At 70.3% G+C, this 110,062-nt stretch carries 111 protein-coding genes, 35 tRNA genes and 1 pseudogene (1 of these 147 only partly in view); 103 read left to right on the forward strand and 44 right to left on the reverse strand.

Annotated features, from left to right (window positions below):
• Window positions 1-98: 98 nt before the first annotated feature.
• Entirely contained in the window at window positions 99-278 is a 180-nt protein-coding gene (locus ACIA3K_RS19860; protein WP_355051826.1) for a DUF4236 domain-containing protein, read from the reverse strand.
• Window positions 279-588: 310 nt separating this feature from the next.
• Between ACIA3K_RS19860 and ACIA3K_RS19865 the strand changes: the two genes are divergently transcribed.
• Window positions 589-1,149 (forward strand): flavin reductase family protein, encoded by a 561-nt coding sequence (locus ACIA3K_RS19865; RefSeq protein ID WP_396802755.1) that lies wholly within the window; start codon window positions 589-591, stop codon window positions 1,147-1,149.
• A complete protein-coding gene (locus ACIA3K_RS19870; RefSeq protein WP_396802757.1) occupies window positions 1,146-1,757 on the forward strand; it encodes a malonic semialdehyde reductase in 612 nt (203 codons plus the stop codon). Before ACIA3K_RS19865 ends, ACIA3K_RS19870 begins: the two co-directional genes overlap by 4 nt.
• A gap of 4 nt (window positions 1,758-1,761) precedes the next feature.
• Here ACIA3K_RS19870 and ACIA3K_RS19875 read toward each other — a convergent pair whose 3' ends face one another.
• A complete protein-coding gene (locus ACIA3K_RS19875) occupies window positions 1,762-2,217 on the reverse strand; it encodes an Rrf2 family transcriptional regulator (protein ID WP_030333674.1) in 456 nt (151 codons plus the stop codon).
• A 7-nt stretch (window positions 2,218-2,224) separates the two neighbouring features.
• Window positions 2,225-3,199, reverse strand: coding sequence for a helix-turn-helix domain-containing protein (locus ACIA3K_RS19880; protein ID WP_396802759.1), 975 nt, complete (start codon window positions 3,197-3,199; stop codon window positions 2,225-2,227).
• Window positions 3,200-3,389: 190 nt separating this feature from the next.
• Between ACIA3K_RS19880 and ACIA3K_RS19885 the strand changes: the two genes are divergently transcribed.
• Window positions 3,390-4,166, forward strand: coding sequence for a glucose 1-dehydrogenase (locus ACIA3K_RS19885; protein WP_396802761.1), 777 nt, complete (start codon window positions 3,390-3,392; stop codon window positions 4,164-4,166).
• 101 nt (window positions 4,167-4,267) lie between these two features.
• On the opposite strand, the gene ACIA3K_RS19890 is transcribed toward ACIA3K_RS19885, so the two are convergent.
• Window positions 4,268-4,699: an SsgA family sporulation/cell division regulator gene (locus ACIA3K_RS19890; RefSeq protein ID WP_007457244.1), complete on the reverse strand. Its 432-nt coding sequence runs from the start codon at window positions 4,697-4,699 to the stop codon at window positions 4,268-4,270.
• A gap of 294 nt (window positions 4,700-4,993) precedes the next feature.
• Here ACIA3K_RS19890 and ACIA3K_RS19895 point away from each other — a divergent pair, with 294 nt between their 5' ends.
• From ACIA3K_RS19895 to ACIA3K_RS20010, 24 genes are all read left to right on the forward strand, one after another.
• The gene (locus ACIA3K_RS19895; RefSeq protein WP_396802762.1) at window positions 4,994-5,551 is read left to right on the forward strand and encodes a TIGR02611 family protein; all 558 of its coding nucleotides are present in this window, start codon (window positions 4,994-4,996) and stop codon (window positions 5,549-5,551) included.
• 50 nt (window positions 5,552-5,601) lie between these two features.
• A tRNA-Val gene (locus tag ACIA3K_RS19900) sits at window positions 5,602-5,673 on the forward strand.
• Between the two features lie 348 nt (window positions 5,674-6,021).
• Window positions 6,022-6,210 carry a hypothetical protein gene (locus tag ACIA3K_RS19905; RefSeq protein ID WP_396802764.1) on the forward strand — a complete coding sequence of 63 codons (189 nt, stop codon included), beginning with the start codon at window positions 6,022-6,024 and terminating at the stop codon, window positions 6,208-6,210.
• Between the two features lie 326 nt (window positions 6,211-6,536).
• A complete protein-coding gene (locus ACIA3K_RS19910) occupies window positions 6,537-7,733 on the forward strand; it encodes a helix-turn-helix domain-containing protein (RefSeq protein WP_396802766.1) in 1,197 nt (398 codons plus the stop codon).
• Between the two features lie 134 nt (window positions 7,734-7,867).
• The gene (locus ACIA3K_RS19915; protein ID WP_396802767.1) at window positions 7,868-8,050 is read left to right on the forward strand and encodes a hypothetical protein; all 183 of its coding nucleotides are present in this window, start codon (window positions 7,868-7,870) and stop codon (window positions 8,048-8,050) included.
• On the forward strand, window positions 8,047-8,310 hold the full coding sequence (locus ACIA3K_RS19920; protein ID WP_396802769.1) for a hypothetical protein: 264 nt from the start codon (window positions 8,047-8,049) through the stop codon (window positions 8,308-8,310). Before ACIA3K_RS19915 ends, ACIA3K_RS19920 begins: the two co-directional genes overlap by 4 nt.
• A gap of 82 nt (window positions 8,311-8,392) precedes the next feature.
• Window positions 8,393-8,611, forward strand: a complete 219-nt coding sequence (locus ACIA3K_RS19925; protein WP_396802770.1) for a hypothetical protein — start codon at window positions 8,393-8,395, stop codon at window positions 8,609-8,611.
• A gap of 240 nt (window positions 8,612-8,851) precedes the next feature.
• Window positions 8,852-9,874 carry a cellulose binding domain-containing protein gene (locus ACIA3K_RS19930; protein WP_396802772.1) on the forward strand — a complete coding sequence of 341 codons (1,023 nt, stop codon included), beginning with the start codon at window positions 8,852-8,854 and terminating at the stop codon, window positions 9,872-9,874.
• Window positions 9,875-10,266: 392 nt separating this feature from the next.
• A complete protein-coding gene (locus ACIA3K_RS19935) occupies window positions 10,267-10,398 on the forward strand; it encodes a hypothetical protein (protein WP_396802774.1) in 132 nt (43 codons plus the stop codon).
• 73 nt (window positions 10,399-10,471) lie between these two features.
• Window positions 10,472-10,544 (forward strand) — tRNA-Trp (locus tag ACIA3K_RS19940).
• Between the two features lie 108 nt (window positions 10,545-10,652).
• Window positions 10,653-10,728 (forward strand) — tRNA-Pro (locus ACIA3K_RS19945).
• 1 nt (window position 10,729) lies between these two features.
• A tRNA-Ala gene (locus tag ACIA3K_RS19950) sits at window positions 10,730-10,802 on the forward strand.
• Window positions 10,803-10,951: 149 nt separating this feature from the next.
• Window positions 10,952-11,026: transfer RNA gene (locus ACIA3K_RS19955), tRNA-Glu, on the forward strand.
• Window positions 11,027-11,220: 194 nt separating this feature from the next.
• Window positions 11,221-11,293 (forward strand) — tRNA-Gln (locus ACIA3K_RS19960).
• A gap of 4 nt (window positions 11,294-11,297) precedes the next feature.
• Window positions 11,298-11,372, forward strand: a tRNA-Leu gene (locus tag ACIA3K_RS19965).
• A 118-nt stretch (window positions 11,373-11,490) separates the two neighbouring features.
• Window positions 11,491-11,566 (forward strand) — tRNA-Thr (locus tag ACIA3K_RS19970).
• 1 nt (window position 11,567) lies between these two features.
• Window positions 11,568-11,641 (forward strand) — tRNA-Gly (locus ACIA3K_RS19975).
• Between the two features lie 60 nt (window positions 11,642-11,701).
• Window positions 11,702-12,145, forward strand: a complete 444-nt coding sequence (locus ACIA3K_RS19980) for an HNH endonuclease (RefSeq protein ID WP_396802776.1) — start codon at window positions 11,702-11,704, stop codon at window positions 12,143-12,145.
• 35 nt (window positions 12,146-12,180) lie between these two features.
• A tRNA-Gln gene (locus tag ACIA3K_RS19985) sits at window positions 12,181-12,252 on the forward strand.
• Window positions 12,253-12,258: 6 nt separating this feature from the next.
• Window positions 12,259-12,334, forward strand: a tRNA-Leu gene (locus tag ACIA3K_RS19990).
• A gap of 1 nt (window position 12,335) precedes the next feature.
• Window positions 12,336-12,411, forward strand: a tRNA-Thr gene (locus ACIA3K_RS19995).
• A gap of 61 nt (window positions 12,412-12,472) precedes the next feature.
• Complete coding sequence (locus ACIA3K_RS20000) at window positions 12,473-12,706, forward strand: AbrB/MazE/SpoVT family DNA-binding domain-containing protein (RefSeq protein ID WP_396802962.1); 234 nt, start codon at window positions 12,473-12,475, stop codon at window positions 12,704-12,706.
• Window positions 12,707-12,790: 84 nt separating this feature from the next.
• A tRNA-Thr gene (locus ACIA3K_RS20005) sits at window positions 12,791-12,863 on the forward strand.
• Between the two features lie 5 nt (window positions 12,864-12,868).
• Window positions 12,869-12,942: transfer RNA gene (locus ACIA3K_RS20010), tRNA-Ile, on the forward strand.
• 3 nt (window positions 12,943-12,945) lie between these two features.
• Here the strand turns inward: ACIA3K_RS20010 and ACIA3K_RS20015 are convergent.
• Window positions 12,946-13,344 carry a hypothetical protein gene (locus tag ACIA3K_RS20015; protein WP_396802778.1) on the reverse strand — a complete coding sequence of 133 codons (399 nt, stop codon included), beginning with the start codon at window positions 13,342-13,344 and terminating at the stop codon, window positions 12,946-12,948.
• 61 nt (window positions 13,345-13,405) lie between these two features.
• Between ACIA3K_RS20015 and ACIA3K_RS20020 the strand changes: the two genes are divergently transcribed.
• The 21 genes from ACIA3K_RS20020 to ACIA3K_RS20120 all read left to right on the forward strand — a co-directional run bounded on the left by ACIA3K_RS20020 (window position 13,406) and on the right by ACIA3K_RS20120 (window position 15,083).
• Window positions 13,406-13,481: transfer RNA gene (locus ACIA3K_RS20020), tRNA-Leu, on the forward strand.
• 5 nt (window positions 13,482-13,486) lie between these two features.
• Window positions 13,487-13,562 (forward strand) — tRNA-Ala (locus ACIA3K_RS20025).
• Between the two features lies 1 nt (window position 13,563).
• Window positions 13,564-13,636: transfer RNA gene (locus tag ACIA3K_RS20030), tRNA-Asp, on the forward strand.
• 5 nt (window positions 13,637-13,641) lie between these two features.
• Window positions 13,642-13,728, forward strand: a tRNA-Ser gene (locus ACIA3K_RS20035).
• A 4-nt stretch (window positions 13,729-13,732) separates the two neighbouring features.
• Window positions 13,733-13,805 (forward strand) — tRNA-Ile (locus ACIA3K_RS20040).
• Between the two features lie 13 nt (window positions 13,806-13,818).
• A tRNA-Arg gene (locus ACIA3K_RS20045) sits at window positions 13,819-13,892 on the forward strand.
• A 4-nt stretch (window positions 13,893-13,896) separates the two neighbouring features.
• Window positions 13,897-13,970 (forward strand) — tRNA-Pro (locus ACIA3K_RS20050).
• 5 nt (window positions 13,971-13,975) lie between these two features.
• A tRNA-Pro gene (locus ACIA3K_RS20055) sits at window positions 13,976-14,047 on the forward strand.
• Window positions 14,048-14,052: 5 nt separating this feature from the next.
• Window positions 14,053-14,140, forward strand: a tRNA-OTHER gene (locus ACIA3K_RS20060).
• A 1-nt stretch (window position 14,141) separates the two neighbouring features.
• Window positions 14,142-14,217: transfer RNA gene (locus ACIA3K_RS20065), tRNA-Lys, on the forward strand.
• Between the two features lie 3 nt (window positions 14,218-14,220).
• Window positions 14,221-14,295, forward strand: a tRNA-Arg gene (locus tag ACIA3K_RS20070).
• Window positions 14,296-14,301: 6 nt separating this feature from the next.
• Window positions 14,302-14,372, forward strand: a tRNA-OTHER gene (locus ACIA3K_RS20075).
• A 2-nt stretch (window positions 14,373-14,374) separates the two neighbouring features.
• Window positions 14,375-14,449 (forward strand) — tRNA-Met (locus ACIA3K_RS20080).
• A gap of 2 nt (window positions 14,450-14,451) precedes the next feature.
• Window positions 14,452-14,523 (forward strand) — tRNA-Val (locus ACIA3K_RS20085).
• A 5-nt stretch (window positions 14,524-14,528) separates the two neighbouring features.
• Window positions 14,529-14,602, forward strand: a tRNA-Glu gene (locus ACIA3K_RS20090).
• Window position 14,603: 1 nt separating this feature from the next.
• Window positions 14,604-14,677 (forward strand) — tRNA-Asn (locus ACIA3K_RS20095).
• A gap of 1 nt (window position 14,678) precedes the next feature.
• Window positions 14,679-14,750 (forward strand) — tRNA-Val (locus ACIA3K_RS20100).
• A gap of 20 nt (window positions 14,751-14,770) precedes the next feature.
• Window positions 14,771-14,844: transfer RNA gene (locus ACIA3K_RS20105), tRNA-His, on the forward strand.
• Between the two features lies 1 nt (window position 14,845).
• A tRNA-Tyr gene (locus ACIA3K_RS20110) sits at window positions 14,846-14,929 on the forward strand.
• Window positions 14,930-14,934: 5 nt separating this feature from the next.
• Window positions 14,935-15,008, forward strand: a tRNA-Arg gene (locus ACIA3K_RS20115).
• A 4-nt stretch (window positions 15,009-15,012) separates the two neighbouring features.
• A tRNA-Cys gene (locus ACIA3K_RS20120) sits at window positions 15,013-15,083 on the forward strand.
• A gap of 123 nt (window positions 15,084-15,206) precedes the next feature.
• Here ACIA3K_RS20120 and ACIA3K_RS20125 read toward each other — a convergent pair.
• From ACIA3K_RS20125 to ACIA3K_RS20135, 3 genes are all read right to left on the reverse strand, one after another.
• Window positions 15,207-15,617 (reverse strand): hypothetical protein, encoded by a 411-nt coding sequence (locus ACIA3K_RS20125; RefSeq protein ID WP_396802780.1) that lies wholly within the window; start codon window positions 15,615-15,617, stop codon window positions 15,207-15,209.
• Window positions 15,614-16,630 carry a hypothetical protein gene (locus tag ACIA3K_RS20130; RefSeq protein WP_396802781.1) on the reverse strand — a complete coding sequence of 339 codons (1,017 nt, stop codon included), beginning with the start codon at window positions 16,628-16,630 and terminating at the stop codon, window positions 15,614-15,616. Before ACIA3K_RS20130 ends, ACIA3K_RS20125 begins: the two co-directional genes overlap by 4 nt.
• 647 nt (window positions 16,631-17,277) lie before the next feature.
• The gene (locus ACIA3K_RS20135) at window positions 17,278-17,715 is read right to left on the reverse strand and encodes a hypothetical protein (RefSeq protein ID WP_396802783.1); all 438 of its coding nucleotides are present in this window, start codon (window positions 17,713-17,715) and stop codon (window positions 17,278-17,280) included.
• Window positions 17,716-17,773: 58 nt separating this feature from the next.
• Here ACIA3K_RS20135 and ACIA3K_RS20140 point away from each other — a divergent pair, with 58 nt between their 5' ends.
• The gene (locus ACIA3K_RS20140; protein WP_396802785.1) at window positions 17,774-18,277 is read left to right on the forward strand and encodes a L,D-transpeptidase; all 504 of its coding nucleotides are present in this window, start codon (window positions 17,774-17,776) and stop codon (window positions 18,275-18,277) included.
• A gap of 44 nt (window positions 18,278-18,321) precedes the next feature.
• Complete coding sequence (locus ACIA3K_RS20145) at window positions 18,322-18,939, forward strand: hypothetical protein (protein WP_396802787.1); 618 nt, start codon at window positions 18,322-18,324, stop codon at window positions 18,937-18,939.
• Window positions 18,940-18,968: 29 nt separating this feature from the next.
• On the opposite strand, the gene ACIA3K_RS20150 is transcribed toward ACIA3K_RS20145, so the two are convergent.
• The gene (locus tag ACIA3K_RS20150) at window positions 18,969-19,304 is read right to left on the reverse strand and encodes a hypothetical protein (protein WP_396802789.1); all 336 of its coding nucleotides are present in this window, start codon (window positions 19,302-19,304) and stop codon (window positions 18,969-18,971) included.
• A gap of 116 nt (window positions 19,305-19,420) precedes the next feature.
• Here ACIA3K_RS20150 and ACIA3K_RS20155 point away from each other — a divergent pair, with 116 nt between their 5' ends.
• Entirely contained in the window at window positions 19,421-19,597 is a 177-nt protein-coding gene (locus ACIA3K_RS20155; RefSeq protein ID WP_396802791.1) for a hypothetical protein, read from the forward strand.
• 28 nt (window positions 19,598-19,625) lie between these two features.
• On the opposite strand, the gene ACIA3K_RS20160 is transcribed toward ACIA3K_RS20155, so the two are convergent.
• Complete coding sequence (locus tag ACIA3K_RS20160) at window positions 19,626-19,817, reverse strand: hypothetical protein (protein WP_396802792.1); 192 nt, start codon at window positions 19,815-19,817, stop codon at window positions 19,626-19,628.
• Here ACIA3K_RS20160 and ACIA3K_RS20165 point away from each other — a divergent pair.
• Entirely contained in the window at window positions 19,810-19,998 is a 189-nt protein-coding gene (locus ACIA3K_RS20165) for a LuxR C-terminal-related transcriptional regulator (protein WP_396802794.1), read from the forward strand. The two genes, ACIA3K_RS20160 and ACIA3K_RS20165, sit on opposite strands and share 8 nt — an antisense overlap.
• Window positions 19,999-20,137: 139 nt before the next feature.
• On the opposite strand, the gene ACIA3K_RS20170 is transcribed toward ACIA3K_RS20165, so the two are convergent.
• Window positions 20,138-20,590, reverse strand: a complete 453-nt coding sequence (locus tag ACIA3K_RS20170) for a VOC family protein (protein ID WP_396802796.1) — start codon at window positions 20,588-20,590, stop codon at window positions 20,138-20,140.
• Between the two features lie 162 nt (window positions 20,591-20,752).
• Entirely contained in the window at window positions 20,753-22,315 is a 1,563-nt protein-coding gene (locus ACIA3K_RS20175) for an FG-GAP repeat domain-containing protein (RefSeq protein ID WP_396802798.1), read from the reverse strand.
• A gap of 371 nt (window positions 22,316-22,686) precedes the next feature.
• On the opposite strand from ACIA3K_RS20175, the gene ACIA3K_RS20180 reads away from it, so the two are divergent.
• The 7 genes and pseudogenes from ACIA3K_RS20180 (at window position 22,687) to ACIA3K_RS20210 (ending at window position 29,697) form a co-directional block, all read left to right on the forward strand.
• A complete protein-coding gene (locus ACIA3K_RS20180) occupies window positions 22,687-25,836 on the forward strand; it encodes an AfsR/SARP family transcriptional regulator (RefSeq protein ID WP_396802799.1) in 3,150 nt (1,049 codons plus the stop codon).
• A gap of 120 nt (window positions 25,837-25,956) precedes the next feature.
• Window positions 25,957-26,550, forward strand: a complete 594-nt coding sequence (locus tag ACIA3K_RS20185; protein ID WP_396802800.1) for a hypothetical protein — start codon at window positions 25,957-25,959, stop codon at window positions 26,548-26,550.
• A gap of 157 nt (window positions 26,551-26,707) precedes the next feature.
• A complete protein-coding gene (locus ACIA3K_RS20190; RefSeq protein WP_396802801.1) occupies window positions 26,708-27,175 on the forward strand; it encodes a nuclear transport factor 2 family protein in 468 nt (155 codons plus the stop codon).
• A 55-nt stretch (window positions 27,176-27,230) separates the two neighbouring features.
• Complete coding sequence (locus ACIA3K_RS20195) at window positions 27,231-27,755, forward strand: SRPBCC family protein (protein ID WP_396802802.1); 525 nt, start codon at window positions 27,231-27,233, stop codon at window positions 27,753-27,755.
• A 95-nt stretch (window positions 27,756-27,850) separates the two neighbouring features.
• On the forward strand, window positions 27,851-28,297 hold the full coding sequence (locus tag ACIA3K_RS20200) for a hypothetical protein (protein ID WP_396802803.1): 447 nt from the start codon (window positions 27,851-27,853) through the stop codon (window positions 28,295-28,297).
• Window positions 28,298-28,445: 148 nt separating this feature from the next.
• Window positions 28,446-28,894: pseudogene (locus tag ACIA3K_RS20205) on the forward strand (DUF6196 family protein).
• A 179-nt stretch (window positions 28,895-29,073) separates the two neighbouring features.
• Window positions 29,074-29,697 (forward strand): DUF6518 family protein, encoded by a 624-nt coding sequence (locus ACIA3K_RS20210; RefSeq protein WP_396802804.1) that lies wholly within the window; start codon window positions 29,074-29,076, stop codon window positions 29,695-29,697.
• 386 nt (window positions 29,698-30,083) lie between these two features.
• On the opposite strand, the gene ACIA3K_RS20215 is transcribed toward ACIA3K_RS20210, so the two are convergent.
• Window positions 30,084-30,482 (reverse strand): DUF2809 domain-containing protein, encoded by a 399-nt coding sequence (locus tag ACIA3K_RS20215; protein ID WP_396802806.1) that lies wholly within the window; start codon window positions 30,480-30,482, stop codon window positions 30,084-30,086.
• Window positions 30,483-30,607: 125 nt separating this feature from the next.
• On the opposite strand from ACIA3K_RS20215, the gene ACIA3K_RS20220 reads away from it, so the two are divergent.
• Window positions 30,608-31,075, forward strand: coding sequence for a GNAT family N-acetyltransferase (locus ACIA3K_RS20220; RefSeq protein ID WP_396802964.1), 468 nt, complete (start codon window positions 30,608-30,610; stop codon window positions 31,073-31,075).
• Between the two features lie 57 nt (window positions 31,076-31,132).
• On the opposite strand, the gene ACIA3K_RS20225 is transcribed toward ACIA3K_RS20220, so the two are convergent.
• Window positions 31,133-31,660 carry a hypothetical protein gene (locus tag ACIA3K_RS20225; protein WP_396802807.1) on the reverse strand — a complete coding sequence of 176 codons (528 nt, stop codon included), beginning with the start codon at window positions 31,658-31,660 and terminating at the stop codon, window positions 31,133-31,135.
• A 289-nt stretch (window positions 31,661-31,949) separates the two neighbouring features.
• On the opposite strand from ACIA3K_RS20225, the gene ACIA3K_RS20230 reads away from it, so the two are divergent.
• From ACIA3K_RS20230 to ACIA3K_RS20240, 3 genes are all read left to right on the forward strand, one after another.
• Window positions 31,950-32,975, forward strand: coding sequence for a helix-turn-helix domain-containing protein (locus ACIA3K_RS20230; RefSeq protein WP_396802808.1), 1,026 nt, complete (start codon window positions 31,950-31,952; stop codon window positions 32,973-32,975).
• A gap of 143 nt (window positions 32,976-33,118) precedes the next feature.
• Entirely contained in the window at window positions 33,119-33,601 is a 483-nt protein-coding gene (locus ACIA3K_RS20235) for a hypothetical protein (RefSeq protein ID WP_396802810.1), read from the forward strand.
• Window positions 33,602-34,291, forward strand: a complete 690-nt coding sequence (locus ACIA3K_RS20240) for a VOC family protein (RefSeq protein WP_396802811.1) — start codon at window positions 33,602-33,604, stop codon at window positions 34,289-34,291.
• 68 nt (window positions 34,292-34,359) lie between these two features.
• On the opposite strand, the gene ACIA3K_RS20245 is transcribed toward ACIA3K_RS20240, so the two are convergent.
• Together ACIA3K_RS20245 and ACIA3K_RS20250 are read right to left on the reverse strand one after the other, a co-directional pair.
• Window positions 34,360-35,415 carry an FUSC family protein gene (locus ACIA3K_RS20245; protein ID WP_396802812.1) on the reverse strand — a complete coding sequence of 352 codons (1,056 nt, stop codon included), beginning with the start codon at window positions 35,413-35,415 and terminating at the stop codon, window positions 34,360-34,362.
• A 177-nt stretch (window positions 35,416-35,592) separates the two neighbouring features.
• A complete protein-coding gene (locus tag ACIA3K_RS20250; protein WP_396802813.1) occupies window positions 35,593-36,582 on the reverse strand; it encodes a hypothetical protein in 990 nt (329 codons plus the stop codon).
• Window positions 36,583-37,182: 600 nt separating this feature from the next.
• Here ACIA3K_RS20250 and ACIA3K_RS20255 point away from each other — a divergent pair.
• The 8 genes from ACIA3K_RS20255 (at window position 37,183) to ACIA3K_RS20290 (ending at window position 44,638) form a co-directional block, all read left to right on the forward strand.
• Window positions 37,183-37,593, forward strand: coding sequence for a fasciclin domain-containing protein (locus ACIA3K_RS20255; RefSeq protein WP_396802814.1), 411 nt, complete (start codon window positions 37,183-37,185; stop codon window positions 37,591-37,593).
• Between the two features lie 59 nt (window positions 37,594-37,652).
• A complete protein-coding gene (locus ACIA3K_RS20260) occupies window positions 37,653-39,176 on the forward strand; it encodes a molybdopterin-dependent oxidoreductase (protein ID WP_396802815.1) in 1,524 nt (507 codons plus the stop codon).
• Between the two features lie 148 nt (window positions 39,177-39,324).
• On the forward strand, window positions 39,325-40,113 hold the full coding sequence (locus ACIA3K_RS20265; RefSeq protein ID WP_396802816.1) for a hypothetical protein: 789 nt from the start codon (window positions 39,325-39,327) through the stop codon (window positions 40,111-40,113).
• A gap of 13 nt (window positions 40,114-40,126) precedes the next feature.
• Entirely contained in the window at window positions 40,127-40,813 is a 687-nt protein-coding gene (locus tag ACIA3K_RS20270) for a class F sortase (protein ID WP_396802817.1), read from the forward strand.
• Between the two features lie 59 nt (window positions 40,814-40,872).
• Window positions 40,873-41,490, forward strand: coding sequence for a sigma-70 family RNA polymerase sigma factor (locus ACIA3K_RS20275; protein ID WP_396802818.1), 618 nt, complete (start codon window positions 40,873-40,875; stop codon window positions 41,488-41,490).
• Entirely contained in the window at window positions 41,487-42,215 is a 729-nt protein-coding gene (locus ACIA3K_RS20280) for an anti-sigma factor domain-containing protein (protein WP_396802820.1), read from the forward strand. The genes ACIA3K_RS20275 and ACIA3K_RS20280 overlap by 4 nt, the downstream gene beginning before the upstream one ends.
• Before the next feature lie 65 nt (window positions 42,216-42,280).
• Window positions 42,281-43,936, forward strand: coding sequence for a serine/threonine-protein kinase (locus tag ACIA3K_RS20285; protein WP_396802822.1), 1,656 nt, complete (start codon window positions 42,281-42,283; stop codon window positions 43,934-43,936).
• Window positions 43,937-44,005: 69 nt separating this feature from the next.
• On the forward strand, window positions 44,006-44,638 hold the full coding sequence (locus ACIA3K_RS20290) for a hypothetical protein (protein ID WP_396802823.1): 633 nt from the start codon (window positions 44,006-44,008) through the stop codon (window positions 44,636-44,638).
• Window positions 44,639-44,657: 19 nt separating this feature from the next.
• Here ACIA3K_RS20290 and ACIA3K_RS20295 read toward each other — a convergent pair whose 3' ends face one another.
• Window positions 44,658-45,080: a winged helix-turn-helix transcriptional regulator gene (locus ACIA3K_RS20295; protein ID WP_396802825.1), complete on the reverse strand. Its 423-nt coding sequence runs from the start codon at window positions 45,078-45,080 to the stop codon at window positions 44,658-44,660.
• 86 nt (window positions 45,081-45,166) lie between these two features.
• Here ACIA3K_RS20295 and ACIA3K_RS20300 point away from each other — a divergent pair, with 86 nt between their 5' ends.
• Window positions 45,167-45,970: a hypothetical protein gene (locus tag ACIA3K_RS20300; protein ID WP_396802826.1), complete on the forward strand. Its 804-nt coding sequence runs from the start codon at window positions 45,167-45,169 to the stop codon at window positions 45,968-45,970.
• A 60-nt stretch (window positions 45,971-46,030) separates the two neighbouring features.
• On the opposite strand, the gene ACIA3K_RS20305 is transcribed toward ACIA3K_RS20300, so the two are convergent.
• The 4 genes from ACIA3K_RS20305 to ACIA3K_RS20320 form a co-directional block, all read right to left on the reverse strand.
• Window positions 46,031-46,930, reverse strand: a complete 900-nt coding sequence (locus tag ACIA3K_RS20305; RefSeq protein ID WP_396802828.1) for a hypothetical protein — start codon at window positions 46,928-46,930, stop codon at window positions 46,031-46,033.
• 160 nt (window positions 46,931-47,090) lie between these two features.
• Window positions 47,091-49,331: a glycoside hydrolase family 44 protein gene (locus ACIA3K_RS20310; protein ID WP_396802829.1), complete on the reverse strand. Its 2,241-nt coding sequence runs from the start codon at window positions 49,329-49,331 to the stop codon at window positions 47,091-47,093.
• A gap of 157 nt (window positions 49,332-49,488) precedes the next feature.
• Window positions 49,489-49,722 carry a holin gene (locus ACIA3K_RS20315; protein ID WP_396802831.1) on the reverse strand — a complete coding sequence of 78 codons (234 nt, stop codon included), beginning with the start codon at window positions 49,720-49,722 and terminating at the stop codon, window positions 49,489-49,491.
• Window positions 49,723-49,838: 116 nt separating this feature from the next.
• Window positions 49,839-52,694, reverse strand: a complete 2,856-nt coding sequence (locus ACIA3K_RS20320; RefSeq protein WP_396802833.1) for a BTAD domain-containing putative transcriptional regulator — start codon at window positions 52,692-52,694, stop codon at window positions 49,839-49,841.
• A gap of 185 nt (window positions 52,695-52,879) precedes the next feature.
• Here ACIA3K_RS20320 and ACIA3K_RS20325 point away from each other — a divergent pair, with 185 nt between their 5' ends.
• From ACIA3K_RS20325 to ACIA3K_RS20335, 3 genes are all read left to right on the forward strand, one after another.
• A complete protein-coding gene (locus ACIA3K_RS20325; RefSeq protein ID WP_396802834.1) occupies window positions 52,880-53,734 on the forward strand; it encodes a hypothetical protein in 855 nt (284 codons plus the stop codon).
• Between the two features lie 92 nt (window positions 53,735-53,826).
• A complete protein-coding gene (locus tag ACIA3K_RS20330) occupies window positions 53,827-54,513 on the forward strand; it encodes a Type 1 glutamine amidotransferase-like domain-containing protein (RefSeq protein WP_396802836.1) in 687 nt (228 codons plus the stop codon).
• Between the two features lie 86 nt (window positions 54,514-54,599).
• Window positions 54,600-56,918, forward strand: a complete 2,319-nt coding sequence (locus ACIA3K_RS20335) for an ATP-binding protein (RefSeq protein WP_396802838.1) — start codon at window positions 54,600-54,602, stop codon at window positions 56,916-56,918.
• A gap of 32 nt (window positions 56,919-56,950) precedes the next feature.
• On the opposite strand, the gene ACIA3K_RS20340 is transcribed toward ACIA3K_RS20335, so the two are convergent.
• Window positions 56,951-57,883 carry an aminoglycoside phosphotransferase family protein gene (locus ACIA3K_RS20340; RefSeq protein ID WP_396802839.1) on the reverse strand — a complete coding sequence of 311 codons (933 nt, stop codon included), beginning with the start codon at window positions 57,881-57,883 and terminating at the stop codon, window positions 56,951-56,953.
• A gap of 114 nt (window positions 57,884-57,997) precedes the next feature.
• On the opposite strand from ACIA3K_RS20340, the gene ACIA3K_RS20345 reads away from it, so the two are divergent.
• The 6 genes from ACIA3K_RS20345 to ACIA3K_RS20370 all read left to right on the forward strand — a co-directional run bounded on the left by ACIA3K_RS20345 (window position 57,998) and on the right by ACIA3K_RS20370 (window position 61,477).
• Window positions 57,998-58,552 carry a hypothetical protein gene (locus tag ACIA3K_RS20345; protein ID WP_396802841.1) on the forward strand — a complete coding sequence of 185 codons (555 nt, stop codon included), beginning with the start codon at window positions 57,998-58,000 and terminating at the stop codon, window positions 58,550-58,552.
• Window positions 58,543-58,803: a hypothetical protein gene (locus ACIA3K_RS20350; RefSeq protein ID WP_396802843.1), complete on the forward strand. Its 261-nt coding sequence runs from the start codon at window positions 58,543-58,545 to the stop codon at window positions 58,801-58,803. The genes ACIA3K_RS20345 and ACIA3K_RS20350 overlap by 10 nt, the downstream gene beginning before the upstream one ends.
• Before the next feature lie 15 nt (window positions 58,804-58,818).
• Window positions 58,819-59,286, forward strand: coding sequence for an NUDIX domain-containing protein (locus tag ACIA3K_RS20355; RefSeq protein ID WP_396802844.1), 468 nt, complete (start codon window positions 58,819-58,821; stop codon window positions 59,284-59,286).
• A 50-nt stretch (window positions 59,287-59,336) separates the two neighbouring features.
• Window positions 59,337-59,909, forward strand: a complete 573-nt coding sequence (locus ACIA3K_RS20360; RefSeq protein WP_396802846.1) for a GNAT family N-acetyltransferase — start codon at window positions 59,337-59,339, stop codon at window positions 59,907-59,909.
• Window positions 59,910-60,023: 114 nt separating this feature from the next.
• Window positions 60,024-60,851 (forward strand): TIGR02452 family protein, encoded by an 828-nt coding sequence (locus ACIA3K_RS20365; protein WP_396802847.1) that lies wholly within the window; start codon window positions 60,024-60,026, stop codon window positions 60,849-60,851.
• A 56-nt stretch (window positions 60,852-60,907) separates the two neighbouring features.
• Complete coding sequence (locus ACIA3K_RS20370) at window positions 60,908-61,477, forward strand: dihydrofolate reductase family protein (RefSeq protein WP_396802848.1); 570 nt, start codon at window positions 60,908-60,910, stop codon at window positions 61,475-61,477.
• On the opposite strand, the gene ACIA3K_RS20375 is transcribed toward ACIA3K_RS20370, so the two are convergent.
• Complete coding sequence (locus ACIA3K_RS20375) at window positions 61,459-62,688, reverse strand: DUF418 domain-containing protein (protein ID WP_396802851.1); 1,230 nt, start codon at window positions 62,686-62,688, stop codon at window positions 61,459-61,461. The two genes, ACIA3K_RS20370 and ACIA3K_RS20375, sit on opposite strands and share 19 nt — an antisense overlap.
• Before the next feature lie 102 nt (window positions 62,689-62,790).
• Between ACIA3K_RS20375 and ACIA3K_RS20380 the strand changes: the two genes are divergently transcribed.
• Window positions 62,791-63,543: a TetR/AcrR family transcriptional regulator gene (locus ACIA3K_RS20380; RefSeq protein ID WP_396802853.1), complete on the forward strand. Its 753-nt coding sequence runs from the start codon at window positions 62,791-62,793 to the stop codon at window positions 63,541-63,543.
• Window positions 63,544-63,545: 2 nt separating this feature from the next.
• On the opposite strand, the gene ACIA3K_RS20385 is transcribed toward ACIA3K_RS20380, so the two are convergent.
• Window positions 63,546-64,346, reverse strand: a complete 801-nt coding sequence (locus ACIA3K_RS20385; RefSeq protein WP_396802854.1) for a helix-turn-helix transcriptional regulator — start codon at window positions 64,344-64,346, stop codon at window positions 63,546-63,548.
• A 121-nt stretch (window positions 64,347-64,467) separates the two neighbouring features.
• On the opposite strand from ACIA3K_RS20385, the gene ACIA3K_RS20390 reads away from it, so the two are divergent.
• Together ACIA3K_RS20390 and ACIA3K_RS20395 are read left to right on the forward strand one after the other, a co-directional pair.
• Window positions 64,468-64,917, forward strand: coding sequence for a VOC family protein (locus ACIA3K_RS20390; RefSeq protein ID WP_396802856.1), 450 nt, complete (start codon window positions 64,468-64,470; stop codon window positions 64,915-64,917).
• Between the two features lie 75 nt (window positions 64,918-64,992).
• A complete protein-coding gene (locus ACIA3K_RS20395) occupies window positions 64,993-67,716 on the forward strand; it encodes an AAA family ATPase (RefSeq protein WP_396802858.1) in 2,724 nt (907 codons plus the stop codon).
• Between the two features lie 60 nt (window positions 67,717-67,776).
• Here ACIA3K_RS20395 and ACIA3K_RS20400 read toward each other — a convergent pair whose 3' ends face one another.
• Window positions 67,777-68,418 (reverse strand): SRPBCC family protein, encoded by a 642-nt coding sequence (locus tag ACIA3K_RS20400; RefSeq protein WP_396802860.1) that lies wholly within the window; start codon window positions 68,416-68,418, stop codon window positions 67,777-67,779.
• Entirely contained in the window at window positions 68,415-68,891 is a 477-nt protein-coding gene (locus tag ACIA3K_RS20405; protein ID WP_396802862.1) for an SRPBCC family protein, read from the reverse strand. The genes ACIA3K_RS20400 and ACIA3K_RS20405 overlap by 4 nt, the downstream gene beginning before the upstream one ends.
• 357 nt (window positions 68,892-69,248) lie before the next feature.
• On the opposite strand from ACIA3K_RS20405, the gene ACIA3K_RS20410 reads away from it, so the two are divergent.
• Together ACIA3K_RS20410 and ACIA3K_RS20415 are read left to right on the forward strand one after the other, a co-directional pair.
• Complete coding sequence (locus ACIA3K_RS20410; protein WP_396802864.1) at window positions 69,249-72,434, forward strand: penicillin acylase family protein; 3,186 nt, start codon at window positions 69,249-69,251, stop codon at window positions 72,432-72,434.
• Between the two features lie 199 nt (window positions 72,435-72,633).
• The gene (locus tag ACIA3K_RS20415; protein ID WP_396802865.1) at window positions 72,634-72,876 is read left to right on the forward strand and encodes a hypothetical protein; all 243 of its coding nucleotides are present in this window, start codon (window positions 72,634-72,636) and stop codon (window positions 72,874-72,876) included.
• Window positions 72,877-72,957: 81 nt separating this feature from the next.
• Here the strand turns inward: ACIA3K_RS20415 and ACIA3K_RS20420 are convergent, their stop codons facing one another.
• The gene (locus ACIA3K_RS20420; RefSeq protein WP_396802867.1) at window positions 72,958-73,323 is read right to left on the reverse strand and encodes a GntR family transcriptional regulator; all 366 of its coding nucleotides are present in this window, start codon (window positions 73,321-73,323) and stop codon (window positions 72,958-72,960) included.
• Entirely contained in the window at window positions 73,320-74,099 is a 780-nt protein-coding gene (locus ACIA3K_RS20425) for a hypothetical protein (RefSeq protein ID WP_396802869.1), read from the reverse strand. Before ACIA3K_RS20425 ends, ACIA3K_RS20420 begins: the two co-directional genes overlap by 4 nt.
• 359 nt (window positions 74,100-74,458) lie before the next feature.
• On the opposite strand from ACIA3K_RS20425, the gene ACIA3K_RS20430 reads away from it, so the two are divergent.
• The 4 genes from ACIA3K_RS20430 to ACIA3K_RS20445 all read left to right on the forward strand — a co-directional run bounded on the left by ACIA3K_RS20430 (window position 74,459) and on the right by ACIA3K_RS20445 (window position 77,510).
• Entirely contained in the window at window positions 74,459-75,328 is an 870-nt protein-coding gene (locus ACIA3K_RS20430) for a hypothetical protein (protein WP_396802871.1), read from the forward strand.
• Complete coding sequence (locus ACIA3K_RS20435; protein WP_396802873.1) at window positions 75,321-75,821, forward strand: SigE family RNA polymerase sigma factor; 501 nt, start codon at window positions 75,321-75,323, stop codon at window positions 75,819-75,821. The genes ACIA3K_RS20430 and ACIA3K_RS20435 overlap by 8 nt, the downstream gene beginning before the upstream one ends.
• Before the next feature lie 104 nt (window positions 75,822-75,925).
• Window positions 75,926-76,603, forward strand: coding sequence for a hypothetical protein (locus ACIA3K_RS20440; protein ID WP_396802875.1), 678 nt, complete (start codon window positions 75,926-75,928; stop codon window positions 76,601-76,603).
• The gene (locus tag ACIA3K_RS20445; protein ID WP_396802876.1) at window positions 76,596-77,510 is read left to right on the forward strand and encodes a serine hydrolase; all 915 of its coding nucleotides are present in this window, start codon (window positions 76,596-76,598) and stop codon (window positions 77,508-77,510) included. Before ACIA3K_RS20440 ends, ACIA3K_RS20445 begins: the two co-directional genes overlap by 8 nt.
• 61 nt (window positions 77,511-77,571) lie before the next feature.
• Here ACIA3K_RS20445 and ACIA3K_RS20450 read toward each other — a convergent pair whose 3' ends face one another.
• Window positions 77,572-78,660 carry an aminotransferase class V-fold PLP-dependent enzyme gene (locus tag ACIA3K_RS20450; protein ID WP_396802877.1) on the reverse strand — a complete coding sequence of 363 codons (1,089 nt, stop codon included), beginning with the start codon at window positions 78,658-78,660 and terminating at the stop codon, window positions 77,572-77,574.
• Between the two features lie 456 nt (window positions 78,661-79,116).
• Between ACIA3K_RS20450 and ACIA3K_RS20455 the strand changes: the two genes are divergently transcribed.
• Window positions 79,117-79,944, forward strand: a complete 828-nt coding sequence (locus ACIA3K_RS20455) for a hypothetical protein (RefSeq protein WP_396802879.1) — start codon at window positions 79,117-79,119, stop codon at window positions 79,942-79,944.
• Window positions 79,945-80,007: 63 nt separating this feature from the next.
• Here the strand turns inward: ACIA3K_RS20455 and ACIA3K_RS20460 are convergent, their stop codons facing one another.
• Complete coding sequence (locus ACIA3K_RS20460; RefSeq protein ID WP_396802881.1) at window positions 80,008-81,432, reverse strand: APC family permease; 1,425 nt, start codon at window positions 81,430-81,432, stop codon at window positions 80,008-80,010.
• A gap of 410 nt (window positions 81,433-81,842) precedes the next feature.
• Here ACIA3K_RS20460 and ACIA3K_RS20465 point away from each other — a divergent pair, with 410 nt between their 5' ends.
• Window positions 81,843-83,030: an amidohydrolase family protein gene (locus ACIA3K_RS20465; RefSeq protein WP_396802883.1), complete on the forward strand. Its 1,188-nt coding sequence runs from the start codon at window positions 81,843-81,845 to the stop codon at window positions 83,028-83,030.
• Between the two features lie 15 nt (window positions 83,031-83,045).
• Here the strand turns inward: ACIA3K_RS20465 and ACIA3K_RS20470 are convergent, their stop codons facing one another.
• The gene (locus ACIA3K_RS20470; RefSeq protein ID WP_396802885.1) at window positions 83,046-84,311 is read right to left on the reverse strand and encodes a prolyl oligopeptidase family serine peptidase; all 1,266 of its coding nucleotides are present in this window, start codon (window positions 84,309-84,311) and stop codon (window positions 83,046-83,048) included.
• Window positions 84,312-84,452: 141 nt separating this feature from the next.
• A complete protein-coding gene (locus tag ACIA3K_RS20475; protein WP_396802887.1) occupies window positions 84,453-85,055 on the reverse strand; it encodes a hypothetical protein in 603 nt (200 codons plus the stop codon).
• Between the two features lie 177 nt (window positions 85,056-85,232).
• Here ACIA3K_RS20475 and ACIA3K_RS20480 point away from each other — a divergent pair, with 177 nt between their 5' ends.
• Complete coding sequence (locus tag ACIA3K_RS20480) at window positions 85,233-87,491, forward strand: ATP-binding protein (protein ID WP_396802965.1); 2,259 nt, start codon at window positions 85,233-85,235, stop codon at window positions 87,489-87,491.
• Between the two features lie 106 nt (window positions 87,492-87,597).
• Complete coding sequence (locus tag ACIA3K_RS20485) at window positions 87,598-88,305, forward strand: TMEM175 family protein (protein ID WP_396802888.1); 708 nt, start codon at window positions 87,598-87,600, stop codon at window positions 88,303-88,305.
• 44 nt (window positions 88,306-88,349) lie between these two features.
• Here the strand turns inward: ACIA3K_RS20485 and ACIA3K_RS20490 are convergent, their stop codons facing one another.
• The 4 genes from ACIA3K_RS20490 to ACIA3K_RS20505 form a co-directional block, all read right to left on the reverse strand.
• Complete coding sequence (locus ACIA3K_RS20490) at window positions 88,350-89,705, reverse strand: carbohydrate-binding protein (RefSeq protein WP_396802890.1); 1,356 nt, start codon at window positions 89,703-89,705, stop codon at window positions 88,350-88,352.
• A 140-nt stretch (window positions 89,706-89,845) separates the two neighbouring features.
• Window positions 89,846-90,301 carry a hypothetical protein gene (locus ACIA3K_RS20495; protein ID WP_396802891.1) on the reverse strand — a complete coding sequence of 152 codons (456 nt, stop codon included), beginning with the start codon at window positions 90,299-90,301 and terminating at the stop codon, window positions 89,846-89,848.
• A 97-nt stretch (window positions 90,302-90,398) separates the two neighbouring features.
• Entirely contained in the window at window positions 90,399-90,788 is a 390-nt protein-coding gene (locus tag ACIA3K_RS20500) for a hypothetical protein (RefSeq protein ID WP_396802892.1), read from the reverse strand.
• A gap of 155 nt (window positions 90,789-90,943) precedes the next feature.
• The gene (locus ACIA3K_RS20505; RefSeq protein WP_396802893.1) at window positions 90,944-91,771 is read right to left on the reverse strand and encodes an SAM-dependent methyltransferase; all 828 of its coding nucleotides are present in this window, start codon (window positions 91,769-91,771) and stop codon (window positions 90,944-90,946) included.
• 224 nt (window positions 91,772-91,995) lie between these two features.
• On the opposite strand from ACIA3K_RS20505, the gene ACIA3K_RS20510 reads away from it, so the two are divergent.
• Both ACIA3K_RS20510 and ACIA3K_RS20515 read left to right on the forward strand, forming a co-directional pair.
• Window positions 91,996-93,186, forward strand: a complete 1,191-nt coding sequence (locus tag ACIA3K_RS20510; RefSeq protein WP_396802894.1) for a cellulose binding domain-containing protein — start codon at window positions 91,996-91,998, stop codon at window positions 93,184-93,186.
• Between the two features lie 25 nt (window positions 93,187-93,211).
• Window positions 93,212-94,339, forward strand: a complete 1,128-nt coding sequence (locus ACIA3K_RS20515) for an arabinogalactan endo-beta-1,4-galactanase (protein WP_396802895.1) — start codon at window positions 93,212-93,214, stop codon at window positions 94,337-94,339.
• A 71-nt stretch (window positions 94,340-94,410) separates the two neighbouring features.
• On the opposite strand, the gene ACIA3K_RS20520 is transcribed toward ACIA3K_RS20515, so the two are convergent.
• On the reverse strand, window positions 94,411-95,934 hold the full coding sequence (locus ACIA3K_RS20520; RefSeq protein WP_396802896.1) for an RICIN domain-containing protein: 1,524 nt from the start codon (window positions 95,932-95,934) through the stop codon (window positions 94,411-94,413).
• Window positions 95,935-96,206: 272 nt separating this feature from the next.
• Here ACIA3K_RS20520 and ACIA3K_RS20525 point away from each other — a divergent pair, with 272 nt between their 5' ends.
• A complete protein-coding gene (locus tag ACIA3K_RS20525; protein ID WP_396802898.1) occupies window positions 96,207-97,445 on the forward strand; it encodes a hypothetical protein in 1,239 nt (412 codons plus the stop codon).
• Window positions 97,446-97,456: 11 nt separating this feature from the next.
• On the opposite strand, the gene ACIA3K_RS20530 is transcribed toward ACIA3K_RS20525, so the two are convergent.
• Together ACIA3K_RS20530 and ACIA3K_RS20535 are read right to left on the reverse strand one after the other, a co-directional pair.
• Window positions 97,457-98,677: an MFS transporter gene (locus ACIA3K_RS20530; RefSeq protein WP_396802899.1), complete on the reverse strand. Its 1,221-nt coding sequence runs from the start codon at window positions 98,675-98,677 to the stop codon at window positions 97,457-97,459.
• Window positions 98,678-98,699: 22 nt separating this feature from the next.
• Window positions 98,700-99,260, reverse strand: coding sequence for a hypothetical protein (locus ACIA3K_RS20535; protein ID WP_396802900.1), 561 nt, complete (start codon window positions 99,258-99,260; stop codon window positions 98,700-98,702).
• Between the two features lie 93 nt (window positions 99,261-99,353).
• On the opposite strand from ACIA3K_RS20535, the gene ACIA3K_RS20540 reads away from it, so the two are divergent.
• Window positions 99,354-99,851 (forward strand): YcxB family protein, encoded by a 498-nt coding sequence (locus ACIA3K_RS20540; RefSeq protein ID WP_396802901.1) that lies wholly within the window; start codon window positions 99,354-99,356, stop codon window positions 99,849-99,851.
• A 4-nt stretch (window positions 99,852-99,855) separates the two neighbouring features.
• Here the strand turns inward: ACIA3K_RS20540 and ACIA3K_RS20545 are convergent, their stop codons facing one another.
• Window positions 99,856-100,458 (reverse strand): TetR/AcrR family transcriptional regulator, encoded by a 603-nt coding sequence (locus ACIA3K_RS20545; protein ID WP_396802902.1) that lies wholly within the window; start codon window positions 100,456-100,458, stop codon window positions 99,856-99,858.
• A 53-nt stretch (window positions 100,459-100,511) separates the two neighbouring features.
• On the opposite strand from ACIA3K_RS20545, the gene ACIA3K_RS20550 reads away from it, so the two are divergent.
• The 4 genes from ACIA3K_RS20550 (at window position 100,512) to ACIA3K_RS20565 (ending at window position 105,442) form a co-directional block, all read left to right on the forward strand.
• Window positions 100,512-101,276 carry an SDR family oxidoreductase gene (locus ACIA3K_RS20550; RefSeq protein WP_396802903.1) on the forward strand — a complete coding sequence of 255 codons (765 nt, stop codon included), beginning with the start codon at window positions 100,512-100,514 and terminating at the stop codon, window positions 101,274-101,276.
• A 498-nt stretch (window positions 101,277-101,774) separates the two neighbouring features.
• Window positions 101,775-103,013, forward strand: a complete 1,239-nt coding sequence (locus tag ACIA3K_RS20555) for a cellulose-binding domain-containing protein (protein ID WP_396802904.1) — start codon at window positions 101,775-101,777, stop codon at window positions 103,011-103,013.
• 135 nt (window positions 103,014-103,148) lie between these two features.
• Entirely contained in the window at window positions 103,149-103,760 is a 612-nt protein-coding gene (locus ACIA3K_RS20560) for a YdeI family protein (protein ID WP_396802905.1), read from the forward strand.
• Window positions 103,761-103,846: 86 nt separating this feature from the next.
• Window positions 103,847-105,442 carry a Na+/H+ antiporter gene (locus ACIA3K_RS20565; RefSeq protein WP_396802907.1) on the forward strand — a complete coding sequence of 532 codons (1,596 nt, stop codon included), beginning with the start codon at window positions 103,847-103,849 and terminating at the stop codon, window positions 105,440-105,442.
• A gap of 259 nt (window positions 105,443-105,701) precedes the next feature.
• Here ACIA3K_RS20565 and ACIA3K_RS20570 read toward each other — a convergent pair whose 3' ends face one another.
• The 4 genes from ACIA3K_RS20570 to ACIA3K_RS20585 form a co-directional block, all read right to left on the reverse strand.
• Window positions 105,702-106,040 carry a winged helix-turn-helix domain-containing protein gene (locus tag ACIA3K_RS20570; protein WP_396802908.1) on the reverse strand — a complete coding sequence of 113 codons (339 nt, stop codon included), beginning with the start codon at window positions 106,038-106,040 and terminating at the stop codon, window positions 105,702-105,704.
• Window positions 106,007-106,462 (reverse strand): hypothetical protein, encoded by a 456-nt coding sequence (locus ACIA3K_RS20575; RefSeq protein WP_396802909.1) that lies wholly within the window; start codon window positions 106,460-106,462, stop codon window positions 106,007-106,009. The genes ACIA3K_RS20570 and ACIA3K_RS20575 overlap by 34 nt, the downstream gene beginning before the upstream one ends.
• Window positions 106,463-106,603: 141 nt before the next feature.
• A complete protein-coding gene (locus ACIA3K_RS20580; protein ID WP_396802911.1) occupies window positions 106,604-107,356 on the reverse strand; it encodes a GNAT family N-acetyltransferase in 753 nt (250 codons plus the stop codon).
• 51 nt (window positions 107,357-107,407) lie between these two features.
• Window positions 107,408-108,364 (reverse strand): RNA polymerase sigma factor, encoded by a 957-nt coding sequence (locus tag ACIA3K_RS20585; protein ID WP_396802912.1) that lies wholly within the window; start codon window positions 108,362-108,364, stop codon window positions 107,408-107,410.
• Window positions 108,365-108,612: 248 nt separating this feature from the next.
• On the opposite strand from ACIA3K_RS20585, the gene ACIA3K_RS20590 reads away from it, so the two are divergent.
• Window positions 108,613-110,062, forward strand: partial view of a BTAD domain-containing putative transcriptional regulator gene (locus ACIA3K_RS20590; protein ID WP_396802913.1) — the 5' portion only. Its footprint extends 1,451 nt past the window's final position; 1,450 of the gene's 2,901 nt are visible here — the first part of the coding sequence; it begins with the start codon at window positions 108,613-108,615; its stop codon lies off the right edge, out of view.

The following is a 110,062-nucleotide window of genomic DNA, read 5'->3' on the forward strand; positions in this document are numbered from 1 at the left end:
CCTAACTACTATCAGCGCGGGGTGGGGGGGGGGGGGGGGCGCCCCCCCGCCGGGGGGCGCCGCACCCCCCCCCCCCCCCCCCCTCGACTCCCGGGTCGTTACGACCGGGCCTTGTCCTGCTTCCAGGACAGCGGTCCCGGCAGGTCGACGCGGTGTGCCCGAGCCTTCGAGTTCCAGGACCAACGTCCGATCTTGATGCTCCACGAGGAGAAGCCGTTCTCGGTGAAGTTCAGGATCAGCGGACCGATCTTCTTGCGCTTGCGAAACATGAGGCCCATCGGAGCACTCCCCTCGTCAACCGTTCCCTGCCGTGTTGGGATCGAACATTCCCGGACGGGCGAATTCTGAAACCCCCTCGTCGTCCCGGGTGGACGGTGTGCCGCCACGACGCACGAATTCCTATCCACCAGATGGGTGTTGCGCTGCGGTAAACGCTGCTGAAGGTGCTCCGTAACATCGTCGGCGATGCAAGTCTCATCTTCTGGAAGACCGTTGACCGGCCGTTCGCGCCGTCGGCAGCATGGGTTTCATGTTGCCGCGGACTGAGCTTCCCCTCATCGCCCACGCCGCGCCGGCCCCGGTGCCGGCGTGACCACCGTGGAGCGTCCGACGACGGACGCGACCGACCTGCGACCGGTGGACCGGGACCTGTTCCGCGCGCTGCTGCGCCGGCAGGCCACCAGCGTCACCGTGGTCACCGCCGTGGCCCGGTCCACCGACCCGGCGTGCCTGGGCGGGATCGGCCAGCCGATCCGGGCCGGATTCACCGCCACCTCGTTCACCTCGGTTTCACTGGAACCGCCGCTCGTCTCGTTCTGCCTCGGCACGGAGTCGTCGAGCTGGCCGGTGCTGGCCCGTGCCGAACACGTCGCGGTCCACCTGCTCGCCGCCGGGCAGCGGGAGGCGGCCGCCGTCTTCGCCACCCGCGGCATCGACCGGTTCGCGGCCTACCCGGACTGGACGGCCGGGCCGTTCGGGGTGCCACTGCTGACCGGGGCGCTGGCCCGACTGTTCTGCCGGGTGGTGCACCGCGTCCCGGTCGGCGACCACACCCTGGTCATCGCCGAACCGCTCGCCCTGGGCGACGGCGGCGACGGTCCACCGCTGGTGCACCACCGGGGCGGCTACACCACGCCGGCCGGCGGGTGAGCGCGCCCGTCACGGCCGACCCGCTCGTGTTGGACCGGGCCGCCCAGGACCTGCTGTTCCGGGCGGCCCGCACCGCCAACACGTTCACCGACGAGCCGGTCACCGACGCCCAGGTGGCCGCGATCCACGATCTGATCCGGTACGGGCCGACCGCGTACAACGGCCAGCCGCTGCGGGTGCTGCTGCTGCGCTCGCCGCAGGCCCGGGCCCGGCTGCTGCCGTACATGTCGTCGAGCAACCGGGCGAAGACGGCTGCCGCGCCGCTGGCGGCGGTGCTCGCCGCCGACGTGGACTTCCACGAGCGGCTGCCCGAGCTGTACCCGCACCGACCGCAGGCCCGGGAGTGGCTGGGTGATCGGACGGCCCGCGCGGAGCAGGCCCGATTCAGCGCCACCCTCCAGATCGGCTACCTGCTGCTGGGGATACGCGCGGCGGGGCTCGCCGCCGGCCCGATGGCCGGGTTCGACGCCGCCGGGGTGACCCGGGAGTTCTTTCCCGACGGCCGGCACGAGGCGCTGCTGCTGGTGAACGTCGGCCACCCCGGTCCGGACGCCTGGGGCGACCGGCTGCCCCGACTCGACACCGACGAGGTGGTGCGCGCCCTGTGAGGCGTCAGCGTGGCTCCCACGCGTCGGGCAGCGCGGTGAGCTTGCGGACGTGCGCGGGCAGCCGGCCGCTGACGATCTCGGCGAGGCTCACCTCGTCGACCACCCGTCGTACCGCGGCGCGCACCGCCACCCACAGGCCGGGCAGGTTCTCCGCCGAACCCTCGTAGCGGGTCTCCTCCGGGCGCAGGCCGCGTACGCCCGCGAGCGGGCCCTCCACCGCGCGCAACACCGCGCCGACGGTCACCTCGCGAGGTGGACGGGCCAGGGTGTAACCGCCCTCCGCGCCGCGTTGCGCGCGGACGATACCGGCCCGGCGCAGATCCGCCAGGACCGCCTCCAGGAACTTGCGGGGCATGTCCTGCTCCGCCGCGATGGCCTGGGTGGACAGCAGCGAGGGGTACGCGGTCGCGAGGCTCAGCGCCGCACGTACCGCGTAGTCGCCGCGCGCGGAGATCTGCACCCCGTCATCATGCCCGCCCGCTCGGGATACCTGGGCCACCGGGCCGGCCCGAGTTGCCGGGACCGCCGGGTGCGCCGGAGCGGAACCGCCCCCCGTTGGCGCCCGTCGGCTCGACCGGTGGTCGGGGTCGGACGACCCGGCCGCCGGCCGGCTGGTCGCGGGCGGCCCGGAACGCGCCGGGGCTGACCCCGATCTCCCGGGTGAAGAACCGGCCGAAGTTGGTCGGTTCGGAGAAGCCGAGCCCCCGGCCGATCTGCGCGATCGGTTCGTCGCTCGCCGCGAGCAGTCGGGCGGCCTGCAACGCCACCCGCTCGTCGATGACCTGCTTGGCGCTGCGGCCGGTGACGGCCAGGCAGGCCCGGGTCAGGGTACGCACCGAGCAGCCGAGCGCGGCGGCGTAGTCCTCGACCCGCCGGGACACCTGGTAGCCGTGCTCCACCTCCCGGGAGAACCGCTGGAACGTCTCGGCCTCGTTACGCTGCCCGGCCGGGTCCGCGTCGGGCAGCGCCAACCGCAGCAGCAGCACGGCGAGCTGGTGCCGCAGCAGCGCGCGGCCGGCCGGGCCGTCACCGTGCCGCTGGCAGTCCACCGCCAACTGGCTCACCTCGTTGATCACCGCGTCCTCGTCCTCGCCGGCCAACTGCCGCCAGGTCGGCGCCGCGTCCTCGTCGACGGCCAGGCCGTGCAGGGCGTCGGCGGTCCAGCCGACCACCGACGCGTCGAACTGGGGGCCGGCGCAGCGCAGCACCTGACCGGCGCGGACCCGCAGCAGCGTGCCGGGTCGGCACGGCAGGAGGTGGAAATCCAGCTCGGCGTCGCCGTGGCCACGGGTCGTGAGGATCAGCAGCTCCCGTTCGACGAACACCGGCCGCCGCCAGCCGGGGTCACCGGCCAGGTCGGCCAGCGCGAACGTGGAGATCTCGTCGGGTACGGGTGATGCCGTTCCGATCGATGGCGCGGGGGAGGGATCGGTGGAGACCATCGCCTGCGACGGTAGCCCGAACCGCAGGTCACCGCATCCCGACCGGAGCACGCGGCGACGTCCCGGCTTGTCGTGGTCCCCACGGCCGGGCTACGTTACCCGGCGGTAGTGCCGTCCGGGCCCGGTCCGCCCGGTGCCCCGCCGGCCGCTCACCGGACGACGGATCACGCCGACTCGCGATGGGATTCCTATGACGGAGCTGTTCTCGGTCGAAGACAAGACGGTCCTGGTCACCGGCGGGTCCCGGGGAATCGGACTGATGATCGCCCAGGGCTTCGTCCGGGCCGGCGCCCGCGTGATCATCTCGTCCCGCAAGGCGGACGTCTGCGAGCAGGTCGCCGACGAACTCTCCGCCGAGGGCCGGTGCGAGGCCATCCCCGCCGACCTGAGCGCCGACGACGGCGCGCAGGCCCTCGCCGCCGCCGTACGCGAGCGCGTCGATCGCCTCGACGTGCTGGTCAACAACGCCGGCGCCACCTGGGGCGCGCCGCTGGAGAACTACCCGGAGGCCGCGTTCGACAAGCTCTGGGCGGTCAACGTCAAGGCCGTCTTCCGGCTCACCACCGCGCTGCTGCCGGCGCTGCGCGCCGCCGCCAGCGCCGACGACCCGGCCCGCGTGATCAACATCGGGTCCATCGACGGCATCCGGGTGCCGTTCATGGAGGTGTACGCGTACTCGGCCACCAAGGCCGCCGTGCACATGCTCACCCGCAGCCTCGCCCACCAGCTCGCCGGTGAGCAGATCACCGTCAACGCGATCGCGCCCGGCCCGTTCGAGAGCAAGATGATGGCGTTCGCGCTCGACGACCCGGCCAGCCGCTCCGCCATCGAGCAGCAGGTGCCGCTGGGCCGCATCGGCCGCCCCGAGGACATGGCCGGCACCGCCATCTACCTGTCGTCGCGGGCCGGCGCGTACCTGACCGGCGCGGTCATCCCCGTCGACGGCGGCATCACCACGCACGGCTGAGCACGGGCCAACCCGGGTCGGGCTGTGGTCGTACCCCCTGGGGTGGGTGTGCCGGGGCCGCGCGGACTCGGCAGATCCGCGCGGCCCCGGTGTTGCTCTTGTCAGCGGCCGGCGAGCAGCCGGTTCACCGCAGTGTCGACGTCCAGGTGCTCGGCCTCCCGGCCGCGCGGGACGACGACGTACGTCCGTCGAAGGAATCGCACCAGGACGCTGCGCGGCACCTCGAAGAGGGCGTTGCCATCCGGTGACGAGAGGGCCAGCGCGACGAAGTCGCCGCGCGGTGTGGCCCAGGGCCAGACCCGCACATCCCCGATGCCGGCCGGCTCGTCCAGGCCGGTGACCAGCAGTTCGCGAGCGAACGACCAGCTCACCGCCTCCCCACCGGCCGATTCGGCGTGGAACAGGACATGGACCGCATACGGGTCAGCAGGGTCGTAACGCAGACTGGCACGCACCGGCAAGGCGGTGGCGTCAGGCGCGACGAGCCTTAGCGACGTCTCGACCTCTACGGTCGTCGGTCGGATGACACTCATGGACGTTCTCCCCCCGGCACCGCTGCGGAACGCGCGTGTCCCGCTTTTCCCATACTCAGGTGCTACTCCTGGCTACGCTCCGCCATACGCTGACTTCACCCAGTGGTGGGAAGGGGGACGGAAGCGCCTCGTGAATGTGAACATTCATGTAGGATTTCCGGTTCTGCCCAGTGTGTGATGCCGCCCGGCGTCGGGTGGCTCAGTCGTCGACTTACTCCGGTAACGTCCAGTCGGCCGTTGCAGTGACGGGCCCGAGCGACACTGGGGGGTGAAATGGTCACGAACCGATCCTCAGTGGATCCGGTGACCGCGCCGGGCCCGCCGAACGTCGCGGTCCGAGCAACCGAAAAGCGGGGGTACGACGTGCCGATGGAGCAGCCCGAGCGACCCGGACGGTCGACGCCCGAGCCGGGCCGTCCCGGTGGCGTCCTCGTCGTCGGCGAGCCCTCGCGCCGCCCGCACTGGCGACAGCGGATCTCGACCACGCTCGACCTGATCCGGGCCAACCCCACCGGCCGGATCGCCCTCAAGATCTTCATCGCGATCGCCGGCGCGTTGGTGGTCACCATCGGCATCGCCCTCATCCCGCTGCCCGGGCCCGGCTGGCTGCTGGTCATCGCCGGCCTCGGCATCTGGGCCGTCGAATTCCACTGGGCCCGCCGACTGCTCGGCTTCACCCGCCGACACGTCCACGGCTGGACACGCTGGGTGAGACGGCAGTCACTGCCACTGCGCTTCGTCCTCGGCGCCGTCGGCCTGGTCTTCGTCGCAGCGGTGGTCTGGCTCTCCCTCAAGCTCAGCCTCGGCGTCGACGTGGTGGCCGAGGCGAGGCAGTACCTCGCGGCGCGCTGACCCCGGATTTTTGGTCTGGTTCCACGATCGGGTAGAGTCAACGGCGCTGAGGGCGATTAGCTCAGTGGGAGAGCGCTTCGTTCACACCGAAGAGGTCGCTGGTTCGATACCAGCATCGCCCACTCTCAGTTCCTGCAGATCAGAGGCCGCTTCCCGGATTCGGGAGGTGGCCTTTCTGCTGTCGCACAGCAGTCTTGTACAGCAGTTCGCGATCGGGAGCCGGCGGGACGTGGCCCGCATCAGCGGCAGGAAGGCCGCTCAGCATCTTCGAAGTCGAGTCCAGCGATCTGGCAGGAAGGCCGCGCTGGTGTGCTCGACGAGCGACAGAGTGGCACCGGGTACCGACACGTCAACCCGCCGTGATCCCAATGGGCCTCGGCGACAATGGATGCGTAACAGGTCTGGCCAGGAGATCATGCCCTGGTGCCACTGATCCACATCTTCGACGAAACAACCCGTAGGAGCGCCCCGTGAACGCCGCCGAGACGCAACCGATACGGGAGTACGTCGGTATCATCTGGATCGAAGACAAGCCTGGTGTTCGCCTGCGCGTTCTTGCCAGATCCCTCGATGAGGCGAGGACCGGCGTGGTCGAGGAGTACGGCGACTCGCACGTCATCTCCATCTGGCGTGAAGAAGACGCATCGAAGGCTCGATAGTGCTTCCTTTGCATCGGTACGCCGGAATGCAGAGCGCGGACCTCCTCCGCTCGGTGGGCGTGCGCACGTCATGTGGAAGCCGTCGCGTGAAGGCGTAAGGCGAAGGTGGACACGGCGACCGGCCCGTTGGGGAGAACTTGGCCGACAGATACGCCTCGTCGAAGTAGCTGAGCCATTGCGGGTCGGTGCCCACAGTGGGGTACCCCGCTGCTCTGAATACCGCAGGCAACCCCAGGCAGCCACTGCTGCGGTACGGTCGGACATGGCGGCCCCGCTGGTGTAGAGGCCGGCGGTGCCGCCGCCCAGTCCTTCACCTGGGAGCGGCCATGACCGAGCCAACATCATTCGGTGCCCGCCTACGCGCCCACCGCGAACGAGCGGGGAAGACGCGCGTTGTCCTCGGTGGCCTGGTCGGTCGAAGCGCCGACTGGGTCAAGGCGTTGGAGTCCGGGCGGCTGCTCACGCCGCGCCTGCCCATGCTGCTGCGCCTGGCCGAGGTCCTCGACGTCTCGGACCTGGCCGAGCTGACCGGCGACCAGTCCCTGCCGGTCGCGTCGGTGACCCGGGCCGGGCACCCGGGGGTCGACAACGTCGCCGCCGCCATGCAGCGCACCACGGTGCCTGCCGGGGAGCCGACGCCCGTAGGCGTCCTGCGCGGTCTGGTCAACCAGGCGTGGACGCTGTGGCACCAGTCCAGCACCGAACGGACCGCCGTGGCCGTGGTGTTGCCCGGCCTGCTCGACGACGCCGGCCGCTCGGTGAGACGACTCGAAGGCACCGAGCGACGGGCAGCGCTGGTCGAGCTGGCACGCGTCTACCACCTGGCGCAGTTGTACGTCGCTCACCAGCCTTACCCGGAGCTGGTGTGGCTGGCCGCTGACCGCGCCATGGGCGCCGCGCAGGACGCCGACGACCCGAACGCGATCGCTGCGGCGGCGTGGTACTACGCGCACGTCTACCGGTCGGCGAACCAAGTCGACGCGGCCGAGCTGGTGCTCGTCGACGCCGAGCGGCTCGTTGACAGGGAGGCGGGAGCAGAACCGTACGCGCGGTGGGCCCAGCTTCAACTGGGGCGCGCGCTCGGTCACGCGAAGGCCGGCCGCGCCGGGCAGGCGTGGCGCGCGTGGGACGCCGCTGACGCCGCCGCTGGCCGCCTTGGAGCCGGCTATGCCCACCCGTGGCTCATGTTCGGTCCGGCCGCCTGCGCTGCGTACGCGGTGACGTTGGAGACGGACCTGTGCCACGCGGGGGAGGCCGTTCGGCGAGCCGACTCGACGAACTACAGCGCGCTTCCCTCGCGTACCCGCCGCGCTGGTCACCTGATCGACGCGGCCCGCGCTCACCTGCTGCGGCGCGAGGAAGTAGCCGCTGTGCACCTGCTCGGCCGCGCGCTACGCGAGAGCGTCGACACGGTCCGGCACAACCCGTATTCGCGGAGCGCCGCGTTCGAGCTGTCCTCGCGTCCCGGGACTGTCGGAGAGGACGCGCGCGAGCTGGCGCTCGCCATCGGCGTCGAGGGGTAACCGTGCGAGGGGGACGGTCTGTCCCCATCGCGTTGCGTGGTCGTACATAGCGTCCCGGGTTACTGAGTCGGGCGCGGATCAACTGCAGCGTTGTCGCGAAGATCGTCGCGCCCCTGACCTGGGGAGGCGACACTGTGCACATCGTCCAGAGGCTGCGGCGGCTGCTTACGCCCGCCCCGCCGCCCGTACCGCCCGGTACCGGCCAGCGCATTCAGGCCGTCGAGCAGGAAGCGGCCAAGCGGCGGCTCCTGGCCAGCGCCCGGATCATGACGCAGGCGCACCGCCGCGCCAGCCGCCCCGGTGGGCCGGTCCGATGAGCGGCCGGCAGATGCCCGAGCCCGGCGCGCGGGTGTCGGTGCGGCCCGGCCAGTGGCAGTCCAGCCCCGGCATCGAGGGCCAGACCAGCCACGACATCGTCATCGTCAAGGTCCACGCGTCCCACGACCCGCGGTTCGCGTGGGTGTACGGCCACGGCCCGGACTGCAGCTGGCCCACGGCGGACTGCGCGGTCCCATGGTGCTTCGAGGTGCTGGTCAGCGTCGACGTCCTGGCCGCCGCCGCAGGGCAGCGGCCGTGACGGCGTACCCATGCTGGCAGGCGGCCTCGGGGACCAGTCGGCGGGCGCGGTCCCTGGCGGCGGCGCTGCTCGGAGGTCGCGCATGACCACGCACGGCCCGGTGCTGCCGATCTGGAGTTGCGGCGGCTGCGATGCGCCCTGGCCCTGCCGCACGCGACAGCGCGAGCTGCGCGCCGAGTTCGACGGCGCTCCGATCTCCCTGGCCATCTACCTGGGTGCCCAGCTGGCGCGGGCCTCCCAGGACCTCACCTGGGTGCCGGCGGGTGCGCTGCACAGACGCTTCCTCGGCTGGCTCCGGTGAGCATCCTGCGGCCCGGCGACGGGAAGTTCCACCACAGCGACGGCTCGCACAAGTGGATCCCGCCGGACCCGGACTACGACCTGTCCTGCCGGCGGCAGGACTGCCGTGCGTGCCTTGACAGGTAGGTGGAGCAGCAGGACAGTCGAGATATTCATAGACGGTCTACTATCTACGGCGAGGTGTGCCATGCGGAAGTCGCTGACTGCTGTGGCCGCCATCGCTGTTTCCATGGTCGCGATGATGGCCGCCATCTCACACGCCAGTGCGGCGAACGCGGCGGCCGGGTGTCGGGTGAACTACGTCGTCACCAGCCAGTGGACCGGTGGCTTCCACGCCGACATCGCGGTCACCAACTTGGGTGACCTAGTCAACGGGTGGACGCTGCGGTTCGCGTTCCCTGCAGTCGACCAGCGGCTCACGCAAACCTGGAGCGCCACCTGGGCCCAGGCGGGCCAGCAGGTCAGCGCGACCAATCTGGGCTGGAACGCGACCCTGGGCACCAATGGCTCCGCGAACATCGGTTTCGTTGGATCCTGGTCAGGCAGCAATCCGATACCGGCGTCGTTCACGCTCAACGGCGTCACGTGCACCGGCGGCGTCCTACCCAGCGTGACGCCGACCCGGACGCCCACACCGCCGGTCGCTGACTACCCAGCGATCGTCACCTGGCTCAGCCCGACCGCCGGCGCGGTGTACACCGCACCGGGACCCGTCCCGCTGGCGGCGACCGCGACCGTGGGAGGCGGACACAGCATCACCTCGGTGTCGTTCCGGGTGGACGGCGTCACGGTGGCCCCGGGGGTGAGGACGACCGGTGACCGGTACGAGGCGCTGTGGACACCACCGATCGGGGAGCCCGGCACCAGCACCACCTTCGTGCTGTACGTCTCGGCCGGCACCGACCAGTCGCTGCCTGGCGCTGCGCCGCCGTTGCTGGTCACGGTGGTGACGCCGCCGTCCACCGGCACCAACCACCCGCCGGCGGTGGCGTTGAGCACCCCCGGCGGGCAGACCTACTTCCTCGAGCCGACGACCGTCACGCTGGTCGCCGACGTCGCCGACACCGATCCCGGGGACCTCGTCAGCCGGGTGGAGCTTTACCTCGGCGCAACCCGGCTGGCCGCGACGCCGACCAACAGCGGACAGCGCTACCAGTTCCAGACGGCCCTGTCGGCCGGCACGTCGTCCACCTTCACCGTACGGGTCCATGATTCCCACGGCGGCATCGGCATCTCGAACCCGCTGACCTTCACCATCCGTTAACGCCTCGGCCCTCCGTTAAGGGCTGACCAAGGTCCTTCCACTGGCCGTCGATACGTCTGCGAGTCGGCACGGCGCTCTGGGCCAATTCGACGAGGCCATCTGGGTGGCTTGCCGTACGCGCTGCTCACGTTGGGGGCAGCACGGCTGGCTCCGGGCTCGGACCCGCCGGCTGGCGTGGCCCGCAGGGCGGGCTGAACTACCGCCCCTGCGATCGGTGTCAGCCGGCGTTGCCGGTCGCGTACACATCGTCCTCATCGGACGCTCACCCGAACGACTGATCACCGCCGGCTGTGGGACACGTGAATGTGGCTTCGGAATATCCGTTGCCAACCCCGGGCAGCGCGCCTACCTTGAATGAGCAAGGTCAAACCGATCCACCAGAGGAGCTCCCCGTGTCGCAGTACGCCTACACCGGAACCACGCGGCTCATGCCGCGCGGCGGTGTCGTGCTGCTCCCGATCGGGCGGGCCCACGATCTGTGCGCGAGTGAGCAGAACTGGAAGCCGGGGTGGCGGCGCGAATAGCGCCAGCGCAAGCTGCGAAGCCGCCCACCCCGACAGGGACAGGGCGGCTTTTTCGTTACTGGAACAACTTCATAGGGGCGTAGCTCAACTGGTAGAGCACCGGTCTCCAAAACCGAAGGTCGCAGGTTCGAGTCCTGTCGCCCCTGCTTTCGTCCCGGCTTCGGTCGGTGGCGTTGTTGATTCTTAATTCCACAGTGAATGGCATGAGCAAGACCCCGGCCGGCGCCTGCACGGGCCGGCCGGGGGCATCACCTCCGGGACGAGGGAGACGGCTGACCCGCTCGCTTTGGGAGCGAGAGACACGGGGTTCGACACCCCGGTCCCGGACCATGGGGTTGTAGCTCAGTTGGTAGAGCACCGGTCTGGCAGACCGAAGGCCGGGGGTTCGAACCCCTCCGACTCCACGCACAGGGTGTGCTGCGAATACGTGGGCACACCCGCAAGAACTTGCCCACCTGGCGTAACTGGTAGTCCGCCGAGGACTCCGTTCAGGTCGGGGGGTGGGCACGTTGGTAGGGAAATGCCCGGGGGCGAGGCTCCCCACCGACTTCATGGGTCGTTGGAGCTGATGGCAAAGCTCACCTGGTCCTCAGCCAGGAGATCGTCGGTTCGAGCCCGACACGGCCTGCGCACGATCTCGCGGTACTAGCTCATCTGGCCGGCGGGGTTCGAGTCCCCGGTACCGCTCCGGGCAGGGAGTGGGGCGGTGGACGCCGCGAAACCAGAGGCCGGGTTGCGCAGCCTGGTCTACGGCCGGCGCGGGGTAACTCCCCGGGTCGGCGTAGAAGGTCACCGCCCCGGAGTACCTGCCTGTTCATGCTATGGGGGCTGGTCTAACTGGCAGGACACCTGATTTTGGTTCAGGTTGGTGCGGGTTCGAATCCTGCGCCCTCAGCTTCGCCCTGCTACCCCAACTGGCACGAGGGCGCCGGCTCAAACCCGGTGTGATGGCGGTTCGAGTCCGTCGCAGGGCACGTACGCGACGCCTCGATATGACCACGGTGAAACCGTACGGCCGGCCGACCCGGCACAGCGGGATGAATCGCCTCCGGGGCGAAAGGTGCGTTCCCGCCCAGTGGGAGAGGCACCCATGCCGCCGTAGCTCAGATGGGAGAGCGTCCCCCTGGTACGGGGAAGGCCGCCCGTTCAATTCGCGCCGGTGGCTCCACGCGGTTGTAGCTCAGCAGGTAGAGCGCGACGTTGCCAACGTTCGAGGTCGCCGGTTCGAACCCGGCCTGCCGCTCTCAATCGACAGAGCATCTGTGGATTTGTCCAACCACCCACGACCGGAAGGAGGGACCTGGTGGACGCCGTACTCGTCATCAACGCCGACCTGGGCCCGCTCCACCGGGTCACGGTCGCCCACGCGATCCGCATGCTGTGCCGGCGGGTCGCCGAGATCCACGAAGCCGAACCGGATCGGCGCTTGGGCGTGTTCCCCATGCCGAAGGTCGTCCGATTGGTCCGGTACGTCGTCACCCGGTGGCGGTACACGAAGGGCCCCGCCTGGTCCAAGGGTGGTGTCCTGGCCCGCGACAACCGGCAGTGCGGTTACTGCTCCGGTCCGGCCGCGACGGTCGACCACATCCTGCCCCGCTCGCGCGGTGGGCAGAACACCTGGCGGAACACCGTCAGCGCGTGCGCGCCCTGCAACCAGGCCAAGGGCGACCGGACCCCGGCCGAGGCCGGCATGGTGCTTCGCATCAGCCCTCTCGTGCCCGCGTGGGGGTCGCTGGCGCAGCGCTGACACCGGCCGGCGGGCCATCACCCCGCCGGCCGCGATGGGAGCTGATGTAACCGGCAGCATCGCTGGCTCTGACCCAGTGCGTAGAGGTTCGAGTCCTCTGCTCCCAGCTCAATGCCCTCGTGGCCCAGCGGTAGAGGCGACGGTCTGAGGGACCGTAAAGGGCAGGTTCGAATCCTGCCGAGGGCACCATGCCGGCGTAGCTCAGAGGCCAGAGCAGCGCCCTTGTAAGGCGAAGCGCGCCGGTTCGATCCCGGTCGCAGGCTCCACTTCACCTCAGCAGCGGGTCGCGTACCATCAGCGGTACGCGACAGGGGGTCGGACAGGCGGCTGAACAGTAAGGGCCAAGTCACCATCCCTGCGGTCCTACGCGCCCGGCACAACCTCCATGAGGGTGACGAACTCGACGTGGTCGACGACGGCGGGAAACTCTGCATCATCCGACGTCACGGCTCGGATACGCGGGGGCAACGCCTCGTACGCGGTATGCGCGGCCACGGCAACGCCAGGGACACCGCGGGCATGTCCACGGATGAGTTGATGGAGTTGCTGCGCGGCGAGTGACCGAGGTGCGCTGCCCCAGGCACCCGTTGACGATTCGAGCAACGAGGCTGCGGCGATCGATCCCGGTCGCCGGCTCCGCACCTTGCCGCCGTAGCTCACCTGGCAGAGCGACGTCCTCGTAAGACGTAGGCACCCGGTTCAAGTCCGGGCGGTGGCTCTCTCGCCGACGTAGCTCAGGTGGTCAGAGCATCCGGCTCATAACCGGAAGGCCGCGGGCTCGACTCCCGCCGTCGGCACTCTCAGAACAACGTGAGGGCTTCGTTGATCGGACTCCTCTGCGGCAACTCCTGCTGGGGAGGTCGTCCGCGCCGGTGAGTGCGCTCGGCGTGGCAGTTCGCGCACACCACCTCGCACAAGTCCATCTCAGCCAGCATCCGAGCGATGGAGATGTTGCGACCGGCGAACTCGCCGATATTGAAGCTCTTCTCGCCGCGCACGTGATCGAACTGCATCACATAAGGGGGGTACTGCACATTACAGTCGGCGCATGGCTTGCACTTGGCCTGCCTGACGAGAGCCGCCAACTTCTCGCGGTTCTTCTTATTGAACGCAACAGCGCGGGCCTTGTAGACTGACTTGTTGGCAGCGTAGTGGGCCTGCGCGTATCGCTTTCGGTCCTCGGGATTGGAATGTGCCACACCTGATTTTACCAATTATGGCCCCCGGTTCGACACCGGGCGTCGGCACGCAACACCACCTGCCCGGGTGGGCAAACTGGCAAAGCCGCCGCACTCAGACTGCGGAGATTCTGCGGGTTCGACTCCCGCCCCGGGTACGCATGGGCTCGTAGCTCATCTGGTAGAGCGCCGCTCTTGCACCGCGGAGGTGGCAGGTTCGAGTCCTGTCGGGTCCACCATGCCGACGTAGCTCAGTGGTTAGAGCACCCGACTGTCGATCGGGGGGCCGCGGGTTCGATCCCCGTCGTTGGCGCTCATGAAGGGTTGGCCGAGTCTGGTCGATGGCGCCGCGTTGCTAGCGCGGAGCGGGTCACACCGCCGGGGGTTCGAATCCCTCACCCTTCGCCGAGCCGTCGTAGCTCAGCGGTTAGAGCACCGAGCTGATAACTCGGGGGCCGGAGGTTCGATCCCTCCCGTCGGCACGCAGTACACAACGCCCCCGTAGCTCAGGTGGATAGAGCGTGACGCTACGAACGTCAAGGTCGCTGGTTCGATTCCAGTCGGGGGCTCTTTCGGGACGTGGCGCAGTTTGGTAGCGCATCCGGCTGGGGGCCGGAGGGCCGTCGGTTCGAATCCGGCCGTCCCGACTCAACGGGTACTAGCTCAGCTTGGGAGAGCGCCGCGTTCGGGACGCGGAGGCGGGGTTCAATTCCCTCGTACCCGACTCATGGGGTGTAGTGCGGAACAGGTCCGCAACCGGTCTCGAAAACCGGCACCGGGTGAAAGCCCGAGGGTTCAACTCCTTTACGCCCCGCCATGCGCCGTTAGCTCAGTTGGCAGAGCTTCCGACTCTTAATCGGAATGTCACTGGTTCGATCCCAGTACGGCGTACCAAATCCCCCGGTAGCTCAGCGGATAGAGCGCTGGTTTCCTAAACCCGGGACCTCGCAGGTTCGAGTCCTGCCCGGGGGGGCGTGAGGGCCGCTAGCTCAGTGGTAGAGCTGCCGACTTTTGTCGAAGTGTCCAGAGTTCGATCCTCTGGCGGCCCACTTGCGGGATGGCGCAGTCATGGAAGCGCGCTGGGCTCATAACCCAGAGGCCGCCGGTTCGAATCCGGCTCCCGCTCCCGTCGCGGTAGCTCAGCGGGAGAGCAACGCCTCGACAAGGCGTAGGTCGCTGGTTCGATCCCAGCTCGCGGCACTCAACGCGCGTTCGGTTATGGGTAGGCCCCGGGTCTTTCAAGCCCGTGAAGCGGGTTCGAGCCCCGCACGCGCGACCATTCCCCTGTAGCTCAAAGGTAGAGCGGCCGGCTGTTAATCGGCTGATCTTGGTTCGAGTCCAGGCAGGGGAGCCACGCCCGTGTAGCTCAGCGGCAGAGCACCGGTTCCACATACCGGGTCGCCCTGGTTCGAGTCCAGGTACGGGCACTGGCCTTCGGGCCGCAGTTGTGGCTGTAGCTCAACGGTAGAGCGCCGGGTTGTGGTCCCGGTGATGGCGGTTCGATTCCGCTCAGTCACCCCAAGGGAGTGCGCCACCGATGGTGAGGTGGGCCGGGCTGTAACCCCGGTGCGTTCGCGCTCAGGGAGTTCGAATCTCTCCACTCCCACGCATGCCCACGTAGCTCAGCGGATAGAGCACCGGCTTCCGGAGCCGGGTTGGCGGAGGTTCGAATCCTTCCGTGGGCATCCTGGTCGTGTGCCCGAGTGGTCAGGGAGCGGTCTGCAAAACCGCGCACCGGGGTTCGATTCCCCGCACGGCCTCGACTGCCATTCACTGCGGATAGCGAGCGCCGCGCCGCCGAACCGATCGGCGGCATCCAGTGAGCTTGAACGTCCTGCCCGCACCGGGCCCGTGACTGCTGAAGACTGCTGCGCGGAACTGCGTCAGAACCAGGTCCCCGGTCGTGCGAGTCGCCAGAGACGCCCGCGCCAGCGCGCACGCCGGGGATGCAAGAACGTCTCGATGTCCTCCAGGGCGTTACCGGCAGTCCCCCTGACGTGGGGTCTGGCGCGTACGCGGCGGAGCGCGGGGACTACACGATCTTCGTCGAGTTGACCGTAGACCCTCGCGAGGTGCCCGAGGCAGGTGGCTGCGAGCGCCTGCACCTGGTGGTCAGGGTGATCGAGCAGAGTCAGGTAGAGCTCCTGCGACGCTCTCCAGTCGCCGTCGCCGTACAACGCGGATCCGACCATGGCATCCGTGGCCCCGGCGGTGTCGTTGCGGTCGAGAGCCCTCCGCACATCGTCGGGCGTTGCCGACGGAGGGTTGTGGAAGGTGTGGTGCTCGTGGCTCATGGCCAGATGGTGGAGGGTGCCACCGTTGGGATGACGGGGTTTCCGTGGATGTTGCCGTCGGCACAGGGCCATGGGCCGCCGGCGAGCGGTGCCAGGCCGGTGTGGTGGAAGATGAGCAGCTCGTTGTCGAGTGCGAAAGCGATGGTCGCGTCCTGCAGGAGAAGGGTCCTGCTCATGACGCTTCGGTCGTCATCGGTGCGGCGGAACAGTTCGTGCTGGTCCAGGTTCGCGTCGATGGCCAGGAGTTTGCCGTCGCGCCAGAACACTGCGGTGCCGTCGGCGTCGAGCGCGGGATAGCCGGTGTAGTAGCCGGACAGAGGCGGGCCGTCGCGCATTGATCCGTCGGGGTTGAGAACCCGGAACCGTGACCGGGATGGCAGTATGTTCTCCGATTCCGGGCCGCGGATCGTGCCGTGCTGGTCGATGAGCATCTGGCCGTGGCTGGGCCACGTGTGGGTCGGCTGGCCGTCAGGGCCGTAGAGGGTGCTGGAGAACGCTCCGTAGCCCTGGGCGCCGACGAGGAAACGGCCATGGCCGGCGATGGCCTTGTGATGGTAGGGGCCGGGCTCTGTGGTTGAGATGATGTTTCCGGTGTCGGTGTCGAGGATGGTGCACCTCCCGATGCCGCTGCCTCCGTCACTGATCGCAGCGAGGATGCGGTCGCCGGCCACGAGCAGCGGTTGCCAGTGATCCGCCTCGAGGGTGGATGGCCTCCACTCTTTCTTGGGTTGAACGTGCCATCCGGTCGCTTCTCCGGCTTCGACGACGCCGGAGAAGGAGACCGCCTCGAGGGGCAGAGGCGTGGACCACATGGTGCTGCCGGTGTCGCTGAGGCGAGCCAGGCGCGCGGTGCGGCCTTGGGGAAGCCGCTGACGTGGCGCGGTCGGTAGCCACAGGACGCAGAAGCCGTCCGGCATCCGAACGACAGCTCCCAGGTGCTCGCCCGGCTCCTGCTGCGGGGTTACTTCATCCAGCACAGAGCCCTCGGCGTCGACGTTGGTGAGTGTGAACACGGGTGGGCTGGCACCGTCATGGTGGGTTACCCACACGGTCCCACCCGCGTCGACGCGGGGTGGGAACGGATGGCCGGCGAATGTGCGTTGCCAGAGCATGGCTCCCGCTCAAATCGACCGCGGTGAGGACGGTGGTGTACAGGTTGCGGGTGCTCGGGCTGCGGCCGGCGTAGCTGGTCAGATAGATCGGCCCGTCTCGGTCCGCGGCCGCCAGGCCCCAGACCTGCCCAGGCAATCCGACGATCTCGGGTTCCTTCGGCATGCCACCTCCCCAGTCATGCGCTCTTGGATCATGCCTACACCAGTTCGGCGCCGTGTCGTCAGTCACCCCGGGTGCATGGCAGCAGCCGCAGCGCACTATCCGGAAATGGTTGTGCCAGACCTGTCGACGTCGCGTTCCGCGACGAAGCCGTCCAGGACCTGACGGTCAGTCGCGGTCCATGCGGGAAGCTGCGCCAACCAGTCTTTCGCCTGTTCAGCGCTGTGGCCGAAGCTGCCCGAGTCGTCCGCGGTCGCCGACGATGCTCTCGATTCGGCGAGCGGGGTCCCTCATCTGTAACGCCGGCCAGACCGACGACGCCGTACGAGTGGCTTCAGTTGATCTACAGCGCGACCCCTCGCCGTGTGCGAGAGTCGCACCTGCGAACTCAGACCAACCACGCGGCAAGAGTCTTCCGGCTCGCGGTCGCCTTCCAGCTAGGCGACTGGCTGACATCAAGAACCATTGAGGGAGTAGGAATGCTAACGCCGTTCAGGCGGGCTGTGTTCGGTGCCATCGCGGTGGCACTGCTCGGCGGGCTCGGGCTCACGTCCTGCGCAGATCCGCGCCGGAGCGACGCCGCGAACGCTGGGTCGGCTCCGGTCGATACCTCGGTGACCGTCGCCTCCGGACCGACTGACCCCGCAAGTCCCTCCTCATCGCCTTCGGCTAGCCGCTCCCCGTCGCCTTCGGCGAGTCGGTCCACGAAGCCGTCTATCAGCCGGTCGCCCTCGCGGGCCCCGACGAGCAAGGCCGCGACGCCGGCCGCAGAGAGCAACATCGCCTCCCGGCTACACACGATCCCGGCCAGCACACGCCAGCTCATCGTCGTCCACAGCGACGGCTACGGTACGAGCGTCGCGTCCCTTGAGACGTTCGAGAAGGTGAACGGCGCGTGGCGGTCGAAGTTCGGGGTGATGAGCGCGCGCATCGGCACCAAGGGGTTCAGCGACAGCCATGTGGAGGGTGTCTCCACCACGCCCACAGGCGTCTATGGCATCGGCTCCACCATGTACGGCGTGAACGGCAACCCTGGCGTCAAGTACAGCTACCACCGGCTTGTGGCGAACGACTACTGGGATGAGAATCCCAGCTCGCCCACGTACAACAGCTTTGTCCATGGTACGAACCCGGGCGGGTACAGCGAGGCGCTGTGGCAGACCGTGCCGCAGTACAACTACTTCGCGGTCATCAACTACAACATCCCGGTGAGGGCCGCCACCCCGGCCCGCGGCAGCGGCATCTTCCTGCACGTCAAGGGGAGCGGCGCTACCGCCGGTTGTGTCTCGTTGACGCAGTCCGACCTGCTCCGGGTACTGGAGTGGCTGGCTCCGGGCGCCTCTCCACGCATCGTGATGGCACCCAGCCAGAACCTCGGCCGTTACTGAGCGCCCTGCTCTGCCCGCATCGCCCGCAAGAACAAGGCGTCAGGGTGACAGTTGAGGAGCTAGAGGAGGCGAGCTGCCAGGCAGGCAGCTGGTTGCCTGATGCGCAAGCCAGGTTGCTCGTCGTCGGTATCACGAAGATGGGTGGAGCCTGGATCCAACCCAGGGTGGTAGAACGGGGCGTGGAGATCGGCCAGCTCAGCCAGGCGTTGGATGACATCTTCGACGGCGCGATCGTGCATCACGGGTACACCGACTACATTCGCGATTACGAAGTCATCGTCCATGTCACCGCAGACCCCCGTACCGGCATCCCACCTGTCCACCTCCGCTACCTCTTCAAGTACTGCGTCGCGGCTGAGGTGCAGACGGCGGTGACCCCTGATACCTGGCGTTGCTCGCTGGACGAGCGACTGACCGACCGGGAGATCGGTCCGGATCTGGACGGCTTCGTGTGGGCAGTGCGCTGGCAGCCTCTCTACCCAGGTGCGGAGGTAGTGATGGACTCCGAGCGTGCACGGTCGTGGGCTGACAAGATCGGCATTCCCTTTCACGAGGTCCGCTTCAGGATGAACGCTCACGCCATCACTCTCGTCTTCGGCGACCTTGAGGTGACCGAGGTGGGGGAGGGCTATGCGCCCTTCACAGTCACCGAGGACGACTGACGCAAGGTTGAGTGAGTGACGGACATCGGTCAAGGAGTCGGCGGCTCTTGCGTTACGTCGGGCGCTGTCGCGCGAAAGGCCGTCGCCAGCTTTCCAGGCCGCCATCCCTCGCTGAGCGCCTTACGGATGATTGTGGCGACCATCGATGGAAGAACAGGGACCGGCGGGACGCCGATCCAGTTGCTCGGATGGTCCTGGGGCATGTCGATCAGCAGTACGCAGCCCTTGCAGTCGGCTTGCTCGACGGCGAGGGTGAGTGGTCGAACGCCGAGCGCCTGGGCGTAGGTTGGTCTTCCACGCACCCGCCACCGGTAGACCACGGTGTCGACCGTGATGAGCCGAGAGCCCTTCTTGGTCAACGCCACGTCAAACCTTCCGGTATCCGATGCCAGGGCGGCAGCTAATCACGCCGTACCGGAACGTTCGGGTCGGTTCGCGGGCCCGACGAGCGGCATTGCCGAAGACGACGGATACTCGCCTGATGACTGGACCGGATCTCGACCCCGAACAGTATCCTCCCATCGACCCACGTGAACCGGTGCCCGACGACGCGGGCGTCCTTCTGCCTGGCGGGCCGGACGAATTGCCCGAAGCCCTGCACGAACCGTCGCCGCCGGACGATGGTGGCAACGCCGGCGGTGTGCGCGAGCCGGCATAGACACGCGAGTCGGCATAGACAGACGCGCTCAGCTCTGGCGCAACGAGCGAGTGATCGCGTGCTTCTGATCAGTTGCTTCGCCCTCGTACGTGGGCGTATTGCGGCGTAGGTGTAGGGCGAAGGCGGTGATCCAGGTCCAGCCGACTCCGATGGTGAGCCGCCGGTACAGGCCGCGGTGTTCGGGTACGGCCAGGCCTTGGATGAGCAGGAGCATGGTCACGCCTGCCGCTGCGCTGGTCACCGTCCAGATCCAGGAGCGACGCCGGGCGGCGGCCCACCTGCACCTCACCGAAGCCACCATCAAGGGCTACGTCTCGCGGGTCCTGACCCGGCTCGGCTGCACCAACCAGACCGAGGCCGCCCTGCTCGCCCAGCGCGCCGGACTCGTCACGTACGAATAACTCGAACCCAACCGGCACCATGGGACGGGCGGGCCCGCAGCGACCTAGTGGCCAGGCACCGCAGCGTCGACGCCAGTTACGACAGTGACAGTTCGTGCCCGAGCCGGGCCAGACCCGGCACCATGAGCAGGCTCGCCGATCAACGTGGAAACGGGCGCAGGGGTGACGTGTCGCCCACGGACCAGTTGTGACCGAACGGGTCCGTGAAGCCACCTTGACGGTGCGTCCCCCAGGGCGCGCGGTGATCCTCGATCGCCGCTCCGGCGACTGCGCCAGCCGCGACGGCCCGCTCGATGAAGGTGTCGGGATCTTCGACGAACACCTCGATGCGGGTGCTGGTGACTCCCACCTGGCCGGGACTGGTCTCCGTAGGGTTGTCGGGATCGACCTGGTGGAGGAAGAAGGGGGCGCCGCTGATCGCAAGGCCGGCCACGCCACCAAGGTTCCACAGCTCCGTCGCGCCGAGTGCAGTCCGGTACCAGGCGACTGCGGCGTCTGCGTCGGAGACGATCAACATCACCGAGATCACTGGCGATGCGGCGAGCGCCGTGTCGCTGGATGAGGCGGAACGACTCTTCGGTTCCTCGGTCATTCCCACAGCATGCCGGACACCGCCAGCAGCGTCTCCCCACCGACAAAAGATGAACCGCCAGGTCGAGGCCGAGGTGACCACCGCCGTCGGACCGGACGCGAGCCGGGGGTCACCGGCGCAGCCGGTGACCCCCGATTCCTGTGCGTGTGCGACCAGGTCAGGTCACCAGTTGCCGAGGACGAGGCGTCCGGCGGTGGGGTTGATGTTGTAGGGGCCGGAGGTGTACCAGCGGCCGGAGCTGGTGAGGCCTTGGTTGAAGGTGTAGTAGCCGAAGGTGCCGTTGCCGAGGTCGTAGGCCATGACGATGTCGGCTTTGCCGTCGCCGGTGACGTCGCCGGCGGCGACGCGGTTGCCGACGTTGGCGAGGTCGAAGTTGCCGGTGCCGACGTAGTCGGTGGTGCGGTTGAAGGTGGTGCCGGTGCTGGTCCAGCGGTGGATGGTGGTGGTGGCGTCGCCGTCGTCGTGGATGAGGGCGGGTTCGGCTTTGCCGTCGCCGGTGAAGTCGGCGACGACGAGGCGTCCGGCGACGGGGTCGAGGTTGTATTGGTTGGAGGTGTAGAAGCGGCCGAGGCTGGTCAGGCCTTGGCTGTAGACGTAGTAGCCGAAGGTGCCGTCGCTGATTTGGTAGGCCATGACGATGTCGGCTTTGCCGTCGCCGGTGACGTCGCCGGCGGCGACGCGGTCGCCGACGTTGGCGAGGTCGAAGTTGCCGGTGCCGACGTAGTCGGTGGTGCGGTTGAAGGTGGTGCCGGTGCTGGTCCAGCGGTGGATGGTGGTGGTGCCGTCGCCGTCGTCGTGGATGAGGGCGGGTTCGGCTTTGCCGTCGCCGGTGAAGTCCGCGACGACGAGGCGTCCGGCGACGGGGTCGAGGTTGTATTGGCTGGAGGTGTAGAAGCGGCCGCGGCTGGTGACGCCGGCGTCGAAGACGTAGAAGCCGAAGGTGCCGTCGCTGATCTGGTACGCCATCACGACGTCGTCGGTGCCGTCACCGTCGACGTCACCCGAGGCCATCCGATCGCCGACGTTGGCGAGGTCGAAGGAACTCTCACCCTTGTAGTCGGTCGTGTGGTCGAAGGCCGAACCGGTTGAGTTCCAGCGGTGAATGGTCAGGGTGCCGTCGCCGTCGTCGTGCCCCAATGCGGGCCCCTTGCGAGCCGTCGCCCCGGCGATCAGGCCGGTGCGCCGGATCGGCTTGTACGTCCGCAGGTCGCTGGCGCTGTTGAACCCACGACTGCCGACGTTGTTGTCCTTGTACGGGTTCTGGACCGTCTGGCCGTCGTCGTTGAAGGAGTAGACGTAGGCGCCCTTGCTGTGGTCGTTCCGGTCGGCCCAGTGCGAGAAGAGTTCGATGTGGCCGCTGCGGACCATCGCGTCGCCGGCCTGGAAGCTGTCGATGCTGCCGAGGGTGTCCCAGCGCGAGTTGTCCGCCTGGAAGTCGTCGGTGATGTAGCTGGTGTTCAGGTGCCAGGCCATCGACACGAGACCGGAGCAGTCGCGCCGGTAGGTCTTGTCGCCGTCCATGTCGCTCGCCCAGGAGCCGGTCTGGGTGTAGGTGAGTTCCCGGTCCACCCAGTTCTGTGCGCGGGACATGATCTCGCTGCGGCTGATCGGGCCTTCGATGGTGGAGGCCTGGGCGGGCGCTGACGACACGCTGACCAAGCCTGCGGCGATCATGGTGATGGTGCCGAGGATCGCGGCCGGTCTGCGGGCTCGGAAGCGACGCATGGGTTTTCCCTTCGTGGTGGGGATGAACGGAGTGGTCGCGAACGTGGGTCGAGGTGCACGACAGCCATTGGCTGGACCCGATGCGACAGGTAAAGTCGCAGCGCACGAGCCACCGTGGGGCCTGCCTCCGATGGCCGGTCCCAACTGGTCCTGCTGTGCGGTTGTGTGTTCGCGACCCTTTCGTCGGAGGTGGGATGAGGGCCTGCCACTCCGGTGAGTGGTCCGCGAGCTGCCGGTGCGGTGGCTGGCAGAACCCTCGCAGCCACATCAGGTAGCGAACCTGGATGGATCCTTGAAAACTTCGGACGCCCTGCTCATGGGCCGTCCAGCGGCGCTACGGACGCGGGGGCGAAGCCGTGGAACTATGCATATTGGGTGATCTCCGGGTGGTCGCGGCCGGCCAGCTGATCGAGTTGGGTCCACCGAAGCAGCGGCTGGTGTTCGCGGCGCTCGCGGTGGACGTGGGCCGTAGCGTGCCGATTGAGGCGCTGGTCGACCGGGTCTGGGACGACACCCCGCCGGCCGACGCCCGGGGCGTCCTGTACACGTACCTCACCCGAATCCGGCGGATCCTGGGCGGTGCCCAGTCCGCCGAGACGGCTTCGATCACGGTCGGCCGCAACCAGACCGGGTACCTGCTCGACGTCGACCCGGACCGCGTCGACCTGCACCGCCTGCGCCGCCTCGCCGAGCAGGCGCACGGCCTCGCGGTGGACCACCCCGACCGGGCGGCGCTGTTGCGAGAGGCGGTCGGGCTGTGGCGGGGCGACCCGCTCGACGGGCTGCCCGGCACCTGGGCGGCCCGGGTTCGGGAGGGTATGCGCCAGCAGCTCGTCCGGGTCCTGCTCGACTGGGCCGACAGCGAGATCGGCCAGGGCCGGCCGGGACAGGTCATCGACCGACTCACCGCAGCCTTGGAGCGCAGCCCGCTCATCGAGCCGCTGGCCGTGAGCCTGATGCGCGCCCTGTATTTCAACGGTCGCCGAGCCGAGGCGCTCGACCTGTACGCCCGGACCCGCGTCAAGCTTGCCGACGAGCTGGGCATCGACCCGGGCTCCGACCTGCAGGATGTGCACCGGGAGATCCTGCGCGGCACGCTGCCGGCGCCGCGGGTGGCCGCCGCCCCGGTCGAGGTGTCCCGAGTGGCGGAGCCCGCGGTCGCCGTGCCCGCGCGGGCCGAGGCCCAACCGGAGCCAGCGCACCATGCTCCGACCGGCCCCGGCTGCCAGCTTCCGGCCGACCTGCCCGACCACGTCGGCTGCGAACCGGAGATCTGCTGCGCGTTGAGTGTGCTGCAACCCGGCGATGGACGCCCCGAGGGCAACGCCGCGCCCGTGGTGATCCTCTCCGGGCCGGGCGGCGTGGGTAAGACGGCGCTCAGCATCCGGCTCGCGTACCTGCTCCGCCACTCGTACCCCGACGGGCAGATCTTCGTCACCCTCGCCGGCCGAGGCGGCGACTCCGGGGAGGCCCTGGACCGGGTGCTTCGGGCCTTGGGCGCCACCAACATCCAGCAGTTGCCCACGCTGGAGGACAAGCTCGGGCAGTACCGCGCCATGCTGAGCGGACGCCGATTCCTCATCGTGCTCGACTCGGCGGTCAGCGCCGAGGAGGTTCGTCCGCTCGCGCCCGGTGGGCCGGGAAGCGCGCTGATCGTGTCCAGCCGGGCCCTGCTGACCACCATCCCGGGCGCCGAGCAGATCGAGGTGCCGTTGCTCGATCGGGCCGACTCGCTCGTCCTGCTGGAGCGCATCGTCGGGCCGGGCCGGGTGGCGGCCGAGCCGGAGGCGACCGCCGCGCTTGTCGAGATGTGCGCGGGCCTGCCGCTCGCCCTACGGATCGTCGGCGCCCGGATCGCGGCCCGACCGCACCGCCGGATCGCCCGCCTGGCCGAGCGGATGCGCGACGAGCGCGCGAGGCTCGACGAGATGACTGCGGACGGGCTGGCCGTCCGGGTCAGCGTCGCGGTCGGCTACCAGGCGCTCGACCCGCCGGCCCGCCGGGCGTTCCGGTTGCTCGGCTTTCTCGGGGTGTCGAGCTTCGCGGAGTGGCTGGTGGCGGCACTCGTCGGCGGCTCGATGGACGACGCCGAGGAGCTACTGGAACAGCTCGCCGACGCCCGCCTGGTGACCGCCGTTGCGGACCCGACGCACCGGCTGCTCCGGTACCACATGCACGATCTGGTCCGGCTGTTCGCCCGCGAACGCGCCGTCGAGGAGGACAGCGACCGTGCGCTGCGCGCTGCGGTGGCCAGAGTGCTGGTCACGGCCACCGAGCTGGGTGAGCGGCTCAACCAGCGGTTGCCGTACGCCGTCCCGCCGCTCTACCGGCAGGCGCCGCTGCCGGTGGACGTGCCGACCATCCCGCTCCCGGCCGACCACCAGCTACCCGGTTGGCTGGAGGTCGAGGCGCCGACGCTGATCGTGGCGGTGGAACGGGCTGCGGAACTCGGCATGGACGTGGCGGCGTGCGCGCTGGCGGACGCGTTGGTCTACGCGTCCTTCGCGGTCCGCAACGACTTCGTCGGCTGGAGGCGCACCCACGCGGCGGCATCTGCCGCGGCCAGGGCGGCCGGCAACGCGGTCGGCGAGGCGGTGATCGAGTGCGGTATCGCGTTGCTGCGTTACAAGGAGGACCGGTTCGCCGAGGCCGAGCGGAACTTCCGTACCGCCATCGACCTGTTCGAAGCCGCCGGCCACGAGCACGGGTCAGCCGCGGCGAGCAACGGTCTCGGCACCGTACTGCGTGAGGTGGGCCGGCATCGGGAGGCCGTCCCGCTGCTGACCACAGCCGCCGAAGTGCTGGCCCGATTGGGGGACGAGAACGCCGCCGCGCACGCGACCTACGGCATCGGCTGCTGTCTGCGGGAGCTCGGCGACGACGAGGCGGCACTGAGCTGGATCGGTCGTGCCGTGGACACCTACCGTTCGCTGGGCCACACTCGCGGCGAGGCCATCGCCGCCCGGGGCATCGGCCTGGTGCATCGGGCCCGGGGTGAGCTGGATGATGCGGAGCGCTGGTGCGCCCGCGCCCACGACCTGATCGTGGCGAGCGGTGACGAGTTGCTCGCCTGCTACACGGAACAGGCGCTGGCGAAGGTGTGGGTCCGGCAGGGCAAGATGTGCCGGGCGCAGGAGCCGTTGGAGCACGCCCTCGGCACGTGCCGGCGGCTGCATGACCGGTTCGGGGTGGCGCTGGTCCAGCGGACCATCGGCGAACTGCACCTGGCGGCCGGCCGGCCGGACACCGCCCTGGAGACCCTTCGCCTCGCGTACGACGGGTGGAGCGAACTGCACCACGATCTCGGTGTCGCACGGACGCTGCGCGACCTGGGCGCGGCTCATGCGGCGCTGGGCGACGTCGCGTCCGCCCACCAGGCATGGGAGACCGCTGCGGCGAAGTTCCGCCGGCTCGGCACCCGGGAGGCCGGCGAGGCGGCCGGCTGGCACGAGCGGTGGGGATGCGGATGCGAGGCGACGGCACCGGTGGGCGTGGCCGTGTCGGTAACGCACCCGGTCTGAACCCACCCTGGCCTGCGTTTCCAGGTTTCGTCCAGATCGCCGGCAGGCCGGCTCCCTAGCGTCGGAGCAGCACCGGGCAGCAGCCCGGGGCAGCAGCTTCGACACGATGGAGAGACGTTCATGACGATCCGACGCAGCAGCGCGTACCTGGTAGTGGCGGTGGCCGTGGCCCTTTCGGCGGCCGGCTGCGCGCACGCCGAGCGGACCGGCGTCGCGGCCGGCCGCCCGGCGCCGGCCGCCTCCGGGCCGGCCGCCGCTCCGGACCCGGCGGGCGCCGCCGTCGGACCGCAGTCGACGCCCACCACCTCCGGCGTCCCCGCGCCACCGGCTCCCGCCTCCGAGGCGGCCCGCGCCGGTACGGGAGCCGGCCGGGCCGCCGACCCCGCTTCCGCCGCCACCGGGCCCACCCGGCTCGCCGCCCTGCCGACCACCGACACCGATCCGTCCTGCCGGCCGCCGGTCCTCCTCGAGGCCACCGGCGCCGCGCTCAACGGGCAGAGCGTCGACGACGTGCAGGTGCTCGGTTGCCGCAACGGCTTCGCCCGACTGATGGCGATCGCCCCGCAGTCGGCCCCGATTCCCGGCGGCGGCCAGGTGTTCCTGCGCAAGGACACCAAGGGCTGGCAGGTCGTCGGGCGTACCTCGGCGTCCACCGACTGCGGCGACCCGGACCTGGTGACCGCGGTCCGGGCGGTCTGCACCGGACTGGCTTGACGGCCGGCGGCGGCTTCCGGGCCGGGCGGGCCGGCCGGCCTTCGGGGCAGTCACATCGGGCTGAGGTGGGTAGGGTGCCGTCGATGGGGTACGGGCCGCCCGGAATGTGGCCTCGGTATGGCACACGTGACATCTACCGATTCGAAGGAAGCTCGGCATGAGTAGTCCACGCGAAACTTTCCTCCGACTGGTGAACGGTGTCTGTGACGGTCCGTACGAAGACCTGGCCGACCTGTACGGCGAACAAACCGACGTCACGCATCCGTTTCACCCGCTCAACCCGCCACCGCTGCGCAGCCGTGGCGAGCTGCACGAGCATTTCACCGCGACGCCTCCGGTTGGCCGGACATTGAACCGTAAGCCGGTCGACGTGCGGATTCATGAAACCGCGGACCCGGAGGTGATTGTCGCCGAGTTTGCCTATCAGGGGCAGGTCGCTGAGACAGGTGAGGCCTTCACCGTGCCATGCGTCTTCGTGATGCGTATCCGCAACGGGCTCATCATCGAGTCCCGGGACTACATCGACCACATCGCCAGCGCGCGAGCGTGGGGTCAACTCGACAGCCTGCTGACCGCACTCCGTCCGCAGACGAGCAGCACCATCGAGGGCGCAGCCCGACCCTGATCCACTGCTCATCCTGCTGCGCTGGTGGCGCGACCGTGGGCCTTACGGTGGCGGTATGCCGCGCATCGAGTTGACCACGCACGTGCAGGCCGTCCCGGAAGCTGTCTTCGACGCCTGCCTCGATGTTGATCTGCACACCGAGTCCATGGGAAGTAGTGCCGAACGGGCGGTCGGCGGCATGACGACCGGCCGGTTGAAGGCCGGCGATGCCGTCACGTGGGAGGCCCGGCATTTCGGCCTACCCTGGCGGATGACCGTTCGGATCACTGACTACCGGCGGCCGCACGGCTTCACGGACGAGCAGACCAGCGGTCCGTTCGGCCGATGGCGCCACGAGCACGGTTTCACGCCGATCCCGGATGACTCCTCGGCAACCCTCATGCGCGACGTCATCGAGTTCAGTGCGCCGATGGGACCCGTTGGTGCCCTCGTGGCCAGCCTCATCCTGCGGCCCTACCTGCAACGCCTCATCGCACGCCGCAACACCTATCTTGCTGCCGCCCTGGCGGGGCATCCTCGCTCAGCCATGAGGGGCGCACAAGATCCGGAACCTTCGCCGCATGATCAAGATCGCCGTTGACCCGCTGTCGCCTCTTCGCTCCGGGGCCCCTCGTCGCCAGGATGGACGCAGGTCTGCGTCCCGGCTATCTTGCTTCAAGATCAAGGGGGGTCAACGTGGGTGCGTCCGGGTGGAGTTACTACGTCGCGTATCAGCCGGATCTCCAAGTCGCGCTGGACGGACTGCGGCGGCAGGTTTTCGAGACCGGCGACTACTGGTGGGCAGTGCCGTGTGAGTACGGCAAATCGGCGGCGGATTTTCCGAATCGGCCGATGACGGAGGCGGAGCTGTGGGCGGACGAATCCGTCCAGGAGTCCGGCACGCACTCGATATTGGATATGTCTCGAATCTTGGCTGACGGTGATGAGCCTGGCTACGGGACGATTCAGCCGGTGGTCGAGGCGGAGGCGCTCGAGTACCTGGGTACCCGCAAGCTGACCCGGTCGCACGTGGAGGCGCTCGAACCTCTCGCTGACCGAAGCTGGTTCGGCCGGTGCGCGGTTCTGCATGACGCTGACGGCAATCCCAACGAAATCTACTTCTGGGGTTCCTCTGGTGACTAAGGGCTGTCTCGTAGCTGGACGGAGGTGTCGACAGCCTGTTGACCGCACTCCGGCCGCAGACGAGCAGCACCATCGAGGGCGCAGCCCGACCTGATTCACGGCCCCCGCCAGCAGCGGTGTGTCGAGGGCGACTGCGTGGGCTGCCGTCATGGGGCAAGATCGTTGCGTGGTCAGCATCAGCCAGGAGTCCCGCGACGAAACCGCGCAGCGGCTGCGACGCGTCATCGCGGCCGCCGAACTGGTCATACTCGACGGCGAGTGGTCGTTTTTCGAGGCGCCGCTCACTCAGCCACCGGCCCGACGGTTGATCTGCTGGCCGTGGTGCGCGACGAGGATCGGTGGTCCTGGCTGGCGCCAGGCGGCGCGACCGACGGTGAGCGCTTCACGGTGTTCTCGTTCCACTTCCCGCCGCAACTGGACAACAGCGGGTTCGTCGGATGGCTGGCCACCGAGTTGAAGCGCCGGCTGGGTACCGGGGTGTTCGTCATCTGTGGTCACAACGGCGACCGCGGTGGCATCTACGACTACTGGGGTTGCCCAACGCAGGTCCGCGCCGAGGTCGTCCAGGTCCTGGGTGAGTTGCGAGCCGGCCGGTAGACCAGAGCGGCGGTGGCCTCCGAGACATGGTGGCTGACGATGCACCCTGGAGATGTCCAGGTGCCGGGCTCCGGACCCGCCGCCGCGAGCGGGCCTACGCCTTTTGGCCGGTTGGAACGCCACCGGCTCTGTCCTGAGCCCGATGGCAGGTCCTTGCGGGCTTCCTACGCTTCCTCATTATGTCGATCACCCGACGGGTCTCCGTCATCGCACCGGTCGCGGGTCTGCTACTCGGATTCCTCGACTTCGTCTGGATCAAATTCGTACCGGCGCCCTTCGGCGGCCTCGGCAATTCGATTGCGGTCTGGGCGGTGGCGGCGTTCCTCCTCGCGTTCTTTATCCGATGGCCAGCGGGCGGGGCCGTCGCCGCAGCGGTAATCATGCTGCTCATCGCCGTGCCCAGCTACTACCTCGCCGCAGCGCTCATTCAGCAGGACGACTGGTCAACGGTCTGGGACGTCGCCGCGAGGCAGTGGATGGTGCTGGGAGCGATCGCTGGAATCGTGTTCGGATTCGGGGGTGTGGTAGCTCGCCAACCTGGGCCGTTCCGGCGGCCGGCCCTCGGGCTGGCGGCGGCGGTCCTGTTCGCCGAAGCGATCCTGCAGTTGCTGCGGATCGGCCAGCCAAGTTACAACACCGCGGACATCGTCCAGTACGTACTCGTCCTGGTTGCCCTGGCTGTCCTGAGCCCCCTAGCCGTGGCGCGGACCTGGCCGGACCGCGCGCTCGCCCTGGCGTACGCGGTTCCGATGTCTGGCGTCGGCTACCTACTCATGACCGCCACCGCCTTCGGGTCGAAGTAGGGGACGCGACGGACCGGGGGGTGCGGGAGTGGCTGACCGACGGCTGAAGATGCCGTCAGGACGAGCGGCTCAGGCGCCGGCCTGTCGTTCCAGGTGCCGACGAGCATGTCGCCACAGATGCTCGAACTCCCCGGGGGACATATTTTCCAATGCGGGCTCCAACGTGCCTGCGGGTAGCGGGAACGGGGCCTCCGGTACAACCCCGTACCGCTGTTCATACGCGCCTACCGCGCCCACCCATCAGCGTCCAACTCCTCGTAGTTCCAACGGTCGTCATCCGATGAGTACCAACGGGCGTAGGCGAGCACGTGACCATTGTCGCCCGAAGCGCGAAGCGGCCGCGCAAGCGATGAGGCTGGGGCACGTCGGGACGGCTGGGGGCGATGTCACGCGGCGGTTGCGCGGTGGCGGGCGCGTACCAGGTGGTGTAGCGCCACGAGGGGAGCCACGCCCGCCGGATACCAGGCCAGGTCGACCGGGTCGAACTGCACACCCAGCGCGAGCCTCGCGGCGAGACTCCGCGCCGACAGTTCGGCTGGCACCCCGGTCAGCTGTGCGAGCTCCACTACCCAGCAGAAGACCGTGGCGATGGTCCCGGCGGGCATCGGCGTCATCCGTGGCCACAGGAACAGCACCGCCGCCCAGACCATCGACGCGTACAGCGCGGTGCCGGAGTACTGCCGCAGCGCCCCGTCGTCGACGGCGCGAATCAGCAGTGCAAGGCCCAGGAACAGCAGCGCGGCCAGGGGCATGAGCCACCGCACCGTACGGGGCTTGATCGGCATTCTCGCTACGGTAGCCCTTAGCCGGACCGCCACCGGTCCTCCCTTTCGGCTCGATCGAGGGCTCCTGCGCACGCCCTCGGTCTGCATGCCCTGCCGGCTGGGGTTGATGTGAGGATGGCGACGTGATGAGCATCGGCCCGTTGACACACCTCGACCGTGACGAGTGGGAAGCGTTGACCCGGAGTTTCCACGCGCACTGGGCTGGCCGGCCGGGTCGGCCCGCGACTGAGGTCGACGACGATGGCTACGAACGGACCTGGCAACGCCTGGTCGACGGTGGGCAGATCCGGGGCATCTGCGCACGGCTCCACGGCACGATGGTCGGCATCGCGCATTACCTGTTCCACGCAAGCGTCTGGGGCGCCGGGAGGTGCTATCTGGCTGAACTGTTCGTCACGCCCGAGGTACGACGGCGAGGCATTGCCACCGCAATGATCGAATGGGTGGCGCAGGATGCCGTCAAGCACGGCTCCCCACGCCTGTATTGGAACACCGAGGTCGATGCCGAGGCCCGAGCTCTATACGACAAGATCGCGGTCTACCGGGGCTATGTCGTGTACAACTACTCACCGTCGGCCACTGCCGCCCCGTAAGACCAGGTCGGTCCGCCCATCGCGTGATGCCGCGCGCCCCTCGTGGTCGTTCACGCTTCAACGGACGACGAGCGCCTCGCCCATGCGGATCGCTCCTTCGGCGCGGTCGATGTGCTGGCCGTCGGCCAGGGTGAGCTGTACCCGGAGTCCCGCATCCGAAGGTCGGGCCGTGAGCGAGCGCACGCTGCCGGCGGCGAGGTCGTAGTCGTGGGCGAGCGCGTCGACGGTTTCCGCGGTCAGCCGGAGGGCGCCCGGGAACACCCGCCCCAGGTAGTCGCGATGGACGGAATGGTCCGGCGGTGCGGTGGGAAGCACTCTGTCCAGGCTCGGGTCCAGGTCGACCATCAGCCTGCGTCGGTCGGCACCGAGGTCAGCCATCCACCGTAGGCCGGCGCGGGCTCGTCTGGATCGAAGTGGCCTGGGAGCGCATGCCGCGCCCACCAGAGGTACGGCGTTGTTGTCCCAGATGTCGGCGATGCGGCCGATCCGAGCCGCGTCGAAGCCCCGGGCGTCCGTGGCCAGGGCGGTGATCTCGCGGATGGAGCGGTCGAGCAGCCCGGCGAAGGCTTCCAGCGGCGAACTCACGGCCGCGAGTATCGCACCCGCGAACATGGGGCCGCGGCGCGTATCCAGCCGATCCGACGGGTACCTGGTATGGGCATCCTGTTCTCCCCGGGTGAGGTGGTGACTGCGAACAAGCCGGTTGCCCGCACGCGCCGGATCGGCCGTCCGAGTAGGACACTGGGCGTCGGACGCCGCCGTGGGCAACGGATCCGGCCTGTTTGGGATAGTCCCGAACAGGCCCGCACAGCGAGCGTCAAATGACTAGGATCGTTAACCTCGATCGAGTCCGATCGACGCATGGGGGAGTCGAATGTCCGAAGCCGGAACGCAGCCGCCCAACCCCGACGAGGCGACGAACCCGGCCGAGTTCGTGACGGCGCTGCGGGCCCTGCGGGAATGGTCCGGCCTGACGTACCGGGAACTCGCGGCCAAGGCCGACGCCTCAGGGGACGCCCTGCCGTCGAGCACGATCGCGTCGGCTCTGAGCCGTACGACCCTGCCCCGGCAACAGGTGGTGCAGTCCTTTGCGCGAGCCTGCGGACTCGGCGACGCCACGGCGGCCCGCTGGGTCGCGGCCCGTAACCGGCTTGCCGTCGGGCCGATCTCGAGCGGTTTTCCGGATCCCGTCGAGGAGGCCGAGGTGGCCGCCGCGGAACCGGTCGTCCCGCCCGCGCCGGCTGCTCGGCGGCGACGGTCGAGGCGGGCAATCGTGGTGATCGCCGCCCTCGCCGCCGTGATCGGCTCGGGCACGGCGTTGGCCTGGAAGGGCGTCCTCGGCTCAGACGGCTCGGACGGCTCGGGTGGCGGTGCCGTGGAATCCTCCGGGGCTTCCACGCCCGCGACTGCCGCCCTGCCCGATGGCTGGTACCTGATCCAACCCGCGCACGTGCGGGATCGTGACCTGTGCCTGGGCGAGGGGCGGGAGCGTAACGGCCGTACGGACCGGCCGCTGGCGGTGCAACGGGCGTGCGACCGGATCTCCCCGGACACCTTCCTCAAAGCGGTCGGTGTCGGGGTCTACGAGATCCAATGGCACCATCCGAAGGAGGGCGCGGGCTGCCTGACCGTCGACGAGGCGCTGACGGGGGACGGCGCGTTGCTGGCGCCGGACAACTGCACCGGTGCCGCCCACCAGCGGTACCTGTTGGAGGCCACAAACGTGCCGGTGCCCGGCGGCTACCGGCTACGACCGATCCACAGTGGCCTCTGCGTCGGCGCGCTCGGCGGTCCGGCCGATGTGAACCCTGGCGCGGAGGCGATGCAGGCGAACTGCACCGGGGCCCTGGATCAGGAATTCCTGTTCGTCGCGACGAAACAGGCGGGCCGATTGTCCTGAAGCACTGCCGCGAACCGGTCCCGGCCCTCCCCGAGATGCCCTCCGCCCGGCCATCCGCAGCCAGTCCGACTCGGCTCGGCTCAGGAATTGTGCGCGGCTGGGGCACCCCCCTCGTGGGCTGGCCGCGTCGCTACTCTTTGGACATGACCGATAACCCGATCTCGGCCAATGGCGACCAAACTCCCCGTCCCCCCGTAGTAACAGGCGCCTTTCCATGGGCCGAGACCACCGCTGCGGTCATCTATGTCGGGACGGCCATGGCCACCGGAGTGCTCGGTAACGTCGCGTACGACGGGCTCAGGACAGCGCTCGGAAGGCTACGGCGCAGTCAGGTGTCTACCGCCCCCAAGTCCCCTGACCCGGACATCGAGCTGGTGGCGCGGATGGCGCTCAAGCTGCGGTGCGAAGAGCTCGGCGCGGAGGATTTAACCGGCTCCGCCGTCGATGCGATGGTATCGGCGGCGCACCCCGGCTGGGTGGTGTCCTTCCGCGTCCGGCACCCTGGATCGATCAGGACCGTCTCGGTCAATCTGTCGGTTGACGAGCAGAGGGCTGACGTAAGAGCTGAGATTCGTATCCCGGACGAACTACTCGCCCAGCGCCCTGATGAGCAAGAGGACGAGTAGGTGCTGCGGGTGATCGTCAAGACGCGATTACCGAAGGACGACGATGTTAGGTTCGCGAACGTGACGGCGCAGATCACCGCTGGGCGTTTCCACGAGGCTGACGGTGTCGAAGACTGGCGCTGTCTCTACCACCTGGTCTCGGCCTACTTCCGGACCGGCTCGCTGTCGGCGGGGATCGCCTTCGTCGACGAGATCGGCCGGCTCGCCGGCCGCGACGAGCAGGAGCATCTCAACCTGGATCTGCGCCACGCGGGCGTCACCGTGTCGCTGTCGCGGCGTGACATCTCATTGGCGCGACGGATCTCGGCCGCCGCGCGGGCTCTGGGGATCCCCGCCGATCCCACGGCGGTGCAGCTCCTCAACATCACCCTCGATGCCCTGGTGAAGTCGGACGTGCTGCCGTTCTGGCAGGCGCTGCTGGGATACCGGCAGATCGGTGACGACTACCTGGCCGATCCGGCCCGACGGGGGCCCGGATTCGGGCTGCAACCCATGGAGACGGCGCGACCGCAACGCAACCGGATGCATGTCGACATCGCCGTCCCGCACGATCAAGCGGAGGACCGCATCGCCGCCGCCCTGGCCGCCGGCGGGCGCGTCGTCTCCGACGGGCACGCGCCGAAGTGGTGGGTGTTGGCCGACCCCGAGGGTAATGAGGCGTGCATCGCGACCTGGGTCGGACGCGAGTAGCGGGTCAGCCACGGGGGAGTTTCGCCGTACCGACGGGGCGAACTGGTCCCGCCCCGACTGACCGGGCGTCACACCCGGCTCAGACCGAGCGCCTCATCCACCCGATCCAGCACCCCCACGTCGTCGTGGCCGACGCCGCGCAGCAGGTCGATGGCGGTCGCCCGGATCTGCCCGACGATCATGGTGACCGGCAGCGGCGGATCGGACCGCAGCAGGCCTGCGGCGATCCGTACCGCCTCCAGGGCCGCCGCGTCGGCCCGGTGCGCGTGCCGGTCGGCGTCGGCGCCGCTGAGGTCGCTGGCCAGAGCCTCCCCGGCCGACCGTACGGCGGCGGTCAGCGCGCCGATCGCGGCGGCCAGCTCCGGCGGTGTGGCGGTGTGCCGGCGGGTCAGGGTCACGCCGGCCCGCGCCAGCACCCGGATGTTGCGCGCGGCGTAGTCGAGCTGCCGCAGCGTCGCCTCCACGTCGACGAGCTTGCCCAGGTGCCGGCGGCGCAGTCCCAGCCGCAGCGTCTCACCGGTGGCGAGCACGGCGGTCTGTAGCTGGGCGACGCAGTCGTCCACCTGCCGAGCCTGGTCCAGCGCGGCGCGCGCGGCCTCCTCGTCGCAGCCCCGCAGCGCGGTGTTCACCTCGTCGAGCAGGTCTGCCAGGTCGGTGTAGCTGCGCCGGGCCTGTGCCACCAGCGGCGCCAGCGGGTCACGGGCGGCCATCAGCTGGCTGGCGGCCAACGCGACCGCGCCACCGATGAGCGCGTCGACGAAGCGGAACGGCATCAGCGTGCCATGCGGCGCGGCGACCACGACCAGGTACATGGCCGAGACGGTGGCCTGCACGACCAGGGCGCGGCGGGCTCCGATCAGCACCAGCGTCGTGGTGGTCAGCAGCAGCACGAGCAGGACCGTGCCGGTGCCGGGGCCGAGCGCGTACACGAGCAGCTCCGCGACGAGCACGGCGGCGGCCACCGCGAGCAGGATCTCGACGGTCTGCCGTAGCCGTCGCCCGCGGGATTCGCCGAGCACGACGAGCGCGGCGGTCGGAGCGTAGAACGGGTCCGGGTGACGGATCACCACCGCTGCCACGATCCAGGCGACCACCGCGGCGGCGGTCAGCTCGATCACGGTCATCCCGTCGCCCCGTAACCGCGCTACGGCGTCGCGCCCCCACGTCCGCACCGGTGCTGCCCCTCTCGCCGGCGGACCCGACCCGGCCGCCTAATGATCTTCTGCGAGGACGGGCACTACCCCGCCCGTGACCTGCTCAATCGCGTAGGCGACGGACGGCACCCGGGACGGGAGGCCGCGTCACTGCATGGCGGTTGCCGGGGGATGATCGAATGACACGGGGCAGCGGAAGGTGTACAGCGAGTAGCCGCGCCCGATCTGCACACCGACGATGTCGGGGGACGCGGTCGGGTCCTCCTCGGACGGGCGCCAGCTGCAATTCATGCCGTTCCAGTCGCCCGAATCCGCGGTGAAGATCAAGGTCATCGTGGTGCCGCATACAGCACAGTCCATCGGGTACGGGTCGGTCAGGGACCAGTTCGCGTACCCGCCGACCTTCCATCCCGGCGCCAGCGACAGGTCGCTCTGATAGTGGGGACGGTTCTCGTCCTCGTCGTCATCCCACTCGTCGAGCCGGTCGCGTAGGTCATCGGGGAGCAGATCGGCGTACTGGTACTCGTGGACCTGCTCGGGGTGCACCAGGCACGGGATCGGCAGATACATGTCGCTGATCACCGGCGGCTCGGGAGGTGCTTCGAGCAGGGGGCCGACGGTGGAACTGTCGCGCCAGCGGAGGAAGACGCGAGGGCTGTAGTGCCGGTCCGAGTGGTCGACGGGGCACCACAGCACCTGGAGCAGGTCGGTGCCGTCCGGACCGGCGTAATCCGGGATGTCTCGTCGGTAGAGCTGCGCGACGGGGACCAACGGGATGGGATCCTCGATCAGGTCGTCCAGTTCCAGGGCGTCGGCGGCGTCGAGTTCCGCCCGCTCCTTGACGGTCAAGAAGTCCCCACCCGGCACCGGCTCCCGGGCTTCTGCGGTCGCGAGGATCTCCCGCCTGCGGCGCAGGGCAGCCGGGGTCGTGAGGTTCCACGGCTCGTGTGCCCCGGCGTCGTCGCAGACCGGCCACACCTCGTCGGCCGGCCACAGCAGCGGCCCACCCACCGAGCTGTCCCGGACGGTCGGAGCGCCGGGTCGGGGATGCAGGCGGGTGGCCGTGGTGGAGTGTTCCCGCAGCTCGGGAAATACTGCGGCGATATCCAGCGGACGCGGAGGCGTGGTACGGGCCATATTGGTGGATCTTATGGCCCGCGTACCGGTCCTGAATCCCCGGACCGCTGGCACCAGCCGGCGTCTGCGACGGCGCCGCGGCTGTCGGAGTAGCTGATTCTCCGGCGGTGATGCGGCTCCGACTGGTCGGGTCGTGCCCTGGCGGTTGACCCGCCGCTGCTGGGCCGCCTTCGACCGGCCGTGGTCGCGCTCGGTGCCCGCTGACCCGCTAGCGGTGCGCAGCTCGGTAGGTGCAGGCCAGAAGCCGGTTGGCGGCAAGCCCGCAGACGTCTCCTCCCGGTGCCGTGCCGAATTTCTCACTGTTGCGCCCATCCGTCTCGAGGTCGGCCCCGAATGCCTCCTGACAACGGCAGTTAAGTTCGAAATATCTGAGGAGTACGTATGAAGCGACGCCTGTTTGCCTCGGTCGGTGTGATCGCTGTGCTCGCCCTCTCTGCCTGCGGCGGTACCGACAGCGAGGACAGTGCCAGCGGCGCGCCGAGCATGTCGGCCAGCGCGCCGATGGCATCGGCTTCGCCTTCGGCGATGATGTCGGGTCAGTTCGGCGCGGGCTGCGCTTCCGTGCCGACCGATGCGTCAAACCCCGGTAGTTTCGAGGCGATGGCGAAGGTGCCGGTGGCCACGGCCGCGTCCGGCAACCCGCTGCTGTCGACGCTGGTCACGGCCGTCAAGAAGGCCAACCTGGTGGACTCGCTCAACGGCGCGCAGGGCGTCACGGTGTTCGCGCCGACCAACGACGCGTTCGCCAAGATCCCCAAGGCGGACCTGGACAAGGTCCTGGCCGACGACGCCCTGCTGAAGAAGGTCCTGACCTACCACGTGGTGACGACCCAGCTGTCGCCGGACACCCTGGCGGGCACCCACAAGACGTTGCAGGGCGGCGACCTCACGGTGACCGGCAGCGGATCGTCGTTCACCGTCAACGGTACCTCGATGGTGGTCTGCGGGAACGTCTCGACGGCCAACGCCACCGTGTACATCGTCGACACCGTTCTGATGCCCAAGAGCTGATGGCCGCGACCGACATCGAGCCCCGGCCGACGACCCGTCGGCCGGGGCCGTCCCTCCGCATGACCGCTGTCCGTGGCTCGGTGGTCGGCGTGCTGACCGCCGGAGTGACCCTGGCCGTGGCGCATCTCCTCGCGGCGCTGGTCACCCCTGCCTCCGATCCGGTGCTGGCAGTCGGCGGCGTCGCCATCGACCTGGCACCGCAGGGCGTCAAGGCGTTCGCCATCCGCACCTTCGGCGCCAACGACAAGATCGCGCTCCTGGTCGGCGTCTACGCGCTGCTGGCCCTGGCCGCGGTTCTGCTCGGCGCGGCGGCGCTTCGTCGACGACGCCACGGTCTGGCTGGCCTCGCCATGTTCGCTGCGGTCGGTGTCGCCGCCGTCCTGTCCCGCCCGGGGGCGACACCTCTGGACGTTGTGCCGATCCTGACGGGCGTCGGCGTCGGATCGGCCGCGATGCTGGTGTTGGTGCGCGCCGGTCGAACGGTGACGGTCACGCCACCGAGCCGGCCGAGGTTGCTCAACCGTCGTCAGTTCCTGGCCACGACGGCGGGGACCGCCCTGACCGCCGGTGCCACGGTCGCCGTCGGACAGGTCGTCGGTCACGGCAGCGCGGTTGGCGCCCGTTCCCGCGCCGCCGTTCGCATTCCGCCGCCGGTACGACCGGCGCCGCCGCTACCCGGCGGTGTCTCCGTCGGTGTCGACGGAGTTCCAGCGTTCCTCACCCGCAACCGGGACTTCTACCGTGTCGACACGGCTCTCACCGTTCCACAGGTAGACCTGGATACCTGGCGGTTGACCCTGAACGGGGCGGTCGAGCGTCCTCGTACCTGGAAATTCGAAGATCTTCTCGCCCGTGGCCTGGTCGAGCGTGACATCACCCTGAACTGTGTCTCGAACGAGGTCGGTGGTCCCTACATCGGCACCGCCCGCTGGACCGGTGTTCCCCTCGCACCGCTGCTCCGCGAGGCGGGCCTTCACGCCGGGCAGAACCAGCTCGTCAGCCGCTCGGTGGAGGGCATGACCATCGGCACTCCGCTCGCGGCGATCCTCGACGGGCGCGACGCGCTCCTGGTCGTGGCCATGAACGGTGAACCCCTGCCCCTGGAACACGGCTTCCCCGTCCGCATGCTCGTGCCCGGCCTCTACGGCTACGTGGGCGCCTGCAAGTGGCTCACCTCGATGAAGGTGACCACCTTCGACGCGTTCGACCCCTACTGGGTGCAGCGGGGGTGGGCCGCCGACGCGCCCGTCAAGACCGCATCGCGCATCGACATTCCGAAACCTTTCGCGCAACGTCGCGCCGGGCCCGTCATCATCGCCGGTGTCGCCTGGGCGCAAAGGCGCGGAGTCGTCGCCGTCGAGGTGCAGGTCGACGACGGTCCGTGGCGGCAGGCCCGCCTGGCCGACGGACCATCGCCGGACCTGTGGCGGCAGTGGACCTACCGCTGGGACGCCACCCCGGGCAGCCACACCCTGCGCGTACGGGCCACCGACGCCACAGGTACGACCCAGACCGACCAACGGGCTGCGCCCTTTCCCGACGGCGCGACGGGCTGGCACAGCACCACCGTCACGATCACCTGACCTGGTGGCCAAGGGTTCGGCGGTGGTTCGCAGCGACAGAGCCGAAAAGAATCGGGGCCGGCACCAATCCGGCGACCACCACGCCACGAATCCCTCCTGACCGCACGTGAGTACCAACGCCGTACCCCGGCGGAGACGGAGATTTGTTGTGAGACTGTCCCGAGCCCTGCTCGCCCTACCCGCGACTGCGCTGATCCTCGCGTTCCCCGGCGTCGCGCACGCCGACGAGAGCGTGCAGGTCCAGTTGCAGGACCTCAACGAGACGGGTGCCGCCGGCACCGCGACGTTGACCGCGACGAGCGGCGGCGACCTGAAGGTCATGATCCGGTCGAAGGGCATGACGCCGAACTCGCCGCACGCCCAGCACGTGCACGGCGCGGCCAACGGCATGGACTTCCACTGCCCCGACAAGTCCGCCGACACCAACGGCAATGGCTACGTCAGCACCGAGGAGGGCCTGAAGATGTACGGGGACATCTTCATCTCGCTGACCACCACCGGGGACACGACCAAGGCCAGCGGCCTGGCGGTGGACCGGATGCCGAAGGCCGACGCGAAGGGCAACCTCAGCTACGAGCGCACGATCCCCGCCGCCGAGCTGCCCAAGGGCACGATCGAGCACCTCAAGGACCTGCACGTCGTGCAGCACGGCATCGACGCCAACAAGAACGGCAAGTACGACATGGAGGCGCTCGGGGAGTCGACGTTCGCGAAGTCCGTCGGCGTCAACGGCATCCCCGCCGAGGCCACCGACCCCGCGACCTGCGGCATGGTCAGCGGCGCGGCGGCCGGCTCCGTACCCGCGGGAGGTGTCGCAACCGGTGACGGCAGCACCTCCGGTGGATCGCCGTTGATCGCGTACACCGTGGGTGGCCTCGCGCTGCTCGGTGCCGCCGGTGCGGTCGTCGCGCGACGCCGGCTCGCCGGCGAGCGCTGAGCCGGAGCATGCGATGAACGACGGCGACGCAGCAGTCCTGGCCGGCCACCGCCGGGGGCGCTTCGCGCTCCTGGCGGTGGCCGGCGTCCTCATCGTGACGGCGGCCGTGTCGATCGGCCTCGCGGTGGCCGACCGGTCGGGGGACCCACCTCGGCCCGCCGCCTCCGCTGCCGCACCGACCGCGACGGTGCCGCCTGCTTCGGCGAGGATGCCGGGTGAACTGACCTCGGGACCACTGATGGCCAGTTCGCCGCCAACGCGGGTGTCGATCCCGTCGCTGAAGGCCACCGCCGGGATCGTCGCACTGGGCCTGGCGGCGGACGGGGCGATGCAGGTCCCGGACAGCGCCACCGACGTGGGCTGGTTCACCAGGGCGCCGACGCCAGGGGCCCTCGGTCCGGCCGTGCTGGCCGGGCACGTCAACTGGAAGGGCCGCCGCGGGACCTTCTTCGATCTGGGCAAGCTGCCCGTCGGCGCCGGGATAACTGTCGACCGTCAGGATGGCAGCACGGCGATGTTCACCGTCAGCAAGGTCGAGCAGTATCCCAAGGACCACTTCCCCACGGACGAGGTGTACGGGGCGACCGACCACGCGGCGCTACGCCTGATCACCTGCGGCGGCGAGTTCGACGACACCACTCAGCACTACCGGGACAATGTCATCGTCTACGCGCGCCTCGCTCACGCGCATGCCGCCTAGCGATCGGGTACGCGGCGGCAGACCGCACGGCCGCCAGCACAGGAGAGGATATGCCGAGGATGAGCGGTGACCCGGAACACGCGCGGCGCTTACGTTCGGTACCGCCGGACACCGCGACGCCACCGAGCCCCGACGAGCTGCTGGCTCGGGTGGCACGCGGTGACGAGGCGGCGTTCGCGGCGCTGTACGACACCATGGCCGGCCGGGTCCTCGGGCTGGCCCGCCGCGTCGTACGCGACCCGGCGCAGGCGGAGGAGGTGACACAGGAGGTGATGGTCGAGGTGTGGCGCACCGCCGGCCGATTCGAGGCCGGTCGTGGCTCGGCCTCCGCCTGGATCCTGACGATGGCGCACCGGCGGGCTGTGGATCGCGTGCGCAGCGAGCAGGCCCACACCGACCGCACCCAGCGGGTCGCCGCGACCGAGACGCACGTCCCCTACGACGAGGTCGTCGAGGACGTCACCGCTCGGCTGGAGCGCGAACAGGTCCGCCGCTGTCTGGGCCGGCTGACACCGGTCCAGCGGGAGGCGGTGGCCCTGGCCTACTACGGCGGCCACACCTACCGTGAGGTCGCCGAAAAGCTGAAGACACCGCTGCCGACGGTGAAGACGCGGATGCGCGACGGACTGATCCGGATGCGCGACTGCCTGGGCATCGACATGGAGGGGCGGGCATGAGCGCCGACATCCACACCCTCGCCGGCGCGTACGCCCTGAACGCGGTCGACGACCTCGAGAGGGCGGCGTTCGAGCGGCACCTGGCCGACTGCGAGTCGTGCCGCCTGGAGGTGACCGAGCTGCGGGAGACGGTCGCACGGCTCGCCGACGACACCGTCGTCGAGGCCATGCCCCCGGGTCTGCGGGAGCGCACCCTCGTCCAGGCGGCGCGTACCCCGCAGGTGCGCTCTGCTGCCGCAGGGGACAGCGCCACACGGAATGCAGGCAGGTGGCGACGCCTCACCGTGGCCGCCGCGGCGGCCGTCGTCGTGGCCGGCGGCGCGAGCGCGGCCACCTGGGCCGTGACCAACGATCGGGTCAGCGACGAGCAGGCCAGCAGCGAGCAGGCTCGGCAGATCGCCGCCGTACTGGACGCCCCGGACGCCCGGGTGTTCGAGCGGTCGTTGCAGCCCGGTGGCGCCGCGACCGTGGTGGTCTCCCGCGACCGGGACCGCGGGGTGGTGCTGCTGCGCGACCTGCCCGAGCCCGGACCCGGGCGGATCTACGAGCTGTGGCTCATCCGTGGCAGCGAGCCACGCAAGGTGGGACGGCTGGCAGAAGGAGCCAGGGCGTCGACCACGGTCATCGGCCCGGTTGCCGACGCTGGGACGTTCGGCGTCTCCAACGAGCCCGTGGGCGGTTCCGTCGCCCCCACGAGCATCGTGGGCACGGTCGCGCTGAGCTGAACATTCGGCGGGCACAGTTTCGCTGATCCACCCATCCGAGCGGCGGAGGGCTCCGAATCACCCACATGGATGACGAGCTGCTCGCCGGCCGCTACCGCAGGCTCCTGCCGGTCGAGGACACGGCCACCCCGGGACGCGTCTGGCTGGCCCGCGACGAGGTGCTGGACCGCGACGTCGCGCTCAAGCAGATCGCCGTGCCGGGGTGGGCCAGCGACGCCGAACGGTCCCGGTTGCACGAGCGGACGTTGGCGGAGGTGCGTGGACTGGCTGGGCTGGAGCATCCGAGCGTGCTGGGGATGTGGGACGTGCTCAGCACCGACGGCCACCTCTGGCTCGTCATGGAGCACGTGCCCTCCCGGTCCCTGTCCGAGGCGGTTGCCGCCGACGGCCCGCTGCCATCGGCCGAGGTGGCCCGGGTCGGATTGCAGCTGCTCGCCGCACTGGCCGCCGCGCACGAGCGGGGTGTGGTGCATCGGGAGCTCTATCCACAGAACGTGCTACTCGCCGACGACGGGCGGGTCATGCTCGGTGGATTCGGTCTGTCGATCTTCGACAGCCACAGTCCGGCGACCGTCAGCGCGGCGAATCTGTCGAGGAACCAGTACGTCGCGCCGGAGCGCGCTCGCGATGGCAGGTCCACCCCCGCCTCGGACCTGTGGGCTCTCGGCGCGACGCTCTACCTGGCCGCCGAGGGCCGCCCTCCGTGGACCCGGCCCTCGACCCTGGCCACATTCGCCGCTCTGGCCACCGAGGCGCCCGACCGGATGAGCGTCCTGCCGCTCGAACCGGCCGTCACCGGTCTCCTGCTGCGCAATCCCCGTCAGCGCCTGTCCGCGCCCGAGGCCCGCGCCCTGCTGGAGCAGGTGGCCGCGACGACCGTACCGATCGAGCCCGTGCCGGTGCCCCGGGCGGGCCGCTGGCGGCGGATGTCCCGGCCACCTCGGCGATCGACGGCGGACGTGCCGACGGTCCCGCTCGCGGCGGAAGCCAGAGCCAGTACGGGGAGGGCGTCGAACACCCGTGATCGGACGACCGGCTGGGCGTTCGCGGGCGCGGTGTTGGGACTGCTGGCGGTCGTGGCCGTCGTCGTCACGGGAGCCGGTGCCGTGATCGGCGGGCTGCGCGGCCAGGACCGCCAGCCGGCCGTCGAGCCGGGCGGTTCGGCGGCCGGTGCCATGGAGCCGACCGCTGCGACCGTGCCCGCGCACCTCTGTCTGGACGATGACGCCTTCAGCGCGGCCGAGCCTCTGCGGCAACCCACCGCTCCGCTTCCGTACGCCCTGCCCGACGGATGGGCGTGGCACCAGGACCCTGCCGGATTCCTGGTGGCAGTCCCGCAGGGATGGACCCGGCACACTGAGGGCGAGGTCGTCTGCTTCCGTGACCCGGCGGAGGTGCGAGCCATCGCTGTCGATGTCACCGCCGAAGCTTCCTCCACCCCCCAGGGGCAGTGGGCGGCCGCCGAGCGCGACGCGGTCAAGAGCGGGACCCTTCCCGGCTATCGGAAGGTCAGTATCGGGCCGGTCATCCGCCCGGGTGGCGCTGCGGAGTGGGAGTACACCTGCGATCAGGCCGACGCTGCTCGGCTGCACGTCCACCGGTTGCTGGTCAACGACAGCAGGACGCGTGCACACAGCCTGTCCTGGATCACCGAGGATAGCCAGTGGAACGCGACGGAGCCGTGGCGCCGACTGGCCCTGGCGAGCTTCCGCCTCGACTGACACGAACAGAGGGGTCCCATGCCGGCCTGGCGGGTGGCCAGCCTCGGTGATGACAGGCAGGAGCCGGCGGTGGACATGGTCGAGCAGCTCGTTTCCCGGACGGACGCCGTCTACCAGCGATGGTTGTCGTCGGTCACCGAGGACGTCGTCGCCGACCGGGTGGTCGTGTACCGCCGCGCATCTCTGTCGGAGCGCAACACGACCTATGCAATCGGCGAGTGGCTCGCGGGCTACCTCATGATCGGCCAAGAGGGCGATCGGGGATTCTTCCTCCGGTGCGACAACGGCGGCGGCCCGGTGTTCTGGGCTGACCTGGGCGGACTCGGCGAGGCCGATCTCGTCGTGGCCACCCACGGCTTCGAGGTGTGGCGGCGTGCCGGATTCGCCCTGCCCGCCGACCCGGAGACAGACCTGCCGCCAACCGCCGACGTCTACGTGGGCAACATGCCGGTCGACGGAGTGGAGCTGCTGGTACGCGTGAGGAAGCTGCTGGGTGTGGACTGGCGGTTCGGTGACCTCCGGGGCCTGCTCGCCGCCCAACCGATCCTGGCGGCGAGGTCAGCTCACCTGTACGCGCTGCGCCGCAACCTGGAACACGCCCCTGACCTGCGGCCGTACCTGCTCTACGCCACGGCCCGCGACCTGGAGGCGATCTGGCCGACCGGCAGCGAGACGGCCGAGTGCCGTCCGCTGCGGGAGTGACCACGACTGCGGCGGCGCGTCACCGGATCTCGTTGCCGGGGTGGTCGCCGTCGTACGCCTGACGGGCCTCGGCGATGACGTCGCGGTGTGCCAGCGACCAGTCGGCGAGTGCTTTGACGAGGTGGGTGAGGCTGGTGCCGGTTTCGGTGAGGCGATAGTCGACCTCGGCAGGCACGCTCGGGTACACGGTCCGCAGGACGAGGCCGTCTCGTTCCAGGCGGCGCACCGTGAGGGTCAGCATGCGTTGGGATATCCCGTGGATGGCGCGCTGGAGTTGGCGGAAGCGTCGCGGCCCGGCGGCGAGCTCGACGATCACGAGGACGGACCACTTGTCGCCCACCCGGTCAAGCACGTCCCGGATGCCGCAGTCCGGGTGATCCGGCTGTCCGCACGGTTTGAGTTTGGCGGCCTCCGCGGTTACTTCGGTGTGCGCTGGTGACACGAGACTGCCTCCTTGTGGGCCACTGGGCGCGGGTCCAGGCTCCCCTGTAGTTACCGAAGAGAACCACGGCAGGAGACCGAACCGCAATGATCATGGTGACCGGCGCCAACGGACAGCTCGCCTCGCTCACGCTCGCACAGCTTGCCGAGTGGGGGACACCCGCCGTGGCAGGAAGTCGCACTCCCACCGGCGGACAGCGCCACCTCGACTTCGACGATCCCGCGACCCTCGACCTCAGGGGCGTGTCGACCCTGGTCCTGGTCTCGGCCGGATACGCCGAGGACGACACGGTCATCGCACGTCACCGAGCTGTTCTCCACGCCGCCGGGCGCGACGGCGTGGCCCACGTTACGTACACCAGCCTGACCAGCGCCGGGGACCATCTCGGGTTCGCGCTGGCACACAGAGCCACCGAGCACATGATCACGACCAGCGGGCTGGCGTGGACGATCCTGCGGAACGGGCTGTACGCCGAACTCTTCGGTGCCCTGCTCGCGTGGACCCCCGGCGGCCTGGAATCGGCGTTCGGGACCGGCGCGCTGTCCGCGGTGGCGCGGGCCGACCTGGCCGCTGCCGCAGCCGTCGTCGCAGGTGCGCCCACCGCACACGCCGGAAAGGTGTACGACCTGGTCGGAACCCCGATCACCGCCGGCGACATCGCCGAGCGTCTCGGCGTCGCGCACCGCACAATCGAACTCCGCGAGTACCGCGCCCGCCTGCTCGGCGACGCCAACCTGCTGCCGTTCCAACCGCCGATGCTCGCCTCGATCGCCAGCGGTGTCCGCCACGGGTTTCTCCACGACACCGGCCCTGACCTCGTGCGTCTGCTGGATCGACCGCTCACGGATCCCCTCGCTGTCGCCGCGGATGTCACGGCCGCCATGCGCTGACCCAGATACTTCGCACTCGGACCCGACGGACCCGGCGGTCCGTTTCGGACGGGATGAGCTTCAGTTCACCGCCGTCGCCCGTTCGTCCGCCCATCTGCGGCCGGAGTCCTCCGGGTCGTCCGGTTGCAGGGTGCCGTCCAGGAGACCGGCGACGAGCGTTTCGTACAACCCATCCGTGCCTACCGCTGCTTGCTGCGCCCGGTCGTCACTGGTCGCGTCGTACGCCGCCTGAACCTCGACAACCCGGTGTGCCAACGCCATCACGTCCACGTCGGGGCGGTACAGCGATGCCCACAGTTCGGCCTCAAGCTCCAACGCGGCGCTCTCCCACGACTGCGCCGGCCATTCCCCGTCCCGCCGGTACACCGCCCGCTCCCGGGCTCTGCTCGCAAGGCCCATGAAGTCCGTGATCAGTACGAAGGGCCGACGGTTTATCGGGAACGCCCATGGCAGCGTCCGGCCGATCCGGGCCACCCCCAGCCCTTGGATCAGGTCGAACAGCAGATCGTCCGCTGACTTCCCAGCTGTGCTCTCGTCGGGGGCGAGCGCCGCCCGCAGTGCGGCGGCGTTGGCCCGCAGACCAGCCGCGGCCGACCAACCGGTCAGCTCCACCACCACATCGTCGACGGTGCGGCCGATCGACTCCGGCATGTCGGCCGGCTGATGCCGGTACACCCCGCAAGGTCCACTGGTGTCCCACAGGTGGGTCAGCGGCCCGACGACGCCCGCTGCCGCCGCGCACATCACCGCGCAGTCGCCGTCACTGACGTATGCGGCGAAGACCGGATGCCCGGTCGACGCCACCAGCGCCGCCGCCGGTTCGAGGAGGTCCGGCGGATCCTTCCACCCGCTGGTCTCCACGAGCTGCCAGCCGTCGCCCAGCTCACGCAACCAGTAATGCTGGTGGCCGAACCCGCTGATGCCGTCCTGGTCGACCAGCAACCCCATTGGCCGTGCCACGACGACCGTCCCCCAATAGCCCACCCGCGAGAGCGTAGGCCGGGCTGCTCAACCATCCAAAAGGGGTGCCGGCGACTTGTGATGTATCGAGGGGCACAGGGGTCCGGGGCGACGCTGCGCCCCGGACCCTTGCGCCCCCTGACGGAGTTGGGCTCTCAGGTCATCCGCACCGCTGACCGTTGAGGGTGAAGGTGGTCGGCGCCGGGTTGGTGCCGCTCCACGTCCCGTTGAAGCCGATGCTCGTGGACGCGCCGGCGGCGAGTTTGCCGTTCCAGCTCATGCTGTCGGCGGTGACGCTCGTGCCGTTCTGTTTCCAGGTGGCCGACCAGCCCTGGCTGACCTTCTGGCCGGCGGTGGGGAAGTCGAAGCCGAGTTTCCAGCCGTCGAACGCGGTGGTGCCGGTGTTCTTGATCGTCACGGTCGCGGTGAAGCCGCCCGGCCAACTGTTCGCCGTGTAGCCGACCGTGCATCGCCCGGTGGGCGCGGTGGGCAAGGTCCGCACGGTCAGGCCGGGCGAGGCCGTCGAGACGTTCCCCGCCGCGTCGCGGGCGGTCACCACGAAGGTGTACGAAGTGTTCGGCGTCAGCCCGGTCACCGTGTACGCGGTGCCGGTGGCGCTGCCGACCTTCACGGTGCCGGTGCTGTCGACCCGGTGCACGTCGTAGCCGGTGACGGCGGTGTCGTCGGTGGACGGCGTCCAGGCCAGCGCGATGCTGTCGCTGGTGACCGTGCCGGCGGTCGGCTTGCCCGGGGTGGTCGGCGCCTGGGTGTCGCCGGGCGCGGTGGCGCGCGGCAGCACCAGGTGGGTGATCGAGTTGGCCGGGAAGGTGGTCGTGAGGCCACCCGCGCTCACCGGCTGGTCGGACTCCCGGACGACGCCGGCCAGGTTGGCCCCGCTGTAGCGGTAGACCTGGGCGGTGCTGGCGGAGACCCCGGTGAGGGCGACCGAACTGGTCAGGTCGTCGCCGGTCTTGTTGACGACGACCACGGTGAGCGCCTTGTCGGCGCTGCGCTCAGCGGCGTAAACGGCCAGTTTGCCCTGGTCGGCGCTGGTCGCCTGGACGGAGGTCTCGCCGAACGCGCCGCCGTTGCCGTCGTAGTTGCGGTAGACGCGGAAGGCGTTGGCGACCGGCTGGTCGGCTGCGGGAGCGGTCCAGAGGGCGGCCATGTCGAGCCCTTCGCGGCCGAAGATGCCGAGGACGTCGGCCTGGGCGAGCGCGCCGTTGAGCGAGCCGTGGGCACCCCAGTTGTACTCGGTCATCGCGATCTTCGTGCCCGGGTAGTGCTGGTCGACCAGCTCGTGCAGGCGCGGGATGAACCGGACCGGACTGTTGATCCAGCTCTCGTCCACGTAGGTCGGGTCCCAGAGCTGGCGGGTCGACCGCAGTCGCAGCGCCTGGGTGTTGGCGTCGCCGGCCGCGTCGCCGAAGACGCCGGACTGCTGCGGGTAGAGGTGGACGTCGAAGTAGTCGAGGAGGCGGGTGCCGTGCTGCTGCTCGTACTCGCGCATCCGGTCCAGGTACCACGGACCGAGGTCCTGGCCGCCGTGCGCGGCCTTGTCCGGCGGGTTCGACCAGCAGCCGGTGCGTGAGCAGGTGTCCTGGTCGAGCCCCGAGTAGATGATCGAGTTCAGGCCCCAGCCGACCGGACCGAGCGTCTTCGCGCCGGGGTCGGCAGCCTTGATCGCGGCGGCGTACTCGTAGGTGCGGTCGCGCAGCTCGTCGTAGCCCATCCCGGTCGGTCGGACGTCGCGGTGGGTGGACTGCCAGAGGTCCGGCTCGTTGTCCAGGTTGTAGAACTGCACGCCGCCGTCGGCGGCGGCGCCGAACTGCCCCTTGAGGTGGTTGACGAAGTCGGCGACGTACTCCGGACCGACCGCGATGCTGGTGTCTTCCGGGTCGTTGCCGGTGATCAGCGACCCGTCCGGCTTCTTGCCGTTGCCGCAGTCCGGCGCCCAGGGGTCGGTGGACTCCTGCGGACCGTACTTGGCGACGCTGAAGCCGCAGGCCCGCGACCGGTCCTTGGCGATCCAGCCGAGCAGCGGCACCGTCATGACCGTGCCCGCGCCGGTGGCCTTGTTGCGCTGCACGAACCGGTCGCTCTCCGAGCCCCTCGGGAGGTCCTCCGGACTCGAATTGTCGTTGGGGATGTTCTCGAAGTACCAGTCCGCCGCGCGGTTGGTGGTGTCGGCACGGAAGTTGTAACGGGTGGTGGCGTTTCCGCCGTAGCGGTTTACCGGCAGCCGCAGGTCGCGGGCGAGGGCCTCGTCCGCGAAGTTCATGCCGTATATGTACGGGCTGATCTGGTGCCGGGCGGTGGTGGTGTCCACGGCGAGTGCCGGGCCGGCTGCGGCCAGGGCGGGCACCGGCAGGGCCAGACCGCCGAGGGCCGTGGCGAGCACGACCGGAAGTAGAACTCTGTGGGGACGCACGAGCATTCCTCTCGAATAGGAGCCCGTCGATGGGAGCGCTGCCACAGCGTCGCGCCTTCCTGCCGCCGAGTCAATTCGACGGCCGGGAGCGCCTTCGACGCCGAAGGGCTCCCGGCGGGGGCGGGTGCTACTGCTCGCCGTCCACGAGGCTGGGCGAGTCACCCTCGCCCGACACCCTCGCGCTCACGAGCGAGGTGAGCACCGACAGCACCGCAGCGCCGGACGCGATGCCACCCGCGGCCGCCCAGTCCGCCTGCCAGGCGTTGAACACCACGTCGGCGCCCCAGTAGAGGAGCAGACCCTGCGCGGCGCTCTTCACCGCCCGTTCGGCGGTGGCCTTCCAGAACTTCGTGGTGAACATGTCCGTACCTCCAGAGCCAGGTTCGTGGAATGGTCCATGAGCCAAGAATGCCTGGTCAGGAGGGGTTGATGCTCGTCGCGTTTCAGTCGTTGTCGATTCACGGCGGCCGGGATCGGTCAGAGTTCGCCACCGCCGGTGGGCGCCACCGGGACGGCCGGGACGGCCAGTTTGGCCCGGGGCCGGTCGGCGTCCGGATGGCGCAGCTCGTCGAAGATCGTCAGCGCCTCCCGCCACGCCCGGCGCGCGGCGTCGAGGTCACCGGCGGCCCGCAGGCTGTCACCCAGGTTGTCCAGCACCTCCGCCTCGTCGTACCGGTCGCCGAGTTCGCGGTGCAGGGCCAGCGCCCGCCGGTAGCAGTCCGCGGCCTCGTCGTGGTCGCCGAGGCCGTGTCGGACGTACCCCAGGCTGTCCCAGGTCAGCGCCGCGCCGTGCCGGTCGCCGGTCTCCTCGTGCAGCCGCAGGGCCGCCTGGCAGCACTGCAACGCCGGCCCTGGTTCGCCGAGCCGGGCGTGCATCCAGCCCAGGTTGTTGAGCGCCTTGGCCTGCCCGACCCGGTAGTCGGTGGCCCGGTAGAGGTCGAGGGCCAGTCGCGTCTCGTCCAGGGCCGACCGCAGCCGTCCCTGCCGGGCGAGCACCCAGCTCACCCCGAGGTGCGTGTGCGCCCGTCCGGTGTCGTCGCCCAGCTCGCGGTACAGCTCCAGGTCGCGTCGGTAGTGCCGGTGCGCCGCCTCGTGATCGCCCGACCAGGTGCAGGCGATGGCGAGGCCGCGGTGCGCCAGGGCCTGACCGGCCAGATCACCCCGACGCCGCGCCGCCGCCAGCGCGCTCCGCTGGGCGGCGGCAAGCTCCGGCCAGTGCCCGCTGCGATCGAGGTACGTGGTGAGGGCCGCCGCCAGCGTCCACGCGTGCCGGTCCAGGCCGGCGGACGCCGCCTGTTCCACACACGCCAGCAGGACGTGGTGCTCGGCGGCGAACCACGCGGTCGCCCACGCGTGCTCCGGGCGGGCGCCCACCGTCACTCCCGTCGCCGGCGGCGGCAGCGCGGCCGGCCGCGCCAACCGGTACGGGTCGAGCAGGTGGTCGGCCGCGTGCGAGGCGTGCAGGTAGTGGTCGAACAGGCGGCGTCGGGCGGCCTCCCGCTCGACCGAGGGGTCGGTGTCGTGGCACAGCTCCGCGGCGTACGCGCGCAGCAGGTCGTGCATCGCGTACCGGCCCGCGGTGCGCTCGCTGAGCAGGTTCGCGCGGGTGAGGTCGGCCAGCAGCGGGCCGACCCGAGCCGGCGGCAGACCGGCGAGGCTGGCCACCGCCGTCCGCCCGGCGTCGGGGCCGGGATGCAGCCCGAGCAGTCGGAACAACCGGGCCGAGTCGGCGTCCAGGGCCCGGTACGACCAGGAGAAGACCGCCCGCACGTCGGTCATCGGGTCGCCGGTGGCCAGTGGGCTGAGCCGGTCCGGGCCGCTGTCCCGCAGTTCGCTCGCGAGCACCGCCAGCGGCACGTCCGGTTGCCCGACCGCGCGGGCCGCGACGACGGCCAGGGCCAACGGCAGGCCGGCGCAGCATCGGACGATCTCGTCCAACGCCGTCTCTTCGCGCCGGGCACGGCCGCGACCGAGCCGGGCGATCAGCAGCTCCCGCGCCTCGGCCGGTGCGAGCAGGTCCAGCGTCACCGGGTGGGCTCCGGCGTTGACCACCAGGCCGGTGAGCCGGTTACGGCTGGTCACCACGACCAGGCTGCCCGGGGATCCCGGCAACAGGGGCCGTACCTGCTCGTCGTCGCGGGCATTGTCGAGCAGCACCAGGACCCGGCGGTGGGCGAGCAGCGTCCGGAACAGGGCGGCCTGTCCGGGCAGGTCGGTGGGTACGCGCTGAGGCGGCACGTGCAGCGCCTCCAGGAAGCCGCGCAGCGCCTCGCCCGGCGACACGGCCCGTCCGTCGAGGTCGAATCCGCGCAGGTTGACGTAGAGCTGTCCATCCGGGTAGCGGTGCGCGACCTGGTGGGCCCAGCGCACCGCGAGGGTGGTCTTGCCAACCCCTGCCGTGCCGGCGATCGCGGAGATGACCACCGCCCGGCCGGGATCGTCCTGGCCGCCGTCCCGGGCGGCCCGCGCCGCGTCGGCGGGCAGCAGCGCGTCCAGTTGGCGCAGCGCCGCGGCGCGGCCGGTGAACCAGGCGGGGTCGCCGGGAAGCTGCGCCGGAGTAGGACCGGCGGGCCCCGCAGGTGCGGGCTCGGCCGTCGTCTGCCCCCGCAGCACCCGCAGGTGGGCCTCGCTCAGTTCGGGGCCGGGGTCGACGCCCAACTCGTCGACGAGACGGCGGCGGGTCTCGGCGTAGAGCCGCAGCGCGGCGGCCTGTTGGCCGCAGCCGGCAAGGGCGAGCAGGTAACCGGCCACCAGCGGCTCCCGGAGCGGATGCTCGACCACCAGGGGGCGCAGGGTGTGCGCGGTCGCGGCGTACCGGCCGAGACCGAGTTCCACGGCGGCGAGCCGCTCGTACGCGAGCAGCCGCTGCTCGTCCAGTCCGGCGGCGGCGGCGTCGACGAAGGCGCCAGCCGCGCCGGCCAGCGCTGGCCCCTGCCACAGCGCCAGGCCGTCCCGCAGCAGCCGCGCCGCCTCGGCGCGCCGGCCGGCTGTCTCCTCGACGCGGGCCCGCTCGACCGCCACGGTGAACTCGGTGAGGTCCAGCTCGGTCCCGCCCACGGTGAGCCGGTAGCCGCCGCCCTGCGTCGCCAGCAGGTCGCCCGCGCCCGCCTCGCGTAGGGCCGCCCGGATCCGGGAGACGCAGACCTGCACCTGCGTCCGGGCGCTGGCCGGCGGGTCGTCGGCCCAGAGCGCCGACACGACGTGCCCGAGAGGCACCAACCGGTCCGCGTTGAGGAGCAGCAGCGCGAGCACCGCGCGTTGCTGGGGGCGGTCGATGGGGAGGACGCGCCCGCCGGCGGTCACCTGGACGGGGCCGAGGACTGACCACCGCATGGCTTTCCTCGTCAGTCGTGATGGGACGACCACAGTCTATGGACGGCGGGACCGGTGCGACCGGCGCCAAGCGGTCGGATAGCGGACGCCAAGCGGCCTCGCCCAGGCTCTCCTCAGCCGCCGGATCCGCAGGTCCGGGGGGAGGCGGGCCGGCTCGTCCGGCCAATGTGGACAAGGAGAGCGACATGCGGGTAACCAGGGGACGGGGCGTGCTGACGGCAGTTGTGTCGACGGCTGCCGTGGTGGCGGGCATGGCCTGGGCTGCGCCGGCCTGGGCGGTGCCGGCCGGGTTGGAGACGGTCACCCATTCGGCGGCCGAGAGCAGCGCGGACAAGTCGGCGCTCGCGTCCTGCCCGGCCGGCAAGGTGGTCACCGGCGGCGGAGGCTTCCTCACCGCCGGTTCGTCGGCCGACGGGCGGGTCGGGCTGGACCGGTTGGAGCCGCTGGCGAACGGCACCGGGTTCTTCGTGACCATGCGGGAGGCGGGCCCGGCCAACTTCGCCGGCGACTGGGGGTTGCAGGCCGTCGCCCAGTGCGCCACCACGCCCGCCGGATACCAGGTCGTGGCCACGACCGGAGCGGTCGGAACGGAGTACGTCACGGCGAGCTGCGGGACGAAGAAGGTCATCGGCATGGGTGGGCGGGTCAACAACGGCCAGGGTGACGTGGTGCTCGACCAGGTCGTGCCGTCGTTCGACCTGACGTCGGTGACCGTCCGGGCGGTCGCGGTGCAGGGCACCTCGCCGGCCGGCTGGAGCGCCACCTCGATCGCGGTCTGCGCCAACGGGCCGGCCGGGCTGGAGCGGGTCGCGTTGACCGGGACGAGCGCGAGCAACTCGTCGGACCACGCCGTCAAGACGTGCCCGGCCGACAAGGGCCTCTACAGCGCGGGCGCCGACATCAACGCCGGCAACGGCCAGGTGCTGCTGACCGCGATCAACATCACCGGGGGGAACACCGTTCGGGTACGGGCGGACGAGGACGCCGACGGCTTCGCCGGCTCGTGGAGTCTCAACGGGTACGGCATCTGCGGGAGCTGATTCGCCGACCGGGGCCGCCACTGGCGGCCCCGGTCGCCGGGCCTCGTGGGCAATATGATCGTTGTCAGCTGACGACCAGGAGGGCGGATGTCATGAAGTTCCTTCTCACGTCGGGGGGCATCAGTAACCCGAGCATCTCCGACGCGCTCGTCGACCTGCTGGGCAAGCCGATCGCCGAGTCCACGGCCCTGTTCATCCCGACCGGCGTTCATCCCTTCCCTGGTGGGGCCGAGAAAGCGTGGAAGGCGGTCCACGGCCATGCTTCGATCCCGCTGACCCAACTGGGTTGGAAGTCCCTGGGGATGTTGGAACTCACGGCGCTGCCGACCATCCGGCAGGAGAACTGGGTCCCGGCGGTCCGGGAGGCCGACGCCCTCCTCGTCTGGGGCGGAGACGTGCTGTACCTGACCTACTGGCTGCGCCAGTCGGGCCTGGCCGACCTGCTGCCGTCGCTGAGTGACACGGTCTACGTGGGGGTCAGCGCCGGGAGCATCGCGGTCACCCCGTACAACTGCGACGCCGAGTTCGACAGTCAATTCGTTCCGGACGGCAGTGACATGGCGCAGGGCGCCGACCGGGCGCTGGGCCTGGTGGACTTCACGCTCTATCCCCACCTCGATCATCCGGACATGCCGGACACCACACTGTCCGCCATCGAGAAGTGGGCGGCCGGCATTCCGGTCCCGACCTACGCCATCGACGACGACACCGCCATCACGGTGGTCGACGGGGCCGTCGACGTCATCTCCGAAGGCCACTGGAGACTGCTCAACCCCTGACCGGTGTCGCGGGGTGGACGCGACTGAACCGGGCTAGGCGTTCGCACGGGAGCTTCCGCGTTCAGCGGTACTGGCATCATGGCCGCATGCCGAGCCAACTCTGGGTGTCGATGGCCGCACGGAGTGGCCGGCGTCGTGGCACCGGAGACGCAGGGCGCGGTCCGGGCCGGCACGTGGCGCTGCTTCTGGTGACCGTGTCGAGTCTGCTGTCCGTCGTGCTGGCTGTCGTGGTCAACGTCGCGACCGGCGGCGACCTGCCCGAGCCGGTCGCGGCGTACGGGTGGCTGGCCTGGCCCACGGTCGCCGTCCTGACCTTCACCGGGGTAGGTCTCGCCCTGTGGCAACACCGGCTGGGACCAGGCGGCGAGCCTTCGGCGTCACCCGTTTCCCCGCCGAGGGACGACGCGGTTCCTCCGGGTGAGCTTCCCGTCGCGCCCCGACTGGTCGGCCGCGATGTGGAGCTGGCCGCTGTCGAGGAGCTGGTCGGGGCCGGGGCCCAGGTGGTCGTCATCTCCGCGGCGGGAGGTACGGGTAAGTCCGCGCTCGCCCTGGCGTACGCCCACGGGGTCCGCGAGCATTTCCCGGACGGTCAGCTGTTCGTGCCCCTCAACGGCGCCAGCGCCGCTCCCACGCAGCCGCAGGACGCGCTGATCCGGATGCTCCGCGCGGTCGGCCGCGACGCGCAGGAGCGGCGGGGCACCATCGAGGAACTCTCGGTGCGTTTCCGGTCGGTGGTTGCCGACCGACGACTCCTGGTCCTGCTCGACGATGCCGTCGACGCGGCGCAGGTGCTCCCGCTGATCCCGGCGGGCGCGGGTTGCCTCACCCTGGTCACGAGTCGCCGGCTGATCGCCGAACTACCGGGAGCGGTCCTGACCCTCGACGCGTTGCCGCCGGGGCAGGCACTCGAACTGCTGACCGTCACGATCGGCGCGGACCGGGCCGCGGCCGACCCTTCGGGTGCACGACGGCTGGTCGAGATCTGTGCGGGGCTACCGCTTGCGCTGCGCATCGTCGGAGCGCGGCTCCGGGCCCGACCCAACTGGGCTCCGTCCGCCCTCGCCGACCGCCTGGCGGACGAGAGCCGTCGGCTCGACGAGCTGCGGCTGGGCGACCGGGCGATCAGGTCGACCTTCCAGTCCACGTACGACGAGTTGCGCGACGTGGACCGGCTGGTGTTCCGGCGTGCCGGGGCACATCCGGGTGTGTTGTTCGGTGTCGAGTCCGCGGCCCGTCGGTGCGGTCTTGATCTGCCGCTGGTGCGGGCCGCTCTGGACCGGCTGGTGGACGCGTTCCTGATCGAGGCGCCGACACCGACGAGTTATCGGTTGCACGACCTCCTGCGGTTGTTCGCGGGGGAGATGCTCGACCGCACCGAGACCCCCGACGACCGTGCCGCCTGTCTGCTCCGGCAGGTGGAGTGGCTGCGCGACCTGGCGGCGTCCGGGCGCGACATCTCGGACGAACGCGAGAACATCCTCGCCGTGCTGCGCACCTGCGTGGCGGAGGGACTCATCGACCAGGCGTGGACGCTGGTGGAGGCGGTGCACCCGCTGTTGACCGCGGCCGACGACCACGTCTACCGGCTACAGCTCTGGCGGTCGGTGGCGGAGGCGGTGGTCGATGACCGCAGGACGGTGCGGGCGCTGCGCTGGATCTCGCACTCCCATGGACTGGCCGGCGAGGTCGAGCGTGAGCTGACCACCGCCCGGGAGGCGGTCTCGGTCGCCGAGCGACTGGGCGATCCGACAGAGCTGGCGCAGACCACGCGCCGGCTGGGCGAGGCGCTGCGGGCGCACGGCCGTTCGGATGAGGCGGAAGGGCAGCTGCTCCGGGCACTGCGACTGTTCCAACGATCGCACGCGGTCGAGGAGGAGATCGAGGTTCGCTCCGCCCTGGGCGTTCTCTACAACACCCTCCGTCGTCCCGAGCGCAGCATCCCCACGCTGGAACGGGCGGCAGCGCTCCTCCCGGCGCCGGAGACGGCCTTGCACGGCTACGTGGTCCTGGGGTTGGCCGCCGGGCACAAACTCGCCGGCCACCAGGCGGAGGCGTCCGCCCTGACGAGGCGGGCCTTCGGCATCGCCGACCGGCTGAACGACGAGTTCCTCCGCGGATACTGCCTCCACGAGCGCGGTTGGCTCGCCGTGGAGGACGAACGGCACCGGGACGCCGAAGAGGACTTCCGTACCATGCTGGAGATCTTCCTGCGAATCCGGCACGGCGCCGGGGTGGGCGCGGCGTACCAGGCCCTCGGATCGGCGCTCGTGGCCCAGGGGCGTAGGGACGAGGCGGCCCAGGCGTTCCGGGCCGCGATCGACGAGTACGAGAGACTGGGCAACGGAAAGCTCGCCGCCGAGGCCGGGGATTCCCTGTCGGCGTTGGACTCGCCCCGGCAGACCTGACCGATGCCGTGGATGCCTGCCGTACGCCCCGCTCAGGCTGCCGGTGGGTCGGCACTGATGCGCGCGAGGGTGCGTCGGCCGATCAGACTCATCGTCGGGTTGGTCCGGTGGTAGTACCAGACGAGTCCCATCGCCTGCTGGAAGGCCCACGCCCTACCGCGCTCCCACTCGAGATCGTCACAGTCGAGTCGCTTCCGGAACACCTGGCGTGGCGCCCGTTCCAGCAGGTGCCAGGCGCCGACGAGGTCGAGGGCAGGATCGGCCGGGCCCAGCCCACCCACGTCCAGAACCCCGGCCAGCCGCCCGTCGGAGACCAGGACGTTTCCGGGTATGAGATCGCCGTGGTTCAGCGTGTCCGGGGCCTCGCCCCGCGGCAGTTCCCTCATCACTTCCCAGAACCGGCGGAGCGGGGGGACGTCCAGCAACGTTTCGCTGCGCCGGAAGCAGTCCTCCAGGTAGCCGTCGTGTGCGGGTAGCTCGCCACCGCGACCCTGGCCGGTGAACGTGCGGCCACGTGTGCCGATGGCTCGTACGCCGTCGACGAACTCGGCGAGGTCGTGCGCGAACGCGACCGAGTCCCCGGGGTCCGCATCGGTGGCAACGACTCCGGGTATCCACGTCTGGACCGACCAGGGAAGCGGGTAGCCGGCACCCGGTTCACCGATGGCGACCGGCTCCGGAGTGGGAAATCGCGTACGGCCCAACAGCTCTCGGGCCGCTTCCGCTTCGCGTTCCAGCCAGGCCTGTGCCACGTCGACCTGGTGAGGCTGGAGGGGAAATCGAGCCGTGAAGCGGTCCCCGACACGAACGATGGCATTGACCGTTCCCTGCGAGGCGACGCGCTGGAGAGCCAGGCCCCGCCACTCGGGGAACTGCGTGTCCACCAGCTCCCGCACGACGTCGAGTGAGACCGTGAGCTGGCCCTCGTGCATCGGCACATCCGGCGACAGGGGAGTGGCTGGCACGACAATCATCCTTCGGCAGGTTATCGAGGCGGCTGAGCCTAGCGGCGGACGGCGCCGTTGCCGCGCTCTCGGCGTACGGATGGCTCATTTGCGGCGTCCGGTCACACTGCCGGTATGCGGCGGGGACATTGGGTGAGCGTCCTGGTGGTGGCCCTCTGCGTCCTGCTCTCGGTGGCCGTCGGCGGTCGGCTGGGCTGGCGGAGTGCGACGGTGGATCCGCCTGCGCCTCCCGCGGTCTGCCCGCTCATCCGGTCGGAGGTGCTCGATCGTCTCGTTCCCGGGCACGGTACCCCCGAGGCGGCCGAGCAGAACGAATCGGCCATGCGCTCGAACTACTGCTGGGTCAAGAGCATGTCCGGGACCCCGGCCCCACGTACCTCGCTGTGGGTGTCACTCGGACGGTACGGCCGATACGAAGGCCGCGGTCCACGTTGCCTGGACCGTGGTGGACTGCAGCCGGCCCTGAACAGAAGGAATCATCCGTTCGCGCTCGGTGACCGTGCGCTCTACTACCTCTCGGGTGACAACGAGACCGGCCGGCGTATCCACTTCTCGGTGTGTCTCGGCACCTACGGGGTGCTCGTCGACTACGAGGCCGTCGGCGTCGCCGATTCGGCGGTGGTCGAGTCAGCCGCCACCGTTGCCCAGGAGGTGCTGTCGTGGCTTTGATCGGGCCTCCGATCTGGGTATTCCGGCGTAAGAACCTGCAGCCGCCCCCGCGCGCCGACCATCGGGTGTCACCGTGGCAGTGGCTGCTCGTTGCGGGGGCGGTGTCGCTCGTGATTGCCGCCGGTGTCCTCGCCTGGCGGGTGAGCCGGCTGGCGGCACCCACACTCGTCAACTCGCAGATCACCGCCGTCGACGAGACGAGCGACGCGCCGCCGCTACCGGACCTGCCGGCAGATCCGTTCGCGCGCTGATCCGGGGGTGCTCTGATGGCCATTTCCGCGCACCTGGCCCGGCTGCGGGCCGTGATCGGCCGCGAGCTGATCCAGTTGCCGTCGGTGTCGGTCCTCGTCGTCGACGAGACCGGGCGGCTCCTGCTGGTACGCCACACCGGAAGTCCGGACAGGTGGGGTGTGCCGGGCGGTGCGGTCGAGATCGGCGAATCACCGGCCCAGGCGGCCGTGCGCGAGGTCCGTGAGGAGATCGGCGTCCAGATCGGCCGGCTGCGGCTGCTGGATGTACTGGGCGGTACGGACTACGAGGTGACCTACTCCAACGGTGACCAGGTCGCGTACGTCACCGCCGTCTACGAGGCGGCGATCGTCGACGGGACACCCGCCCCGGACCAGGAGGAGATCTGCGAGCTGGGTTGGTTCGCCCCGGCGCGGCTACGGAGTGCCGACCTCAACCGGTTCACCCGGGCGCTGCTGGGGGCAACCGGCCACCTCACGAGCTGACGGCGGTACCGGGACAGCGGGTCGCCCGGGGTGTCACTACGGTCACCAGGGTGACCAGTTCTGAGCCGCAGGTGGTCGGCGTCGTGCACCAGGCTTCCGGATCGACCGTACGGCTGCGCCCGGTGGCCGAGGACGACGTGCAGATGTTGCGCCGGTTCGCGGTCGAACCCGGGCTGATCGGGCTCGACTGGGCTGGTTTCCGGGACGCCGCCGCGCCGGCCCGTCGGTTCGCCGAGGACGGCTATCTCGGCGAGCGGACCGGTGGCCTGATCGTGCAGGTCGAGCCGGCGGCCGACGCGCGGGCGGGATTCCTCAGCTACCTCCAGGGCCAGTACGGAGGTCGGGCGCCCTACTGGGAGATCGGCATCGTGCTGCTGCCCGAGTGGCGCGGCCAGGGCATCGGCTGGCGGGCCCAGGCGCTGCTCTGCGACTACCTGTTCAGCCACACGCCGGCGCAGCGCATCCAGGCCGGCACCCATGCCGAGAACGTTGCCGAGCAGCGGTCGCTGGAGAAGGCCGGCTTCCAGTTGGAGGGGGTCGTACGGGCCTGCGAGTTCCGGGCCGGCGCCTGGCGGGACGGCTGGCTCTACAGCCGGCTGCGCGACGATCCGTCACCCCTGTGACCCTCGCCTACGGGTGTCGAGCGTGATCCCGAAATCGGCTTGTGGACGGCTGCCGTGCCTGCCTAGCCTGCTGGCTGTGGCCCCCCTTCGTCTTCCGCTCCCGCAGGTGGACCGGTGAGCGGCCGGCTTCGGGAGATCGCCCGGCAGACCGTCGCGATCGTCGAGTCGGGACGCTATCGCAATGGCAACGGCGTCGAGGTCGTCGTCGGTGAGGCGGTACGCGCCGCGGTCGCCGGGACTCGTCACCACCTCCCCGACGAGGTGTTCGAGGCGCGGGACGCGGCACCCGCCGCCGCGACGGTGGAGGTGACGCACGAGTCGACGTTGCAGGCGGCGTACCGGCTCGGGCCCGGTGCGGCCTGCCTGGTGTTCGCGTCGGCGAAGAACCCGGGTGGCGGCTTCCTGAGTGGGGCGCAGGCCCAGGAGGAGAGCATCGCGCGCTCGTCGGCGCTCTACCCGTGCCTGCGTGCCGTGCCGGAGTTCTACGCGTTCCACCGCGCTGAGCAGGATCTGCGCTACAGCGACCGGGTCATCTACTCCCCGCTGGTGCCGGTGTTCCGGGACGACAGGGGAAACCTGCTCGAGCAGCCGTACCAGACGTCGTTCCTGACCGCCGCGGCGCCGAACCTCGGCGCGCTCGTGCGCAACCAGCCGGCAGACGCGGCGGACGTGCCGGCCGTGCTGGCCCGGCGCGCGCGGCGGGTGTTGGAGGTCGCCGCCGCGCACGGACACCGCTCGATCGTGTTGGGCGCCTGGGGGTGCGGGGTGTTCCGCAACGAACCCGCTGCGGTGGCCGGTGCGTTCGCCGACGCTCTGCACGTGGTCGACCGGTTCGACCACGTGGTGTTCGCCATCCACGACGGTCTGCCGGGCACCCCCGTGTACCACGCGTTCAGGAAACGCCTGGCGGGATCTGTGGAGGATCCACCAACGTCGGGTTAGGTGGGTGCAGACCGCGATCACCGGGAGGCTACGTGTCGGGCCGTTTCGTGTACTGGATGAACGTCTCTCTCGATCTCAGGATCGAGCATGCCCCGGGCGAGGAGGGTGCCGGGAACTGGCTGCGCATCGGCGAGCCGCTGCATCGGGAGTTCAACGCCCGGGCCCGCGCGCTGACGTCGATGGTCCAGGGGCGCACGATCTACGAGACGATGGAGGGGTTCTGGCCGGCCGCCCGCACGGACGGGAAACTGCCCGACTTCATGCGTGAGTACGGCGAGATCTGGACGACGAAGCCCAAGGTGCTGGTGTCCCGCACCCGCACCGAGGCCGGGTACAACACCCGCACCCTCGGCTCGGACGGCGACGCCGTCGAGCTGCTCGCGAGGTACCGGGAGGAGCGGGACGGCGACATCGGTGTCGGCGGCGCGACGCTCGCCACCGATCTGCTCCGCGCGGGGTTGCTGGACGAGCTTCTGATCTTCACGCACCCCGTCGTCCTCGGTGGGGGTCGGCCACTCTTCGACGAGTTGAAGCGATCGGTGGAGCTGGACCTGATCGAGCAGGGCTCCTTCGCCGAGGGCGTCACGCTGCACAGGTACGCCGTCCGCTACGCCGAGGACGCGTGATCGGGCCGCCGTGCGCCGTCCTCGACCGCGTGCACCCGATCGGTTCGGGCGACGAAGGCAGGACGGTGGGCGTTGGTGAGCCAGCGCAGCGCCCACTCGACCGGCCCGTAGCGGAACCGCCGCAGCCAGAACGCGCTCGCCACCAACTGGGCGGCGAACACCGCGAGAACGAAGGCGAAGAGGGCCAGCGGTGAGAACGTCCCGGCGAGGCCGAAGCCGATGCCGGTGAAGGCGATCAGGCCGACCGCCGACTGGGCGAGGTAGTTGGTGAGGGCCATCCGGCCGGCCGGGGCGAGCGCCGCCCGGACCACCGACGTACGCGGGTTGTGCATGATCCGCAGCAGCGTCGCCACATAGGCGGCGGCCAGCAGCGGCGCGGTCGAAACGCTGGCTGCGACGCCGAGAGTGTTGCCGTTGCCGCCGCTGGCCGCGTAGACGGCCGCCCCGAGCAGTCCGACCGGAAATCCGATCCACTGGATCCGGCGCAGCACCGGCTCGTTGCCCCAGGCCCGGTTCAGCCACTGCCGGCGTCCGGCGATCATGCCGAGCAGGAACAGCGCCAGGGCGGTCGGCCCCTGCAGGGTGACCGCCTGGAGCACCAGCAGGGGCAGGCCGGCGAGGTGTTCACCGATGATCGCCGTCCAACCGCCGAGCAGGGCCTGGGTCGCCTCCTCGCCGTTGGCCAGCGCCTCGGCCTCGCCGGGCAGGAACGCCGAACGGTCCACGAGGAGCGCGCTGGCGACGAGGCTGATCAGCACGAGCGTGTAGAGCGCGGCCGCGATCCGAAGCGCCGTCCGGTCGGCCACCTTGCGCAGCAGGAGCAGCGCGAGGCACGCCACCGCGTACGTGGTGAGGATGTCGCCGCCGTACAGGAACACGGTGTGCAGGGCGCCGAGGACGAAGAGACCACCGATCCGGCGGAGCATGCGCGCTGGGAACGCCGCGCCGGCCCTGCTCGCCGCGGTCATCTGGAGGGTGAAGCTGTATCCGAAGAGGAACGAGAACAGCACGTAGAACTTCATGTCGACGAAGACCGAGGAAAACGTGCGGACGGCGTCGTCGAGGTCCGAGGTGAAGTCGGGATCGGTCACCAGGTTCCCCGGATAGCCGGAGGCCATGAAGGTGACGTTGACAGCGAATATGCCGAGGAGGGCGAACCCTCGGATCGCGTCGACGTCGTGCAGACGTCCGCCCGGTACCCGCGTGGTCATCACGATCTCCTTCTCCGTATTAGCTACACCGTACGAGATACAGAGTCCCCGAGATCTAGAGTGCAGGCAAGACCCCCGGGTGAAGAGCGAGGAGATTCGGACGTGGCGCAACGGAGGCTTCCGGCAGTCGTGGCCCGGATGTGGGGTCGTGAGACCAGCTCCCGGCACGGCCCCCGGCCCAGCCTCGAAGTGGGCGGCATCGTCGACGCCGCGATCCGGATCGCCGACCGCGAGGGTCTGGCGGGGGTGACGATGGGCAGCGTCGCGACCCAGCTCGGGGTGGCGGCCATGTCCCTTTACCGCTACGTCGGCAGCAAAGACGAACTGCTGGTCATGATGGCTGACGCCGCGGCGCCCGAGCCGCCCGCGCTCGACGGGCGCGCCTGGCGCGATTACCTGTTCGACTGGACGCGCGCCAACCGCGACTTCCTGCTCGCCCGACCGTGGCTGCTGGCGCTCGACCAGCGCACCCCGCCCACCGGGCCCCGGTTGCTGCGCTGGCTGGACCGCGCGCTCGCCGCGCTCGCCGATACCGGGCTGGCTCACGGCGCACGGATCAACATCGCCACCGTTCTCAGTGGTTACGCTGCCCAGCAGGCGGCCCTTGCCCACGCGCTGAGCGCCGGCCCGGCCGCCACCGACGACTCGATCGGCGGACTGGCCGAGTACGGCGAGATCCTCGGGCAGGTACTCGACGCGGACGCCTACCCGGAGCTGACCTCGGCCATCGGCGCGAGTGCGCTTGGCGTCACCGAGGAGTGGATCGACGACGCCGACTTCACCTTCGGGCTCGGCCTGCTCCTGGACGGCATCGAAGCGCTCGTAGCACGGGGGCGCACGACTGAGCGCCGGTGACTTCAGCCCAGTCGATCCAGCTTCTCGCGAGCGGTGGTGTCGGGCCGAGGGGTGAGGACGACGAGGCGCAGGTCGGTGTTCTGAGTGGTCAGGACGTTGGCGTCCAGCGGGATGGCGCCCACGTCCGGGTGTACGGCGGTCTTGTGGGCGCTTTCGTGGTTGGCCACCGCGCGAAGGGCCCAGAGTTGGTGGAACCTGTCGTTGCCGGCCATGCGCGAGATCAACGCCGCCACGTCGGGATCGTTCGGATAGCGGGCGCTGGTGGCGCGCAGGTCGGCCACCAATGACTGCTCGAAGTAGGCGCGCTCGGTCTCGCTTTGGCGGACCCGCGGGTTCCGGGACTCGAACTGGACGATCAGCGCGTTGCGGTCGTCAGCCGTTGCGCCCGTGGGATCGCCGAAGACGGCCGCGAACAGCCGGTTCCAGTGCAGCAGCCGCCACACGGCGTCGTAGACGGCCGCCGGGGTGTCGCCGAGGTGATCGATGACGCGGTGCAAACTGGCGGGAATCAGGCGGGGTATCCGATCCGGGGCCGCGGCGAAGCCGGCAAGGCGCATCAGGTGCGCCTCCTCGTCGTCGGAGAGTCGTAACGCGCGAGCCAGAGAGGTGCACACCTGTGCCGACGGCGTGGCGGCCCGACCCTGTTCGAGGCGTGCCACGTATTCGGGGGAGATGCCGGCCAGTGCCGCCAGCTCGCCTCGCCGCAGCCCGGCGACGCGGCGGGGGGATGCGTTCGCGAGACCGACCGACGCCGGGTCTGTGCGATCGCGCCAGGCCCGCAGCGCGGCTCCGAGATCACTCATCACCACATGATCCGCCATCCGCCGTGGGAGCTGGGTGGTACCAGCGGTACGCGGAAGACCTGTGCCTTCCCCGGGGGCGCTTCGGACCCTGAGGATGGGGATCATGAGCAGAGTGACCAGGATGAATCACATCGGAGTGCCGGTCAGCGATCTGACGCGGTCGATGAGGTGGTACGAGGACGTGCTCGGCATCTCCCCGAACGGCGTGACGATCTCGGCGACGAACCCGGCGATCGGTGCTGTCGTGGAGGTCGAGAACCCGTCGATGCGGGCGTCGTTCGCGCTGGCCGGTGACAACGTCCTCCTGGAACTCATCCAGTACGACAGCCCGCAGCCGAGGCCCTTCGCTGGGCGCAACTGCGACGTCGGGGTGATGCACCTGTGTTTCGAGGTCGACGACCTGGACGCGGCGCACCGCGACCTGGTGGAGCGAGGCGTGCACGTCAACGCCGATCCGGTCGTGCTCCAGGACGGCGACGGCGTCGAGGCGGGGACGCTGGCCGGGACGAAGATCCTCTACCTGCGTGACCCTGACGGCATCCAGTTGGAACTGTTCGAGTTGCCCTCGTAGGAGCGTCGGCCGGACCCAGCGGTCGGCCCGATCGGCGCACTGCTGTGGATACCATCGGCCAGGCCGGACAACTCGATGGGAGCTGGCACCGTTACCCGCCATCTGTTCGATATCAGGCCGGGGACCCTCGTCGCGCGAGAGGCAGAGCTGGGTGAGATCGCCTCGCTGACGGCCGCCGCGGCGCGTGGCCGCGGCGGAGCGATGCTCGTTGTCGGTGACGCGGGAATCGGCAAGTCCACGCTCATCGACGAGGCCGCCGCACAGCTCGACGGATGGCGGGTGCTGCGCGCCGGTGGGATCGAGTTCGAGAGCGAACTGCCCTACTCGGCCCTGCACCAGTTGTGCGCGCCAGTGCTCGACCACCGCAACGGGCTGCCCGCACCACAGCGGCGCGCGCTCGACACGGTGTTCGGGCTGCACGCCGGGATCACGCCGACTCCGATGCTGGTCGGCCTGGCTGTTCTGGGCCTGCTGAGTGCGGCGGCCCGGCGCGGGCCGGTGTTCTGCGTGGTCGACGACGCGCAGTGGATCGACGTCGGCTCGCGGCAGCTACTGGCCTTCGTCGCGGCACGCGTGGCGGCGGAGCGGGTCGCCATGGTCTTCGCCGCCCGCGACGCCGCCTCGGTGTCGGAACTCGGTCGCCTACCCACCCTCTCCGTCGTCGGGCTCACCGATTCGGAGGCTCTCACCCTGCTGCGGTACCGGACACCGTTGGGCCACGAAGCAGCGGTCGTGCAACGGATCCTCGCCGAAGCGGCCGGCAACCCTCTCGCGCTGGTGGAGTTCGCCCGCGACGCCGGACCGTTCGGACTGCCCGGAGACGCCGGGCACGGCACCGTGGAGCACCGGTTCGTGAATCGGTTCCTGCGGCTGCCGACGCCCACGCGCTCGGTGCTGGTGCTGGCCGCCGCCGAGCCGACGGGTGACCTCGTACTGTTGCGGCGGGCCATGGCGATCCAGGGCCTCGACGGTGCAGACCTGGCTGCGGCCGAGGACAGCGGCCTCCTGGTGGCCGGGTCCCGGGTGCACTTCCGGCATCCGATGGCACGTTCCGCGGTATACCGATCCAGCGGTGCCGGGGCGCGACGGCAGGCGCACGCGGCACTTGCCGCCGGGACGGACGCCGAGATCGACCCCGACCGTCGCGCTTGGCACCGGGCAAGCGCGATCACGGGCCCGGACGAGGAGATCGCGGCAGAACTCGAACGTTCGGCCGGACGGGCACAGCGCCGCGGGGGCCTCGCGGCCGTGGCCGCGTTCCTCGAGCGCGCGGCCCGACTGACACCGGGTCGGTCGAGGCAGGCCCGCCGGTTGTTGGCCGCGGCCCGGGCGCGGTTGGGTTCGGGAGCACCCGCTGCCGCCCGGGAACTGGTGGACGAGGCCGAGCGCCTCCAGCCGGAATCGGCCGACCGAGGCGCGGCGCGACTGCTGCGCGCGACGATCGACTATCACCTGACGCGCAGTATTCCGGCGACGATCGCCCTCATCGACGCGGCCGACGGCGCGGGGCCTGACGAGGTCCGCGAGACCTACCTGGAAGCCTTCGCATCGCTCATGTTCAGCGTCGACGAGCCCGGGAGGTTGCGACGGCTCGCCCTGCACATCCGGGAGCGGACTCCCCAGCGTCGGCCGCCACGTCCGGTCGACCTGCTGTTGCAGGCGTTCGTCGAACAGAACCTCCGTCCGGTGGACGAGGCGATGCCCGTGATGCGCCGCGCTGTCGACGCCTTTCTGGAGCATGCCCGCACACCCGACCCGAATCCGTGGTGGATGGAACGCGCCTGCGTGTTGAGCATCGACCTCGGGGACAGCGACGCCATGGAGGAGATCACCGACCGTCAGGTGGAGCTCGCCCGGGCACAGGGCGCCTACGCGATCCTTCCCCACGCGCTGCGGTTCCAGGCGGTCGCCCGGACGATCGTGGGCCGCTTCGCCGACGCGCACGTCTGCATCATCGAGGCGCGTGCGGTCGACGAGGCCGCCGGGACGTCCAACCTCGTCGGGTCCGACCTGATGCTCGCTGCGTGGCGGGGTGACATCGACTCGTTCCGGGAGATCCGGGAGACGTTGCACGGCCGGGTCGGAGTGAATCCCACCGCGTTGCACTACGCGAACGGCGTGCTCTGCAACGGCGGCGGCGACCACGAGGCGGCGCTCGACGCGTTGCTGCTCGTGCGGGACCAGCACCGGCGCGGCGCGTACACCGTCAACGCCTTCCACCATGAGCTGGTCGAAGCTGCCGCTTACGTCGGCCGTCCCGAGGAGGCCGAGGAATCGGCCGGCTGGATCGGGGATGTCGCACGGGTCAACCCGAACGCGTGGACGACCGGTGCGCATCTGCTGGCGTGCGCGCTGCTCGATCCGGGGCTCGGCGCGCAGGACCACTACCGTGCGGCGATCAGCCGGTTCGCCGACAGCAGGATGCGGGTCCACTACGCGCGCGCCCGCCTGCTGTACGGGGAGTGGCTGCGACGGATCGGTCGCCGCAGCGACGCACGGGTGGAGCTGCACGCCGCGCACGATCTGCTCTCCACCATCGGCGCACGCGGGTTCGCCGCCCGTGCCGCCCGCGAACTGGATGCCCTCGGCGAACCGAGTCTGGCCGACGACGCCGATCCGCTCGCGGGGCTGACCGCGCGGGAACTACTCGTCGCCCGCAAGGTCGCCTCCGGCGCGGGCACCAAGGAGGTCGCCGCGCTGCTCTTCGTCAGCCCGCGGACGATCGACGCCCACCTGCGCAACCTCTACCGGAAGCTGGGCATCACCTCACGCCGGCAGTTGCGCGAACTCCTGCGCTGACCGGCCTTCGGGCGACGAACGGCCCCGCCGGTACCGGACCGGCGGGGCCGCTGGGTCACATCAGCGCCGGGCGCCCGGCCGCTCACACTCGCGTTCGGCGAGCGTCTTCAGCTCCGTCAGCCACGTCTCCAGACCTCCACTGAGAGCCGTGGTGGAGAAGTTGACGTCCTGCTCCACCTGCGCACCGCGCCACGTCTCCTCGGTACGCACCAGAACCCGGCCGTCGACCTCGGTGAACGTCCACACGTGCACACCCCCGTCGATGGTCAGCCCGGTGCCGATCGCCGGCCCGCTCCACCGAAGGCACCTCTGCTGCTGAAGCTGCCGGACGGTGGACGTGACCACGAGGGTCGTGGCGGGATTCAGCGCGGTCTCGGGCACCGGCGTCGTCCAGCGGAACGACGACCCGGGACGCAGTGGGCCACGATCGAGCCGCTTGCTGGAGAGAACCGCCTTCTGCCACGTCGGCCAGCGTTCCACGTCGGTCTGGATCTTCCAGACGGTCCGCAACGGGGCGTCGATCATCCGCTCCGACCGATAACGGATCTTCGCCGCGCTGTCGACGGTTCCGCCCGCGCATTGCAGGAGCCCGCGGTCCGGGCCGCCGGCACGCCGGGCCTCGGCCCGGGCCGGCGCACCTGCGACGCCCACGAGACCGGCCGCGATCACCGCCGCCGCGAGGGCAGCCACCCGGTTTCTCATCGGGCGGTCGCCTCCTCGGCGGTGTGCTTGAGGCGCTCCAGCCAACCGGCGAGGGTCGCGTCGAGGCCCTCCTGGAACGGTGCGGGGTCGGCGTCGACGGGTGGGCCGGCGAAGGATTCCTCGGTCGACACCTGCACACCCTCGTCGCTCGGAGTGAGCGTCCAGACGTGGATGCCGAGCACGCCGTCCGGCCCATTGCCATATCCCCGCCAGACGAGGCGTTCCTGCGGCCGTACGGCAAGGATGGTCGACTCGATCTCCATGCCGGCGGCGGACCAGCGGAACACGGAGCCCGGCGCGAGCGGACCTGGCGTCTCGACGCGTGCGTACGGGATTTCCGGCAGCCAGGTCGTCCAGGCGTCGATGTCCGTGAGGATCCGCCACACGGTGCCCGCCGACGCGCTCACCGTGACGCTGTGCCGGCTGAGCACCGGGGCCGACGCGTCAATGCCGGCCTCCTCGGCGTCTGTCATGTTCTTCATCGTGAAGCCTCTCCGCGGTTACTGACGATCGACAGCGCCGGGTGTGCGCGACCCACTGGATCCACACCCGGCAGAAGTGATCGTGCCAAGACGGCAATCGCCGCACATCGGCAAGAACTACCTACTTCGCTGGGCGGCGTCGTACCGACTCGGGTGACGAAACGTCGGCATTCGCGCGTGGTGAACGACGGGTATCCCGAACGGTAGTTCAGCGCCGATCATTGCCCGGAGATCGATGTGAGTCATTCTCACCTCCGGGTGGATCGCCCGGGCGCGGAGGGCGAGACGTCGGCACCGGAAGCCGGGCGTGACCGAACGGCCCGACTCCGCGTCCCCCGGAGGATCGCCATGCCCCGTCCCGCTGTCCGTACCCGGCTCGCGGCCTTCACCGCCGCCGCCCTGACCGCGAGCGTCCTGACGGTGACCCCGCCGTCACCGGCGCTGGCCGCCACCACGTTCGCCACCAACGACTACTGCCTCGGCCAGTGCTCCGACATCCTGCCGCCCGGACAGAACGGCAACGCCACGCTCGTCGCCATCCTGGCGCACCAGGCGCTCGGCACCCGCCCCACGCACTCCAGCGACCAGCTCGACGAGTACGCGAACCTGGTCTACAACTACGCCGGGCTGACCGACGAGCAGATCGCCCAGTTCTACAACGACGCCTCGTTCGGCGTGCCGGCCGCACAGGTCGAGAGCACCGTCTCGCCGCGCGCGGACGTGACCATCGTGCGGGACAAGGCCACCGGCGTCCCACACGTCACCGGCACCACCCGCGGCGGCACGATGTTCGGCGCCGGCTACGCCGGTGCGCAGGACCGGCTCTGGGTGATGGACCTGCTGCGGCACGTCGGCCGGGGCAACGTCAGCTCGTTCGCCGGCGGCGCGCCCGGCAACCGCGAGCTGGAGCAGAGCGTCTGGGCCAACTCCCCGTACACCGAGGCGGACCTCCAGGCCCAGGTGGACGCGCTGCGCACCAAGGGCGCCCGTGGTCAGCAGCTCTACACCGACGTGGTGGACTACATCGCCGGCATCAACGCCTACATCGACAAGTCGATCGCCGACGACAACTACCCGGGTGAGTACGTGCTCGCCGGCGCCGGCAAGCCGAGGCACTTCACCATGACCGACCTGATCGCCACCGCTGGCGTGATCGGTGGCCTGTTCGGCGGAGGCGGCGGCAGCGAGATCCAGTCCGCCCTGGTCCGGGTGGCCGCCCGGGCCAGGTACGGCGTGACCGAGGGCGACAAGGTGTGGGCGGCGTTCCGGTCGCAGAACGACCCGGAGACCGTGCTCACCCTGCACGACGGGCAGAGCTTCCCGTACGGGGGGACGCCTCCGGGCGCGACCAGCGCGGTACTCCCCGACGCCGGGACCGTGGTCGCCGAGCCGCTCGCCCACGACGCCAGCGGCGGGGCCGCCTCCCGCACCGGCGCGAGCGCCGCTACCAAGGAGCTGATCGGCGGGCTGGCGAACCTGCGCGCACACGGCATGTCCAACGCTGTCGTGGTCTCCGGACGGCACACCACCACCGGTAACCCGGTCGCCGTGTTCGGTCCGCAGACTGGCTACTTCGCACCGCAACTGCTCATGCTCCAGGAATTGCAGGGGCCGGGCATCAGCGCGCGAGGGGCCGCGTTCGCCGGGCTGAACCTCTACGTGCTGCTCGGTCGCGGCCAGGACTACGCGTGGAGCGCCACCTCCGCCTCCCAGGACCTCACCGACACGTACGCGGTGCCGCTGTGCACCACCGACGGCACCGCGCCGACGCTGGGGTCCAACCGCTACCTCTACCACGGGCAGTGCCTCGCGATGGAGGCGTTGGAGCAGCGCAACTCCTGGTCGCCCACGCTGGCGGACTCCACCCCTGCGGGTTCGTACACGTTGCGCGCGCTGCGCACCAGGTACGGGTTGGTCTCCTACCGGGGACTGGTGAACGGGCAACCGACCGCGTTCACCAAGCTGCGCTCCACCTACCGGCACGAGGCCGACTCGGCGATCGGTTTCCAGGCCTTCAACGACCCGGCGGCGATGGGCAGCGCGGCGGCCTTCCAGGGCTCCGCCGCCAGCGTCGGATACGCGTTCAACTGGTTCTACGTCAACTCGACCGAGGCGGCGTACTTCAACTCCGGCTCGAACCCGGTCCGGTCGTCCGTCACCGACCCCAACCTCCCGGCGAAGGCCGAACCGGCGTACGAGTGGGCCGGCTGGAATCCCGACACCAACGACGCCACGTACACGCCGGCATCGGCCCACCCGCAGTCGGTCAACCAGGACTACTACGTGAGCTGGAACAACAAGCAGGCGCGGGACTTCGGGGCGGCCGACGGCAACTTCAGCTTCGGCTCCGTACACCGGGGTCAGTTGCTCGACGGACCGGTGCGGACGGCGATCTCCCAGCGCAAGCTCGGCCGCGCCGACGTTGTCAAGATCATGGCGGACGCGGCGGTGACCGACCTTCGCGGTCAGCAGGTCCTCGGCGAGCTGTTGCGGGTGCTGGACAGCACGCCGGTCACCGACCCGGCGCTGGCCGACGCGGTGGGCAAGCTGCGCGCCTGGCAGCAGGCGGGCACCCGCCGGGTGGAGACAGCCCCGGGCTCCAAGGTCTACCAGCACGCCGACGCGATCCGGATCTTCGACGCCTGGTGGCCGCTGCTGGCCTCGGCCGAGTTCCGGCCCGGCCTCGGTCCGGATCTCTACGCCGCGCTGGTCGACGCCATCGAGGTCAACGAGGCGCCGTCGGGCGGCCAGAACGGCGGACGTGACGGCACCGTGAGCTGGGCGTCGCAAGGTCAGGCGCACAAGGGCTCGTCGTTCCAGCACGGCTGGTGGGGCTACGTAGACAAGGACCTGCGTACCGTGCTCGGCGATCCCGTCGCCGGCGGGCCGGGTCGCGCGTACTGCGGCAACGGCAACCTCGGCGCGTGCCGACAATCCCTGTTGGACACACTCGGCCAGGCCGCCGCGCTGCCGGCCACCACGGTCTATCCCGGCGACAAGTCCTGTGGTGCCGGTGACCAGTGGTGCGCCGACTCGATCGCACACTCGGGGCTCGGCGGCATCACCCACCCGGTGATCGCCTGGCAGAACCGTCCCACCTACCAGCAGGTCGTCTCGTTCCCGGCCCGCCGGGGTGACGACGTCACCAACCTGGCCCAGGGCCGCCCGGCGACGGCGTCGAGCACCCAGTTCCTCACCAGCTACACGCCGGACAAGGCTGTCGACGGCAGCCTGAGCAGCCGGTGGGCCAGCAGCTACAACGACAACCAGTGGCTCCGCGTCGACCTCGGCGCGGCCCGCACCGTCAGCCGGGCGGTGCTGCGCTGGGAGTCGGCCTACGGCACCTCGTACCGGATCGAGGTCTCCGGCGACGGCAGCTCCTGGACGCCGGTGTTCGCCACCACCGTCGGCAACGGCGGCGTCGACAACGCCACCTTCGCTCCGGTCACGGCCCGCTACGTGCGGGTGTACGGCGTCAAACGGGCCACCTCCTACGGATTCTCGCTGCACGAATTCGAGCTGTACGGACGGTGACCCGACCGGGAGGGGACGGCGAACCGATCGCCGGCCCCTCCCGCCCCTGGCCGGCGGTGCCGGGTAACCGGTGCCGGCGACGTCCCTCGTTCGCCGGGCGAGGAGCGGTGCTCTCGGTGACACCTGCGGTTTATGGGCGGCGTTCGGCCGACGGTACGCGGACAATGGAGCGATGAAGCGAGAGGTTCGGCTGAGGCGATTGACCGGTACGCGCGTCGACGGCGCGGTGGCGACGGGCGCGGTGGCCACCGGTGCCAGGGCGGCGGGGGCGGCATCGCTCGGTGCCCTGGCTCTGGGGGCGCTGGCGCTCGGAGCCGTGGCTGTCGGGGCGCTGGTCATCGGTCGACTGGCTGTCCGCCGCGCGGTCGTGCGGGAGCTGCGCGTCGGCCGGTTGGAGATCGGCGAGCTGGTGGTGCACAGCCGACCCGCTGCGGAGGAATGACCCTCCGCGACGGTGCGCGAGAGCGGCCCCTGCGCACCGTCACCCCTCGGCATCGGCGTGGCCAGTCGGAGCTGGAGGCGGTCATGGCGTCGAGGCCTGGCCCAGCGCCGCTTTGACGATCCGGATCGCCTCGGCGGCATCGATGCCGACGCGGGCGACGACGGCCGCGTAGTCGTGGGCGGCGCGGCGGGCCTGCTCGAGGGACTGCTCACCGCCGGCCGAGACGAACGAGCCGGCCCGCCCGCGGGTCTCGATGAGCCCGGCCTCCTCCAGTTCCCGGTACGCCCGTCCGACGGTGTTCACGGCGAGACCAAGGTCGGCCGCGAGCCGGCGGATCGTCGGCAGTCTGGTGCCGACGGCGAGCGTGCGGCCCTGGATCTGCCTCGCGAGTTGGGCCCGGAGCTGCTCGTACGGCGGGGTCGGTGAGGCCGCGTCGATGACGATCATCGGACCGCCAGGGCGCGCCGCGCCGTCGTCCCGACATCCGTGGTACGGCCCTCGATCAGGCCGAGCGCGCAGACGCCCGCCAGCACGAGCGCTAGTGAGACGGCGTTCCACCAGCCGATCGACTCCCCGTACAGGAAGATGGCCGGCAGCGACCAGACGAGGCTCGGGGTGACGAGGTGGCGGGCGTCCTCGACCCGCATGATGACGTCGACGGTGAGCGACCCCTCGTCCTCGGCCACGGCCGGCGTCGTCAGGATCTGGCGTAGCTGCATGACGACCCCAGCCCCGACGCCGGTGAGGCCGATCAGCACTACGGCCGCTCCGTATCGCAGGCCGGGGTCCGGCACGGGCAGCACGCTCACGGCGAGGAGCGCCGCGCCGCCGAACGTGGCGACCGCGAAGGCGGCGTGCGGCCGACCGAGCACCACCGGCCAGCCAAGCTCGACCGGATGGGCCACCCGCCGGGACAATCGCGCGCCGGCCGTCCGGTCGACCCGCCGTATCCACCAGCCGAGCAGCCACTGCCCGGTCAGCAGTACTACCACCAGCACCGCGAGCGCCAGCAGCGGCGGCCAGGAGAACGTGTCGTCGTCGAGTCGGCTCAGCACGTGCGTCAGCGCGGCGCCGATCAGAAACGCGGCCAACAGGACGCTGTCGGCGAGCTTCGCGTGCCGCCGTACCGCCAGTCGCGTCGCGAGCAGCGGCGTCGGCTCGACGTCGTTCAGGCCGTGCCGGCTGAGCCACCGTCCGGCTTCCGCATGATCCGCTTCGCGCATGACACCCACCCCGATACGTCGCAAGCCTTGTCTCAACAGACTGAGACATAACATGGGGCAATGTCAACCCGCGCCGCGCGTGGCGTCGGTAGGGCGGAAGTAGCCTCGTTGCGCTCGGTAATCGTCAAGGGACCTTCTGCATCAAATTCGCCGCTCTCTCCGGTGCTCGGCCATTCCTCGGAATGCGGCGACGCCACATAACTCTCCGAAACTGTCTGACCACTTACTGAAAGTGCGACCAAGCTCACCGCTGGCAACCGAAATTGGTGCCGGGAAAATGCGACCCAAATGGCCCGTCGGTCCGTCTCTTAGGTGACGGTTGGTCACGGCCGGCGGTCGGCCAAGGAGGGGTAAGGGACGTGGGGGACGTACGTGGGCGTTTCAGGGACGAATTGGCCCGACACGTCCCCCCTCCGCTGGGTGACCTCGTCGAGCAGTCGGTGGTGCAGGGCCGACGACTGCGCCGTCGGCGTCGGCTGGCGCAGCTCGGTGCGGGTGGATCGGCGTTGGCGGTGCTGCTCGTGATCGGCCTGGCGGCCGGGCCACTCACCGGCGGTGCCGACCAGGGCGGTCGGTCCGGAAAGTGGGACCTCGGTTCGCCGGGTGGGTCGGTCGCCGACCCCACGCCGTCCCCGGCGCAGAGCCCGGGCGGCGGGTTGCTGCAGGGCGCAGCCGAGGCGCCCACGACGGCCACGTCGCCGACCCCCACGACCACGGTGATCGACACGGTGCGGATCGGGGCGGGGCCGGACGGTCCGTTGCTGACGACCACACCGCAGGGCGCCCTGGAGTTGTTGATGCGGCTGCTACCCAAGGGCGAGACCAGCGGTCAGGCGAATTTGGGAAGCAGCGGGGCGGGCCCCGGCATGCCGTACGTCCAGATCTTCCTGGATCGGGGCGACGGGCCCGGCATGGTGCGGCTCTCCGTCTACCAGGACCACCTCGGCGGCGATCCGGACCCGGGGACGGTGGAGCTGACCGAGGTGCCTGGCAACTGCGTGCAGGACAAGATGATCACGGTGTATCACCGGGACGGCCTCCAGATCGACGTGCTGATCTCCACCTGTCTGGCCTGGAATGGCAAGGGGAACTCGCCCGCGCCCGCCGTTCTGTCCGTGGACGAGGCAATCGCGATCGCTGCCGACCCGACCTGGGGGACGAAACTGCCGGCCGATTACGTCCGGAGCGGCGCCAAGAGGTTCCCCACCCTGGCCAGGTCGAATGGCTGACGAGGACTTCGTGGAATTCGCGCAGGCGGCCGTGGGCCGCCTGCGCGACGCCGCGTTCCTGATGTGCCGCGACTGGCATCTCGCCCAGGACCTCACCCAGACCGCGTTGGCCAAGATGTACGCCAACTGGGGGCGGGTCCGACGGGCCGACGACCCCTACGCGTACGCCCGCAAGGTGCTGCTGCGCTGCGTGATCGATCAGCAGCGGCGTCGCTCCAGCACCGAGCTGGCGATGTCGACGCCGCCCGACCAGGGCGAGGAACATCCGGCTGAGCTGCGCATGACGTTGCTCGACGCGGTCGCCACCCTGCCACTGCGCGACCGGGCGATCATCGTCCTGCGCTACTGGGACGACCTGAGCGTGGAGACGACCGCCGAGGTCGTGGGCGTCTCCACGGCCGTCGTGAAGAGCCAGAGCATGCGGTCCCTCAGCCGGCTGCGCGAGCTGCTCGGCGAGACCCGTTCCGAGCTGTTCGCCGAGGAGCGGCATTGATCGGCCGGGTTTGTCCGGTGGCGGCGACGCGGGTGCCAGGGCGCACCCGCGGCGACGCCGCGACCTGCGATGGCAGTCATCTGTGTGGGGGAGGTTCGGTGTCCGTGTCGAGCAGCAGGACCGGCCGGGGCCCGGTTCGCGGCGGGGTCCGGGTGCGGGCCCTGCTCGTGCCGCTGGTCCTGTCGGCGTTGGTGGTGCTGGTCGCGGGATGTCAGCGGTCGGGGCCGGGTGACGGCCCCGAGGAGCCACCGACCGTGAACGTCGAGCGGAGTGGCCTGAGCATGCTGCTGGGAGCGGGCGACCTGGGTGCGGGTTGGCGTGCGGACGACGCGCGGCCCGGGCTGCCACCCTGGCCGTGGGAGCAGGACGACTGCCCCGACTACCGGAGCAGCGACTACACCGCGAAGTCGCACCGACGGGCTGCCGTGGAGCGCTACTACCGGCTGCCGGACGGCTCGTCGCCGGCCCACCACATCGTGGAGACGTACGAACCCGGATGGGCCGAGCGGAATGTCGACGACGTCCGTGCGGTTCTCCAGCGATGCGCGAGCTACCTGGTGCACGGATCACGGGTCTCGTTCGACATCATCGACCCGCACTATCTGGGCGGTGTCGGTCTGCTCGTCCGGGGCCGCATCGCACATGCCGACACCCCAACTACCGCTAGGTACTTCGTCATGGTGAAACGGGACGAGACGGTCTCGACTATCAGCCTGCCCGACCTGGGCAACCAGGCTGCGGTGGATTCGATCGCGGCGAAGGCGGTGGCCCGTCTTGGCTGAGCGGGGAGGTCGCAAGCTGCCACGCCGCTGGGTCGTCTCCGCGGCCACCCTGTCTCTCGCCGGCGTCGCGACGGCCGCCTACGGCACGACGCACATTCGCGACGGCGGCGGAGCTGGCGCGTCGCCCGGTCGTTCGCCGGCCAGTCCGGTTCCGACGACGCCGGCCGTCGACCGGCTGAAACCGGCGAGGGCACGCATCGAGGCCTACGTCGAGAAGTACGACGGTCATCTCGCGGTCGCGGCACTGGATCGGCAGACTACGGCCGCGGTGACGGCCGGCGCCACACGCTTCGAGACTGCCAGCATCGTCAAGGTCAATATTCTCGCGGCGCTGCTGCTGCGGCAGACACCGCCCGGTAAGGCCCTGAGCTCAGCAACCAGACAGCTGGCCGAAGCCATGATCGTGTCCAGTGACAACGACGCCGCGGTGGCCCTGTGGCAGAAGATCGACGGCTCGCGCGGCCTCATGGCCGCGAACCGCACACTCGGTCTGCGCGAGACCAAGGCGAACAAGCACTGGGGGACGACCACGACCACGGCCGCCGACCAGATCCGTCTGCTGACGGCGCTGACGTCGTCGAAGGGACCGCTGACGCCGCAGGACCGCACCTTCGTCATGGGCCTCATGAAGAAGGTGATCCCCGAGCAGCGGTGGGGGGTCACCGCCGCGCGCGAGCCGGGCAATTCCGTGTACGTCAAGAACGGCTGGGACACCGCGGACGCCGACGGCGGTCGCTGGCTCGTCAACAGCATCGGACGGATCGTCGAGGCCCGTCACGACTGGCTGATCGCGGTGCTCTCCGACCATCACGTCAGCCAGGAGGCGGGCGTCGGCGTGGTGGAGAAGGCGGCAACGTTCGTCCTCAAGGAGATGCGCGCCGCCACTGCGGGCGACGGCCCGTCGTAAGGTGGGCCGTCGCCCGCCGGGCGTCCCGCCGCACGGCTAGCTGGCGGGCGGTGGCGGCCGATCAGGGTCGGTCGGCGGCCGCCAGGGGCAGGTGCGCGACCGGCACGAGTCGCCGGACGCCACGGCTCGGGCTGGGCTGCTCGGTGCCCCGGACGGTCGCGATGTCGGCCGCGAGCGCCTCGATCTGTTGGCGGGTGACGCCCGGCATGCAGATCAGGTGGCTGATGCCGCCGTCGGCATTCGACAGGCCGTAGCGGCGGGAGATCGGCGGTGGCGGTGTCGTGAAGTAGACAGTGAAGGCGTGGACGTTGCGCCAGGCGGGCCAGCCGACGCTGGCCAGCAGGGAGTGGGCGAAACGAGCCGTTTCGCGTGCGCGCTCGGCGCGTTCACGGTGCCCGCCCTCGCCGAGCAGTCGCAGCGCGTACCACATCTGGACGGCGAGTTGGCCGCAGCGCGAGCCGCTGATGGTGCTGTCGGTCGTGGCGGTGTAGGAGATCCGCCGCGCTGCCCGTTGCAGCGAGCGGCGGGTCACCACCAGACCGCCCGGGATGGTGGTCCCGTAGAACTTGTGGCAGGAGATGGCCACGGAGTCGACGACGCCGCTGAGGTCGATGGCCACCGGCCGGTCCGGCAGCAGGGCCAACGGCACACCGGCGAGCGCTCCGTCGACGTGCAGGTGTGCGTTGCGGATCGCCAGTTCGGACAGGGCGCGACGAACGCGGGCCGGGTCGTCCACCGCCTCGGTCACGGTCGTGCCGGCGTTGGCCACGACGATGGCGGGCCGGTCCCTGCGCCGGGCCAACTCGCCCCGCAGATCGTTGTAGTCGATCTCACCGGTGACGTCGGTGCGGATGACGACCTCGGGGAGGTTGAGCATGCTGGCGGTCTTGCGGATCCAGTCGTGGGTCGCCTGGCTGTAGTAGAGGACGGGACTCGCGCCGGCGAACCGGTCCCGGGCGAGCAGAATGGCCGCCTGGTTGGCCTCCGTGCCACCACTGGTCAGATATCCCCACCGATCGTCGGCGGGTGCGCCGAAGAGGTTCGCGTGCCAGTCGATGACCTTGCGCTCGTAGGCCTTCGTGTGGCCGGTGTCGGGGTCGGTGTCCGGGTCGCCGACATTGTTGATCAACAGTCCGAACAGGGAGGTCACGGGTCCATAGTCGATGTCCACTGCGGCCGGGAAGCCGATCGACCTGCGTGCTGACAGAGCGGCTCGTAACTGCTCGATCTCAGCGGTGAGGGAAAGGTCGTCGGGAACGCTTGTGGGGGAGGTCACGGGCTCTCCGTTGATAGGCGACTCAGCGAAGAGTGGACCATGACGCCGACGTACAGGCAACCGTCTCCGAATCGCGATCAAGCCGACTGGCGGTGAATGGTTGATCGCGGTGTGTGTGCGATGAGAGGCTGTGGCGACGTCTTTGGAGGGACTGACACCGTGGCGTACGACAGGCCGGGAACGCGCTCGAATCCTTTTGAGAGGAGCGCCGACGATTGGAGAGCGGCGGCGGGTGCCGGAAGGACGGCAGCGGTCCCCTGGGACCAGCACTCAGGCAGCCAGCCGTCCCTTCCTCCGGAGCCGGCGCCGGCGGTTGGACGCCACGGTTGGGTGGCGCCCACGACCGCGATGCCGTCGCCCGCCGTCGAGCAGCAGCCGCCGGTCCCCTGGCAGCCCACGCCGTCCGTGTACGCGCCGCCACCGGTGGAGCCGCCGCCGACCACGCGCGAGTCGCCGAGCGCGCCCCCGGTCAGCGATCCGGAGACGCGGCGGATCTGGGCGTCGTTGCGATCCTCCGCGTTGAGCCGGGTCGGGTTGATGAACACGATGCACGGCCGGCACGCGTGGGCGCAGCGCCGGCGCAACCCGCTGTGCCCCTACGGCTTCGCCTTCCTCTACGCGGTGCCGGTCGTCGGGTCCACGGCGGATCGGTCGGTCTTCGAGGTGGGCGCGGCCACGCGCCTCGACAAGGCCGGCGAGGATGTCTCGCACCTGCCCAGGCTGCTGTACGACCTCGCGCAGACGGCGCGGCACTACCTCGACAACGGTGGTCTGGATCCGCGTCAGCCCCCGCAGATGTGCAACCGGGTCGACGAGCGGATCACCGCCGAGTCGACGTTCATCGGGCTCGCGGTCAGCTCGCTCGACGGTCCGCTCGGCACCTGGGAGCAGACGATGCGCCGGGTGGAGGGTGAGGATCGCATTCCCGGTCGCTTCTACATCCAGATGATGGATCCCGAAGAGACGCGGATCGTCGTCGACCGGCCCACGGATCCCTGGGAGAGACCGCTGATCCAGTCCACGACGCCGCTCTACGAGTCGTGGCGACCGTTGCAGAGCTACTCGGGCGATGCTCCGATCTGGACGGGGATCGCCCAGCTGGCGACGCTGGTGCACCTCGGCGCGCAGCGGATCAGCCCGACCAGGGGCACGACGTAGCCACACGAAAAAGCAGGCGGCGCCGCTTCGGCGGCGCCGCCTGCCTCGATCTGTGGACACGACTCAGAGCGTGAGGTGACCCAGGTCCTCGTCGACCTGCCGCGTCGGGTTGGTCTCCCGTTCCCCGATGCCGGTGAGCAGGTCCGGCCGGCGGGCCCGAACGCTGATCGCCCACAGCACGCCGATGACGACGAAGACGCCGACCGTTCCGGGCACCAGCCAGGCGGTGTGGGAACCGGGTGGCGTGCCGAGCGCGGCGCTGATGTTGACCAGCGTGACCAGCAGGATCACCGCGATCGCGATACCACCGAGGGTGGGAGCGATCGCCCGTGCCCAGAGCGACTCGCTACGTCCGCCGCCACGGGCGAAGTAGCGGACCGTGGCGAGTGAACTCACCGTCATCAAGAGCATCAGGCTGACCGCGGCGATGTTGCTCAGCCAGGTGAACATGGTCAACGCCTCGGCGCCGCTCACCACGAACAGCAGGATGACGATCAGAGCGGTGATCGACTGGGTGATCGAGCCGCCCAGCGGCGCGCCCGACCCACCCTCGCGGATGGCCGCCAGGCGAGCGGGCAACAGCCGGTCCTTGCCGAGCGCGAACAGGTATCTCGCCACGCTGTTGTGGAAGCTGATCATCGCCGCGAGGACGCTGCTGACCAGCAGCAGGCCACCCAGTGCCACCAGCAGCACGCCGGCGCTACCGGCGCGGGAGCCCGAGAAGACCTCGAACGGCAGCGGCGCCGCCGGGTCGCGGGCCAGGTCGACGACCCGGTCGGCGCCCACGGTTGCCACCATCGCCCACGCACAGAGCGCGTAGAGCAGGCCCAGACCGAGGATCACGTAGATGATGCTGCGCGACACCGCCCGTGGGGTGCGCGCCTCCGCACCGTACGCGGCGATGGTCTCGGTGCCGAAGAACGCCGCGAAGCCGAGCGGAAGGACCGCGAGTCCGGCCACCACCCCGGTGTCGAACAGCTGCGCCGGGTTCAACGCCGCGAAGGTCAGTTGACCGCCCGCCGGGTGGGCCAGGCCGACCAGCACGAACACCAGCAGCAGCGTGATCTCGACGATCAGGATGGTGCCGAACATCGCGGTGCTGACGCCGGTGCGTTGCAGACCGAACGCCGCGACGATGGCCCACGCGAGGAGCGCGCCGGCCCACCACGGTCCGCCGACCAGCCCGCTGATCACCGAACCGAGCAGCCCGTACAGCGAGATCTGAATGGTGTTGTAGGCCAGGAGCACGACCGGCGCGCCCGCGACCCCGACGAGCCGGGACAGGCCGGCGGCGAGGGCGGTGTAGAAGATTCCACTGGGCTGCACGTAACGGGCGATGGCGATGTACCCCGGAGCCCACAGGAGCATCACGATCGTCAGGAGCAGGAAACTGGAGGCCACACCGGTATTGCCGGTCGCCGCATAGGTGGCGACGATACCGCCGACGAGGACGGCCATGGGAGACGACGCGGTCGCGCCGAACGTCACCAGAGAACTCGTTCGCAGAGTTTTGCGTGCCAGTCCCCGCTCGGCGGACACCGTCAGGGGGGTCACCGAAGGCGTGACCATAACTGAACCTCCCCAGGTTCTAGGCGATAGGTCAGGGACGGGACTCGATGACCTTACAGGTGATCTCGCCGTTACTGGGAGCAGCGGGTCGCAGAATTTGAGCGCCCTGGGAAGCGCTACGGTGATTCGGCACGACGCCGCTCGCGTCCTGTGTGGACGTTGGCCGTGATGATCGTTGGCCGCCTCGGAAGAGGGAGGAAGGATCACCCCGCCGAGGGAGGCTGGACACCCGCCACCGGTGCGATGGTCGGGTCACGGCCGGTGGTTCGCCGGAGGACACGAGACACCGCGGCGGGGGTGATGGCCGCGGTCGTGCGGATGGGGTGACGATGACGAAGCAGGCTGTCCGGGCTGCCCGGATGTTCGACGGCGAGCGGCTCACCGATGGTGGGGTGCTGGTCCTCATCGAGGATGGGCGCATCGCCGATGTGCGCCAGGGCTGGATCGACGCGCCGGCGGGCTGGCCGGTACGCGAGGCGCAAGACGGGACACTGTTGCCTGGTCTGGTCGACGCACACGTGCACCTGTGCGCCGACGCCGGGCCGGACGCGCTCGGTCGACTCGCCGAGCGCGCCGAGCCGGATCTCGACGCGGTCATCGAGGCGTCGCTGCGCGCGCACCTGGCGGCCGGCGTGACGACGGTACGGGACCTGGGCGACCGACGCGACGCGGTGCTCCGCTGGCGGGCGCGGGGAGTACGCGACGACCTGCCGACGGTGGTGGCGTCGGGTACGCCCATCACCAGCGTTGGCGGACACTGCTGGGCGCTGGGGGGCGAGGCGAGCGGTGTCGACGGTGTGCGCGAGGCCGTGCGGCTGCGGGCGGCGGCCGGCGCGGACCTGATCAAGATAATGGCCAGCGGCGGTGTCTTCACCCCTGGCACGGACACCAGTGCGCTGCAGTTCAGCGATCAGGAGATGACCGCCGCCGTCGCCCAGGCGCACGACCTGGACCTGCCGGTGACCGCGCACGCGCACGCCCTTGGCGCGGTCGAGCAGGCGCTGCGCGTCGGAGTTGACGGCATCGAACACTGCACCTGCGTGACCCCGGCCGGGGCCCGCGTCCCCGACGAACTCGCGGACCGCCTGGCCGCGTCCGGACCAGCGGTCTGCGCCACGCTCGGCACCGATCCGGCCGTGGTCACCCCGCCGGAGGTGGTGGCGATGGCGGAGCGGGCCGGCCTCAGCGCCGCCGCGCTACGTGCCGGCGCCGCCAACCTCCACCGGGCCGGGGTCCGTCTGGTGGCCGGTTCGGACGCCGGCCTTGGCCCCGCGAAACCGCACGGGATCCTGCCGGAGACACTCGTCGAGTACGTGGCCTGCGGCATTCCCGCCACCGCCGCCCTCGCCGCGGCCACCGCGGTCGGCGCGAAGGCGTGTGGCGTGGGCGGCGGTAAGGGCCGCGTCCGGCCCGGATTCGAGGCCGACCTGTTGATCGTCGACGGTGACCCGACGAGCGACATCGGGGTGCTGCGCCACCCGCTCGCCGTGTACCGCGCAGGTGTTCAGGTGGGCTGACCTGCGCGGGGTAGATCACCGACGACGGCGGGCCATCCACTGCCAGATGTGGGTGCCGTGCTGGCTGGGGTCGTTGCGGGCCACGTAGATCCAGGACCAGTGACCGGGGAACTGGTAGCCGTTCCAGACGACGTGGTCGTACAGGGTGACCAGCGATCCTCGGATGAGGTCGTGCGCGTGGATCGTGTTGGTCTCCGGCGGCACGGTGTCGTCGTCGAGCGAGGTGACCAGCCAGGTCGGCGTCCGGATCGCCGCCAGCTCCGCGTCCGTGACCAGCGGCGGGCCCTCCCCGCCGAGCGGCTCGACGACGCCGCAGATCGGCACCGACGCGGCGAACAGGTCGGGATACGTGACGGTCATCTCCAGGGACATGTAGCCGCCGTTGCTGCAACCGACCACGTAGATCCGGTCGGGGTCGACGCGCTCGCGACGGACGAGATCCTGGACGATCTCGCGGATCAGCGGTGCGAACCGGGGCCCGTCCTCCATCCAGTAGGAGGTGCTCTGCGGGGCCACGACGTACGCGCCGGAGAAGATCCGTTGGGCCTCCGGGGTGGCGAAACCCAGCGCGCCGCGGTTGGCGCGCAGCGTGGTCTCGTTGTCGTAGTAGTCGTCGGGGAGGGAGGCGCCCTCGCCGGCGCCGTGCAGCCAGAGGATCAGCGGCCGTCGTCCGTGGTGGCGCGCCCGCTGCGGGGAGTACAGCCGGTACTTCAGACCCGACGCCGAAGCATGGTGGGTGAAGGCGTCCACCTCGGGGTTCGACAGTCGCCCCTGCACGAAGCGCGTGATGGTGAGGGGGGCGCCGTGGCGGCGCGCGAGCGGCGTGTTCTGCGTGATGGTGTAGCCGAGATCCAGCCGGACGTTGCGACCCTTGCTCAGGATGTAGCCGAGGGTGCCACCGCCGGGTTGACCCTCGGCGTGGCTCAGCTCCAGGACGATGTTCCCGTGCCGGTCGAGCCGGGCCGCGGTCACCGTGCGGTTCAGGTCGTACTCGCTGAAGATCAGATCGCCGGGAGCGATCGGGAGCGGGCTGGTGGCCTTGGCGTGCACGGTGAACGTGTCCGGGGTGAGCCCCGCCGGATCGATCGGGCCGAGCCGACGGGTGTCGAGGGTGACCGAGGTGACCTGCTCGCCACCATCGAGAGTCCGGGCGTCGAGGGTGAAGCCCACGCCGGCCTCGTGGTGCCGGTCGTCGGCCTGGGCGGCCCCCGGCAGGGTGAGACCGAGAGCGGCGCCGGCCCCACCGGCCAGCACGGTACGGCGAGTGACAGGCGTGGACATGCGGCCCCCGTTTGTAGACAAACGTCGATGGCACCCCACCGTAACGGCGTGGAAATCCATCGGCAACCGATGCGGACGCGCGGCCAGGACGCCCGCGGCCGGGAAGTCCGGCGGGCGCCCTGATCGGTCACGGACGGACGGTCAGCTCAGACGCTCGAACACGGAGAACGGGTAGACCCAGGCCTGGGTGAAGATCAGCCCCAGTCGGTGCAGGTACCGCTGGCAGGTGTTCGGCTGCGCCGGGTTCGTGCAGAAGGTCACCCACAGCTCGGAGTACCCGTCCTTCTCGGTCGGGCTGTAGGCGTGCACCTCGTCCCGCGTCACGAACTGCATCGAGGTCAGTCGCGGGTCCTGCACGTCGTTGGGGAAGGAGAGCGAGGTGTCCAGGTTGTACAGCACGATCTCCTTGGCGAACAGGCAGACGCTGGCCTGGAAGTACAGCTCGTAGATGGTGGTGTAGGTGGCGGTCTCGTAGACCTGCTCGGAGACCTCCTCGCGATAGCAGGGGGTGCCCGGCGGGAAGGCGGCCGGCGGGGGAACCGGGATGACGTTGGTGCCGACGCCGCCGATGGCGCGGGCCGCCCGGTGCGTCGACGCCACGGCGAGACCGCCGTCGGCGCAGGCCGTCTTCGTCGTGCAGATGGCCGTGTCGGGGGTCGCCGCCGACGCGGCCGCCGCCGGAACGGCGAGCGTCGCCGCAAGCAGGGTCAGGGCCAGAACCAGAGGCTTGAGATGTACGGACACATGACCTCCATCGATCGGATCGGTGCGCTGTGCTCTGCGCACGAGCAGGATCGCGGATCCGATCGGGCTCTGGCCGGAATTCCGTACACCGCCGTACAATGACGAACGTCTATTGTCGACTGTTGGGGGCAGGCACTGGATGCCGCGGGGGCGCAGACGTCCGACGACCTCGCCGGCCTGTTGCGGGCGTTGCGCCGCAGGCACGCACGCCAACGGGGCGACGGCGAGCTGACCTATCGAGAGCTGGCCGCCCGCACCGGCTGGTCGCACACCGCCATCGCGGAATACCTCACCGGGAAGACGCTGCCGCCCACCGATCGGCTCGACGCCCTGGTCCGGCTCCTCGGCGCCACACCGGCCGAGCAGGGAGCGCTGGCCACCGCCCGGGACCGCATCGAGGAGAGCCGCCGCCGCGCGCCGCGTACGCCCGGCCGTCTGGTACCCCGGCAACTGCCCGCGGACGTGGCCAGCCTCGCCGGCCGCGACGACGAGGTGGCCCTCCTCGACAAGCTCGCCGCCGCGCCCACCGCCGTCGTGGTGGCCGCGATCTCGGGTACCGCCGGCGTGGGCAAGACCGCCCTGGCCGTGCACTGGGCGCATCGCGTCGCCGACCGCTTCGACGACGGTCAGCTCTACGTCAACCTGCGCGGCTTCGACCCGCGCGGGCAGGCGGTGAGCCCGGAGAAGGCGCTGCACGGCTTCCTGGACGCGCTCGGCGTTCCGGCCACCCGGGTGCCCGCCGACCTCGACGCCCAGGCCGCCCTGTACCGCAGCGCGCTGGCCGGCAAACGGATCGTCATCGTGCTGGACAACGCCCGGGACGCCGAACAGGTCCGCCCGCTGCTGCCCGGCACGCCCACCACCATGGTGCTGGTGACCAGCCGCAGCCAGCTCACCTCGCTGGTCAGCCTGGACGGCGCGCATCCGCTCCCGCTCGGCCTGCTCAGCCGCGACGCGGCCGCTCACCTGCTCACCAATCGGCTCGGCGCGGAACGGGTGGCCGCCGAGCCGGAAGCCGCCGAGGCGATCATCACCGCGTGCGTCCGGCTGCCGCTGGCGTTGAGCATCGCCGCCGCCCGGGCCCAGCAGTCCGGTTTTCCGCTGGCCACCCTCGCGGCCGAGTTGGGCACGGCCGGTCAGCGCTTCGGCGTACTCGACGCGGGTGACGCGGTCGGCGAGGTGCGGGCGGTGTTCTCCTGGTCGTACACGGCGCTCAGCGTGCCGGCTGCCGGGCTGTTCCGGCTGGTGGGCCTGCACCCCGGCCCGGACATCACGGTGGCCGCCGCGGCGAGCCTGGCCGGTCGGCCGGTAGGGGACACCCGCCGGCTGCTGACCGAACTGACCCGCGCGAACCTGCTGGCCGAGTACCGGCCCGGCCGGTTCACCGCGCACGACCTCCTGCGCGCGTACGCGGCCGAACTCAGCGACGGCACCGACTCCGTGCCCGACCGCAGGGCCGCCACGATCCGGCTCCTCGACCACTACACCCACACCACCCACGCCGCCGACACCCTGCTGCGCCCGCACAGCGACCCGGTAGACCACCTCATGGCCCCGGCGGCGGCCGGTGTGCTCCCGGAACGGCCCACTTCCCACGCGGAGGCGTTGCAGTGGTTGATCGCCGAACATCCCGTGCTGCTCGCCGTGCTCCGCCTCGCCGCGAACGCCGGCCAACACGCTCACACCTGGCGGTTGGGGCGGGCCCTCGACACGTTTCTGGACCGGCAGGGGCACTGGCACGATCGCGTCGAGACCTGTCGGGCGGCCCTGCTCGCCGCCGAACGTCTTGGCGACCCGGTCGCCCAGGCGGTCGCGCACCGCTTCCTCGCCGGCGCGCACACCGTGGTCAACCGGTACGCCGACGCCCACCGTCATCTCGAACGCGCCCTCGACCTGTACGTCGCCAGCGGTGATACCGAGGGCGAGGCGCGTACGCACCAGAACCTCGCCTCGCTCTGGGACCGTCAGGGCGAGCACCGCAGGGCCCTCGAGCACTCGAAGCGGACCCTCGTCCTCGCCCGGGCCGCCGGTCACCGTAGGGCCCAGGCCGACGCGCTCAACGCCGTCGGCTGGTGCCACGCCCAGCTCGGCGAACACCTCGCCGCGTTGGCCTACTGCGAGGAGGCGCTCGACCTGCTCCAGCAGCTCGACGACCGGGCGGGCGAGGCCGCGACCTGGGACAGCCTGGGCTACGCACACCACCACCTCGGCCAGTACGACCGGGCCGTGGAGTGTTACGAGCGCACGCTCGACATGACCCGGGATCTCGGCGACCTCTGGGGCGAGGCGGACACCCTCAGCCGGCTGGGCGACACGCGCCTCGCACTCGGCGACCACGCCGCCGCCCGAGTGGACTGGCAGCGGGCACTGGACATCTTCACGGCCCTGGACCACCCGGACGCCGAAGCCGTCCGCGCCAGGTTGCGGGCACGGTGAGCGTCCGCGACGACCGGACGATGGTGCGGGTGCCGGTTTAGCTCCTTGCGCGGCGGGGATTCCCGGCAGCGCTCCGGCGGCAGTCGGGGACGGGTGGGGGAGGCTGATGCGTAGGATCCGGGCGTCCCGCGGCGCCACCTCGAACGGGACGACCAGATCCCGAAAGCCGTTCGGGGCGGAACGCGACCCGAGCCGGGTGGTCACCTTCAGCGACGCCGTCACGGCGATCGCCATCACCCTCCTCGTTCTGGAGATCCGGCCGCCGCAGGACACCGAACACCTCATGCGTGGGCTGCTCGACCTGTGGCCGTCCTACCTGGCGTACGGCGTCACCTTTCTGCTGCTCGGCCAGATCTGGGTGAACCACCACGTCATGTTCGATCACATCCGCTCCGCCGACCGCCTGCTGCTACTGCTGAACACCCTGCTGCTGATGGTGATCGCGTTCCTGCCGTTCGTCTCGTCGGTGCTGGCCCGCGCCTTCGAGGAGGGTCCCGGCACGCGGTCCGCGCTCGTCTTCTACGGCATCGTCTACGGGGCCGCCGCCATCCTCTTCAACGTCATCTGGGAGTACGCCAGGAGCGGTCACCGCCTGTTGACGTCCACCACCGACGAGGCCACCGCCCGAGCGATCAGCAGGCGTTTCCGGGCGGCCCCCATCTGGATCGCCGTCGGAACCGCCCTGTGCGTCGTTCACCCGATCGCCGGCCTGATCGCGGTCGCGGCGTTCATTCCCTTCTACTGGCTACCGATCAACGGTGAGATCGAAAGCATCAGACGTACCCGGGCGCAAGCCGCGAACGGCCCGCCCTGAAGCCGGTCCTGTCGTAGGCCTCGGGGCGGTCCGGCGCGGGCGCCTCAGCGACCCTGGAGACGCTTGACGTTGTCGCCGAAGGTCCACCCCTTCGAGCCGTCCCAGTTCGCCGACCAGGTCATCAGGCCCTTGAGGCCGGGCACGGAGTTCCAGGCCTGCGTGACCAACGACGTCGACAGGTAGCCACCGCCGGCCCCGACCTGCGCGGGCAGTCCGGGGACCTGCTTGTCGTACGGCACCCGGATGGTGGTTCCCTGGATGGTGAGGCCGTTGTTCAGGCACTGCGTCTGCACCGTGAAGCCCTGCACGGTGCCAGCCGGGTACGAGTCGCCCGAGCAGCCGTACATGCTGCCGTTGTAGTACTGCATGTTGAGCCACCAGAGCCGGCCGTTGTCGACGTACTTCTTGATGATCGGCAGGTACGAGCCCCAGATCGAGCCGTAGACCACGCTGCCGCCGGTGACGTACGCGGTCTCCGGCGCCATGGTCAGGCCGAAGTTCGACGGCATTCGGGCCAGCACGCCGTCGATGATCCGGATCAGGTTGGCCTGCGACGTCGACAGGGTGTTGATGTTGCCGCTGCCGCTGAGGCCGGTCTCGATGTCGATGTCGATGCCGTCGAAGTGGTAGGTCGTCAGGATCGGCACGATCGTCGCGATGAACCGGTCGGCGACCGCGGCGGAGCTGAGGTCGATGCCCGCGGCGGCACCGCCGATCGACATCAGGATCGTGGCGCCGGACGCCTTGGCCTGGCACATCTCGGCGGGGGTCGCCACCTTCACTCCGGCGTCCATGCCGTTCTCCCAGAGGACCGTGCCGTCCGCGCGGATGACCGGGAACGCCGCGTTGATCACGTTGTAGCCGTGCTGTTGGAGCCGGCTGTCAGTGATCGGGATCCAGCCGAGCCCGGGGTGTACGCCGTTGGACGCGCCGTCCCAGTTCTCCCAGTAGCCCTGCAACACCTTGCCGGACGGCCGGGACTTCACCGCGCAGGTTCCGCCGGTCGGCGGCGGCGTGGTGGGAGGAGCCGTGGTCGGGGGAGCGGTGGTCGGTGGCGGCGTGGTGGGCGGCGCGGTCGTCGGCGGTGGCGTGGTGGGTGGGGGAGTGCTTCCCGAGCAGGCCCCGAGGTCACGCCAGAGCGACGGGGTCGAAGCGGGGTTCCAGCCGGCGCCGACGTACGCGGTGTGGGTGACCAGAGCCTGGTAGAGCCGACCGCCGTAGGTGACCTGTGCGCCCACCTGATAGGTGGTGCCCTCGGCCCAGGCGGGTGCGGTGCAGGCGACCAGCGCGACGGCGTTGGTCGAGGAGACGGCGGCCATGCTGCTGGGGACGAAGGCGACGGCGGCCGCGACGGACATCGCCGCCCCGGCCAGCGCTGCGACGATGCGACGGCTTCTCATGGCTCACTCCCCAGGCTTCGGCGACCCGTGACCTCCACATATTGACGTCCGTGACCTTTAATATCAAGGGTTGTTTACAGATAGCTCGCGGAATGCTGGACCGTCGTGCCCGGACGGCGGTGTCCGGGTCCTCCCCGACGTCAGACGGAGACCCAGCAGTAGAGACGTTCGCGTCGTGCGGTGGCGCGCCGGGCCAGCGTTGCCAGCTCGATCAGGATCTCCGCGAGGTCGGAGGGCTCGCACTGCCCACGGATCTCCTCGACCTGCGACCACGGCACGGCCACCCGACGCAGGTCGGCCTCGGACGAGGTGGACAGCGCTGCCTGCACCTCGTCCGTCAACGCGATCACGAGTTGGTCGCCGTCGTCGCGAGCGGCGACGATGTGACTCCACCTCGGGCGCTCGGTCACCGCGTCGTAGTCGACGCCGGTCAACAACTCCTCCAGTTTCCCGATCAACACGGAGGGCTCGAGGCCCTTCAGCTCAAGAACCTGGAGTTCGGGGTCGGTGGCGGCACACGGACCGCCGAGAACGTCGATCACGGCGGCGGCGGCCTCATCGGAGCCGGCCGTGAAGTAGTCGCAGAGGATTCCCACGGCACGATCCTGGCAGGGCAACCGGTCCAATGTGGTCCCGGTCGGGACGGTTTCGCGAGCCGGGGCGACGCCCGGGGGCGTCCGCTCGCACGAGGCGTCAGCAGGTGCGCGTCTGCCAGGTCACCTTCGTCACGAACATGGGGACGTAGAAGTTTCCGTCGCCGGGGCGGACGCACTCCGTGCCGGTGAGGGGCGTGCCGAGGTACGTGTAGGACCAGGTGATCTCGGCGTTCCGGGAGGTGTGGTTGTAGTAGTTGAAGACCGGGACGTTGCCCGACCACTCGGTGCTGGTCACCAGGGACGGGGGCGCAGTCGGGCCCTCCGCCGGGTGGTCCCAGTTGGGCCAGGCGCAGAACGTGCCCTGCGGGCAGTTCCCGGGTCCCCAGACACCGGAGGCCGCGGCGGGGGCGGCGGGAGCGGTGACCAGGACGCCCGCGACGGACGCGGTGACGGCGATGGACTTCCAGTGCACGGCTGCCCCCTGCAATCGACAACTATCAATGCAAATTTAGGCTACCGGTGGAAATTTGCGTCGTCAATAACTGGGGTGGGTCGTCTCGGGGTCGGTAGGTCTCGGCCTGGCGCGACACGGCGGATCCGTCGACGAGAGCTCTCGCCGACGGACCGCAGCGGGCGTGGGGCCTACGGTTTGCGGGCGAGCAGCCCGACGAACGTGTGATAGGTGTCGGTCTGCTGCGGCGCGGACGCGCCCGGCTCCGGCCGCCACTCGGCCAGCGGCACCAGCCCCGGCTCCAGCACCTCCAGCCCGTCGACGAACGAGAGGATCTCCTCGTCCGTACGCCAGCGGCCGGTGCCCAGCGACTCGTTGAAGACCCGCTCGACCTCGCGCGCCTTGCGGGAGCCCTCCGGGTCCCGTTCGCCGGGGTCGCGGAAGTGCGAGATCGCCACGTAGCTGCCCGAGGGCAGCGCGTCGATCAGCTCGGCCGCCACCGCGCGCGGATCCTCGTCGTCGCCCAGGTGGTGCAGGATCGCGAAGAGGAGCAGCCCGACCGGTCGGTCGAAGTCGACGAACCGCCGCACGTCCGGGTGGTGCAGGATCTCCTGCGGCGTCCGGATGTCCGCCTGGATCACCGTCGCTGTGCCGTCCGCGGCAAGCAGTGCCCGGCCGTGCGTCAGGACGATCGGGTCGTTGTCGACGTAGACCACCTGGGCCTTCGGGTTCTGCTCGGTGGCGACCTCGTGCACGTTGCCCTGGGTGGGCAGCCCCGATCCGATGTCGAGGAACTGGTCGATGCCCGCCTCGGAGACCAGGAAGCGGATCACCCGACGCAGGAAGGCCCGGTTCGCCTGGCCGGCTGCCGGCCCGTCCGGGGTGATCCGCAGGGCGTGCTCGGCGACCTGCCGGTCCGACTCGAAGTTGTCCTTGCCGCCCAGGAAGAAGTCGTAGACCCGGGCCACGCTGGGAATGCGGGGGTCGATGCCCGGGGGTGCCGCCTTGTCGCGGGTCACAGGCGTCTCCATTCGAATCGAATCAGCGCAGGCTGAGGACTGTGGACGGTGCCGGCTTTGGGGCGAGTGTAGCGATCGGGCGGGCGGAATTCCGCCCCGCCTGGTATCGCTCCCAGTGAATCGTCTCCTCACCACTGCGCTCATCGGGTGACACGCCGGAAGAGAGGCGACCGAGTAATGAGATACGTTGGCGATCATCAATATGATGGCCGCATCGTCGACGTATGACAGGCGTCGCGTCGTCCCCGCTGTTCCGCCGTCTCGGTCCAGGTCTGCTGGTCGCCGCCATGCTCTCGACGACGGTGGTCGTGACCGTCGCGGGCATCGCGCCGGCGGCCGACGCCGGCACCGCCGCCCCCGCCGCGTACCCCGGGGTCGCCCCGGCGCCGCGCGTCGGCGCGATGCCCGCCGCCGAACCGACCGGGACCGCGCCACCGCCGCCCACCACCCCGCCCGGCACGCCGGGCACCTCGCCCTTCCCGCCGAGCCCGCCCACAAACCTGGCCGCCAGCGAGGTACGCACCGGATCGGTCACCCTCACCTGGACGGCCGCCAAGCCGGGCTGCTGCGCCATCGTCGGGTACGACATCACCTACTACCAGGCGTTCGACGACGTCATCTACAGCGCCAGCGTCGGCGCCGTCACCAGCACCACGATCACCTCGTACATCGGGCCGGGCAGGCAGTATTCGTTCCGGGTGGCCGCCCGGGACACCCTCGGGCACCGGTCGACCTCCACGGACACGCTGACCGTGGTCACGCCGGTGACGGACACCGGCGGGGACACCACCCCGCCGAGCGCGCCGCAGAACCTGACGGTCACCGGGGTGACCGCCTCGAACGGCACGCTGTCCTGGTCGCCGTCGACCGACAACGTGGGCGTGCTCGGGTACAACGTCTACCGCTTCGACGGCTGGTTCAGCTCGACGCTGATCGCCACCGTGCCGGGAACGACGTACACGACGCCGCTGCCCGCGTCCACGCCGCTGCGGAACCTCTACTACGTACGGGCCCGGGACGCGGCGGGCAACGTGTCGATCGCGTCCAACACGGTCACCCTGCCCACGACGTCCACGCCGTCGCCCCCGCCGCCCTCGACGTGCCGGGTGACCTACCGGAACCAGTCGGAGTGGCAGACCGGCTTCGTGGCGTCCGTGACCGTCCAGAATCTCGGTGCGGCACCGGTCGATGGCTGGATCGTCACCTTCTCCTTCAACGGGGACCAGCAGGTGACGTCGGCGTGGAACGCCACGGTCGGCCAGACCGGCTCCACCGTGACCGCCCGTAACGTCGACTGGAACCGCGTCCTGGCGCCGAACGGCTCGACGACCTTCGGCATCCAGGGGCGGTGGAGCGCCAGCGACGCGCCGCCGCTCGGCTTCACGCTGAACGGCGCCCCGTGCGCGGTGGGCTGAGCCCGCCCCCTTCCCAAGGAGTCCCGTGAGCACACCGCAGCGTCGCCGTAGGACCCTGGCCCGGGCTGTCCTGGCCGGCATCCTCGTCGTCTCCACCACGCTCGGCGGCCTGGGCGCGCCCGCCTCCGCCGCGAACACGCTCACCATGCGGGGCGCGGACGTCTCCTCGTTGCAGCGCAGCCTCGACCTGGGCGCGCGGTACTACGACGCCGGCGGTGTCGCCCGTGATCCACTGGACATCCTGAGGTCCATCGGCGTGAACTACGTCCGCCTGCGCGTCTGGAACAACCCGACCAGCGGCTACAACAACAAGAGCAAGGTGTTGGCCCAGGCCAGGGCGGCGAAGGCGAAGGGCCTCAAGGTGCTCATCGACTTCCACTACTCGGACACCTGGGCCGACCCCGGCAAGCAGTACAAGCCGGCCGCGTGGGCCGGCCACACCCTGAGCCAACTGGGCGCCGACGTGTACAACTTCACCTACGACGTCTGCGCCGGCCTGCGGGGGCAGGGCACCCTGCCGGACAGCGTGCAGATCGGCAACGAGATCAACGTCGGGATGCTGTGGAACGAGGGCAAGGTCGTCAACAACGACTTCGGCCCGCTGGCCGGCCTGCTGAAGCAGGGCTACAACGCGACCAAGGCGTGCGGCGGCGGCATCCCGGTGATGATCCACACCGCCAACGCCGACAGCAACGCCAACGCCCGCTGGTTCTACGACGGCATCCGTGCCCAGGGCGTGCAGTGGGACATCACGGCCCTGTCCTACTACTGCGTGTGGCACGGCAGCCTGGCGAACCTCTACAACAACATCGTCGACCTGCGCGGTCGCTACGGCAGGCCGGTGGTGATCGCGGAGACCGCGTACCCCTTCACGCGGAACAACGCGGACAGCGAGCCGAACGCCATCGGCGACGCGACGTGCGACGGCATCAGCGCGACCTGGTCGGGTCAGGCTCAGGAGTTCGACTGGGTGCAGAACACCGCCCGCAACGCCGGGGCCATCGGTGTCTTCTACTGGGAGCCCACCTGGTACGCCGTCAACGGCAACGGTTGGGACCCGGCCAACATCAACGGCACCGGAAACCAGTGGGACAACATGGCCGTCTTCGACTGGTCCGGGCGGGTGAACCCGAACGTACGCTGGACGCCCTGATCTTCGCGGGACGGACGACGCGCCCCCGCGCACCGTTACGACGATGAGCGGGGGCGCTGGCGTGCCGGTCGTCAGACGGCCGTGCGCGACCACTGCTGGTTGGTTCCGCTGTTGCAGGTGTACTGCTTGAGGACCACCCCGTCCGCGGTCGACGCGGCGGGCACGTCCACGCACTTGTTGCTGTGCCGGGCGCGGAGTTGGAAGTAGCCGCCGTTGGTGACCATCTGGAACTGCTGGTTGGTGCCGCTGCCGCAGGTGTACTGGATCAGCTCGGCGCCGTCGGCGGTCGAGGCGCTCGTCACGTCGAGGCACTTCCCGCTGTTGCGGCTGATGATCCGCCAGTAGCCGCTGCCGGCGTCCTGGAACTGCCACTGCTGCCAGGCGTTGCCGCCGTACGTGTACTGGCCGACGCGTGCGCCGTTGTTCGTGTTCGGTGACTGGACGTCCATGGCCTTGCCGCTGTGCCGCACGTCGATCCGGTAGAAGGTCCCCGTCGTCGGGGGAGGCGTCGTGGGGTCGCCGCCGCCGATGGTGTCGCCCCAGCCATAGCGGATCCGGTCCGCGCCGGAGGTGTTGCGAACGGTCAGGTTGAGGTCGGTGCCGCCGCCGCTGAACGCGTACATCGAGTACCAGTCGTAGCCGATGCTGCCGGGTTTGCCTCCGAGGGCGGGCCAGTAGGTGCCGCCCATCTGGTTGTCGCGCATGACCTGGGCCATGGCACGGATGTAGCGCACGAAGTTGTCGGTGCTGTTCGGGTCGGCGTAGTTGCGGCCGTCGTTCATGGGCGCGCCGAACTCGGTGGCGACCGCCCGGGAGGCGCAGTTGCCGAGGCGCGTCTGGATGTGGCCGCGGAAGGCGTCGTAGGTCATCGCGCCGTAGAAGAAGGCGTAGTAGTGGAAGGAGAGCAGCGTGGCGTTGAAGCGGCTGTCGTTGCAGATGTCGCGCAGGTCCTGGCTGAAGCCGGTGCCACCGATGAGCACCCGGCCGGGCGGGGCCGAGTAGTGGTAGGTGAGCCAGTTGGCCGCGACGGTGCGCCACTCCGCCGAGCTGTAGCCGTGTGGCTCGTTCATCGGCTCGAAGTAGACGTTGGTGTTCGAGCCGTACGTGTTGGTCACCGTGGACCACATCGCGTTCCACGCGGCGAGGTTCGTGATCCTGCCGCCGGAGGCGGCGCCGTCCTCCCAGTACGCGAGGATCACCTTGAACCCACGGGCGGTGGCGGCGTCGATGGCACCGCGATAGGCCTCCCACCAGGCGGTCCCGACGGTGTGGGTGTTGATGGGCAGCCGGACGGTGTTGACACCCAGCGTGGACGCCATGTCGTCGTAGAGGGCGTTGGCCTTGGCCCGCACGGTGGCGTTGCTGTCGGACATGCTCAGGCCCTGTACGACGAGAGGTCCGGTGCTGAAGTTGTCGCCCAGCACGGCCCAGTTCATGCCCCGGAACTGACTGGTGGCGGCAGCGGCCGGCCCAGGTCGGACCGCGATGCCGCCGACCATCGCCGTCAACACCGCCACCAGGGCGACGAGCGTCCGTCGTAACAGGCGAGGATCGCGCGTCGAATCAGGTGCGCGGTCAGCGGGTGGTGTGACCATGATGCCTCCGAGGCGGTCGGGGATGTGTTAGCGCTAACACGAACCGCGGACATGAATGGTCGAATCGCGGCGTGATTGGCGTGCCGCACAGGTGGACCCGGCACCTCACCCTGATGCGGACAGCGTGTGTTCTGTGTGTTAAGCGCGTGTTGCAGCCAAGTGTTAGCGATCGCATGTGGAGTGTCAAGGCATCGACGTTTCTCGCTGACGAGGTGGTCGCCCGCCTCGTCGCGGGGCAGCGGATGGCGATCGGTCGATGACAGGATCGCTCGATGCACGTTCTCTTCGACGGCCCGGCCCCGGTCGACTACGGGCAGATCTACGTGACGAGCCGAGATCTGCCCGACATGGAGCGGGCGTTCGCCGGGCAGGCCAATGGACTGTGCGGGGCCGGTCACCCGGGTGCGCTGTTCCTGATGACCGGCACCCACTCCGGACGGGTCCGGATCCGGATCGAGCTGCACGACGCCGAGCCGCCGACCGCAGCCGCCGAGTGGGAGGACGTGGTGGAGGTGTCGCTCCAGCCGAGGGCCCCGGTGGTCGACCTGGTCCCGTGGGGCGATGGGACGCTGGCTCACCTGCCGCTGACCTCGGAGGAAGGTGACGGCGGCCGACTGCCGGTCTACCGCGTGCGGTACTGCGCGGCGGGGATGGACGAGGGGAACGATCCGTTCGGCGGGCTCGACCCCGACGAGATCGACGAGGACGACCACACCTACCTGGACCGACGACCGGACCACTACCTGCTGTGCTTCTGGCCGGAGGCCAGCGCGGGCGGCGGCCCGGGTGACGGTGCTGTCCGCGCCGACGCGGTACTGCGCCAGAGCAGCGGCAACGCGGCGTACTGGCACGGTTGGGCTCGTGGACTGCCGGCCCCGCTCACGCCGTGGGAGCGGGTCGAGGCCGAGGTGCGCAGGCGGGCCGAGGAGGATCGCCGCAACGAGGAGTACCGGCGGCGCGAGGAGTTGCGGCGCTGGAACGGGCGTCTGCCGAGCGAGCGACTCCGGCAGGTACGCGGCAACATCCACGGCATGCTGTTGCTGGACCGGGACCTGGTCGACGGGGTGGCCGATGCCGATGCCGACACCCAACGCGAGATCGCGGTCTGGGCGGCGCGGCAGGCGTGCGCCCTCGCCGGCATCGCGGATCTCGACTGGATGGGGCCGGCGTGGACGGCGCTGGAACGGGGTGGACCGCTGCCCGCCGAATTCACCGACACGACGGCGCTCAGGACGCGCATCCAGGGCAGGCCGACCGTCATGATCGCCGTCGCCTCGCTGCGCCGCAGCGATGCTGCGCCGACCGACCTGCTGCGCGCGGCGCTCGACGGTCCGGTGGACCCGGTCGCGATGGCCCTGCCGGCCCTCGTGGCCGCCGGGGAGTCGGATCCGTTGCAAGCCGCGTTGGAGGCGCTGTGGGCGACGGTCAGCACCTACGCTTCCCGCCGCGACGAGTTCCTGGCGGCCGTACGGCGGGTGTTTCCGATCGTCGACCAGACGCAGGCGCGCTGACCCGCTCGTCCTCAGGTGACGGGATCTGGTTCGGCACGGTCGACGACGAGTGGGCCACACCGTCCCAGCGCCCACACGGTGAGCGCCAGACAGCCCAGGCCCGCTCCCGCGATCGCGACCGCTGTCCAGCCGCCCGCTGACCACAGCGTGCTCGCGGCGGCGGAACCGGCGGCGGCGCCGATGAAGTTGCTGGTCGCCAGAGCCGTGTTGAGCCGGCTGCGCGCCTCGTGCGCGAGGGCGAACAACCGTGCACGGTTGAGCAGGGCCTGCGTCTGGAAGGCGACGTCGACCACGACGGCCGCGATGATGAGAAGTACGAGGGACCGGCCGCCGAACGCCGCGACGACGAACGCCCCCAGGGCCAGGGCCCAGGCCGCCCCGGTGGCCGGAAGTGACCAGCCGCGGTCGTGCAGGCGACCACCGCGCAGGCCGGAGAGGACACCGGCGAGTCCGACCAGCCCGAACATCCCGATCACCGCTGGCGGATAGTAGAACGGTGGACCGCTGAGCAGGAACGTCAGCGCCGTCCAGAGGAGCGAGAACGCGGCGAAGCCGGTGGCGGCCAGGACCAGCGTCCATCGGACCGCCCGCTCCCGCCGGACCATCGCGGCGACCGAGAACAGCAGCCGTGGGTACGGGATGCGTGCTCGCGGTGGCAGCGGCGGCGTCGCGCGGTGGAGCAGGACCGCGAGCAGGGCGGCGACGATCGCGGCGAGGGCGTAGGTCGCACGCCAACCGGCGGCGCCGGCGACGATTCCGCTGACCGTGCGGGAGGCCAGGATGCCCGTGAGGGTCCCCGATCCGACGACACCGACGATCCGACCACGGTCGGCGTCACCGGCCAGGTCCCCGGCGAGCGGCGTGAGGATCTGCCCGGCGATCGTCGTGACGCCCAGCACGCCGAGCGCGACCAGGAGCATGCCGATCGACGGCGCCAGCGCGCACAGCAGTAGCGCGGCGGCGGAGGCCAGGAACATGAGCGGGACGAAGCGGCGGCGGTCCAGGACGTCGCCGAGCGGTACGAGCAGCAGGACGCCGACGGCGTACCCGATCTGCGTCGCGGTCACGAGCCAGCCGGCCGTGGACGTCGGCGCGTCCAGGTCGTCGGCGATGGCGCCGAGCAGCGGCTGCGCCCAGTACAGGTTGGCGACGGCCGCGCCGGCCGCCAGCGCGAACAGGAACGTCAGCGGGCGGCTCAGGTGCGGGGGCGGTGCCGGGCGGGGCGCGGCCACCCCGCCACGCTAAGGGCGGGTGTCAAAGCCCCTTGCCGGCCGAGGGCCCCTGGTCGATCAGCGGTCCGCGCCGTAGTTCGCGCAGCACGCCGTGCCGGCGCGCGGCCCACGCCAGTCGCCGCACGCTCGGGTGCCGTACGAACAGCGCCGCGGCCCGGCGGATCATGCCGAACCGGTGGTCGCTGAGCTGGTTCTCCATCGCCTGCCAGATCAGCTCGCGCACGTTGGCGCTGTCCAGCGCCGCCCGGACCGCACGCCGTACCCCGGGATCCTCGGCGGCCGAGGCGATGGCGGCGGCGAGGCCCGGTCGGTCGGCGAGCGGTTCCACCGCCGCCGCCACGAGCGGCCGGCGCACCTCGTCGCGTTCCAGCAGCAGCAACACGGCCTCCCGGATCTCGACCGTCTCCAGGCTGGACCGCAGCAGGTCCACCAGGCTGCGGTCGACCGCGCCGTCGTGATCCGGCACGGCCAGCGTGCCCAGCAGCACGGACACCTCGTCGAGGTCGATGAGGTGTCGCAGCCCGTCGCGGAACTCCGGCAGCCCCCAGGCCACCTGGACGGCCTTCAGGAGATCGCGGTTCATGCGCCATCCGCTACCCGAAAGCCACTGCGGCCGAAACGTCCGCGACCCCGCGTCCGCCGCCACCCGGGCCGACGCAGGCACTATCGTTCTGGGGTGCGCATCCGCTTCGACGTACCCGCCGATCCCGCCTACCCCGCTCGTGTGGCGGCCACCCTCGCCGGTATCCGGCTGCGTCGGTTCAGCTACATCGGCGCGGTGCTGGTGGCGGTCGGGGCGGTCGGCCTGGTGCTCTCGCGCGGGCTGGGCTGGGGTGAGCGCGCGTCCCCGCTGTGGCTGACGTTGGTGGTCGCCGGCGTGCTGTCGATGCTCTACCTGCCCTGGGTGAGGTCGCGGGCCCGCCGCCGCTCGGGTGACTACGCCGTCGAGGGCGCGTACGAGATCACCGACGACAACATCATGATGCGCAGCGGCTCGGAGTCCGGCGGTATCGCCTGGGACGGGGTCGCGCGGGTGCAGGACAATCCGGATTTCTGGATCGTGTTCGTCGGCCGGATGCCGGCGACCGTGATCCCCCGGTGGCTGATGTCCGCCGAGGACGCCGAGACGTTGCGGAACTTCCTGGCCGACCGGGGGCTGCTCCGAGCGCGCTGAGGCGTCACCCCTGCCGTGGCGCGTCGGCACCGAAGGCCGCCGCGAGTGCCTTCGCGATGAGGTCGGGTAGGTCGCTGCGCCCGTCGTCCTGCGCCCACCGCACCAGCGCGGTGTGCATGGCGGCCAGGCAGGCGCTGGCCGCAGCGGCGGCCTCGAAGGCCGTGTCGGGATCGGCGGCCTCGTCCCCGAGGGCGTCCACGATGGCCTGTTGAAGCACGTACTGGCTGTCCAGGTGTCGGGCACGCAGGGCGGGCGTCGAGATCATCAGCCGTAGCCGGGCCAGCAGGAGCCGGTCGTCGCCGTCGGTCAGCGTACGCGCGGCGTCGATGAGCGCGCCGCCGATGCGGGGTACGAAGGGCTGCCCGGCCGTTGTCGCGGCGATCTGCCGGGCGATCAGTGGGCCGTTCTGGTCGACCAGCACCAGGTCCTCCTTCGTCGGGAAGTGCCGGTACACCGTCATCGGCGACACGCCCGCAGCCTCTGCGACGTCGTTGACGGTCGTGCGGTCGTATCCGCGTTCAACGAACAGCCGCACCGCTACCGCCTGGACCAAGCGCTGCGTCTCGGCCCGTCGCTGCTCCCGCAGCGTTGAGTGTCGCTCGCCCATGTGTTAGACACTATCGCAGTGATAGTGACTACCAAGTTGGGAGCGTCTAACAAGTGAGCGATTTCAGCGGTAGAACAGCCCTGGTCACCGGCGCGTCACGGGGCATCGGACAGGCGATCGCACTCCGGCTGGCGTCGCGGGGAGCCGTTGTCGTCGCCCACTACGGCACCGATCGGCACGGCGCGACGGCCATCGTCGAGCAAATCACCCGAACCGGCGGACGGGCGTACGCGGTCGGCGCGGAGCTGGGCGCGGAGGGAGATGTCGAGACGCTGATCGACGGTGTCCGGGCCAGTCTGGCCGGACAGCCGCTGGACATCCTCGTCAACAACGCGGCGGCACCACCCGCCGGTCCGCTCGGCGCCACGACGCTGGCAGCCTTCGACCACCTGTTCGCGGTCAACGTACGAGCGCCGTACTTCCTCATCGAGCAGGCGCTACCCCTACTCAGCGACGGTGGCCGGATCATCACGATCTCGTCCGTGGCGACCCGGATGGCCAACACCACCCAGACGTCGTTCGCCATGACCAAGGGCGCGGTGGAGACGATGACCCGCACCCTGGCCAACCAGCTCGGTGCCCGGGGGATCACGGTGAACGCGGTCGCCCCCGGCGCTACCCGGACCGCCACGAATGCGCAGGTCTTCGAGACGCCGGGCCTGGCCGACCTGATCACCGGAATGACGGCGCTCGAACGGCTGGGCAACCCCGACGACGTTGCCGAGGTGGTCGCGTTCCTGGCCTCCGACGCCGCTCGCTGGGTCACCGGTCAGGTCATCGAGGCGAGCGGCGGTCTCTTCCTGGGGCCTCGTCCCTGACGGCGACGGGTCGGTTCTTCGGCTGGGCGAGGAAGCGCAGGTACTCCGCCCGGTCGAACGGGTTGCCGTCGGTGCGGGCCCGCCGCGGCGGCTCGCCGGACACCGGTCGGTCGCCGCCGGGCGTCGACTCGAAATCTCGCGTCCGGATGGGCGGGGTTTCGAGTCCTCGCATCGCCGTGCCTCTGTCTGCTGGTGATGCCGGGCCGTGCGGGCCCGGTCCTTCTCCGGCCACGCCTGCATGGCCGCTGGCGTCGGGCCACCGATTTACACGCGCTTGATTAGATAGTGGTCTGTCAATACATTGGGGGCGGGCGTCACCGCGTTACGGGCAGAGACCCGAAGCGGTGACTGACAGCTTCACCTCGAGCCGGGCACGTCGGTCGTACGCATCGACCACTCGCTGTGGCGCATCGCCGCGCCGTACCCGGCGTGTCGCCGCGTCCGCCCCGGACGCGCGCTGCCGCGCCGGTCTCCCGCTCGATGGCAGAAGGACTTCCCATGACCATTCTCCGCGCCCGCCCCGCCCCGACCCTCGCGGTCGTCGCCGCCTTGGCCGCCGCTGTGACCGCGACCGGCACCGCCCTGCTCGTCGCTCCGGCCTCGGCCGCCCAGGGCTGCCGGGTCGACTACACGCCCAACCAGTGGCCCGGCGGTTTCACCGCCAGCGTCAAGGTCAGCCCGGGCGACACCGCCGTCTCCACCTGGACCGTCACCTGGACGTACGCCGGGAACGAGCGCGTCACGAGCGGCTGGAACGCCACGGTCAGCCAGTCCGGGTCGACGGTGACCGCCCGCAACATGTCGTACAACGGAAGCATCCCGGCCGGTGGCGCCACCGAGTTCGGGGTGCAGGGCACGTACGGCACCAGCGGTGGAGCGCCGACCGGCTTCAGCCTGAACGGCGTACCGTGCAACGGCGTCGCGCCGACGACGCCCCCGCCGACCAGCGCGCCGCCGACGACGCCGCCACCCACGACGCCCCCGCCGACGACGCCGCCCCCCACCACGCCGCCCCCCACCACGCCGCCCCCCACCACGCCGCCGCCGGTCGGCTGTGCCGGAGCGGTGCTCTGCGACGGCTTCGAGAACCAGACCGGTTCGACACCGTCCGGCGACTGGGCCGTCGTGAGCCCGGACTGTTCTGGTGCCGGAACCGCCACCATCGACACGACCACCACGCACAGCGGCAGCCGAGCCGTGCGGATCAACGGGGCGGCCGGGTACTGCAACCACGTCTTCATCAGGTCGACGAAGAACCTCGGCAGCGTGGGCAGCGTCCGCTACGGCCGGATCTGGGTCCGGCACACCACCGCCCAGCCCACCGACCACACCACGATGATGGCGATGACCGACGCCGCCGACGGTAACCGGGACCTGCGGATGGGCGGCCAGAACGGCGCCCTGCAGTGGAACCGCGCCTCCGACGACGCGACCCTGCCGGAGCAGAGCCCGGCCGGGGTGGCACAGAGCGTGCCGCTGCCCACCAACCGGTGGACCTGCATCGAGTTCATGGTGGACGGCTCGTCCGGTCAGCTCCGTACCTGGCTGGACGGGGCCGCCGTCGCGGGGCTGACCGCGGACGGCGTACCCACGCACGACATCGACGGGCAGTGGTACAACCGCACCTGGCGACCGCAGCTCACCGACCTGAAGCTGGGCTGGGAGAGCTACGGCAACGGGTCCGACACCCTCTGGTACGACGACGTCGCGGTCGGAGCCAGCCGGATCGGCTGCTGACGCCGGATGTGGGATCGGGGGTGTGGCACGGTCGACGTGCCGCACCCCCGGCCGTCCCCGCGCCCGCCGTCGGTCGGTGCCGGAACGGCCCACCTGGTGGAGGCTGGCCGGCCGGCGCGACGATAGCCTGCTGTCATGGCGAGCGCCGAACTCCAGGAATTGATCGTCGTGGACGCCGAGGCGCTGCGCGCGTGGTTGTCCGCCAACCACACCACGTCGCCGGGCGTCTGGCTGGCCCTGACCAGGAAGGGCGGCACGGTCACGACGCTGACCTGGCAGCAGGCGGTCGACGAGGCGCTCTGTTACGGCTGGATCGACGGGCAGGCCCGCAAGCGGGACGAGGAGTCCTCCTGGATCCGGTACACCCCCCGCCGTCCGCGCAGTATCTGGTCACAACGCAACGTCGCCCACGTGGCGCGGCTGGAGACGCAGGGGCGGATGACGTCCGCCGGCCGGGCCGCGGTGGAGGCCGCCAAGGCCGACGGGCGGTGGGCGGCCGCGTACGCTCCGCCGTCGGAAGCCGAGGTGCCAGCCGACCTGCTCGCCGCCATCGCCGCCGATCCCGCCGCCCAGGCCATGTTCGACGTGCTCACCAAGACCAACCGGTTCTCTCTCATCCACCGCGTCAACGCGGTCAAGCGGGCCGAGACCCGCGAGCGGAAGATCGCCGAGTTCGTCGCCATGCTGGCCCGCCACGAGACCCCCTACCCGCAGAAGGCCAGGCCGTCGAGCCCTCCGTCGTCGTGATCCGGGGCAACGTCAAGTAGCCGTCCACTGGATCCGGTCATCCTTGCCGGACCCCAGTCACCCCGAACGAAGGACAGAGGAACCCCGTGTCCAGCCTCGCCCTGGTCGTAGCGGTTGGTGTCGCGATCCTGATCGGTACGGGCGCGGCCCGTCGGCTCCGGATCGCCCCGCCGGTGCTGCTGCTGATCGCCGGTGTCCTCCTCGGCTTCGCCCCCGCCCTGCGGGGGGTGCACCTGCCGCCCGAGGCCGTCCTGTTGGTGTTCCTTCCGGTGCTGCTCTACTGGGAGGCGTTCTCCTCCTCGCTGCGCGAGATGCGCCGGAATCTGCGGGTCATCGTGCTGCTGAGCACCCTGCTCGTGGTGGCGACGGCGGCCGGCGTAGCGGTCGCCGCGCACGCGCTCGGGCTCGGCTGGGGAGCGGCCTGGGTGCTGGGCGCCGCGGTCGCGCCGACCGACGCGACGGCGGTCGGCGTCCTGGGCCGGATGCTGCCCCGCCGTATCGCGACCACGTTGCGCGCGGAGAGCCTGGTCAACGACGGTACGGCGCTGGTGATCTACACGCTCGCGGTCGGGATCACCCTGGGCGAGGAGCACCTGAGCATCGGTCGGGTCGCCGGGTTGTTCGCCTTCTCGTACCTCGGTGGCATCGCGTCCGGCGCGATCGTGACGTTCCTCGTCCTGCAGCTTCGTCGCCGGTTGACCGACCCGTTCCAGCACAATCTGCTCGCGCTGCTGACGCCCCTGACCGCCTATCTGATCGCCGAGGCGGCCGAGGTGTCCGGTGTCCTCGCGGCCGTGGTCAGCGGACTGTGGGTGGGCCGCGCCTCGCCACGCCTGTTCCCTGGTAACGCGCGCCGGCACGTCCACACCGTCATGGAGTTCGTGACCATGCTGGCGAACGCGGCGCTGTTCGTCCTGGTGGGGCTGGAGGCGCAGTCGGCGGTGCGCGGGCTGGACCACACCGGTCTGGCCCACGGCCTGCTGGTCGCGCTCGTGGTCTGCGCGGTCATCGTCGCCGTGCGGTTCGGCTGGCTCTTCACCAGCCCGTACCTGATCCGGGCGATCGACCGCCGACCGCAGCAGCGGGAACGACGGCTCAGTGGGCGACCCCGGGCGCTCATGTCGGCGGCCGGTTTCCGGGGGGCCGTGTCGATGGCGGCGGCGCTGGCCGTACCGCACACGCTTCCGTCCGGAGCGGAGTTCCCGGACCGCGACCTCATCGTCTTCGTCACGGCTGTCGTGATCGCCGTGACCCTGCTGGTGCAGGCGCCGCTGATGCCCCGGGTGACGCGCTGGGCCGGCCTGGGCGCCGACTCCGAGGCCGAGCGGGAACGCCGGCAGGCCGAGATCACGTCCATGGACCGGGCATTGGAGTCCCTGCCCACGATGGCCGCCGAGCTGGGTACGAGCGACGACGTGCACGAGCAACTGCGCACGGAGTACGACCGCCGACTGCGGGTGCTGCGCGACGGCGACGCCCCCGCCGGCCCGGACGAGGCCGCGGCCGACTACGAGAAGCAGTACGCCGACCTGCACCTCGCGGTCATCGACCACCGCCACGAGACCGTCGTGCGCATGCGCGACGCGGGCGAGATCGACGACGAGGTGCTTCGCCGGGTCCAGGACGGACTCGACCTCGAACAGGTCCACATGACCCAGCGCCGGGACAACGACAACCGCTAGGCCGTGTCTTCAAAGGTTCACAACCATCGCAGTAGCGCGGCGATGGTGACGCTGCCGCGATCAGCGCGGTCGGGGCTGCGGCGCTGAGCGGCGGCGGTAATGCTGATGAGCCTGATGCCGGTGAGTCATCTAGATGACTCAGCGGCATCAGGCTCATCAGGGTGTTGTCGCCGTCGGTCGCATGGCGTGGCGGTGACGCACGGTGTCGCACTGCTTGAGCCGGTTGAAGCAGAAGCGGGCGCAGTCGTTGAGACACGGCCTAAGGCCCGTCCACGCGGGCGGCGATGTCCCGCAGGGCGGCGATGTGGCCGCTCAGGGCCGCGCGCCCGGCCACGGAGAGGTTGATCCACGTGCGGGGTCGCTTGCCCACGTAGCCCTTGCGCACCTCGACGTAACCGCCGTCGCTCAGGTTCGAGATGCGCTTGGAAAGGGCCGAATCGCTCAGGTTCATGGCGTCGCGGACGAACGCGAACTCGGCCCACTCGGTCCCCGCCAGCAGCGCCAGGATGGCCAGCCGGGTGGGATCGAGCAGGACCGGGTCCAGCTTCGGGTCGGCCGCCACGGTCAGGCCGGGCGGGTGAGGACGCGGCGTTGCCACCACGGCCCGGCGGCGGCCAGCAGGACACCGCCCACCAGGCCGAACCACGCCCAGAGGTGCGGAACGTCCAGGGCGGTGGCGAAGGCCGCGCCCGCGATCAGGAGGGCCAGCACCAGGGCCGACCACAGCAGGCTCGACGTGTCGGGGGTGGCACGGGGACGCACCGGCCGCCGCAGCAGCGCCGCTCCCCATCGGGTGTTGGCCGCCATCGAGGCGAGCAGCAGCAGGATGACGATGGTGGTGCCGTAGGTGCGCACGAAGTCCGGATACCGGTCGGCCACGATCCCGTACGCCGCGACGAGGATCCCGGCCGCTAGCCAGGTCCACCGGGACCGGCTGGCGGCCGCAGCCGTCTGGTCCCGGCGCCGGTCGACGTCCTCGAGAGCCCGCCGTGCCTCTTCTGGGGTCGGGGTGGTGCTCATCGCGCAACTCCTTGAGCTAGGGAAAGTACTTGCTCGTACGGAAAGCTAACACCCACTTTCCGTACGAGCAAGTAGTTGCCTGATCGGCCAGCGCGCCATCGAGCGGACCGGTGCGCGACCCGCCCGACAGCGGCGTGGGACTCACTCCGGGAGCTGGTAGAGGCGGTAGCGGGTGACCGTTTCGAAGCCGATCTTTCGGTACATCGGCTCGCCCTCACTGCTCGCCTGGAGGGTGGCGATCCGCCGCCCGGACTCCCGGGTGATACGCAGCGCCTCGCGGGTGAGGGCGCTCGCGATGCCCTTGCGCTGGTGGTCGGGGTGGGTGGCGATGCAGTACAGGGCGCCGACGTCGGTGCCGAGCGACAGGGTGCACGTGCTCACGGTGCGGCCGTCCACGATGCCGGCGAGACGGATCACGTCCGGGTAGGCGAAGGACAGTTCCCGGTCGGCGACGAGGCCGGGGTCGCCGGGGACGCCGAGCGGCCCGACGTACGCCTCGACGTACTCGCACATCTCGGCCGGCGTGGCGGCGACCTGGATCCGCAGGTCGCCGGTGCCCTCGACCTCGGGCAGCGTGGTCACGTCCATTGCCATGACGGGCATGTCGGAGATCTGCGTCGCACCGCGCGCGAGCAGGCCCTCGGCGGTGCCCTCGTCGCTGTCCGCACCTACCCACCAGCCCCAGACCGAGCCGGTCAGGTGCTTCCTCGCCTCCGTGATCGCGTCGTCGAGCTGCCGCCCGCGCACGCGCATGACCCCGTTGAACAGCGGGTGGGGGATGTCGGCGCGATAGATCGGCAGGTCGGTGTCGGGCTGGGCGCCGGCCCAACCGCACCAGTACGTGCGGTTCGCGGCGAGCTGTGGTTCCAGGTCGTGGATGGAGTACGTCGTCATACCCTCAGGACAAGGTTCGGCGGGGGAAAGTTCGATTCCGCGGTGGATTCTCTAGAACCGGGGTGGCCGTGGGGTGTGCAGAAGGCGCACCTCGCGCACCAGGCCCTCTTTCTCCCTCAACAACCAGGTCCCCCCGGGCGGGCAGTGGTACGGATCCTCCGGCGGGTTGATGAAGGCGTTCTCCCAGATCGTGACGCCGGACCCGGCGAGCACTCCGGTGACCCTGGCAGCGACGCCGGACTCGTAGTCCTGCCGCATGACGGCGAAGACCGGTTCCCGACCGATCGTCCGGATGCCACTCGGCCACCAGAAGGTCATGTCCTCGGCCCAGCGGGCGGTCACCTTGTTCAGCCTGGCGCCGTCCGGCACCGCCGACAGGATGGTCGCCGCCTCCTGCTGTCGTTCGGCGCGCAGCGCCACGGTCCCGCCGTGCCGCTCGTCGTGCACACGGGGGAGGACCTCGGCCAACTGCCGGCGTGCCTCGCTCAGGCGACTACGGACAGTGCCGACCGGCGTACCGCAGAGGTCGGCGATCTGCTCGTACGAGTTGTTACTGGTGAAGTACCGCAGCAACGCCACCGTCTGCGCGGCCGGCGACAACTGCTGGATCGCGTGCCAGACCCAGTCCCGCACGGCGCTGCGTTCGATGCTCGCGACCGGGTCGTCCAGCTCCGAGGCGAGCAGATTCTCGCCGGCCACCCCGACCGGAACGGGGACGCGGGCGCGGAGCATCGTTCGGCAGTTGTTGCGCACGATGGCGTGTAGCCAGGACCGCGCGGCACCGGGGTCGCGCAGCTCACCGATGCGGCTGAACGCCGTGATCGCCGCATCCTGGCAGGCGTCCTCGGCGTCGGGCCGGGAGCCCAACAGGCGGTGCGCCACCGCGAGCATGCCGGGGTAGTGACGGTCGAGAAGCAGCGCGAAGCTGGCCGGATCGCCCTGCTGGGCGCTCCGGACCTGCTCGACCGTGTCGCCGGCCGACACGTGCGCCGAGGTCGAAAGAAGCATCCAGGAACGCTAGCTCGCCGATGGGAGAAATCCATCGAGAGGATCGAACTTTCGTCGTGCCGACGGCGTCTGCTGGACATGGGTTACGAGACAGGACCGCGCCTCGGCAGCGCCGAACCGGTCGATGCGTGCCGCCTTCGACCACGGTGTCGGCTTCCCCGCGCCCGGGATTGTCGGATCCTGCGGCGAACTGTCCGATCCAGTCGTCGTCAAGTAAACCTTCAGTCGGTGGACGCAGCGTGATCAACGTGACGGACGATGTCGGCTCCGGTCAAACAGAGGAATCGGCGTCGCAGGGGGGACCGCGCCTGCAGATCATGGGCCCGCTGCGGGTCTGGCGCGGTGCGGCCGAACTCGACGCGGGTCCGCGCCAGCAGCGCCGTCTCTTGGCGGTCCTGCTGGCCCGGCAGGGGCGTCCCACCACCACCAGCGATCTGATGGATCTCGTCTGGGGTCCAGATTCTCCGGCCAGCGCCGTGAACGTGATCCACAAGTACGTCGCGGCGCTGCGCCGCCTGCTCGAACCCGACCTGCCCGCGCGGGCCGTCGGCTCGTACCTGCTGCGGCACGGCAACGGGTACCTCTTCGTGGCCGGGCCGGAGACGCTCGACCTCGTCGCGTTCCGCCGCGACGTCTCGGCGGCGAGGTCCAGCCTGGCGCAGGACCGCCCGGAGGAGGCGTTGGAGCACTATCTCGACGCGCTGGGGCGCTGCCACGGTTCGTCCGGTGACGGACTTCTGGACAGCGCCGCCGCCGCGGCGGTCTGCGCGGGCATCGACGGCGAGTTCTTCGACGCCGCGACCGCCGCCGCCGCGGTGGCCGTACGGCTGCGTCAACCCGCCCGGGTCCTGACGCCGCTGCGGCTCGCGGCGACGATGGGTGAACTCAACGAGCCGGTCCACGCGAGCCTCGTGACGACCCTCGCCGCAGCGGGCCAGCAGGCGGAGGCGTTGGCCGTGTACGGCGTCATCCGGGCGCGCCTCGACGAGGAGTTGGGCATCGACCCCGGCTACCACCTGCAGGATGCCCATCGGCGGGCCCTCACCCAGACGGCGCTGACGCCCGCCGAGGACGCGGACCACGTGGTGGCCCGGCCGGCACCGCTGGTCCGCCCGGCGCAGCTCCCGCCGGACCCGCCCTTCTTCGTGGGCCGCGAATCCGAACTGCTGATCCTGGGCGACCTGACCACGGGGATGCGGACCGCCGGGCGGACCAGTCCACTGGTCATCGCGATGGACGGCATGGGTGGAGTGGGCACCTCGACGCTCGCCACGCATTTCGCGCACCGGGTGGCCGACGAGTTCGCCGACGGGCAGCTCTACCTCGACCTGCGGGGGCACCTCTGCGCGGACGAGCGCCTGTCGGCCGACGACGCCGTACGCTCGCTGCTGCACATGGTGGGCGTGCCCGCCTCCGACGTACCCGACACGTTCGACGCGCGGATCGGCACGTACCGGAGCATGACGGCCGGTAAGCAAATGCTCTTCCTGCTGGACAACGCCCACGACGCCGCCCAGGTGCGCCCGCTGCTGCCGAACTCGGCAGGGAGTCTCGTCATCGTCACCAGCCGGCGGGCCCTCGTCGGCCTCGCGGCCTTCGACGGCGCGCACCTGCTCCGGGTCGACCCGCCCGACCTGCCGACGGCCCGTCGACTGCTCGAACGTCGTCTCGCCGGCCTGCCAAGCCGGTCGACCGACG

The organism is Micromonospora sp. NPDC051543, assembly GCF_044454415.1.
Taxonomy (GTDB): Bacteria; Actinomycetota; Actinomycetes; order Mycobacteriales; family Micromonosporaceae; genus Micromonospora.

Bases quoted from the DNA above. Each gene is read 5' to 3' on its own strand.
- ACIA3K_RS19860 (WP_355051826.1), bottom strand. From the start codon at position 278: ATGGGCCTCATGTTTCGCAAGCGCAAGAAGATCGGTCCGCTGATCCTG.
- ACIA3K_RS19880 (WP_396802759.1), bottom strand. From the start codon at position 3,199: ATGGTCTCCACCGATCCCTCCCCCGCGCCATCGATCGGAACGGCATCA.
- ACIA3K_RS19885 (WP_396802761.1), top strand. From the start codon at position 3,390: ATGACGGAGCTGTTCTCGGTCGAAGACAAGACGGTCCTGGTCACCGGC.
- ACIA3K_RS19890 (WP_007457244.1), bottom strand. From the start codon at position 4,699: ATGAGTGTCATCCGACCGACGACCGTAGAGGTCGAGACGTCGCTAAGG.
- ACIA3K_RS19910 (WP_396802766.1), top strand. From the start codon at position 6,537: ATGACCGAGCCAACATCATTCGGTGCCCGCCTACGCGCCCACCGCGAA.
- ACIA3K_RS19920 (WP_396802769.1), top strand. From the start codon at position 8,047: ATGAGCGGCCGGCAGATGCCCGAGCCCGGCGCGCGGGTGTCGGTGCGG.
- ACIA3K_RS19925 (WP_396802770.1), top strand. From the start codon at position 8,393: ATGACCACGCACGGCCCGGTGCTGCCGATCTGGAGTTGCGGCGGCTGC.
- ACIA3K_RS19930 (WP_396802772.1), top strand. From the start codon at position 8,852: ATGGCCGCCATCTCACACGCCAGTGCGGCGAACGCGGCGGCCGGGTGT.
- ACIA3K_RS20125 (WP_396802780.1), bottom strand. From the start codon at position 15,617: ATGAGCCACGAGCACCACACCTTCCACAACCCTCCGTCGGCAACGCCC.
- ACIA3K_RS20135 (WP_396802783.1), bottom strand. From the start codon at position 17,715: ATGAGCTGGCGTGTGCTGGCCGGGATCGTGTGTAGCCGGGAGGCGATG.
- ACIA3K_RS20155 (WP_396802791.1), top strand. From the start codon at position 19,421: ATGACTGGACCGGATCTCGACCCCGAACAGTATCCTCCCATCGACCCA.
- ACIA3K_RS20165 (WP_396802794.1), top strand. From the start codon at position 19,810: ATGGTCACGCCTGCCGCTGCGCTGGTCACCGTCCAGATCCAGGAGCGA.
- ACIA3K_RS20170 (WP_396802796.1), bottom strand. From the start codon at position 20,590: ATGACCGAGGAACCGAAGAGTCGTTCCGCCTCATCCAGCGACACGGCG.
- ACIA3K_RS20175 (WP_396802798.1), bottom strand. From the start codon at position 22,315: ATGCGTCGCTTCCGAGCCCGCAGACCGGCCGCGATCCTCGGCACCATC.
- ACIA3K_RS20185 (WP_396802800.1), top strand. From the start codon at position 25,957: ATGACGATCCGACGCAGCAGCGCGTACCTGGTAGTGGCGGTGGCCGTG.
- ACIA3K_RS20190 (WP_396802801.1), top strand. From the start codon at position 26,708: ATGAGTAGTCCACGCGAAACTTTCCTCCGACTGGTGAACGGTGTCTGT.
- ACIA3K_RS20195 (WP_396802802.1), top strand. From the start codon at position 27,231: ATGCCGCGCATCGAGTTGACCACGCACGTGCAGGCCGTCCCGGAAGCT.
- ACIA3K_RS20210 (WP_396802804.1), top strand. From the start codon at position 29,074: ATGTCGATCACCCGACGGGTCTCCGTCATCGCACCGGTCGCGGGTCTG.
- ACIA3K_RS20215 (WP_396802806.1), bottom strand. From the start codon at position 30,482: ATGCCGATCAAGCCCCGTACGGTGCGGTGGCTCATGCCCCTGGCCGCG.
- ACIA3K_RS20220 (WP_396802964.1), top strand. From the start codon at position 30,608: ATGAGCATCGGCCCGTTGACACACCTCGACCGTGACGAGTGGGAAGCG.
- ACIA3K_RS20230 (WP_396802808.1), top strand. From the start codon at position 31,950: ATGTCCGAAGCCGGAACGCAGCCGCCCAACCCCGACGAGGCGACGAAC.
- ACIA3K_RS20235 (WP_396802810.1), top strand. From the start codon at position 33,119: ATGACCGATAACCCGATCTCGGCCAATGGCGACCAAACTCCCCGTCCC.
- ACIA3K_RS20245 (WP_396802812.1), bottom strand. From the start codon at position 35,415: ATGACCGTGATCGAGCTGACCGCCGCCGCGGTGGTCGCCTGGATCGTG.
- ACIA3K_RS20250 (WP_396802813.1), bottom strand. From the start codon at position 36,582: ATGGCCCGTACCACGCCTCCGCGTCCGCTGGATATCGCCGCAGTATTT.
- ACIA3K_RS20255 (WP_396802814.1), top strand. From the start codon at position 37,183: ATGGCGAAGGTGCCGGTGGCCACGGCCGCGTCCGGCAACCCGCTGCTG.
- ACIA3K_RS20260 (WP_396802815.1), top strand. From the start codon at position 37,653: ATGACCGCTGTCCGTGGCTCGGTGGTCGGCGTGCTGACCGCCGGAGTG.
- ACIA3K_RS20270 (WP_396802817.1), top strand. From the start codon at position 40,127: ATGAACGACGGCGACGCAGCAGTCCTGGCCGGCCACCGCCGGGGGCGC.
- ACIA3K_RS20275 (WP_396802818.1), top strand. From the start codon at position 40,873: ATGAGCGGTGACCCGGAACACGCGCGGCGCTTACGTTCGGTACCGCCG.
- ACIA3K_RS20280 (WP_396802820.1), top strand. From the start codon at position 41,487: ATGAGCGCCGACATCCACACCCTCGCCGGCGCGTACGCCCTGAACGCG.
- ACIA3K_RS20285 (WP_396802822.1), top strand. From the start codon at position 42,281: ATGGATGACGAGCTGCTCGCCGGCCGCTACCGCAGGCTCCTGCCGGTC.
- ACIA3K_RS20300 (WP_396802826.1), top strand. From the start codon at position 45,167: ATGATCATGGTGACCGGCGCCAACGGACAGCTCGCCTCGCTCACGCTC.
- ACIA3K_RS20315 (WP_396802831.1), bottom strand. From the start codon at position 49,722: ATGTTCACCACGAAGTTCTGGAAGGCCACCGCCGAACGGGCGGTGAAG.
- ACIA3K_RS20320 (WP_396802833.1), bottom strand. From the start codon at position 52,694: ATGCGGTGGTCAGTCCTCGGCCCCGTCCAGGTGACCGCCGGCGGGCGC.
- ACIA3K_RS20325 (WP_396802834.1), top strand. From the start codon at position 52,880: ATGCGGGTAACCAGGGGACGGGGCGTGCTGACGGCAGTTGTGTCGACG.
- ACIA3K_RS20330 (WP_396802836.1), top strand. From the start codon at position 53,827: ATGAAGTTCCTTCTCACGTCGGGGGGCATCAGTAACCCGAGCATCTCC.
- ACIA3K_RS20335 (WP_396802838.1), top strand. From the start codon at position 54,600: ATGCCGAGCCAACTCTGGGTGTCGATGGCCGCACGGAGTGGCCGGCGT.
- ACIA3K_RS20345 (WP_396802841.1), top strand. From the start codon at position 57,998: ATGCGGCGGGGACATTGGGTGAGCGTCCTGGTGGTGGCCCTCTGCGTC.
- ACIA3K_RS20355 (WP_396802844.1), top strand. From the start codon at position 58,819: ATGGCCATTTCCGCGCACCTGGCCCGGCTGCGGGCCGTGATCGGCCGC.
- ACIA3K_RS20370 (WP_396802848.1), top strand. From the start codon at position 60,908: ATGAACGTCTCTCTCGATCTCAGGATCGAGCATGCCCCGGGCGAGGAG.
- ACIA3K_RS20375 (WP_396802851.1), bottom strand. From the start codon at position 62,688: ATGACCACGCGGGTACCGGGCGGACGTCTGCACGACGTCGACGCGATC.
- ACIA3K_RS20385 (WP_396802854.1), bottom strand. From the start codon at position 64,346: ATGAGTGATCTCGGAGCCGCGCTGCGGGCCTGGCGCGATCGCACAGAC.
- ACIA3K_RS20390 (WP_396802856.1), top strand. From the start codon at position 64,468: ATGAATCACATCGGAGTGCCGGTCAGCGATCTGACGCGGTCGATGAGG.
- ACIA3K_RS20395 (WP_396802858.1), top strand. From the start codon at position 64,993: ATGGGAGCTGGCACCGTTACCCGCCATCTGTTCGATATCAGGCCGGGG.
- ACIA3K_RS20400 (WP_396802860.1), bottom strand. From the start codon at position 68,418: ATGAGAAACCGGGTGGCTGCCCTCGCGGCGGCGGTGATCGCGGCCGGT.
- ACIA3K_RS20405 (WP_396802862.1), bottom strand. From the start codon at position 68,891: ATGACAGACGCCGAGGAGGCCGGCATTGACGCGTCGGCCCCGGTGCTC.
- ACIA3K_RS20410 (WP_396802864.1), top strand. From the start codon at position 69,249: ATGCCCCGTCCCGCTGTCCGTACCCGGCTCGCGGCCTTCACCGCCGCC.
- ACIA3K_RS20420 (WP_396802867.1), bottom strand. From the start codon at position 73,323: ATGATCGTCATCGACGCGGCCTCACCGACCCCGCCGTACGAGCAGCTC.
- ACIA3K_RS20425 (WP_396802869.1), bottom strand. From the start codon at position 74,099: ATGCGCGAAGCGGATCATGCGGAAGCCGGACGGTGGCTCAGCCGGCAC.
- ACIA3K_RS20435 (WP_396802873.1), top strand. From the start codon at position 75,321: ATGGCTGACGAGGACTTCGTGGAATTCGCGCAGGCGGCCGTGGGCCGC.
- ACIA3K_RS20465 (WP_396802883.1), top strand. From the start codon at position 81,843: ATGACGAAGCAGGCTGTCCGGGCTGCCCGGATGTTCGACGGCGAGCGG.
- ACIA3K_RS20470 (WP_396802885.1), bottom strand. From the start codon at position 84,311: ATGTCCACGCCTGTCACTCGCCGTACCGTGCTGGCCGGTGGGGCCGGC.
- ACIA3K_RS20485 (WP_396802888.1), top strand. From the start codon at position 87,598: ATGCGTAGGATCCGGGCGTCCCGCGGCGCCACCTCGAACGGGACGACC.
- ACIA3K_RS20490 (WP_396802890.1), bottom strand. From the start codon at position 89,705: ATGAGAAGCCGTCGCATCGTCGCAGCGCTGGCCGGGGCGGCGATGTCC.
- ACIA3K_RS20510 (WP_396802894.1), top strand. From the start codon at position 91,996: ATGACAGGCGTCGCGTCGTCCCCGCTGTTCCGCCGTCTCGGTCCAGGT.
- ACIA3K_RS20520 (WP_396802896.1), bottom strand. From the start codon at position 95,934: ATGGTCACACCACCCGCTGACCGCGCACCTGATTCGACGCGCGATCCT.
- ACIA3K_RS20525 (WP_396802898.1), top strand. From the start codon at position 96,207: ATGCACGTTCTCTTCGACGGCCCGGCCCCGGTCGACTACGGGCAGATC.
- ACIA3K_RS20535 (WP_396802900.1), bottom strand. From the start codon at position 99,260: ATGAACCGCGATCTCCTGAAGGCCGTCCAGGTGGCCTGGGGGCTGCCG.
- ACIA3K_RS20545 (WP_396802902.1), bottom strand. From the start codon at position 100,458: ATGGGCGAGCGACACTCAACGCTGCGGGAGCAGCGACGGGCCGAGACG.
- ACIA3K_RS20555 (WP_396802904.1), top strand. From the start codon at position 101,775: ATGACCATTCTCCGCGCCCGCCCCGCCCCGACCCTCGCGGTCGTCGCC.
- ACIA3K_RS20560 (WP_396802905.1), top strand. From the start codon at position 103,149: ATGGCGAGCGCCGAACTCCAGGAATTGATCGTCGTGGACGCCGAGGCG.
- ACIA3K_RS20575 (WP_396802909.1), bottom strand. From the start codon at position 106,462: ATGAGCACCACCCCGACCCCAGAAGAGGCACGGCGGGCTCTCGAGGAC.
- ACIA3K_RS20580 (WP_396802911.1), bottom strand. From the start codon at position 107,356: ATGACGACGTACTCCATCCACGACCTGGAACCACAGCTCGCCGCGAAC.
- ACIA3K_RS20585 (WP_396802912.1), bottom strand. From the start codon at position 108,364: ATGCTTCTTTCGACCTCGGCGCACGTGTCGGCCGGCGACACGGTCGAG.